We start from the raw sequence: 113,330 nt of genomic DNA on the forward strand, positions 1-113,330 counted from the left end.
TCAGCGTCCGCCAGGCGCGCGGACCGGCGCCGGCCACGCCCGGCCGGGCCGCCGCCGGGACGAGCTTGAGCGTCCACTGCCAGATGCGCCGGCCGTCGTAGAGCAGGAACAGCGTCGAGAAGACCGCCAGCAGGATGCCGGTCAGCGTCTCGACGACGACCGTGACGCCCTCCAGGCCGGCCGAGGTGATCTGCTCGGTGTTGGCGCCGACGGCCTCGCGCAGGTTCCCCGCGATCTCGTTGATCTGCTTGTCGGTGACGTGGAAGGGGCTGTCCAGCAGCCAGCGGCGCAGCTCGTCGATGCCGTCCTGGACCTGGTCGGAGAGGGTGTCGATGTTCTCCATGACCTGCCAGGTGACGAACCATCCGATCAGGCCCATCACGACGAAGCCGAGGATCGCGGTCATGGCGGTGGCCAGTCCGCGCGGCACCCCGAGCCGGCGCAGCCGCGCCACCGTCGGCTGGAGCACGGCCGTCATCAGCAGTGCCGCCACGAAGGCCAGGACGACGAGCTGGACGGCGCTGATGATCCGGGTGAGCACCCACAGCGCCCCCGCGAGGACCAGCAGCCGCCAGCCGGCCTCGGCGGCGACCCGCATCCCCCACGGCACGGCCTGGGCCGGGTCGGGGCGGGCCTGGACCGCGGGCGGGTGGTCGGGAGGCGGGGGCACGTGGTCGGGGTGCGTCCCCTGCTCGGCGTCGGCCTGAGCGTGTTCCCGCTCCACTTCGGCCCGGCGCTGGTCCAGCCTCCGGCTCATCTGGGTCAGCCCGTCACCGAGCCGACCGAGCCACCCTGGCACTCGCGACATGATCCGTCCTCTTCCCCCGTCTTTCCCCACCACTCCCCCCTGGAGTCGTCGCTGAGAACCGTACAGGGGAACAGCCCCCCACCGTAGGACGGCGAGGGGCTGCGGGAGGTTGAGCGGCGCTTCGGGGGCCGCGGGCCGGCCCGGCGCGGGCCCGCGGGCTCAGTACCAGCGGTTGGCCTGCCAGAACGACCAGGCCTCGCACGGGCTGCCGTAGCGCTCGTTCATGTAGTTCAGGCCCCACTTGATCTGCGTGGCGGGGTTGGTGCGCCAGTCGGCACCGGCGGAGGCGTACTTGCCCGCGGGCAGCGCCTGGAAGAGGCCGTAGGCGCCGGAGGAAGGGTTGACCGCCTTGTAGTTCCAGCTCGACTCGTGGTCCACGATGTTGCTGAAGCACTGCCACTGGCCGCTGGGGACCATCTGGCGCGCCATCGACTGGATCTCGGAGATGGAGTACGAGCTCTGGACGGCGAAGCCGGAGGAGTCGCGGGCGGCGCTGCGGCTGGCGGCCTTCTTGGCCTCCTCGCGCTCCTTGGCCTCCTGGGCTGCCTTCTTGGCGGCCTCGTCGGCTTCCTTCTTCTTCGCGATGGCGGTCTCGGCGGCGGCCTTGCGTGCCGCCTCCTCGGCCTCCTTCTTGGCGCCCGCGTCGGCGGCGATGGCCTGTGCGTCGGCCTGCTGCGTCAGCGACGCGGTCTGCACCTGGGCCTGCTGCCCCACGGGGATGTCCGCGAGCAGCGTCGTGCCACTGGCCGTCGCTTCGGCGTCGTTGTTCTGCGCGGTGCTGCCCGAGGCAACACCGACGACGCTTCCGACAGCGGTGACCGCGGTGGCCGAGGCCACTGCGAATCCCCGGACCGAAATCCGGCTCACACGGTTTCCTTCCAGCATCGCCCGCTTCGGTGACCCTCGCGGACGCAATCGTGCCCCTGGCGCTGGCCTCCCCAACTGCGGGGTCACGGGAGGCGCGGGCCCGGTGGGCAACTCCCCCTCGGGGAGCGCCGCGTGGTGCTCGGGCGGCATACGACGCTGCTATGGAGTTGACAGTGGTGTCTTTGTGGTGCCCTACCGCTGGGGGTACGGCTGTGTCGTATGCGGGGCCTGACAGGAACGAGACTCTGCCGTAACACGACGCCGCGAGGCAATTCTGTGCCGCGTGTGAAAGCTCACATCCCGTTTGCCCCAGGGGATTCACGGAAAGCCGCACACGCGACGGCGCCGCCCGGCTAGGCTCTCTGCCTTTCCCGGACGGCGCCAACTGCCGCGTAACCGGCCCCTCTTGGGGCTCTCCTCTCAGAGGTGCCCGTCTTCGAGCATTTCGGTCACAAGCGCAGCGATCTGGGACCTCTCGGACCTGGTGAGCGTGACGTGCGCGAAGAGCGGATGGCCCTTCAGCTTCTCCACGACGGCGACGACCCCGTCGTAGCGGCCGACGCGGAGATTGTCCCGCTGTGCCACGTCATGGGTGAGGACGACCCGTGAGTCGGCCCCGATCCGGGACAGCACCGTCAGCAGGACGTTGCGCTCCAGGGACTGGGCCTCGTCCACGATGACGAACGCGTCGTGCAGCGACCGGCCGCGGATGTGGGTGAGCGGCAGGACCTCCAGCATGCCGCGGGCGGTGACCTCCTCGATGACCTCACGGCTGGTCACCGCCGACAGCGTGTCGAAGACCGCCTGCGCCCAGGGGCCCATCTTCTCCGCCTCGGTGCCGGGCAGATAGCCGAGCTCCTGCCCGCCCACCGCGTACAGCGGACGGAAGACCATGATCTTCTCGTGCTGGCGCCGCTCCAGCACCGCCTCCAGGCCCGCGCACAGCGCGAGCGCCGACTTGCCGGTGCCGGCCCGGCCGCCCATCGAGACGATCCCGACCTCCGGGTCCAGGAGCAGGTCGAGCGCGATCCGCTGTTCGGCGCTGCGGCCCTTGACGCCGAACGCCTCCCGGTCGCCGCGCACCAGGCGGACGCTGCCGTCGGGCGTGATGCGGCCGAGGGCGTTGCCGCGCTCGGAGTGGATGGTCAGGCCGGTGTGCACGGGCAGGTCCGCCGCCTCGGGGACGTGGACCCGCCCCTCCTCGAAGAGGATGTCCACCTGCTCGCCGGGCAGGGTCAGTTCCGCCATCCCGGTCCAGCCGGAGGCGTCCGTGATGGCGAGCTCGGCGCGGTACTCCTCGGCGAGGAGCCCGACGGAGGAGGCCTTGATCCGCAGCGGGAGGTCCTTCGACACGACGGTGACGTCGAACCCCTCGGCCTGGAGATTGCGGGCGACCGCGAGGATGCGGGAGTCGTTGTCCCCCAGCCGGTAGCCGCTGGGCAGCACGCTGGGGTCCGAGTGGTTGAGCTCGACCCGCACGGTCCCGCCGAGGTCCCCGATCGGGATGGGGGCGTCGAGGCGGCCGTGCCGGACCCGGTAGTCGTCGAGCAGGCGCAGGGCCTGCCGGGCGAAGTAGCCGAGTTCGGGATGGTGCCGCTTGGCCTCCAGTTCCGTCACCACGACGACGGGGAGCACGACCTCGTGCTCGTCGAAGCGGTTCAGGGCGCCTGGGTCGGCCAGCAGGACGCTGGTGTCGAGAACGTAGGTGCGCCGGTCTGGCTTGTGGCGCTGTGCGCTGGTCACCACGGAAGGACGTACCCCCTCGTTAGAGGTCGGGGAGCGACGAGGCGGAGCTGGACCGGTCGACGGCCCCGATGCACGCCCGGCACGGGCCGGTGACCGGCCCTTGGCCGCTGCTTCCGTGCCGTGACCGCACGGTCGGGCTGGTGCAAAGGGCCTCCCGGGCGGACGGCCCCGTGCCGCCCGCTGAGATCCGACGCCCGTGGTTCGGGCATCGACCTGGTGGGGTTATGCCCTCGAACGAGCGCCGCCATGCCACGGCATATGACGGCACGCCGGTGAACTCCTCGTGACGGGGAGCCTGACGCGCGGTCAGGGGGCGATGGACTTCTTCAGCGTGTACAGGCACAGGGAGAGGGCGGCGTGCCGGGTCGCACCCTGGCTGCGGACGTGCTCCCAGGCCGAGTAGAGCAGGGACCACAGCAGGCTCTGCACCCACTCGGGGGTCAGCTCGGCATCGACGGTGCCCTCGGCGTGGCCGCGCTCGACGAGCCGGAGCAGCGCGCGGTCGGCGGGGGTCTCCTCGTCCCAGCCGGACCAGGTCATCAGCTGCGGCGAGTCGAACATCAGGGTGAGACCGGCGCCGAGTTCGAAGTACTCCTGGCACAGCCGCTCCAGCGCCTTGGGCACCGGACCGTCGTCGGGCCGGGCGCGCTCGGTGGCCAGCGCGACGTTTTGAAGGACCTCCCGGCCGATGGCGGCCAGCAGGTCGGAGCGCTCGGGGAAATAGCGGTGGACGGTGGTGCGTCCCACCCCGGCCGCCGCCGCCACGTCGGCGAGGGAGGCGCCGGAGTCCGCGGCCAGCAGGGTGACGGCCGCGTCGAGGATGGCCCGCCGGGTGCGCATGCGCGTCCCGCCGGCGGCCGTCGCCACGCCGTCCTCAACCATGGGCCCACGGTATCGCGTCCTTCAGGAAGGAAACTCGATTGCCCCGGATGGAACAGTCATGTTCCACTCGGGAACATGGATGCTCCTCAGAGTTCGGACGCGGTGACCGCACCGCGCCTGCGGATCCTCTGGTCGTTCGCGCGCCCCCACAAGGCGGCGCTGGCCCTCGGACTGGTGCTGGCCCTGGCCGGATCGGCGATGGGGCTGGCCACGCCGATGGTGACCAAGTGGGTGCTCGACGCGCTGGGCGGGTCGGCGTCGCCGAGCCGGCCGGTGGCGGGGCTGCTCGTCCTGCTCGTGGTCGGCACGGTCGTCTGGTACTGGCAGTGGGTACTGCTCGGCACGCTCGGCGAGCGCGTGGTGCTGGAGGCCCGCGCCGCGATGGTGCGGCGGTTCCTGCGGTCCACCGTGCCGGCCGTCTCCCGGCGCCCGCCCGGCGAACTCGTCACCCGCGTCACCTCCGACACGGTGCTGCTGCGCGAGGCCGCGACCGGCGCGCTCGTCGGCCTGATCAACGGCTCCGTCATGCTGGTGGGGTCCCTGGCCCTGATGGCCGTCCTGGACCTGGTACTGCTGGGCGCCACGCTGGTGGCGGTGGTGGTGGTCGGCGCGCTGTTCGCGGTGCTGATGCCCCGGATAGCCACCGCCCAGAAACGGGCGCAGGAGCACATCGGGCAGCTCGGCGGCGTGCTGGAGGGCACGCTGCGCGCCATCCGGACGGTGAAGGTGAGCCGGGCCGAGGAGCGCACGGCCGAGCGGATCACGGCGCAGGCGCGCGCGTCGGCGGAGCACGGGGTGAGCGCCGTCCGCCACGAGGCGCTGGCCTGGACGATCGCGGGGTCCGGCATCCAGCTGGCGATCATCGCCGTCCTGGCGATCGGCGCCTGGCGCGTCGCCGAGGGGGAGCTGGCGGTGTCCGGCCTGATCGCGTTCCTGCTGTACGCGTTCGGCCTGATGGAACCGATCAGCGAGCTGAGCCAGAACGCCACCGCCCTCCAGTCGGGTCTCGCCGCCGCCGAGCGCATCCGCGAGACGGAGGACATGCACATGGAGGACGCACCGGCGCGGGATGCAGGCGGTGCGCGGGGTGCGCGGGGAGAGGGTGTACGAGCGGAGGGGGTACGGCCGGAGGGTGGGGCCGTCGGGGAGCCCGCCGCGTGCGGGGAGCCCGGGCCGGGCCCGTCCGGGGAGCGGTGCGAGGCCGTGCCCGTGCTGGAGCTGAGGAACGTCACCGCCGCCTACGGCCCCGGCGCGGAGCCGGCGGTGCGGGGTGTCGACCTGGCCGTCCCGCGCCGCGGGCACACCGCGGTCGTCGGCCCCTCCGGAGCCGGCAAGACCACCCTGTTCTCTCTCGTCCTGCGCTTCCTGGAACCGACGCACGGCGAAGTCCTGCTGGACGGCCGCCCGTACCGGGAGCACACCCACGACGAGATCCGGGCGCGCCTGGCGTACGTCGAGCAGGACACCCCGGTCGTGCCCGGCACGATCCGCGACAACCTGCTGCTCTCCCGGCCCGACGCGACCGAGGAGGAACTGCGCCGGGTGCTGCGCGACGTGCGGCTGACCGAGAAGGTCGACGCCCTCGAGGACGGTCTGGACACCCCGCTGTCCGCCACCGTTGTCTCGGGCGGGGAGCGTCAGCGCATCGCCCTGGCCCGCGCCCTGCTGCGCACCCCCGACGTGCTGCTGCTCGACGAGGCGACGGCCCAGCTCGACGGTCTGACCGAGGCCGCCGTCCACGCGTGTGTGCGCGAGCGTGCCGAGCACGGCGCCGTGGTCACGATCGCCCACCGGCTGTCGACGGTGATCGACGCGGACACGATCGTGGTGATGGAGCGGGGCCGCGTCCGCGACCGGGGCGGTCATGCCGAGCTGCTGGCGCGGGATCCGCTCTACCGGGAGCTGGTGGAGGCCCTGCGCATCGCCGCGGGCCCCGCGTCGGAGACCGGCGCATCAGGCGGAACCGCCGGGACGGAAGGGGGTCACGACGGGACGGAAGGGGGGCGCGCCGAGACAGAAAAACGGGCCGGTCCGTGGGGGGGAGACGGACCGGCCCGAGGGGGGGCTTCCACCATAACCCTTCGTGAGTGATGCCGCGCGCATCGGCGGGCCACAACTACTCTCCGAATCCGTCCGGCGACGCCCCGCTGGTCACGGAATCTCCCGTTCAACGGGGCGGCAGGGCCGGAAAACCCCGGAATTCCGGGCGAAACGGGTGGATCGGGGGCCGGGTCCGTGCCACGGCCGCGCGAACCGGGAAATCCGACGACTCGCGCCCTGGTCCGGCGTGGCACCCTCGCATCCCTCCACCGGGTGACCCCGGCGATGAACGCCCACTTGACCCGGCACCGCGCAGCCCCCTCCACTGCGCGGTGCCGCCCGCGCAGCTTTGCTGGCGCGAATTACCTTGGTCCGAACTTACGTGATCGCGGGGCGCGAATGCGAGCCGAACGGGGTAACGATGTGAAAAACATGTGCACGGTGATGCCCGTGTTACTGCTTGCGAGCATCGAAGAGGTGGCGGGTGCTGTGCGCCACGAAGGGCCCCTCGGACTCGATCCGCTCGTGCAGGGCGCGCAGCCGGGGCTCGTGGGCCTCGACGGTGAAGCCGGGCACCATCCAGACCACCTTGCGCAGGAAGTGGACGACGGCGCCGATGTCGTGGAACTCCATGCGCAGCCGTTCCGCGCGCAGGTCCACGATCTCCAGACCGGCGGCCTCGGCGGCGGCCCGCTCGCGGTCGGGGTGGCGGGCGGCGCGCCGCTCCTCGGGCTGCGGTCCGAGGAAGTACTCGACGAGTTCGAAGACGCTGGCGGGCCCCACGTGCTGGGCGAAGTAGGTGCCGCCCGACGCCAGCACGCGCGCGATCTCGTGCCAGCGGGGCTCGACGGGGTGCCGGCTGACGACGAGGTCGAAGGCGCCGCCCGCGAACGGCAGCGGGGCGTCCTCCGGGGAGGCGACGACCGCGACGCCGTGCGGGCCGAGCAGGGCGGTGGCCCGGGCGACGTTCGGTGCCCAGCCCTCGGTGGCGACGACGAGCCGGGGCCGGCGCGCCTCCCGTCCGGCGACGCCGAGGGCGAAGTCCAGCACCTCCCCGCCCCCGGTCTGGACGTCCAGCACGGCGTCGGCACGGCCCAGCCGCCCGGCCATGGACCGGGCGTATCCCCAGGACGGCCGCTCCTCCGTGGCGCGGCCCTCGAACCAGGAGAAGTCCCAGCCCTCGGTGGGGGCCGAGACACCCTCGGCGACGAGGGCGTCGAACGAACGGGAAGGCGGGTGCGGCGCGGGGCGCGGTTGCCGGGTCATGGCGTGATCGTCTCAGGGGGTGGGCGGGGGTGGCGGCCCGCCGGGTCGTAGAGGTGGGGCGAGTCGCGCGGGTGGGGGCGGGTCGTAGAGGTGGAGGTGGAGGTGAGTGAGCAGTGAGTGCGGGCGTCGGGCGGGCCGCCGGGGGTCAGTCCACCAGGGGGCGGACCTGCTCCGCCGTGAAGCGCACGAACCCCTCGGGGTCCGGCTCGTCCGCCGTCGGCTGGAGCACGACCGTGTCGGCCCCGGCCTCGGCCAGCGCCCGTACGGCCTCCGCGACGGCGTCCGCGTCCCCGGCGACGCCGAGGCCGGGGACGTCGTCGGCGCCCTCGGCGATCAGCTCGGCGCGCAGCCGCTCGTCGGCGCCGGGTCCGGTGGCGGTGAGGAGATAGACGACGACCCGGTGCGGGTCGGTCCGTCCGGCGGCGGCCCGCCCGTCCTCGATGAGCCGACGGGCCCGGCGCACGCCGTCCGGCGGGGTGGACGCGGTCAGGACGGTCCCGTCGGCCGCCTCCCCGGAGAGCCGCAGCGACCGCGGCCCGGTGGCCCCGGCGAGCACCTCGGCGGCGGCGTCCGGCGGCCAGTCGAGCGCCACGTCGTCGAGACGGACGTAGCGTCCCCGCGTGGTCAGCCGCTCCCCGCGCAGCAGGGCGCGCAGGGCGAGGAGATGCTCGCGCAGCAGCGTCACGGGGGACTCGGCCCGCGCCCCGACCTGCCCCATCCAGTCCTGCACGCCGTGCCCGACGCCGAGGACGGCACGGCCGGGGAACATCCGGTGGAGCGTGGCCGCCTCCATCGCCGTGACGGCGACGTTCCGCAGCGGCACGGGCAGCAGCCCGACCCCGACCCGGACCCGCTCGGTCCAGGCGAGCGCGGCGGACGCGGAGGAGATGCCGCCCTCCCGGAAGCAGTCCTCCCACAGCCACAACTCCTCGAGGCCCGCGTCGTCGGCGACCCGGCACACGGTGCGCAGTCGCTCGGGGGCCAACTGGGGACGGAAGACGGCGCCGAGTACGGTCATGCGCCCTTCCTACCCATCCGGGCGGGCGCCGGACAACACCTTTACGGGCGCAGGGCCCGGAGCAGTGGCCGCGCCGGCCCATGCCATGCCATGCCACGTGACGTCACGTCACCGGAGGGGCCCGGTACCGTCGGCAGTGGGGCCGGACGTCGGGTGGCGGTACCGAGACGGGGTGGACGGGGATGGGGCGGCGCTGGCGGGACGGGCGGGGGACGTTGGTCGTGTACGCAGGTGCCGGGACCGGGAGCGGGACCGGGGCAGGGAGCGGCAGCGGGACCGGGGGGACGAGGGTGCCGTTGGAGATCGCCGCGTCCTACCGTGCCCGTACCAAGGGCCTGTTGGGACGGGACCGGCTCGACGGGGCGCTGCTGCTGACGCCCGCCGCGAGCGTGCACACCTTCCGGATGCGGATGCCCATCGACGTGGCGTACCTCGACCGGCGGTTCACCGTGATCGCCGTGCGCACGATGCGGCCGGGGCGGCTGGGGCTGCCGCGTCCGCGCTCCCGGCACGTGCTGGAGGCGGAGGCCGGGGCGATGCGGCGGTGGGGGCTGCGGGCCGGGGCCCGGGTGGAGGTCGTGACGCCCGCGTCGTGACTCTCAGGACGACACGATGTGGAGGATCGCCGTGCCGTCCGGGGTGGCGGCCAGCCGGATCACCACGGCGTCGGGCCGCGGGCTCGGCGCGCCGCCGCCGACGCCGCCGCACGAGGTGCCGCTGCCGTTGGCGCGCAGGGTGGTGAGGCAGCCGTTGCCCGGCCCGCTCGCGCCGCCCCTGGCCTCGCCGTTGCCGGACCTCACCGTGTACGCGACCTTGTTCGGGCCGACCTCGGTGACGTCCAGGGTCGCCGGGCCCCCGGGACCTTTGAACCGGACGGTCACGGGTTCCGAGACCGCCACTTCGCAGTCGCCGTCCGCGCAGGCACCGACGTCACGCCCGTCGGCGGCCGAGGGCGGCGGTTCGGGGGTGGTGGTGGCCGGGGCGGAGGGGGAACGCGCCGGAGTGGACGCCGTCGTACGGGTTCCGCTGCCGGCGGGGTCGTCGGCGGGGCCCGCGGAGTCCTCGGAGCCGCCGCAGCCGGTCGCCGCGAGAGCGGTCAGCAGGGCGGTGAGGAGCAGTCCCGCCGTCCGCCGCCGGCGTGTCGCGCCCATGGTCAGTCCTCCGTACGCGGGAACGACACCTCGACCCGCCGGTTCTTCTTGCGGCCGGCTTCGGTGGAGTTGTCGGCGATCGGGTACTGCTCGCCGTATCCGCGCACCTCGTAGGTGATACCGGCGTCGCTCAGCTCCTGGGACAGCACCTGCTGCACGGCGTTGGCGCGCTTCTTGGACAGGACGTCGCCGTGGGCGGAGGAGCCGAGGTCGTCCGTGAAGCCGAAGACGCGGATGCGGGTGGCGCCCTGGTTCCGGATCTCCTCGGCGATGCCGGCGATACGGGACTTGGACTCGCCGCTGAGTTTCGCGCTGTCCTTGCCGAACAGCACCTCGGCCTGGAGGGCGAACTTCACCTTGGTGTTGCTGTCCTCACGCCGCTCGTCACCGCTCTGGTCCTCCACGACCGACTTGATGTCGAGCACCTTGGCCTGAGCGAGCGTGGCCCCGTCGGGAAGCTTCAGATCCGGGTCGTTGGGGTCCACGTCCACGGGGGCGGAGGGGGTGGCTTCGGTGCCGGGGGGGACGTTGGGGTTGTCGTCGGCGGATGCGCCCGCTGCGCCGAGGACCTGGGTGGCGACCATGACGGTGGCGGTGGCGAGGACCAGGGTGAGGCGTTGGGTCGCGGTCATGGTGGGCTCACCCGGAGATCGTGATGGTGGCGGTCGCGAACATGGGCAGTTGAAACGTCAGCTCGGTGGTATCGCTGGGCGGTGCCGGAAACTGCATGAAGACAGGCAGCGACTCACCGGCTTTCATGGCCGGAAAGTTCGTGGTCGTCAGCGGACGGCCGTCCGTGTCCCGCAGCACGTAGTACCGCTTCTTGCCCTTGGGGTCCACCAAGGTGGCCCCGCCCAACGACCGGCCGTTACGAATGATCTCCGTCTCATTGCCACTCAACTGGGCGGGGACATTGACCGTCTCGCCGCCGTCGTTCTTCAGCTCACCGCTGACGGTGACGAAACCTCCTGTATCCCGCTGTGCGGCTGTGATCGTCAGCAGCAGACTGTCCGGCCCCTTCACCTCGGCGAGAGCTTCACCGGGCCGCTCGTCCTGAGCACTCGGCTTCGAGCCCCCGTCCGTGGACGCGGAGCGGGAAGCCTCTGGCTTGTCTCCGTCGCCGTCTCCGCCCCCGCAGCCGACCGCGCCAAGGGACAGGCCTCCCACGACGATCAAGGCGACCAACCCTCTACGAAGCCTCGGGGTGAATCGACTGCTCATGAATCCGCTTCCTTCATCGCTTGTCGCTCGCTTGTCAGTCAGCCAGGTGGACGTCGAAAAGATCCGCAGGGTCGGGGAGGCCGTCGAGATCGTCCAGGTCCAACTCCCACTCCTCGTCCTCGCAGGAGAGCGTGGGAAGCTCGTCCTCTCCGCTGCCGTCGGCAGGGAGTTCGAACGTACATCGGGCTTCGATCACGGCAGTGGCGGACGCCCGTGATTTCTGGTTCTCGGTGCCGGGGACGATCGACTCGCCCACGGACTTGTCGGTCTCCACCTCAACGCTGAAACCCAGCAGGCCTTCCGGGCCGCAGGTCAGCACATGCGCGTCGTTCTGTGCCGCAAGCTGATCAGCGCGCCAGCAGGCGGGCTCCAGGGCTGTCACATCACCGTCGAAGATGGCTTGCCACCGCGACGGATCGCTCACGTTGTCCATCCACTCCTGAGCGAGCGCGTCCCTCGCTTCCTGGGCCACAGCCAGCGCCGCCGCGTCGGCGGCCGTCTGGGCGCCGTTGCGGTTCGCCGCCGCCTGGCCGACCGCGAGGTAGGCGAACGCAAGGAAGAGCAGGCCTCCCACCGCCGCGATGTAAAGGGGAAAGGCCTGCCCAGCGTCACCGGACCGACGAAGGCTGCTCAGCCGCCGGTGACTTCGGTGATCTTGTCGGTGATGGCGTTGTAGATCGACTGGCCGATGTCCGTCCCCGTGATGGCCAGGACGATCGCCACCACCACCGCGATGATGCCCAGGTACTCCACCGCCGTCTGGCCCCGGTCGTCGCGGGGGGTGTGGGGCTTGAGCCAGTTGGTCATGGGGGGTTCCTTCCGGGTGGGCGGTGGCGGGTGCGTCGGCAGGACCGTACGGCGCGCCCCGGCGCCGTGTGGAGGGCCCCAGGGCCCAATCACGGGCCCAATCGGCAGGCCCGCGTCGCTTGTTCGTCCCCCCAGTGGTCACCGCGGATCACTCCAGGCCTCGTCGGGAATCCGGTGCCGTGCCCAGCCACTTGGCGGCGGCCTCGGAGCGGCTGGTGCTGTGCAGCTTGGCGAAGATGCGGTTGATGTGGTTCTTGACCGTCTTCTCGCTGATGAAGCACGCCGCGGCGATCTGCTGATTGGTCATGCCGGACGCGATGAGGTCCATGATCTCCGCCTCCCTCGCGCTGAGCCGGAACCTCTCCCTCGACCTGTCCACTCGTTCCGACGACTGTGCCACAGATAGTTGCAGTTGCGAAAGAGGGGGGACATCATCCGCTTCGTTCAAGGGGAGTTCAGAGTGGATTGCATGTGCAGTCGCACTTCGTGCGGTACTCTCCCGCAGTTGCGCCAGCAGCGCCCCCGCCGCCGTCGGCGTGATGTGCGTCCTGCCCCGCGTGGTCTCCCGTACCGCCGTGACCAGTTGCTCCGTGGTGAACTCGCCGTGCACCAGGTAGCCGGCCGCGCCCAGCCGCAGCGCCTCCTGGACGATCTCGGACTCCCCGCTGTACGTCAGCATCATCACCGGGGCGATCCGGACCAGGTACGGAAGCGCCGAGATGCCGTCCACCCCCGGCATGCGGACGTCCAGCAGGACGAGGTCGGGCCGATGCAGCCGGGCGGCCTCGCAGGCCTGGCGGCCGTCCGCCGCCTCGGCGACGACGGTGAGGTCCTCGTGGTCCGACAACAGCGCGGTGAGACCGGCCCGGACGACGGGGTTGTCGTCGGCCACGATCAGCCGCAGGCGCGGCCGGGGCAGGCCGGCGTTTCCGGTCACGTTCACGTTCACGTTCCCCCTCCCGTCAGCGGCAGGTCCACGCGGACCTCCGTGCCCGTCGGGTGGTCGCCCCGGCCGATGCGGAGGCGGGCGCCTGCCGACGCCGCCCGCTCCGCCATGCCGACCAGGCCGAAGTGGCCCGCGTCGCGCAGTCCTTCGAGGGTCAGGTCCGGCGGCAGACCGGTCCCGTCGTCGTGGACGCTGATCGTCAGGCAACCGGCCTCCACCGCCGCCCGTACCTCGACGCGGGTCGGCGCGCCGTGCCGGTGGGCGTTCTCCATGGCCTCCTCGGCGATGGAGAGGAGGTGCCGGGTCACGGTGGGCGGGACGTCGACGGGCCGGGTGCCGGGTCCGGCAGGGCCCGGCGGTTCCTCGTACGTCGTCCGCAGGCCCGTGCGGCGGCCGAAGTCGCGGGTCCGGGAGCGCAGCTCCGCGAGGATGTCCGGGTCCGGCCCGGGGGCCGTCTCGCGGCGCAGGTCCGCCAGGAGTTCGCGGGACTCCGCCGCCGCCCTGCGGGCCGACCGGGCGATCAGTTCGGCCTGCTGCCGCACCCGCGCCGGGTCCGCCCGGTCGGTGCCCGCCGAGACGGCGAGTCCGTCGGCGGCCAGTGCCACGCCGTGCAGGGTCTTGGCCACCGAGTCGTGCAGTTCACGGGCGAGCCGGGCGCGTTCGGCGCTCACCGCCTCGGTGACCGCCAGCCGGGCCCGGGTCGCCGTCAGCGCCTCGGTGGCGGACCCGAAGCGCAGGAGCAGGTTGCGCAGGCTGGAGCCGACCGCTCCCGCGATGACGCAGAGGCCGGGGAGCAGGGACAGCTCCGTGACGGCCGGGTCGGGGTTCTCCAGCGCCGTCTGGAGCAGGAGCAGGATCAGCGCCTGGAGGGAGGCGAAGACCGCCGCTCCCCGCCAGCTGTAGACCAGGCCCGCCAGCAGCGGCGTGCAGAGGCTGACGTAGGCCAGGGGGGTGTCCGGGCCCGCCGGGATCAGGAGCAGGGATCCGAAGAGCGTGTCCACGGCGAGCAGGGTGGGGTGGCGCAGGAGGAACGGGCCGAAGCGCTCCCAGTCGCGGAACAGGACGTAGGAGCCCATGAACGTCACGACCACCGCGGCGCCGACCAGCCGGGCGCCCAGCCCGGGGTTGGCGTTGAGGAGTGCGGCGGGGGCCGCCACGGCGATCATCGCCAGCCGGAAGCCGAAGACCTGGCGGCACAGCGCCTGGAGGGCGTTGACCTGGAGCGCCATCGCGGGCGCGGGCGGGGCCGCGGGGACCGGCCGCTGGTCCAGCCGGTAACGGGCGCCCGCGGCGGCGAGCCCCTTCGACGGCCCCGCCACGCCCTGCGGCGGCTGACCGGCCGGCGGGTCGCTCGCGGCAAACGGCTCCTGTACGGCCGACGGGGCGCGTACGGCGGACGGGGCGCCTACGGCGGACGGCTCGCGTGCGACCGGCGGGTCACCTGCGGCACACGGCTCCCGTACGGCCGACGGGTCGCTCACCGCAAACGGCTCGTGTACGACCGGCGGGTCACCTGCGGCACACGGCTCCCGTACCGCCGACGGCTCCCGTGCCTCCCCGCGGGCGTCGGCCGCCCGCCCTCCGGCGACCGCGCTCGCGCCCGCCCCCGGGCCCGCGCCCCTGACGCGGCGGCGCAGGACGCCGCGCCGGGCCGCCGGGTGCATGCTCGCCCTCGTCACAGCCATCGCCCTCAGCCCCTACTCACCGGTGATCGTCCCGAAGTCCGTCCCCGAGCCCAGGATGAGACCGGCGCCGAGCAGGATCATCGTGGCCGGCACCATGAACGTGGTGATCATCAGCGTCGCCTTGGGCACCGCCCGCGCCGCCTTGCGCCGGGCGTTCTGGGCGTCCGTGCGGCGCATGTCCTTGGCCAGCGACACCAGCGTCTCCACGATCGGGGCGCCCAGTTCCTCGCCCTGCTGCAACGCCGTGACGAACATGGCCACCTGCTCGGAGTCGTTGCGGCGGCGCAGTTCCGCGAAGGCCTGGCGGCGGCTCATGCCGAGGTCCATCTGGCGGAGCGTGATGCGCAGTTCGTCCGCCCAGGGACCTTCGTAGCGGCTCGCCACGCGGTCGAGGGCCTGGCGGAAGCCCAGGCCGGCGCTGACCACGACCGCGAGGACGTCCAGGAAGTCGGGGAGCGTGCGCTCGATCTCGTCCTTGCGGACGCGGATCGCCGACCAGATGCCGACCTCCGTCCAGAAGGCGCCGAAGGCGAGCAGGAGCAGCGCCACCAGGTACTGGCCGCGCAGGAGGAAGACCAGGAAGCCGACCGCGCCCAGGAAGCCGTAGACGGCCCGGCGGGCGGCGTAGCGGTCGAGGGTGAGGCCGCCCGGGTTGCCCGCGAGGTCGATCTTGCGGCGGTACCGGGCGACCTGCCGCGGCCCCATCAGCCGCAGCACCGCGGGCGCGTACCGCATGCCGAGGCGGTCGACCAGCGAGTCGACGGGGCCGGTGCGGGTGGCGCCGACCTCCAGGGCGAGCGCCAGGTCGCTCGGGAGTTTCGCCTCCGCGCGGTACATGCGGACGCCGGCGAAGACGCCCCAGACGGCGAGGCCCATCAGCAGGGCCAGTACGAGTCCCATGGCTGTCGTCCCTCCCCTACACGTCGATCCGGGACATGCGGCGGATGAGGACGAAGCCGACGGCGTACAGGGCGAAGGCGACGATCACCGCCGCCTGGCCGGCCGGGGAGCCCGTCATGCGCTCCAGGGCGCCGTCGCGCACCCCGTTCATCAGCAGCAGGGAGCCGATGCCGAGGACCGGGACGGCGTACGACGTCATGCTCACCTGGGAGAGCTGGGTGCGGATCTCGCGCCGGGTCTCCTTGCGCTCCTCCAGGGTCTCCGTCAGGTTGCGCAGCGCGCTGACGACCTGGCCGCCCGCGCGGTTGGACAGGACCAGCGTGGTGACCAGGACGACCAGTTCTCGGGAAGGGAGGCGCTCGGAGAGTTCGCCGAGCGCCTCGTCCATCGAGGCGCCGACGGCCAGTTGCGCCGCCACCTTGCCGAGTTCCTCGCCCGCCGGGGCCTCCAGCTCCTCCGCCGCCATGCCGATGGCGGTGCGCAGGGCGAGGCCCGCCTGGGTGGCGTTGGCCAGGATGCGGGCGAGTTCGGGGAGTTGGTTGATGAACTTCTCGATGCGTTTCTGGCGCTGCCAGTCGAGGAACTGAAGGGCCAGCCAGATCCCGAGCAGCCCGGCGATCGGCCCGAAGAACGGGGCGAGGGCGGCGTGGCCGATCAGCCACAGTCCGGCGACTCCGGCGAGCATGTAGACGGAGAACTCGCCGGGGGTGATGTCCAGTCCGGTCGCGGCGAGCCGCAGTTCGAGCCGGCGGCCCGGGCGGGTGCGGCGCAGGCGGCGGTCGAGGTTCGGGAAGTGCCGTCGGCGGCCCGGCGGCGGAGCCTGGCCGGCGGCGGAGAGGCGCTCGACGAGGGCCTGGCGCTGGGCGCGGCCGGCGGCGTAGAAGTGCACGCCCGCCACGGCCAGGGCGCAGGTCAGCAGGGTGACGCCGGTGGTGAGCGTGACGAGGGTGGACAGTTCCATCGCCGCCAGGGGCTGCGGTCGGGTTTCCGGTGCCATCGGTCGGTTCCTACCTGCCTGCTTCTCGGGTGGCGAGCTGCGCCGCGTCGTGGGCGACGCCGAAGGCCGGGGGGACGGGCTGGCTCGCCATGTAGAGGCGGTCGGCGGTGCGGCGCGGGAGGGGGTGGTGCTCGAAGGTGCCGTGGACGCGGCCGTCCGGGGTCATGGGCCGGGCGTGGAAGCGGGCCACCGTGCTCAGACGGTAGGGCTCGCCGCCGTGGCTGGTCAGCAGGGCGATCTCGGTGATGCGGCGGGCGCCGTCGGCGAAGCGGGTGAGCTGCACGAGGACGTCGACGGCGCTGTTGATCTGGTCGTGCAGGGCGACGAAGGGGACCTCGACGTCCGACATCGACGCCAGGGTCTGCAACCGCATCAGGGCGTCCTCGGCGCTGTTGGCGTGGACGGTGGCGAGGGAGCCGTCGTGACCGGTGGACATCGCCTGGAGCATGTCGAGGGACTCGCCGCCGCGGACCTCGCCGACGACGATGCGGTCGGGGCGCATGCGCAGCGAGTTGCGGACCAGGTCGCGGATGGTGACCCGGCCCTGGCCCTCGACGTTCGGCGGGCGGGACTCCAGGCGGATGACGTGGCCCTGCTGGAGCTGGAGTTCCGCGGAGTCCTCGATGGTGATGATGCGTTCGGACTCCGGGATCAGGCCGGACAGGGCGTTGAGCAGGGTGGTCTTCCCGGTGCCGGTGGCGCCCGAGACGATGATGTTGAACCTCGCCCGCACCAGCCCGGCCAGCAGGTACACCATGTGCTCGTCGAGCGAGCCGAGGCCGACGAGTTCCTGGAGCGTGAAGGAGCGCGGGAAGCGGCGGATGGTGAGCGTGGCGCCGGTCAGGGACAGCGGCGGGATGATGACGTTGACCCGCTCGCCGGACGGCAGGCGGGCGTCGACCATCGGGTTGGACTCGTCCACGCGCCGGTTGACCGTGGAGACGATGCGCTCGATGGTCTGCATCAGCTGGTCGTGGGAGGCGAAGCGGAGCGGGAGCTGCTCCACCCGGCCGCCGCGCTCCACGAAGATCGCGTCCGGGCCGTTGACCATGATCTCCGTGATGGAGGCGTCCTCCAGCAGCGGTTCCAGGATGCCGAGTCCGAGGGCCTCGTCCACGACCCGGCGGATCAGCTGGGAGCGCTCGACGGTGGACAGCACCGGGCCTTCCCGGCTGATGATGTGGCCGAGCACCCGCTCGAGCCGGGCGCGGCGCTCGGCGGCGGCCAGCGAGCCCATCTCCGCGAGGTCGATCTCCTCCAGCAGCTTGGCGCGGTAGGAGGCGACCAGGTGGCCGTCCTCGCCCCGGCTGCCGTGCTCCTCGGGCGAGTGGATGCGTGCGCGCAGGCTCATGCGTCCGGCTCCTCGCTGTCGGGGTGGTCGGTCATGTGTCCGGTCCTCGGTCCAGCGGCATGGTCGCCTCCCTGGTGACGTCGCCGAAGTCCCAGCCCGGGACGACGGACGGGATGTCGACGCTGGCGGTGACCGTCACCGCGTCGCCGCCGTAGGCCGCCGGGCAGTCGGTGCCGTCGGCCAGCCAGCCGCTGACGGCAGCCGCGCACGCCGCCTGGGCGCTCTCGTCCAGCGAGGCACTGCGCGCGCCGGCCCGGGCGGCGGTGCCGGCCTGCTGGGCGGCGTAGGCGATCAGGCCGAGCTGTACGGCGGCGAGGGCGACGAGGAGCAGGATCGGGAGGAAGCCGAGGTACTCGATGGCGACCTGGCCGCGGTCGCCGGGGCGGCGGGGGGAGCGGGGGCGCGGGGGGACGCGGGGGCGCAAGGGGGACCGGAGGCGCAAGGAGGAGCGGGAGCGCTGGGCGCGGGGGCGCTGGGAGCGGGGTGCTCCCGGGGCCTTGGCCGTGCCGCTGGTCCTGTCCTCGACCGTGCCGCTGGTCCTGTCCTCGGCCATGTCGCCGGACCTGTCCTCGGCCGTTCTGCTGCGTGTGCTCGGCGGGTACGGCATGTCAGTCCTTCTCCTCCTCGACGGCGCCCGCGTGACCGCGCACGTCGAACGGGAAGCCGGCCGCGCCGGGGAAGAGGACGGGGACGCGCAGGGTCACGTCGGCGGTGACGTAGCCACCCGCGGTGCCGCAGTTCACCGTGGCGTCCCCCTCCCACGCGCCCGGCAGCTTCTCCAGGCCGGCCGCCCGGCAGGCGCCCTGCCGCGCCCCCGGGCTCGCCGCCGTGGCCGCCCGTACCGCCTCGTCGGCAGCATTACCCGCGAGCGTGAACGTGTATCCCACGAGCACGAGCTGCCACAGCACGGCCAGGGTGAACAGGATCACCGGGGTCATGCCGAGGAACTCGACGGTGACCTGCCCCCGGTCGCGCCCCGGCCGGTCCGCCCTCGTCCACCTCCGCGCCCCCGTCCTCATCGCCCGATCTCTTTCCGCCGCCGGAAGGAGACCGACCCGCGGTCGCCGCGGGACCGGCCGCCGCGGTGGGTGCCCTCGGCCGTCCGCACCAGGCCGAGTTCGCCGGCCAGGCCCCACAGGGCCTGCTTCACCTGGCTCTTGTTCTCCAGTTCGTGCAGCCGGCCCGCGTCCACGGCGCCCTGGAGTTCCTTGAAGCCCGCGGGGACGGTGGTGGCGGCGACCGCCGTGCCGGTGATCCGCTGGATGAGCGCGGGCTGGATCTCGGTGGCGCGGGTGTGCCGGTTGACGACGACGGTCGTCTCCTCGGCCTTGCGGATCTGCAGCCGGTCCCACATCCGCACGGCGCGCTTGGCGCCGCGTACGGCGACCACGTCCGGGGTGGTGACCAGCAGCGCGGTGTCGGCCATCTCCACGGCCGCCGCGCCGGCTCCGCCGAGCTGGGCGCCGCAGTCGACGACGACGACCTCGTAGCGGGAGCGCAGGGCGCTGACGATCTGCCGGGCGGCGCGGTCGGTGACCTCCTCGCCGCGTTCGCCCTCGGCGGGCGCGAGTAGCAGGGCGACGCCGGTGTCGTGGCGGAAGACGGCGTCGGCCAGGACGCGCGGGGAGATGTCGGTGATGGTGGCCAGGTCGGCGACCGAACGGCGGAACTGGACGTCCAGGTAGGAGGCGATGTCACCGGTCTGGAGGTCCATGTCCAGCAGGGCGGTGGGGCGGCCGGAGGCCTGTGCGGCGAGGGCCAGCTCGATCGCGGTGACGGTGGTGCCGACGCCGCCCTTGGCGCCGCTGACCGTGACGACGGTGCCGCCGGTGCCGGTGAACACGTCGCCGCCGCTGCCCAGGTGGCGGCGTACGCCGGCCGACCACTGGGCCACCGCCTGGACCCGGCTGGCCAGTTCCTCGTAGCTGAGCGGGAGGGCGACCAGGCCGCGGGCGCCGTAGTCCATGGCGGCCTGGAAGAGCCCGGGGCCGGCGTCGGAGGTGACGAGGATGACGCCGGCGGCGGGGAAGCGCAGGGCGACCTCGCGGATCAGTTCCAGGGCGGGGACGGGGCCGATGCGCTCGTGGACGACGACCACCTCGGGCAGTTCGTCCACCGACTCGGCGGCCAGCCGGGCGAGGGTGTCGACGAGCTGGGTGGAGTCGACGACCGGGGCCAGCGGTTCGGCGTCCGGGAGCTGGCTGAGCAGCGTCGTGAGGGACCGGACCGCGTCCGCGTCGCCGACCGCCGGGAGGATCCTCGTGGGCATGCGGGCCTCTCACTTGTCCTTGGCGAGTTCGTACGTCCGGTCCTCGTCGGGGACCGTGGTGTCGCCGCCGGGTGCCACGAGCGCGAGGCGGACCCGCTCGGCGAAGGACTCGGCGTAGGTGAGGCGCTGGGCGTCGAGGGTGGACAGGGCGAAGGTGATCGGGACGGCGTCGGCGGGCCCGCGGTCGCGGCTGCGGTCCCCCGGTTCCAGGGCGGTGATCTCACCGACGTCGAGGACCTTGGCGTTGGTGACGATGATCTTGGACTGGTCGGGGTCGCCCTCGCGCTCGCCCTCGAAGGTGGCGTACACGTTCACGGCGGAGCCCGGAGTGATCTTGCCGGCCACGCCGGTCGCCGCGTCGACCATGATGGCGACCTCCTGCTGTCCGGGCTGGAGGGCGGGCTGGTCGACGATCATGTCGCTCTGGAGCAGCGAGCCCTCCTTGAGCGTCGTCACGGCGATCTTGCCGCGTATCCGGGACAGATCGGTGACCGCGTTCTCCGACAGCCAGCGCTCGGGCATCTCGGTCTTCTCGAACTGGTCCGGTTTCAGGGCCGTGTAGGGCTTCACATCGGACTTGACCCGGTAGGCGGTGACCTCCGGTCCGACCTTGGACTGCACGTCGTCGATGACGGACAGCACGCCGGCGAACGCGCCCAGGGCGCACAGGACGGAGAGGATCAGGAGGATGACGCCGCGGCGCTGACGGGAGTTCATGAGCCGTGCAACCTCGTCGGGGGGTGTGGGTGGTGCGCGGTCGGATGGAGGGGGCGGTGCGGTCGCTGTGGCCCGCCGCTCACGTGGTGAGCATGCGTCTCTCGTCGTGGGTGAGGGCGCGGGCGTGCCGGGGGCCGGGGCGGTGCCGGTCGTCGTCGGCCGTGGACGGGGTCGCGGAGCAGAACACGCACCGGTCGCCGATGAGATGGATGCCGCACCAGTGGCAGGTGTTCTGCCGTACGGACGCCACGAGTTGGTAGAGGACGGACAGGTCGGGCAGGAAGGAGCAGAACTCGATGAGCCTGCCCGTGCCCCACCAGTCGGCCGACTCGGCGGGCAGCGGGGCCTCCCGCAGCCCTGTCACGTTCCAGGAGGGGGCGAGGGTCCCGGTGACCCAGTCGGACTGGAGCTGTCCGCGGGCGACGAGCATCCAGGTGCCGAACTCCGGGCCGGGCAGGGCGGCGTCCGGCCCCATCCGCACGAGCTGCGGCTCGGGATGGGCCAGCACGCCGAACTGGCTGCCCGGCATCCAGGACCTGGCGTGCGACTTGAGCCCGACGGGGACGCGGTCGAGCCGGGCCACGGAGCCGAGGAGCGCGCCGGCGTGCAGATAGTGGGTGAGCAGCCGACCGGCGGAGGCGAGTACGCCGGGGCCGAGGTCGCAGGAGGCGAGCTGGCGCAGCTGGCGGGCGAGGACGGCGAGGGCGAGCGGGGGCAGCGGCGGCCGGAAGAGGGCGATGCGGTCGCTCTCCAGCAGCGAGCGGACGGTGTGCAGCCGCCGCTCCACGCCGGGCGGGGCGGCCTGCGAGCAGACGACGATCACGTGCCCGTGCTGGTCGACGAGAGCCTGTAGCTCGCCGAGCACCTGCTCCAGCGGACACCGGTCGACGTCCTGGAGCACGACCGCGGGCAGGGTCCGTTCGTCCAGCGGCGGCAGCGCCAGGTCGGCACTGGTCACGGCGATGGCAGTTGGCACGCGCGGCTCCCCGTCTCCCCATGCCCCGCGGATGGGCCGGCGTCACTCCGGCACACCAGGACGACTTCACAGCGTGACTACGTGAGCACTGTATCCACGCGTCTGTGACCGGAGAACAGCGTTTCAGTGGCTGTAGAACAACTTGTGTTGCACAAGTTGCAGCAAACCAGGACAGGTTGCCCGCGCACTGCTACCGGAAGGGGCGGGTCACGAGAACTCGTGCACCACCACCCAGTAGCCGCCCTCCTCCACCGAAGCGGCGCACAGGTGTCGTCCGTCGGCGGAAACGGCAAGGAACTCAGGAGAGCCTGTCTCCCGGACGATGCGCGACGGCAGCCGACTCGCCACCCGGCCTCTCGCCCTCACCCATCCCACCGTGCTGCCGCCCGACCCGGGCGGCAGCACGGCGAACTCGCCCCTCGCGCCGTAGAGCGAAACGGCCACAGCCGACCGGTGCCAGGCACGGTCCAACTCACCCACGTCCGGAGACGAGCCGGCGACGACTTCCACCGGCCGGACATCAAACCCCGCAACCTACAGGCCTCCGCCTGAGAAATTTCACCGGTCCTGAACTATCGCGAGAACATGGACATCCAATGCAAGATACGGGTCTCTTCGGAATCCACGAGGAACATTTCCGTCCCCTCCGGAGCAATGGTGGCACTCACCATTAGAAGGGTTTCCGCGTCATACCCCTCGAGGAAGGACACCAATGACTCTGTAGCCCTTTCAAGCTCCGAGCCGCCACTTACATGCCTCAGGCGGCGTCGATATATGTGCAATAGGCTACTCCTCCAGACCTGGCCAGCCTCTACGGAGGAAATGTCAGCCAGGCGCTCGAGCGCACCCTTGCCGCAGATGCCAACCTCCACGGCGTCGGCCACCAGCGTAATCAATCGGCTCTTATCCATGGCCCTCCGTTTATGCTCACTTCCGCACCTCTCACAGTCCCCCGAATGAGGACCTCACCTTCATCGTATGGAAATGAGATTCCCGGAACTCTTGAATAGCCTACGCCATCACCGTTGGGTATTCGAAGAACAACCCCGGGACCGTTCCCTCTATAGCTTTCCTCTAGCGCCATGTCCTCATAATAGGTGGTCCACGATGTGAAGATACTGTCAGTCCGTCCGCCGACATGCAGTTGTGGATCAGAGTGACCGCCGAGCGGCTCCGCTACGCCGCGTTGTGCATCTTCGTACATCTTGAGCCACTGTGCTGGGCTACGCTCGTCCGCGTAACCCACACCTCGATAAAGGTACGGTTCCTCTTCTGGATCCCAACTTCCGCCGTTCTCACACTCGCCCGGAGCAAGTCCCAGAGAGTCAGCACAGATGTATGGGTTGCAGACGTAAGTCGTGGGGTTGGGTGCGGGCCTGAGTCCGAGGGGGTCAGGTGTTAGGTAGCGGGCAACTTCGGGATCATAGTGACGGAAGTAGTTGTAATGCAGCCCCGTCTCCGGGTCGTAGTACTGGCCCGGGAAACGCAGCGGTGTGTATGTCGTGCTGGTGGCCGCCCACGCTGTCGTGCCCCACAGGGTGCTGCGGGTGTGCCAGGCGATGTCGCCCTGTTCGTCGAGCAGTTCGGTGGGGGTGCCGATCAGGTCGGTGACTATGGCGAAGAAGCGGGAGTCGATTTCGTGCTGGGGGGACTCGGTGGTCAGGATGCGTTCCGTCTGGGCGATCGGGCGCAGGCCCTCGTGGTCCCAGGTGAGGGTGACCGGGTGGGGGAGGTCGGGTGAGGTCGTCGTCTGTTCGGAGAGGGTTGTGCCGTCCCAGGTGAAGACGATCCGCTCCACGACTGTTTCGCCGTCGTCCGCCAGGCGGAGTTTGGCCGTGCGGCGGCCCAGGGGGTCGTACGTGTAGCGCCAGCGGGTGCCGTCCGGGGTGATCACCGAGGTCAGGCGGTCCTCGGCGTCCCATTCGTAGCGCCAGGTGTCCGGTCTGCGGGACAGGCGGGTCTTCTGGCGCAGGGTGATGCGGCCCAGGGCGTCGTGTTCGTAGCGGACGCGGCCCGCGCGGGTGATGCGGGTGCCCGTGTAGGCGCGGTCGCCGGTCGCCTCGGTGCCGGGGTGGGAGGACGGCCAGGCGGCGTGGGTCTGGTTGCCGGCCGCGTCGTAGGCGTACGTCTCCGTCCAGTTCGCCGCGTGGACCGCCGTCACGCGGCCCACCGCGTCCACGTCGAAGCGGCGGGAGCCGGTCAGGGCGTCGTCGATGCCGATGAGGTTGCCGTCGGCGCGGTAGGTGTACGTGCGGTGCTGGACCCGGCGGCCACCCGTCCCCGTGACCGACTGCTCCGTCAAGCGGCCGAGGGCGTCGAAGGTGTGGTCCAGGGTGACCGTCTCGCCGATGCGGCGGGTCAGTTCGCGACCCGCCGCGTCGTAGGTCGTGTCGATCGCGCGGCCCGACGCCACCAGGTCCGTTCTGCGGCCCGCCGCGTCGTAGGCCCATGTCGTCGTCGCCCCGGTGGGGGTGGTACGGCCCGTGCGGCGGCCCAGGGTGTCGTAGGTGTACGTCAGCGTGCGGCCGTCGACCGTCTCTTCGCGGAGCCTGCCGTGGCGGTCGCGGAGGATGGTCAGCGTCGCGCCGTCCGGGCCGGTCGCCTGAGCGAGGTCGTCCGTGAAGTCGTAGGCGTACGTCGTGACGCGCCCGGCGGCGTCCTTGCGGATGACCTGGCCCAGGTCGTTGTGTTCGAAGCGGGTCACCTGGCCCAGCGCGTCCGTGCGGGAGGTCAGGCGGCCCGCCGGGTCGTGGGTGTAGGTGAGGGTGCGGTCGTCGAAGTCCGTCTCCGCGATCAGGTGTCCGGCCGGGTCGTACTCGTACGTCCACGTCAGGCCCTGCGGGTTGGTGACCTTCGTCAGGCGCAGTTCCGTGTCGTGCTCGAACTCGTAGCGGACGCCGTCGGGGCCGGTGCGAGCGGTGAGCAGGTCGAAGTGCGTGTACTCGAAGCGGGTCACGCCGCCCAGCGGGTCGGTGTGGCTGGTGCAGTTGCCCTCGCCGTCGTAGGTCCAGGACTCAGTCGTGCCGTCGGGGGCGGTGCGGCGCAGCAGGTGGCCCTCCACCGACCATTCGAGGCGGGTCGCCGCGCCCGTCGGGTCCGTCACGGTCACCGGGCGGCCGAGTGCGTCGCGTTCGTACGTCGTGACCGCGCCGAGCGGGTCGGTGACGGACACCGGGAGGCCGGCCGCGTCGCAGCGGACCCTGGTCGTGTGGCCGAGCGGGTCGGTGACGGAGGTGGGGCGGCCCGCCTCGTCGTACGTGAAGTGGCTGGTCCTGCCGGTCGGGTCGGTGACCGATGTGCGGTTGCCGCGGTCGTCGTACGTCTGGCGCCGGACGCTGCCGTCGGTGCCGACCACCTTCACCGGCAGGCCGAGGGCGTTGTATTCCGCTCTGGTCTCGCGGCCGTCCGGGCGGGTCACCCGGGTCAGGTTGCCGGCGTCGTCGTAGTCGAAGGACGTCGTGTGGCCCAGGGGGTCGGTCCGGGACAGCAGACGGTTGTACCGGTCGCGGACGTAGCGGGTGACCGCGCCCAGCGGATCGGTCTCGGCCACCACCTGACTGGCGTCGTTGATCAGGAACCGCCGCGTGTGGCCGTCGCCCGTGACGGTCGTGGTGGTGCGGAGGCCGGTATCCGGGTCCCGGTCGCCGTAGGCGAGGCGCAGGGTCATGTGGCCCTCGGGCCCGCCCTCGGCGACGCAGCGGTCGCGGTCGTCGTACTCGTAGCGGTAGCCGCGGCCGTTCGTGTCCGTCCAGGACGTCACACGGCACGCGTCGTCGTACGTGAAGCGGAGCGGCAGACCGGAGGAGTTGACGACCTCGGTGAGGTTGCCGTCGGTGTAGCCGTAGCGCTTGAGTTCCTGGCCGGTCGCGGCCAGGTGGAGCGCCGTGATCCGGCCCTCGTCCGTGGTGACGCGGATTTCGTGGCCGCCGCTGGACGAGACGGTCAGCGGTGTGCCGTCGGCGGCGTACTCGAACGTGATCCAGTTGCCGTTGCGGTCGTCGATCTGCTGGAGGACGGCCAGGTGCTCTCCGCGGTCGGCGAAGTGCCAGGCGCGGCGGGTCTGCGGGTCGGTGACCGTGTAGCCGCCGTCTTCGCGGTCCAGCGGCCAGCGCGAGCCGTGGTCGGGGAGGGTCGGTAGGCCCGGGGCGGGGTGCGGGTAGGACAGCAGCATGCCGTCCTCGGTGACGAGGACGACGCCCTCGGAGTCGATCTCCAGTCGCTGGTCGAAGGTGGAGGCCCAGGAGGGGCCGAACCACCGGCCCAGGTGGTAGCCGGACTCGACGCGCCGTTTGACGAGCAGCGGCAGGGCGCCCGGCAGCTCCACGTCCGTCTGCGGCAGATACATCCTGCCGGTGGCCAGGTCGACGGGGTCCGTGCCCGTGCTGACCTTGGCGCCCTCCTGGCGGGCGTTGGCCGGCGGGTCCGCCTGGGACGCCCCGCGCGCCGTCCGGCCCCCCGTCTCCGCCGCCTGCTCCATCCCCTCCCGCGCCGCCAGCCGCAGGCCGCCGCGGGCCAGGCCGAGTCCCGTGGTGCCCAGCAGTTCGGGGATCAGGCGGCCGACCGCTTCGGAGGGGTCCTTCTTGAAGCCCTCCCACGCCGACTTCAGTGTCCGGTCGGGATGGGTGGCCGCGGAGGCCAGGCCGGAGAGCGTCATGCTGACGTTCTGAAGGTACTCGGCCGGGTGCGTGACGTTGTACGGGTCGAACGGGACGACTCCGCGTACGAAGGAGACCATCCCGGCGGTGCCCTTGACCACGCCGCCGACGACGTGGGTGAGTTCCGTCGCGGCCGCCACCCCGTTGTCGAGGACGTCGGCCGTGAGCCGCTCCAGCGGCGGCGGCTCGGCGGGGGCGTGCTTCACGGCGGCGCGCACCGAGTCCGCGGCCGAGCGTCCGGCGTCGTTGCGCTGGCGCCGCGCCTCGGCCAGGATCTCGCGGGCGCGTTCGACGTCGGCCGCGCCCGGGTCCTTGAACGGCTCCGGACGCGGGCCCGGGTCCTCGCCGGCCTTCACGGCGGCGTTGTAGGCGTCGACGCGCTTGTTGTACGCCTCCACCGCTTCCTTGGACGCCTTCTGGCCCTTCGCGTACAGCTCGACGGCTTCCTTGGCCTGGCCCTGCGCCCACGTGACCGTGTCGGCGTAGGACTCCAGGGCCTTGGCGGCCTTGTCGCAGGCGTCCGCCGCCTGCATCCACTTGGTGGGGTGCATGGCGAACTTCTTGCGGAAGGTGTCCGCGGCCTTGCCCTTCCACGACGAGGAGTCCAGCTTGCGCATCCCGTCGCCGACCTTGTCGAAGGCCTTGTGGAAGTCCTTGAGGTGCTTGGCGCTGGACCGGATCGACGCCGGGTCGCCGTGGACCAGCTCGTCGGCCTGGTCGGTGTCGCCGAGTTGCTGCTCGCCCGGGGTGGCGCCCAGGTCGGAGGCCCATGCGTCGCCGAGGTCCTCGACCTTGTCCGCCCAGCCCTCGGCGCCGAGTTCCTTCAGGCCGTCGCCGATCAGGTCGGTGCTGTGGTCGATGCCCTGGCCGACGAGCTTCTTGCCGGCCTCCCAGCCGTCCTCCAGCTTGCCGAGCCCGTCGTCGACGAGGTCGCCCAGTCCCATCAGCCCGCGCTTCCGTCCTGCCGGGGCTGCTCGGCGGCGGCCTGGGCGCGTTCCTCGGGCGACGGTCCGAAGGCCTCGTCGAGCAGGGCCTCGTACTGCTCGTCGGTGAGACCGTGCCGCTGCGGGTTCATCAGGCTCGATTCGGACGTCATCATGTCCGAGGTCATCAGGTCCCGGCCCGCGTCCATCCAGCCCTGCTTGCTGTTGGCCCAGGCCTGCTCGAAGGACTCCTCGCTGTAGTCCGGGTTGAGGTAGGCGCCGGCGGTCTCGGCGCCGAGCTGGGTCCAGCTCTTGCCAGTGATCTCGTCCTCGGTCGCGTGCGGGTTGCCGACCACGGAGTTGACGGCGACCTTCATCATGCCCTCGACGTACTGGTCGGTCTCGTGCAGTGTGCCCGCCGCGAGGCCCACCGCCTCCGCGAACCGGTTGCCCTCCGTCACCAGTGCGCGCACGCCCCACTCCCAGCGTTCGCAGAAGGTGGTGAACTCGGAGGTCAGTCCTCCGTGTCCGAGTTGCAGGCCGGACAGGGCGATGTCCGAGAACCCGCGTCCGGCCCCCGCCTCCCCGATCATGCCGAGTTCGCGCAGTTCCTCCAGGGTGAGGGTGATGCCCTGAGTGATCAGGCCCAGGCCCTCGGCCTTGAGGTCGTGGCCGCCGTCGGTCGTCATCGCGGTCCCTCCCCGTCGTCGTACGTGTGCACCGCCGCCGTCTCCGGCACGACCCCCGCCACCGGCGGCAGGAGCACGCCGTCCTCGCTGCCGACGTCCACGGCCACGCCGCACGGCACCCCCGCCGCGGGGACGGCCACGTCGAGCAGCCGCGCTCCGAGGATCCGTCGGTAGGTCCACTCCCGGTCCTGTTGACCCCTCGCGATCGCGAATCGGGCGAGGGCCGCCTCGTCCGTGAAGGCGTAGATCCAGCGGACGCCGCCGAGGTCGCCGGTCAGCGGCGCCTCGTCGTCGCCGCCGAGCGGCACCAGGACCGCGGTGCGGCGGAACTCGCCGACGAGGGCGGCGAACTCGCGGCGGGCGGCCGTCGTGTCCACGGGGGCCACGAGGGCCTCAGGGGGCCGCCCCGCGGTCCCGGAAGGAGACGCGGCATCCTCGGTGGACCTCACGACCTCGCCAGGGCGGCGTACGGCCTCCTCCGGCACCCGCGTCGTCTCCGCGTACTCCGCCAGCCGGGACCGCCTTATCTCCGCGTCCGTCCCGTCATTTCCCCCGTGGTCGGCCATGCCGGAGATCATCACATCGCCGTGTTGCGGAAAGCAACGCGGACGGTCGGGACTCGGCCGCAAGGCAGCGGTGCACGGAGGGAGTTGGTCCGACCCGACCCCTTGACACCTCAATTGGTCTGGACCAACTTGGAGATCCGGCGATGGCCACCGCCCTTCCTCCCCTCCCCCTCTCCCCCACCGGAGGCCCCAGTGGACCCCGTACCGGCCCCTGCACCGGCCCCTGCACGCAGACGGTTCACCAGACGGACCCGCATATGGGCGGGAGCCGTCGCCGCCGCGCTCGCCCTCTCGGTCACCGCCGTCGGGCAGGCGTCCGCCGCCGACGTCAACAACGTGAAGAACGCCGGGTTCGAGGCCGGGCTGAGCAACTGGACCTGCTCCGCGAACAGCGGGGCGGCCGTCTCCTCCCCGGTGCACGGCGGCACGGCCGCGCTGAAGGCCACGCCCAGCGGGCAGGACAACGCCCGGTGCAGCCAGACGGTCAAGGTCCAGCCCGGCTCGCAGTACCAGCTCAGCGCATGGGTGCAGGGCGGTTACGCATACCTGGGCGTGACCGGGACGGGCACAACGGACGTGTCGACCTGGACGCCGGACAGCACCAGCTGGAAGCAGCTGAAAACCAGCTTCCGTACCGGCTCGTCCACGACCTCCGTCACCGTCTACACCCACGGCTGGTACGGGCAGGCCGCCTACCACGCCGACGACGTGTCCGTGTTCGGGCCGGACGGAGGCGGCGGGGGCGGCGAGCCCGAGCCGACCGTGCCGGCCACCCCGGCCGGGCTGAGCGTCTCGGGGACGACCTCCTCCTCGGTCTCCCTGTCCTGGAACGCCGTCTCGGGAGCCACCGGCTACACCGTCTACCGCGACGGCACGAAGGCGACGGCGGTCACCGGCACCTCCGCGACCGTGACCGGGCTCTCCCCCGCCACGTCGTACTCCTTCCAGGTCGCGGCGACCAACGCGGCCGGCGAGTCCGCCAAGTCGGCGTCCGTCACGGCACGCACGGCGGAGTCCGGCGGTGGCGGCGGCGGTGACCTGCCCAAGCACGCCGTGACCGGCTACTGGCAGAACTTCGACAACGGGGCCACCGTCCAGAAGATCTCCGACGTGCCCGCGCACTACGACATCATCGCCGTCGCCTTCGCCGACGCCACCCCGACGCCGGGCGCCGTGACCTTCAACCTGGACACGGTGGGGCTGCGCGGCTACACCGTCGAGCAGTTCAAGGCCGACATCCGGGCCAAGCAGGCCGCCGGGAAGAAGGTCATCATCTCCGTCGGCGGCGAGAAGGGCACGGTGACCGTCAACGACGCGGCCTCCGCCACCCGGTTCGCCGACTCCGTGTACGCGCTCATGCGGGAGTACGGCTTCGACGGCGTCGACATCGACCTGGAGAACGGCATCAACGCCACCTACATGACGCAGGCCCTGCGTGCGCTCTCGGCCAAGGCGGGGCCGGACATGATCCTCACCATGGCGCCGCAGACCATCGACATGCAGTCGACGTCCAACGGGTACTTCCGCACCGCGCTGAACGTGAAGGACATCCTCACGGTCGTCAACATGCAGTACTACAACAGCGGCACCATGCTCGGCTGCGACGGCAAGGTGTACGCCCAGGGCACCGTCGACTTCCTCACCGCGCTGGCCTGCATCCAGCTGGAGAACGGCCTCGACCCGTCCCAGGTCGGCCTGGGCCTGCCGGCGTCCACCCGGGCCGCGGGCGGCGGGTACGTGTCGCCGTCGGTCGTCAACGCCGCCCTCGACTGCCTGACCAGGGGCACCAGTTGCGGCTCCTTCAAGCCGTCGAAGACCTACCCGTCCCTGCGGGGCGCGATGACCTGGTCCACCAACTGGGACGCCCACTCGGGCAACGCCTGGTCCAACGTGGTCGGCCCCCACGTGGACGCGCTGCCGTAACCGGCCCTCCGGCCCCGCCGCCCCCGGCCCACCGTCACACGGGCCGGGGGCGGCTCGCGTCAAGGGGCGCCGTACGACACCGCGCCCGCCCTCGGCAGCGTCGCCCACATGCGGGTGCCGCCGCCCGGCTCCCGTGCCTCGCCGAAGCCCCACGATCCGTCGCAGGCTCGGCAGACGGCGGCCAGCACCCGCAGGGCCGCGCGGCGCCGCGTGTCGCATGCCGTGGCCAGGTGGGTGTTGGTGTGGCGCGGGTGGCCGTCGTACGCGATCACCCGCAGGGCCGCGAAGCGGTAGCGCAGGGTGAGATAGAAGTCCTCCGACTCCGTGAACTGGCATGCCACCGCCGTCAGTTCGCCCACCGCTTGCAGCGCCGGGTCGAGGATGTCCGACAGTCCGTGCACCCTCAGCGCCTCCTTCGCCGCCGCCCGCGCGAGCGCCGGGCTGGCGAGCGCGGGGGCAGCGTGAAGCTGTAGGCGAGGGTTTCGGGGACGGGGGCGGTGGGGTCCGCCGGGAAGACGGGGGCGGCGGGGCAGCGGGTTGCGGGCATGGCGGCTCCTTCGTCGGCGCAGTGGAGGGAGATGACGGCCGGTGGCCCGCCGCGCGGGCAGGCTCACGCGGTGCACTTCCGACTCCGTCAGGTAGCTGGTGCGTCACTGAATGTACCGTCACATGTGGCTAGGTTGCCCCACGAATCAGCAACTCAAGCACCCCGTACAGTGTCCCGTGTCACGAGGAGGGGCTGCATGGGCGCCAGAACGTCGCCGACGGAGCGTCAGAAGAGGCTGGGGACAGAAGTCCGGAGGATGCGGACGGCCGCCGGCATGACCGGTGAGTTCGCCGCCGGACTGCTCGGCGTGGACCGAGGAAAGATCTCCAACATCGAGTCGGGCACACGTGCCATCAGCCCCGATCGGCTTCGCACGCTGGCCTGCAACTGCGACTGTGACGACGAGGCCTACATCGATGCCCTGGCCGAGATGGCCCGGCCCGCGGGGCGCGGCTGGTGGGAGAAGTACCGGGGCAGCCTGCCAGCCGGACTGCTGGACATCGCCGAGCTCGAGCACCACGCCGTACGGCTGCGCAGTGTGCACCTGATCCATATGCCGGGGCTTCTGCAATGCACCGAACACGCACGAGCCGTGTTCCAGGCGGCGCTGCCTCCGCTCCCCGAGCACGAGATGGCCCTGCGGTTGGCGCACCGCCTGGAGCGGCAGCACGTGCTGGAAGGCGACAACCCCACGGAGTACGTGGGCATACTCCACGAGGCGGCGCTGCGCATGCAGTTCGGAGGCCGGAAGGTCGCACGCGCGCAGTTGGAGCACCTGCTCACCGTTTCCGAACGGCCGAACGTGTCCCTGCATGTCATTCCCTTCGAGGCGGGCTCCTTCCCGGGTGCCGGGCATACCGTCGTCTACATGGAGGGGCCGGTGCCACGCCTCGACACCGTGCAGATCGACAGCTCCCACGGGCCGGAATTCCTTCACCACGAGGCTCAGTTGTCCAAGTACCGGGCTCAGCTCGACTGGATGGAGCAGCACGCCCTGTCGCCCGCGCAGTCGCGGGCCTTCATCCAGGACATCGCCACACAGCTCTGAAGGAGTCGCCATGCCCGACATCACGTGGGAAGAACCGTTCTGTGCCGAGGGATCGGCCTGCTTCAGACTCGGCACCGACGACCACGGCAACGCCTACATCGCCATAGCCGGCGCCGAGGACTCCTACCTCAGCGACAGCCGGGAGGCGCTGCGCCGCATGATCCTCGACATCAAGGCGGGGAAGGCCGACCACCTCCTGTGAACCTCGTATGAAACATTTCCCCGGGTCCACCGCATCGATGAAGTGAAGACACTTCGCACCGGCCACGACACCACGGGGACGCCACCGCATGAGACAGAGCCGCGCCGACGAGTACGCCGAGTTCGCGTCGGCGCGCGCCGGGCACCTGTACCGGTCCGCGTGTCTGCTCACCGCCGGTGACACCCACCTCGCCGAGGACCTGGTGCAGGAGACCCTCGGGCGGCTGTACGTCCGCTGGGGCCGGGTGTCGCGGGTCGGGAACCCGGCGGCGTACGCGCAGACCGTCCTCACCCGGGCCTTCCTCGCCCACCAGCGGCGGCGCAGCAGCGGGGAACGGGCGACGGACAGCCTCCCGGACCTGCCAGGCGCCGGCGACGGGGACGCGCCGCTGCGGCTGACACTGCTGGACGCGCTGTCCCGGCTGCCGGCCAAGGACCGGGCCGTCGTCGTCCTGCGGTACTGGGAGGACCGGTCGATACAGGAGACCGCCGACGTCATGCACGTCAGTTCGGCGGCGGTACGGACCCGGTGCGTCCGGGCGCTCGGGCGGCTGCGCGAACTGCTCGGCGAGGACATCACCGAGTACGCCAGACCCTGACCAGGACCTCACCAGACCCCGACCTCCCCGGTCTCCACGGCTCTCACACTCACACCTTGCGGAAAGGGTGGCCCGCCATGCCCGAAAGCCAGCTCCAGGACCCCTTCGAGGACCGGCTCGCCGCCGCCCTGCGCGCGACCGGCGACGGTTTCGCCACCGACCGGGAGGCACTCGTCACCGCCGGCCGGACTCGCGGCCGGCGGCTGTGGCTGCTGCGCCGGGCCGCCGTGCTGGGCGGCGCGGCCGGTATCGCGGCGGTGGGTGTCGGCGCGACGCTGCTCGTCGACGCGGGCGACGGCCCCGGCACACGGCAGTCGTCGGTCGCCGCGTCGGCGACGGCGGCACCGACGGCGACCGCCTCACCGGCGCCCGGACCGGCACCCGTCCCGGGGGACGAGATCCTGCGCGCCCTGACGGGCCTGCTCCCTAAGGGCGAGGTCAGCCAGGAGGAGGCCCGCGGCACCGACCACGAGCTGGGCCCGTCGGCCCGGCTCGTGCACGACGACGGGGACGGAGCCGCCGCCATCGGGCTGAGCCTGGGCCGCGTCGAGCCGGGCAGCCGGCAGGCCCGGGAGACGACACAGTGCCCCGACGAGGTGTTCGTCCCGCACGACAGCTGCACCACCAGCCGGCTGGCGGACGGCTCGGTGCTGATGCTGCTCCGGGGCTACGAGTATCCGGACCGCCGCGTGGACACCAAGCGGTGGGCCGCGGAGCTGGTCACGCCGGAGGGGCAGCACGTCTCCCTGAGCGAGTGGAACGCCCCGGCGGAGAAGGGCGCCGCCGTCAGCCGGCCGCAGCCGCCGCTCTCCCCGGAGCAGTTGAAGGAGGTCGTCACCGCACAGGTGTGGCGCGGTGTCGTGGACGCGATCCCGAAGCCGCCCAAGCCGTCGGCGAGCACCAGCACTCCCCCGCGGGCGCCGGGCGCCTCGGTCGGCGAGACGCTCGCCGGTCTGCTCCCGGACCACGTGAAGGTGGTCGGCGAGGGCGGCCAGGAGACCGAGTACGCCTATGTCGTCGTCGACGACGGCAAGGGCAGGAGCCTGGTCCAGGTCAACGTCCAGCACGGCATGGGCGACGTCGCCGACCAGCTCTACGGCTCCGGCGAGACCCTGCCCGACGGCACCCGCGTCGCCACCCGGAAGGGACGCGGTGACGACCGGGTTCCCGGGGTCCTGTTGTGGACGGTCGACACCATGCGCCCCGGCACCGACGGCTTCCGCGTCGTCATCAGCGCCTTCAACAACGCCTCCGCGCACGGCGAGCCGACCCGCGCGGAGCCGGCGCTGTCCCTGGAGGGGCTGCGGAGGATCGCGCTGAGCCCGGAGTGGGACGCGATGCGGTAGGGCGGCCGGCGACCGGGACCTAGAAGAAGCTCCCCCACGGCTGGTCCCAGATCTCCTTCACGCCGAGGACCAGGAACAGCAGGCCCGCGATCGTGAGCATGCCGTTGCTCAGCCAGCCGCTGCGCCATTCGCCGGGCGTCCGGGAGGAGTTGAGCAGCCAGATCAGGGTCAGGGCGAGGAACGGCATGAAGGCCGCGCCCAGGACGCCGTAGATGATGACGAGGCGGAACGGCTCGCCCTGGAAGAGCAGGACGATGGGCGGGAAGGTCAGCCACAGCAGGTACGCGCGGAAGGGCCAGGAGCGCTCGCGGCGGCCGGAGGCGATCTCCTCGCCCTTCGTCCCGGTCCCCGCCCGCAGCCGGGCCACGAAGTCGGCGAACATCAGGCTGACGCCGTGCCAGACGCCGATGAGCGAGGTGAACGACGTGGCGAAGAAGCCGATCAGGAAGAACTTGGACGTGGCCGTCCCGTACTCGGCCGCCAGGATGTCACCGAGCTGCACCAGGCCCTTGCCACCCCCGGCGAGGGCGATGTTCGCCGCGTGCAGCAGCTCCGCGCCGACGATCAGCATGGCGATGACGAAGACACCGGTGGTGAGGTAGGCGACCCGGTTGTCCAGCCGCATGATCTTCATCCAGCCGGCGTTGGTCCAGCCCTTGGCGTTGACCCAGTAGCCGTACGCGGCCAGCGTGATCGTGCCGCCGACGCCGCCGATCAGGCCCAAGGTGTTGAGGACGGAGTCCTCCTCGTCGGGCAGGACCGGCAGCAGACCGGCGAAGGCGTCGCCCAGGTTCGGGGTGACCCGGATCGCCAGGTAGACCGTCACGACGAACATGACGCCGACCAGGACCGTCATGACCTTCTCGAAGACGGCGTACTTGTTGAACCAGACGAAGACCAGGCCGACCACGCCGCAGGCCACGCCCCACCACTGGAGGTCCATCACGTCGGGGAAGAGGGCCTGGAGCGGCAGCGCGCTGGAGGACATCGCCGCCGCGCCGTAGGTGAAGCCCCAGATGACGACGTAGACCGCGAAGAACCACGTGGTCCAGCGGCCGAGGCTGGCCCAGCCGTCGAACAGGGTGCGGCCGGTGGACAGATGCCAGCGGCCGGCGGCCTCGGCGAGGGAGATCTTCACGACGCAGCCGACGACCGCCGCCCAGAGCAGGGTGTAGCCGAAGCTGCTGCCCGCGATGAGGGTGGCCACCAGGTCCCCGGCGCCGACGCCCGTGGCGGCGACGACGATGCCGGGGCCGATGTAGCGCCAACTGGACTTGCGCGGTGCCGACTCGGGGCCGCCGGTGGTGCCGGAGTCTGTGGTGTTGCCCGTGGTGTCCGCCATGGAGGTCAAGAAAGCCGATGCCGGACGGCGGGACAAGAGGGCGTGCGGGATCTTCACACGCCGCTCGCCTACTCCGGCTTCGCGTCGCTCTTCCGGTCCGCCTTCGCGTCGCTCTTCCGGTCCGCCTTCGCGTCGCTCTTCCGGTCCGCCTTCGCGTCGCTTTCCCGGTCCGCCTTCGCGTCGCTCCCGGGCTCCGCCTTCTCGGAGACGCCGGAGGCCGAGTCGCCGGACGCCGAGTCGCCGGACGCGGACGCGTCGGTGCCGTCCTCGGCGGGCTCCCCGGCCGTGTCACCGTCGTCGAAGTACGCGTCCAGGACCTCGTCCAGCCGCGCGTCCCACTCCTTGAACACGCTCCGGGACGGCGCCTCGATCTCCAGGGGGTACCAGCGGCGCTCGGGCGTGTGCACGGTCACCGTGTACCGCTTGCCGAAGCGCGGCGTCTCCGTCTCGACCGCGCCGATCTCGTCCCAGCGGAACTCGCACTCCTGGTCGTCGAGGGCGAGCCGGACGCCCCGGTGGTCGGCGACGATCCGGGCGCGGCGGTCGGACGCCTCGAACACGGGGCCGTCGGAGGCCTGTTCACCGTCCTCGGCCGCGGCGCCGGCCTCGGCGTCCGTCCCGGCCTCGGCTCCGGAGTCGGAATCGGACTCGGCGGAGGCCGTCTCCGCCGGGTCGTCGGCGTGTCCGGCCGCCGCGTCCGTCACCTCCTCCGGCTTCGCGTCCTCGGGATCACCCGACGCCGGTGGGGTGAGCCCGGGGATGAAGGCCGGGTCGAAACCGGCGCCCTTCACCACGGGCTCGCCGTCCAGGGGCTGGCTGCTCGTTCCCATGCGCTGCTCCACAGCGGGCAGTATGGTCGACAAACCTGTGCGGGACACAGTCGGCCCCGGCATCGTTACGCCGGTGATGCCTGCACCCGCCCAACCACCCGCGCGGGTCAGACGAACAGGCTGAGCACGGCGGCCACGACGAACCCGCCCACCGACAGCACGCTCTCCAGCACGGTCCACGTCTTCAGCGTGTCCCGCTCGCTGATGCCGAAGTACTTGGCCACCATCCAGAAGCCGCCGTCGTTGACGTGGGAGGCGAAGATGGAGCCCGCCGAGATGGCCATGATGACCAGCGCGACGAAGGCCTGGGAGTGGTCGCCCTCGGCGAGCAGCGGGGCCACGATGCCCGCCGTCGTCACGATCGCCACCGTCGCCGAGCCCTGCGCGACCCGCAGCACCACGGAGATCAGGTAGGACAGGACGATCACCGGCAGGCCGACGTCGTTGAAGGTGTCGGAGAGGGCCTGGGCGACGCCGCTGGCCTTGAGGACGGCGCCGAAGACCCCGCCCGCGCCGACGACCAGCAGGATGTTGCCGACCGGCTTCAGCGAGGCGGTGGAGACGGTCTCCAGGGACTTGCGGGACCAGCCGCGCCGGACGCCGAGCAGGTAGTAGGCGAGGAACAGGGCGATGGTCAGGGCGACGAACGGGTTGCCGAAGAACTCGATCACCGAGCGCGGGGTGGACTCCTCCAGGGCGATCGAGGAGAAGGTCGCGGCGAGGATCAGGATCAGCGGGGTGCCGATGATGCCGAGGACCGTGCCGAGCGGCACCGGCGCCTGGCGCGGTTCGACGCCCGCCGCCCGCTGCTCGGCGAGCACGGACGCCTTGGCCTCGGCCGCCGCCTCGACCATGTCCTGCGGGACGGCGACGAAGATGCGGCGGCCGATCCAGGCGGAGAACGCCCAGGCGGCCAGCACCGCCGGGATGCCGCAGACGATGCCCATGAGGATGACCCAGCCGAGGTCGACGTTCAGGAGCCCGGCGGCGGCCACGGGGCCGGGGTGCGGGGGCAGGAAGGCGTGGGTCATGGACAGGCCGGCCAGCAGGGGCAGGCAGTAGAGCAGGACCGACTTGCCGGAGCGTTTGGCGGCGGCGTAGACGATCGGCGCGAGGACGAAGATGCCGACGTCGAAGAAGACGGGGACGCCGAAGATCAGGCCGGTCAGGCCCATGGCGAGGGGCGCCCGCCGCTCGCCGAACAGCCCCAGCAACCGGGAGGCCAGCACCTCGGCGCCGCCGCTGACCTCGAGGATCGCGCCGAGCATGGTGCCCAGGCCGATGATGATGGCGACATGGCCGAGGATGCCGCCCATGCCGGATTCGATGGTGGAGACGACGTCGGACTTCTGGACGGTGCCGAAGAGTTCGGTGACCGACAGACCGGCGAGCAGGCCGACGGCTATGGAGACGGCGAGCAGCGCGACGAACGGCTGGAGCCGGACTCGGATGATCAGGAAGAGCAGCAGGGCGATGCCGAGGGCGGCGACGGTCAGCAGCCCGGCCGTGCCGTCGATCAGGAGGAGCAGGCCGCCGGTGTGGGGTGGGGTCTCCGCGGGGGCGGCGAGGAGGAAGGAGGACAGGTGGGACATACGGGGGTCCTCTGCGTAAACACATACGGCTTTCGGGCAGGGGGGATCGCGGCACGGCGTCCGGGGGGTGGGGACGCCGTGCCGTTTCACGAAGGACGGGAGGGGGTGGCTCAGCCGAGGACGGCGAGCGCGTCGATCTCGATGAGGAGTCCGGCGGGCAGACCGACGTAGACGGTGGTGCGCGCGGCGGGCGGCTGGGTGAGGCCCTGCTCCTCGAAGTAGGCGTTGTAGATCTCGTTCATCTCGGCGAAGTGGTCGACGTCGGTGAGGTAGACGCGGATCATCATCACGTCGTCCCAGGTGGCGCCGCCCTCTTCGAGGATCGCCTTGACGTTGGCGAGGGTCTGGAGGGTCTGCTCGCGCAGGGTGGGGCCGGCCGGAGTGGGGGCCTTGCCCTCCTCGTGCGGCAGGAAACCGACCTGGCCGGCGACCTGGAGGATGTTGCCCTTCTTCACGCCGTGGGAGAACTTCGCCGGCGGGATGGTGTGGGTCGCGGGGGTGAGGGCGATCTTGTCGGTCATGTGGTGACTTCCTTGACGGGGGTCCTGCCGGAGTACTCGCCGCTGATGGCGTCCGCCGTACGGCGCACCAGCGGGAGCAGGGTGAGGAGTTCGTCGGCGGTGACGACGACGTTCGGTGCGGAGACCGACATCGCGGCGACGACCCGGCCGTCCGCGCCCCGGATGGGCGCGGCGACGCAGTTGATGGACTCCTCGTGGCCACCGAGGTCGGTGGCCCAGCCCTGTTCGCGCACCTTGGCCAGCTCCTTGAGGAAGGCCTCGGCGCTCGGGGTCGAACGGGCCGTGTACAGGGGGTAGTCGAGCTTCTCGGCGACCGCGCGGCGCTCGGGCTCGGGCAGGTCGGCCAGCAGCAGCTTGGCGACGGCCGCGACGGTGATGGCGACGGGCTTGCCGATCCGGGAGTACATGCGCACCGGGTAGCGGCTCTCCACCTTGTCGATGTAGAGGACCTCGTCGTCCTCGTGGACGGCGAGGTGGACGGTGTGCCCGCACCTCTCGTTGAGGCGTACGAGGTGGGGATGGGCGATCTCGCGGACGTCCAGGTTCTCCATCGCCTCCTGGGCGAGGGCGATGAGCCGGGCGCCGAGGCGGTAGCGCTGGTCGGACTGGCGGTAGACGAAGCCGTGTTCGTGCAGGGTGCGGAGGAGGCGCAGGGCGGTGGACTTGTGCACGCCGAGGCGCTCGGCGACCCGGCCGAGGTCGGCGGGGCCCTCGGCGAGCAGCGGCAGGATGCTCAGCGCGCGGTCGACGGTCTGGCTCATGGTGTGCGTACCTCCTCCTCGGCCCCCTCGGTGGCGTCCGTCCAGCCGGGGCCGAGTCGCAGTCTCCCCCACGCGGCGTCGTCCAGGGCGGCCAGCCGGTCGGCGTGGTGGCGCGCCGGGGGCGCGGCGAGGTCGCCGGGGGCGGTGAGGGCGGCGGCGGCCCAGAGGTGCCCGTGCCGGAGGCGGTCGCGGACGGGCAGGCCGCGCAGGGTGGCGGAGAGGAACCCGGCGGCGAAGGCGTCCCCGGCGCCGATCGCGGCGACGACGTCGACGTGCAGGGCGGGGACGAAGGTGACGGTGCCGCCGGCGTCCTCGCGCGGGGAGCCGTCGCTGCTCTCGCGCAGGGAGCCGCCGGTGCCCTTGCCGAGGGCGACCGCGCCGCCCCTGCCCTGCTTGACGACCACGGTCTCCGGTTCGGGCAGGGCCTCCCGCACCGCCTGCGCCCCGTGCAGCCCCCATGCCTGACGTGCCTCGTCGTCGCCGACGAAGACGAGGTCCGCGCCGCGGGCCAGTTCCAGCAGCACCTCGGGACCGCGGGGGTCGCGCCACAGGCCCGGACGGTGGTTGACGTCGAAGGAGACGAGCGGGCGGCCGGGGCGGGGTGCGGTGAGTTCCCGCATCAGGTCCAGGCACCCCTCGGAGAGGGCCGCCGTGATGCCGGACAGGTGCAGGACGCGTCCGGCGCGCACCGCCCGGAGGTCGACGTCGGCCGGGGTCATCGCGGAGGCCGCGGAGCCCGCCCGGTAGTAGGCGACCTCGTGGGCGTCGGTGGAGCGGTCGCCGGCCGTGCGGAAGTAGATGCCGGTGGGCCGGCCGGGGTCACGGCTCACGTACGACACGTCGACGCCGTATCCGCCGATCGCCTCGAGGAGGTGGTCGCCGAAGCCGTCGTCGCCGACCCTGCTGACCCAGCGCACCGCGTGGCCGGCCGCCGCCAGCACGCAGGCCGTGTTGGACTCGGCGCCGCCGATGCCGCGGTCGAAGGAGGGGACGTCGGCGAGGCGGCCCGGCCGGGAGGGCAGAAACGTGACCATGGACTCGCCGAGCGCGACGACGTCCACGACGCCGGGGGCATTGCGGGGTCCGGTGGCGGTCACGATCGTCGTAGCTCCTCGTGTCGTGCGGGTGTCCGCGGATTCGTTGACCGCGCGTTGGCCGAGATGTTAGACAGCGGTAAGCGATATACGCAATGACTGTTGCAGTACGTGCAACGACCCTGATCAGGGAGGCTCCATGAGCAGCGAAGCCCTCGCCCGCCTCGCCGAGGAACGCGTCGACCACCGCTTCCGTGGCCTCCCGCCGGACGCCGACGGGCTCACCGTCGGCGAGCTGGCCGCCCAGCGCCGCAACCTCTTCACCGACGGCTTCACCACCCCCGTGCTGGCCCTTTCCGCCGAGCGCCTGGAGCACAACCTCAAGCTGATGGAGACCTACGCCGCCCGGCACGGCCTGGCCTTCGCCCCGCACGGCAAGACCTCCATGGCCCCGCAGCTCTTCCGGCGCCAGATCGAGCACGGCGCCTGGGGCATCACGCTCGCCGTCCCCCACCAGGTGCGCGTCGCCCGCGCCTTCGGCACCCGGCGGGTCTTCCTCGCCAACGAGCTGGTGGACGCCGCGGCGCTGCGCTGGGTCTCCGCCGAGCTGGACGCCGACCCGGAGTTCCGCCTCGTCTGCTATGTCGACTCCGTGCGCGGGGTCGCGCTGATGGACGCCGCCCTGCGCGAGGCGGGCGCCTCCCGCCGGCTGGACGTGGTGGTCGAGCTGGCCGCCGGGGACGAGGCACGCACCGGGGTGCGGACCGAGGCGGAGTGCGCGGCCGTCGCCGACGCGGTGGCCGCTTCGGCGACGCTGCGGCTGGTGGGCGTCGCCGGGTACGAGGGCGAGGTGCCGGGCGCCGACCCGCAGAAGGTGCACGCGTGGCTGCGCCGGCTGGCCGGCCTCGCCGCCGGCTTCGACGAGGCCGGGCGCTTCGCGGACACCGACGAGATCGTGGTGAGCGCCGGCGGCAGCGCCTGGTTCGACGCGGTGGCCGACGTGTTCGCGGAGCTCGGCGGGCTGTCCCGGCCGGTGCTGAAGCTGCTGCGCTCGGGCGCCTACGTCTCCCACGACGACGGGCACTACCGCGAGCTGACCCCCTTCAACCGGGTCCCCGAGGAGGGCGCCCTGGAGCCGGCGTTCCGCCTGTGGACGCAGGTGGTCTCCCGGCCCTCCCCGCGGCAGGCGTTCACCAACGCGGGCAAACGGGACGCGGCGTACGACCTCCACCTGCCCTTCGCGCAGGTCGTCCGCCGGGACGGCGCCGAGCGCCCGGCCACCGGGATCGAGGTGACCGCCCTGTCCGACCAGCACGCCTGGCTGCGCACCGCCGACGGGGTCGACCTGGAGGTCGGCGACTGGGTCGGCATGGGGCTGTCGCACCCGTGCACGTCCTTCGACAAGTGGCAGCTGATCCCGGTGGCCGAGGCGGACGGCACGGTCGTCGACTACATCCGTACGTTCTTCTAGAGACTGCGAGGAACCGGGCATGGAAGAGCTGGTCATCCGGGACGCGGACGTCGTGGACGGCTCCGGCGGGCCGTCGTACCGCGCGGATGTGGTGATCGACGGCGGCCGGATCACCGGCATCGTCAAGGAGGCCGCGGCGGCGGGCTGCCAGCGGCCCCGGGCCCGCCGGGAGCTGGACGCCGAGGGGCTGGTCCTCTCCCCCGGCTTCGTCGACATGCACGCCCACAGCGACCTGGCGCTGCTGCGCGATCCCGACCACAGCGCCAAGGCCGCGCAGGGCGTCACCCTGGAGGTCATCGGCCAGGACGGGCTGTCGTACGCGCCGGTGGACGACCGCACGCTCGCCGAGGTCCGCCGCGCGATCGCCGGCTGGAACGGGCCGGGTGACGACGTCGACTTCACCTGGCGGTCGGTCGGCGAGTACCTGGACCGGCTCGACGAGGGCATCGCGGTCAACGCCGCCTACCTGATCCCGCAGGGGACGGTCCGGGCGCTGGCCGTCGGCTGGGAGGACCGCGAGGCGACCGATGCCGAGCTGGAGCGGATGCGGCGGCTGGTCGCGGAGGGCCTGGAGCAGGGCGCCGTCGGCATGTCCTCCGGGCTGACCTACACGCCCGGCATGTACGCCAAGGACGCCGAGCTGACCGAGCTGTGCCGGGTGGTGGCCGCCTACGGCGGCTACTACTGCCCGCACCACCGCTCCTACGGCGCGGGGGCGCTCGCGGCGTACGAGGAGATGGTCGCGCTGACCCGCCGGGCGGGCTGCCCGCTGCACCTGGCCCACGCCACCATGAACTTCGGCGAGAACAAGGGCCGGGCCCCGCAGCTGCTGGCCCTGCTGGACGACGCGCTGGCCGGCGGCGCCGACATCACCCTCGACACCTACCCCTACACCCCGGGCTGCACCACCCTCGCGGCGCTGCTGCCGAGCTGGGCGAGCGAGGGCGGGCCGCAGGAGATCCTGCGGCGGCTGGCGGACGACGCCACCGCCGAACGCATCCGGCACGACCTGGAGGAGACCGGCTCCGACGGCTGCCACGGGGTGCCCGTGGAGTGGGAGACCATCGAGATCTCCGGCGTGAACGACCCGGCGCTCCGCGAGTACGTGGGCCGTACGGTCCTGCGGTCGGCGCGGCTGCGCGGGGAGACGCCGTGGACCCTCGCGCGCCGGCTGCTCCTGGCGGACCGGCTGGCGCCGACGATCCTCCAGCACGTCGGGCACGAGGAGAACGTCCGCGCGATCATGCGGCACCGGGTCCACACCGGCGGGTCGGACGGCATCCTCCAGGGCAGCAAGCCGCACCCGCGCGCCTACGGCACGTTCCCGCACTACCTCGGGCACTACGTGCGGGAGCTGGGCGTGCTGTCGCTGGAGGAGTGCGTGGCCCACCTCACCTCCCGGCCGGCGGCCCGGCTGCGACTGCCGGACCGGGGGCTGGTGCGCGAGGGGTACCGGGCGGACCTGGTCCTCTTCGACCCGGCGACGGTGGCGGCGGGCTCGACCTTCGAGGAACCGCGCCGGCTGCCGACGGGCATCCCGTACGTCCTGGTCGACGGCCGCTTCACCATCGAGGACGGCCGCCGCACGGACGTCCTGGCGGGCCGCTCGGTACGACGTACACCGGCGTGAACCGGGGTGCTCCTCGAGCTCCGGCCACTCCTGGGGCGCCCTCCGGGCGTCCGGTCCGGTTCTACTTCGGGCCCTTGCCGCCCGGACGGCCCCGGCCCGGGGCGTCGCCGGAGTTGCCGGGGGCGGCCGGGGCGCCGGTGGCCGTCGGTGAGGGTGCGGGAGCCGGCGTGGTGGCGGGGGCCGATGGCGCGGCCGGGCCGCTGGTCGCCGGGCCGGGGCGGTCCGGGCCGGGGCCTGCGCCGGCCGTGGGTTCGGCGGAGCCGGACGCGTCCGGGCCCGGGGACGTGCCGCCCTCGTCCTGTGCCGGCGACCTGAGGGGCGCCGCGCCGGGCGTGCCCGTGGCCGTGCCGTCGCCCGCCGTGTCCCCGGGCGCGGGTGCCGCCGTGCCGCCCGGGTCCTGGGCCGTGGGGGCGGTCCGGTCGCCCGTGCCCGCGGTGCCGTCCGGGCCCGAGGAGGAGAAACCGGCGATCAGCGCCACCGCCGACGCCGCGCCCACCGCGCCCGCGGCCACGGCGGCCCGGCGGGCGCGCCAGGGGCTCGGACGCCTGCGGTGGGACCGGCGCGGCGCACCGTCGGCGGGGCGGGGCGGGCCCGCCTCGCCGAGCGCGGGGAGCTCGGCCGTCTCGTCGTAGGCGTTCTGCCAGCCGTGCGCGGCGGCCGGGTCGGCGTACGCGTCGTACGCGGGCTGCGCGTCGGGCTGCGGCAGGTACACGCGCGGAGCATCCGCACCGTACGGTCCGTCGCCGGGCTGGGATGGCCTGGACATGGCGGCGAATTGTAGAGACGGAAGGGGTTGCCGGGACAGCCCTCACCGATACCAGGACATACCGCCGCGTCTCACGTGGCGGAAAACACGACCCAAGGCGGGCAACCGGGTCGTAAGCTCACCGTCATGCAGGTGATCCAGTCGACCAAGCTCGCCAACGTCTGTTACGAGATCCGGGGCCCGGTGCTCGAGGAGGCGATGCGGCTGGAAGCGGCCGGTCACCGCATCCTGAAGCTGAACACGGGCAACCCGGCGGCGTTCGGCTTCGAGTGCCCGCCCGAGATCCTGGAGGACGTCCTCCGCAACGTCTCGACCGCCCACGGCTACGGCGACGCCAAGGGCCTGCTGGCCGCGCGCCGGGCCGTCGTCATGCACAACCAGACCCTCGGCATCGAGACGGACGTCGAGCACGTGTTCATCGGCAACGGCGTCTCCGAGCTGATCGTGATGGCGATGCAGGGCCTGCTCGACGACGGCGACGAGGTGCTCGTACCGGCGCCGGACTACCCGCTGTGGACGGCGGCCGTGTCCCTGTCCGGCGGTACGGCGGTGCACTACCGCTGCGACGAGCAGGCCGACTGGATGCCGGACCTCGCGGACATCGAGCGGAAGATCACCGACCGCACCAAGGCGCTGGTCGTCATCAACCCCAACAACCCGACGGGCGCGGTCTACGACGAGGCGATGCTGCGCGGGCTGACGGACCTCGCGCGCCGCCACAACCTGCTGGTCTGCTCCGACGAGATCTACGACAAGATCCTCTACGACGACGCGGTGCACACGCCGACCGCGGCGATCGCCCCGGACCTGCTCACCCTCACCTTCAACGGCATGTCGAAGGCGTACCGGGTGGCCGGCTACCGGGTCGGCTGGATGTCGGTCTCCGGACCCCGGGCGCACGCCGAGTCCTACATCGAGGGCCTGACGATCCTGGCGAACATGCGGCTGTGCGCGAACATGCCGGGCCAGCACGGGGTGGTCGCCGCGCTCAGCGGCCGGCAGACCATCAACGACCTGGTGCTGCCGGGCGGCCGGCTGCGCGAACAGCGGGACGTGGCGTACGAGCTGCTGACCCAGATCCCCGGCGTGACCTGCGTCAAACCGAAGGGCGCGCTGTATCTCTTCCCGCGCCTGGACCCCAAGGTCTTCAAGATCAAGGACGACCGGCAGATGGTCCTGGACCTGCTGCGCCAGGAGAAGATCATGGTCGTGCAGGGCACCGGCTTCAACTGGCCGGAGCCGGACCACTTCCGGGTGGTGACCCTGCCGACGACCGCGGACCTCAGGGACGCGGTGGGCCGGATCGGGAACTTCCTGGACGGGTACGGCCAGCCCTGACCCCAGGACCGAGTCAACTTTAGACGTAATCCAATGTAGGATGGCTTCTGTCAGAAGGAGGCCATCCCCATGTACGAGCCGATCCGCACCAAGTCGGTCCACTCGATGGCCGACGGCCCCACCGGCATCCCTCACCGGTCACGGGAGGAAGAGCTGGACATCCAGCTCGCCGGTCATCTCTCGGCCCTGCTCGCCGTCACCGACGAGCTGCGCGCGCTGGCTCCGTCGGCCGACCTGGACGCCGCGGCCGAGCGCCTGGCCGGCCAGGTGACGCGGCTGCGGGGTGGTCGCACGCCGGTCCGCGCGCCGCTGGCCGGGGCCGAGGGCGAGCCGCACGCCGCCGCCCTGCACCGGCGGGCGCACGCGCTCGCGGGCCGCGCGCTGGTCGTGGCGGCCTCCCGGGCCGACACCTCGGCCGCGATCCTGGCGGCCGAGCGCATGGACGCGCACACCGCGGCCCTGGAGCCGCGCGAACTCGCGTCCCACTGAGCCCCTCACCGGGCTCCCCCCGACGGCCCCGGTCCGCGTGCAACCGCAGCGACGCGCGGACCGGGCGCCCTGACACCGCGTCCGCTCCGGGGTTCACCCCGGGACCACTGCCGGGTTCCCTGTGGGGCGTTGCGCCACCGGGACCGGTCTGTCACCCCCCGTTCACGGCCGTACGCCAGGAACGTTGGGTTCCGGGAGCACGCTCCCGGTGTGAGACGCATCGCAGGCATCGTCCTCGCCGTTCTGCTGATCGGTGGCGTGGTGGCCGCCGTCGTAGCCGGGCGGGACAGCGCGGACACAGGCACGGCAACGAAGACCGTGCGCGCAGTGATCGGATCGGAGAAGGCCGAGTTCTTCGCCGATCCCGACGTGGTGAAGGCCCTCGCCGCCAAGGGCTACACCGTGACGACGGAGACCTCCGGGTCCTGGGCCATGGAGGAACTCGACCTCCAGGGCTACGACCTGGCCTTCCCGTCCAGCCAGGCACCCGCCGACGCGCTCGCCGAGCGCCACGGGGTCCGCAAACCGCTGCCGCGCCCCTTCTACTCGCCGCTCGTCGTGGTGGCCCACCGCGGCGCGGCCGAGGTGCTCGCCGCCAACGGGCTGGCGACACTGGAGCGCAACCACGGCGGCACGCTGAAGATGGCCGCCTATCTGGAGGCGGCCCGCCGCGACCGCACCTGGCAGCAGCTCAAGGGCGCCGAGAAGCACGGCGAGCTGACCGGCACCCTCTACATCACCTCGACGGACCCGGTCAGCTCCAACTCCGGCGCCCTGTACCTGGCCGCCGCCTCCTACGTGGCCGGCGGCAACCGGGTCGCCGCCTCCCCCGCGGACCTCGACCGCACCGCGCCCCTGATGCGCAGGCTGGTCCAGGTGCAGGGCGCCCAGCAGTCCAGCTCGGACGCGGCGTTCCGGGACTTCACCAGCGGCGTCGGCAACCCGCTGGTGCTGGTGTACGAGTCACAGGTCACCGCGCTGCTCGGGCGGGGCATCGAGGGCGCCGCCGCCGGCGATCTGACGGTGCTGTACCCGGACACCACCGCCACCAGCGACCACACGGTCGTCCCGCTCACCGAAGAGGGCCGCGCCCTCGGCGAACTCCTCGCCGAGGACCCGCAACTGCGCCGGCTCGCCGTGCGGCACGGCTTCCGCCCGCAGGGCACCCGCGCGGAGTTCACCCGGGCCACCGACGCCCACACCGCCTACCTCAACCAGCAGCTCACCGGCGTCCGGCAGGCGCCCGTGCCCACCTTCGAGGTGCTGCACGAGATGGCCCGCCGGGCGCGCGGGTGACCGCGCACGACGGGGGATCCGACACATGACCGCCACCGACGACGACTTCGTCCTCAGCCCGCCCCGGCCCGCCGGACCCGTGCCCCGGGACAAGGCCGGCGGGCTCGTCCCGCTCGACGACGGCGTCCGCGCCGACCTGGCCCGCAAGGCGGCGGCCCACGTCGAGGAGCTGGCCGCCCTCGACGCCCGCTCACCCCGGTTCGCCGACAAGGTCGGCGAGATCACCGCGCTGGGCGCCGCGGAGACGCGCGGCGCCGCCGCCCAGTCCAACCGCATGCTGGAACGGACCGTGCGCAGCCTGCCCGACCGGGGCGGCGACGCCCAGTCCCGGGTCGCGGGCTCGCTGGTGGAGCTGCGCCGGGTGGTGACGGACCTGGACCCGCGCGAACTGCCCGCGGCCCGGGGGCGCAGGCTGCTGTCCCGGCTGCCGGTCGGCAACCGGCTGCGCGACCACCTCGCCAAGTACGCCTCCGCGCAGACCACCCTCAACCGGATCGTCGCCGCGCTGCGCGGCGGGCAGGACGAACTGCGCCGCGACAACGCCGCGTTGCAGACCGAGCGGGTCCGGCTGTGGGAGACCATGGGCAAGCTCCAGGAGTACGTGGTGCTGACCGAGGCACTGGACACGGCGGTGACCGAGCACATCGCCGCGGTGGAGCCGGCCGACCCGCAGGCCGCCGACGCGCTCCGCGCCGACGTGCTCTTCCCCATCCGGCAGAAGCACCAGGACCTGCTCACCCAGCTCGCGGTGTGCGCGCAGGGCTACCTCGCCATGGACGTCGTACGACGCAACAACGACGAGCTGATCAAAGGCGCGGACCGGGCCGCCACGACCACCGTCTCGGCCCTGCGGATCTCGGTGATGCTGGCCTCCGCGCTCGACCACCAGAAGAAGGTCGTCGAGCAGGTCGACGCGCTGCGGGGCACGACCGAGGACCTGATCCGGGCCAACGCCGAGATGCTCGCCGAACAGAGCGGCGAGATCCAGCGGATCACCGCCGACCCGGCCGTGGGCGCGGAGACGCTCCGGACGGCCTTCCAGCAGATCTACCGCACCCTCGACGCCATCGACACCTACAAGGCGCAGGCGACCGAGGCGATGGCGTCGACCGTGGAGTCCCTGACGGCCGAACTGCACCAGGCGAGCGCGTACCTGGAGCGCAGCCGCTCCCGGGGCGCGCTGGAAGGGGGCCGGGCATGAGACGCGCCCTCGCCGCGTGCCTGGCCGCCCTCGGTCTGCTCACCGCCTGTACGGCGGGCCAGGACCGGACGGACGGGCACCCGACGCCCGGCGTGGCCGGGTCCGCCGAGCCGGGCACCGTGCGGGTGCTCGCCTCCAGTGAGCTGAGCGACATGAAGCCGGTGCTGGACAAGGTCCGCGCCGACACCGGGATCACGGTCCGGCTCACCCCGATGGGCACCCTGGACGCGGTGGACCTGCTCGCCCGGGGCGGCACGGAGGGGACGTACGACGCCGTGTGGCTGTCCTCCAACGACTATCTGCGGCTGCGCCCGGAGGCGGCGCGGCGGGTGGTCTCCGAGACGCCGGTCATGACCAGCCCGGTCGCCGTCGGGGTGAAGGACGCCACGGTGCGCCGCCTGGGCTGGCGACCCGGGCAGGTCACCTGGTCCCAGGTGGAGCGGGCGGTACGGGACGGGAAGCTGACCTACGGCATGACCGACCCGGCGCGCTCCAACTCCGGTTTCGCCACCCTCGTCTCCGTCGCGTCGGCGCTCTCCGGTGCCCAGTCGGCGCTCACCGACGCCGACGTGCGCGAGGCCCGGCCCCGGCTGAAGGAGTTCTTCGGCGGCCAGAGGCTCACCTCGGGCTCCTCGGGCTGGCTGGCCGAGGCCTACGAGCGGCGCGGCACCGTGGACGCGCTGCTCAACTACGAGTCGGTCCTGAAGGGCATCCCCGGCCTGACGGTCATCCGCCCCCGCGACGGCGTCGTCACCGCCGACTACCCGCTCTCCACCCTCTCCTCGACCGGCGCCGCCGCCCGCGAGGACGTGCGGCGGCTGGCCGCCGCGCTGCGTGGCGAGGACGTGCAGCGGGAGATCACCGAGCGGACGCTGCGCCGGCCGGTGATCGCCTCGGTGCCGCCCGCGGCCGGGCTCGGCACCGACCGGCGGCGCGAACTGCCCTTCCCGGGCAGCCGCTCCGTCGCCGACGGACTGATCGACTCCTACGAGAACGAACTGCGCCGGCCGTCGCGCACGGTGTACGTCCTGGACACCTCCGGCTCCATGGCGGGCGACCGGCTCAGGCGCCTGAAGGCGGCGCTCACCGGGCTGACCGGGGACTTCCGGGAGCGGGAGGAGGTGACGCTGATGCCGTTCGGGTCGGTGGTGAAGAGCGTGCGCACCCATGTGGTGGAACCGGACCGGCCGCGGCGCGGGCTCGACGGCATCCGCGCCGACACCGAGGCGCTGACCGCCGACGGCGACACCGCGATCTACACCTCGCTCCAGAGGGCGTACGACCATCTCGGCACCGGACGGGGGGACACGTTCACCTCGATCGTGCTGATGACGGACGGCGAGAACACCACCGGCGCCGACGCGGCCTCGTTCGAGGGCTTCTACCGGGGGCTGAGCCGTGACCGGCAGGAGGTCCCGGTCTTCCCGATCGTCTTCGGCGACTCCGACCGCGCCGAGCTGGAGCGCGTCGCCGAGCTGACCGGCGGCCGTCTCTTCGACGCCCGCGAGGGCTCCCTGGACGGCGCCTTCGAGGAGATCCGTGGCTACCAATAGGCTCGTCGGCTGTCTGGAGTCCCGCAAGAACCTGACCGGCGGGGCCTGCGGACTGGCCGGTCTGGTGCTGACGTTCACGGGCGCGGCCGGCCCGTACTGGCCGGTGGTCGTCGCCGGTCTGTACGGCGCGGGGGCGCTGCTCGCACCGCCGGAGCGGCCCGTGCCGCCGGACTTCGCCGATCCCTCGGCCCGGCTGGAGGAGGTGCGCGGCGACCTGGACCGGTTGCGCGGCTACCTCGCCGAGGCCGAGCTGCCGCCCGCCGCGGCGGGGCGCCTGGCCGAGCTGACCGGGCTGCTCGGCGCGCTGCTGGAGCCGGGGCCGGCGACCGAGCTGCTCGCGCTGGACCCGGACGGCGTCCACGCGCTGTCCCGTGCCGTGCGGCAGGACGTGCCGGAGGCGGTGGACGCGTATCTGCGGACCCGGTGGTGGCACCGGATGACACCGGGCGGCGAACCGCCCGAGCGGCACCTGGAGCGGCAGCTCGGCCTGCTGCACGAGGAGGCCGCCCGGCTCGCGGCACAGCTGCGGGAGACCGGGGCACGGCGCCAGGAGTCGCACACCCGGTACCTGGCGGACCGCTCCGGCCGGGACCTGCCGGACGGGCCCTGGGCCTGACAAGGCTGCGGGCCGGGTCCGTCGCACGCCGTTGTGCGGGGACCCGGCCCAGGTGGGGTGCCTCCCCGGCTCCGGGACATCGAGCTACGTGGAGCGGGGAGGCACCCCCTCGCGGCCGGCCTTCGTGACGACATCGCGGGTCAGGGCTAGTCGGACCGGCCGCGGAGTACTGCGGGGGGCGTCAGCCCAGGCGCTCCACCAGGGCGCGGTACTGGTCCCACAGCTCCTTCGGGGTGTGGTCGCCGAAGGTGTTGAGGTGCTCGGGGACGAGCGCCGCCTCCTCGCGCCACACGTCCTTGTCGACGGTGAGCAGGAAGTCCAGGTCGGCGTCGGACAGCTCCAGGCCGTCGGTGTCCAGGGCGGCCTTGGTCGGCAGGATGCCGATGGGGGTCTCGACGCCCTCGGCCCTGCCCTCCAGGCGCTCCACGATCCACTTCAGGACGCGGCCGTTCTCACCGAAGCCGGGCCAGACGAACTTGCCCTCGTCGTCCTTGCGGAACCAGTTGACGTAGTAGATCTTCGGCAGCTTGGACTGGTCCTTGTCCTTGGCCACGTCGATCCAGTGACCGATGTAGTCGCCCATGTTGTAGCCGCAGAACGGCAGCATGGCGAAGGGGTCGCGGCGCAGCTCGCCGACCTTGCCCTCGGCGGCGGCGGTCTTCTCGGAGGCCACGTTGGCGCCGAGGAAGACGCCGTGGTTCCAGTCGAAGGACTCCGTCACCAGCGGCACCGCGGTGGCGCGGCGCCCGCCGAAGAGGATCGCCGAGATCGGCACGCCCTTGGGGTCCTCCCACTCCGGCGCGATGATCGGGCACTGCGCGGCCGGGACGGTGAAGCGGGCGTTGGGGTGGGCCGCCGGGGTCTGGGACTCGGGCGTCCAGTCGTTGCCCTTCCAGTCGGTGAGGTGGGCGGGCGGCTCCTCGGTCATGCCCTCCCACCACACGTCGCCGTCGTCGGTGAGGGCGACGTTGGTGAAGACCGCGTTGCCCCACAGCGTCTTCATGGCGTTGGCGTTGGTGTGCTCACCGGTGCCGGGCGCGACGCCGAAGAAGCCGGCCTCGGGGTTGATGGCGTACAGCCGGCCGTCCTCGCCGAAGCGCATCCAGGCGATGTCGTCGCCGATCGTCTCGACCGTCCAGCCGGAGATCGTGGGCTCCAGCATGGCGAGGTTGGTCTTGCCGCAGGCCGACGGGAAGGCGGCGGCGACGTACTTGGGCTCGCCGGTGGGCGGGGTCAGCTTCAGCACGAGCATGTGCTCGGCGAGCCAGCCCTCGTCGCGGGCCATGACGGAGGCGATGCGCAGGGCGTAGCACTTCTTGCCGAGCAGGGCGTTGCCGCCGTAGCCGGAGCCGTAGGACCAGATCTCGCGGTCCTCGGGGAAGTGGGAGATGTACTTGGTGCTGTTGCAGGGCCAGGGCACGTCCTCCTGGCCGGGCTCCAGCGGGGCGCCGAGGGTGTGGACGGCCTTGACGAAGAAGCCCTCGTCGCCCAGCTCGTCCAGGACGGCCTGGCCCATCCGGGTCATGGTGCGCATGGAGACGGCGACGTACGCCGAGTCGGTGATCTCGACGCCGATCGCGGACAGCGGCGAGCCGAGCGGGCCCATGCAGAAGGGCACCACGTACATGGTCCGGCCGCGCATGGAGCCGCGGAACAGGCCCTTGTCGCCGGTGAAGATCTCCCGCATCTCGGCGGGGGCCTTCCAGTGGTTGGTGGGACCGGCGTCCTCCTCCTTCTCGGAGCAGATGAAGGTCCGGTCCTCGACGCGGGCGACGTCGGTGGGGTCGGAGGCCGCGTAGTAGGAGTGGGGGCGCTTGATCGGGTCGAGTTTCCGGAAGGTGCCCTTCTGGACGAGCTCCTCGCACAGTCGCTCGTACTCGGCCTCGGACCCGTCACACCAGACCACGTCGTCCGGCTGCGTCAGTTCGGCGATCTCGTTCACCCACGAGATCAGCTCCTGGTGCTGGGTGGGGACGGTGGGAGCCGCGATGTCGCGCGCCACGATTGCTCCTAAGTGAGGGATTTGTTGTTGGAGGCCCCGTGGGGGCTGCGACCCGGATGCTTCACGGTGGATCCCTTGGCGCTCATCCGGTGCCGACCGCACTCATTTGATCATCCGATGCGAGTGCCCATCTGTCCAGAGGGCCGCACACCTGAGCGGCGTGAGGATCGCCACGTACCTCTGGTTATCCCTGAGTTTCTTTGCGTATACGTTGGCTTCGCCTGAAACTTCTTTTACCCCGCCGGGCGCCGCCTCGCCACGTGAGACGATGGCCACTCCGGGTACCCCATGTGGTGGTACTGATATGTGACTTACGGTTCCGTAGGTACCCTTCCGCCATGACTGCGTCCGCCTTCGACGCGCCCAGGGACACGCAGGCCGACGGCCGCGGTCCCGTCGCGCTCTCCCTGCCGCATCCGGTCAAGCCCAAGCTCCGCGGCTGGCTGCACCTCGGCATGTTCCCGGCCGCCCTGGTCGCCGGGCTGGTGCTGACCGCCTTCGCCGACTCGGCCCGAGGACGCGTGGCCTGCGGGGTCTACGCGCTGACGGCCTGCCTGCTGTTCGGCGTCAGCGCGCTGTACCACCGGGGCGACTGGAGCCCCCGCATGGACGGAATCCTGCGCCGCCTGGACCACGCCAACATCTTCCTGATCATCGCGGGCACCTACACCCCGCTGACGCTGCTGCTCCTGCCCGCGGCCAAGGGCCGGTGGCTGCTGTGGGGCATCTGGGCCGCGGCGCTGGCCGGCATCGCCTTCCGCGTCTTCTGGGTCGGCGCCCCGCGCTGGCTCTACACGCCCTGCTACATCGCCATGGGCTGGGCGGCCGTCTTCTACCTGCCCGACTTCATGCGCGCGGGCGGCATCGCGGTGCTGGTCCTGGTGATCGTGGGCGGCGTGCTCTACAGCATCGGGGGCGTGGTCTACGGCATCAAGCGCCCCAACCCCTCACCGCGCTGGTTCGGCTTCCACGAGGTGTTCCACTCCTTCACCCTGGCGGCCTTCATCGCGCACTACGTGGGGATCTCCCTCGTGGCCTACCAGCACGCCTGACACCCCGCGACGGGGCCGGGCCGGGCACCGGAGGGCGCCGCCGCGGACATGGCCCGGCCCGAGGCCGATGACCGACAATGAGCCCATGACCACGGCGCGAACCCCTGCTCCCGAGACCGCCCGGCCGCTGGGCCTGCGGGAACGGAAGAAGATCAAGACCCGGAACGCGATCAGGACGGCCGCGTACGCCCTGATCCGGGAGCAGGGGTACGACGCCACGACCGTGGAGCAGATCGCCGACCGCGCCGAGGTCTCGCCGAGCACCGTCTTCCGGTACTTCCCCACCAAGGAGGACATCGTCCTCACCGACGAGTACGACCCGCTCGTCGAGGACCTGCTGCGCGAGCGCCCGGCCGACGAACCGGTGCCGGAGTCGATCCGGTGGGCGATCCGCAAGGCGATGGCCCTGGCCCTCGCCGACGACCCGGACGTCGGACAGGACGACATGATGCTCCGGGTACGGCTCATGGTCGACGTGCCCGCGGTGCGCTCCCGGGTGATGGAGAGCATGTCCGTCACCGGCCGGCTGCTGTGCCGGGCCCTGGCCGAGCGCACCGGACGCGACGAGAACGACCTCGACGTACGGGTCTACGCGATGGGGCTGATGGGCGCACTGCTGGAGACGCTGATCTACTGGGTGGAGCGGGACTGCCGGGACGACATGATGGAGCTGCTCGACCGCACCCTCGCCACCTTCGGCCGCCTGCCCAACCGGCGGACATGACATCCTTGACCGGGTGAACGGTCCCGAGATCCACGTCGAGTTCGCCCCCGAACTCCACCTGTTCGTCCCGCAGGCCCGCCGCACCGGCGCCGCCCGGGCCGCCACCGACGGCGTCTCGACACTCGGCCATGTCGTGGAGTCCCTCGGCGTCCCGCTGACCGAGGTCGGCGCGCTGGAGGTGGACGGCCGCGAGGTGCCGCCCGGACACGTCCCGGCGGGCGGCGAGTCGGTCACCGTCCGGGCCGTGCGCCGCCCCCAGCGGGTGCCGGGTGCCGAGCTGCGCTTCCTGCTGGACGTGCACCTCGGCACGCTCGCCCGCCGGCTGCGGCTGCTCGGCGTGGACACGGCGTACGAGTCGACGGACATCGGCGACCCGGCGCTCGCCGCCCGGTCGGCCGCGGAGCGGCGCGTGATGCTCAGCCGCGACCGGGGCCTGCTGCGCCGCCGCGAGCTGTGGGCGGGCGCCTTCGTCTACAGCACCCGCCCCGACGACCAGCTCCGCGACGTACTGGACCGGTTCGCGCCCGAACTGCGGCCCTGGACCCGGTGCACCGCCTGCAACGGCCTGCTGAAGGAGGCCACCAAGGACGAGGTGGCCGACCGGCTCGAGGGCGGCACCCAGCGGTCGTACGACGTGTTCGCGCAGTGCACCGGCTGCGGGCGCGCGTACTGGAAGGGCGCGCACCACGAACAGCTGGAGGCCATCGTGGAGCGCGCCCTCGCCGAGTTCCCCGGGGACCGCTAGCGCCGCTTCTCGACGTCGCCCTTCCCGCAGGCGATGCCGTCCCGGTTCCGGTCCAGCTTCAGCGGGTCGTCCTTGCCGTTGACCTTCAGCCGGCCGTAGTCGTGCTCCTCGAGCCAGGTGCAGCGGGCGGCCGTCGTCGGCTTCACCTCGGCCGGGAACGCCGTCGGCACGCACACGTTGGCCGAGCCGTAGTGCCGGTCGCAGCCGGAGACGGTCGGGGCGACGGGCTGCGAGGCGCGCTTCTCGCCGGGCCCCTTCACCTTGCCCTGCGGGTCGTCGGCGAAGGAGTGGACGTGCGCGGAGGCGTCCTTGGTGCTCAGCGCCCGCGGGCCGTCCAGGTGCACCCACTCGGCCACCGACGGCACGCCGTTCGCGTCGACCGCGAAGAGCATGTACCAGCCGGGCGGGGCCAGGTCGGGGTTGCTGGTGACGTTCAGGTCGACGTTGTTCCCGTCCACCGACAGCGGCAGGTCCACGAACCGCTGGTTCGGGTCCGAGGAGTGGGTCACCGCGGCCGGGCGGATCAGCTCGGCCTTGGCGATCGGCCGGTCGACGGTGATGCGCTGGGTGTCGCCGTAGCTCCACTCCTTGTCGATCACCGAGGTGATCGCCGGCCGCTCGCCCTTGAGCAGGTACGGCGGCGTGTAGATCGACACGCTGTGGTTCCAGGAGCCGTTGCCCGGGTTGTCGCCGGTGGTCATCACCCGGCCGTCGGGCAGCAGGAACGCCGACGAGTGGTAGCCGCGCGCCTCGGGGTCGACGGCCACCGGGTCGAAGGTCTCCGTCGCCGGGTCGAAGATCGACGTCTCGAACACCGGGTCGGCCCGGTTGTGCAGGGCGCCGCCGGTCTCCAGCACCTTGCCGTCGGGCAGCAGCACCGCGGAGACGTACATCTTGCCCTGGTCGCCGGTCTGCGGGACGGGGCCGGCGCCGAAGTCGACCGTGCCCTGCGGCAGCGGCGGCCCGGCGACGTACTGCGGGTTCGGCTGCTTGAGGTCGATGATGTCGGTCAGCCGGTTGGCATCCGGGTTGGAGTCGATGTTGCCGCCGCCGATGGTCAGCACCTTCTGGTCCTGCGCCGGGGGCAGCAGCACGCTCATCGACTGGTCCCGCTCGTCCTTGCGCTGGAGGCCGGGCACCTCGGTGATGGTGTTGGCCTGGTAGTCGTAGATCGCCGAGCCGGTGCCGGGGATGTTGTTGCCGAAGACGTGGCTGCCCGAGTAGAAGAGGCGGCCGTCCTGCATCAGGATCATCGACGGGTACAGGCCCCAGTACGACCAGGTCTGGTTGACCTGCCAGGTCGGCAGCCACTTCTGCTGCTCGTCCGACCACAGTTCGGCCGTCACCGAGCCGGTGGAGTCCTCGCGCAGGCCGCCGAAGGAGATGACGTCGCCGTTGCCGAGGATGGTCGCCGACGGGTACCAGTGGCCGTCGTTCATGTCGTTGGTCCGGATGTAGGTCTCCGTCTCCGGGTCGAAGACGTAGGAGTCCTTGTAGCCCTGGTAGCCGATGATGCCGTCCGCGGACGGGTAGCCCTTGTTGCCGCTCATGATCAGCACGCGGCCGTCCTTGAGCTGGACGTGGCCCGCGCAGAACATGTCGTCGGGTGTCGGGATCGTCCGGTAGGTGCCGTCGGCCGGGTCGTAGACCGCCGAGGTGAAGGTGCCCGCCTCGAACATCTCCGGGTCGTTGCCGGAGCCCGCGATCAGCAGGACCTTGCCGTTGTGCATGACGACGCTGTGCATGGAGCGCACCGGGTTCTCGGTGGGCAGCACCTCCCAGCGGCCGTCGGCGCACTCGGCGGCGGTGCCCGTGCAGCCGGGCTCGGGCACCGGGTCGGCGACCTGCTCCATCGTGTAGTCGTCGGTGGTGGCCGAGCCGGTGCCGTAGACGGAGACGCCCCAGCTGATCCGGTCGGTGCCGGCCGGCACCTCGGGGGTGCGGACGCTCGCCTGCGTCCAGTCGGCCGCGATCTCCAGGGTCTTGAGGTCGGTCCAGTACTGCCAGCCGGCCGTCGTGTCGTGGCGGAAGAGGGTGATCGACGTGTCGGGCGTCGTCGACTTGTACCAGAGCGACAGGTCGTACTGCTTGCCGGCCGTCACCACCGGCGCGCAGTCGTTCGACTCGGTGATCAGGGCCTTGCGGTCGCCGTCGACACGGCGGGTCAGCTCGACCTTCATGGCCCTGCCGCCGCTGTGCGCGTCGGCGACCGTCTCGAAGGAGAAGTCGTTGTCGCCCCAGCCGGACTTGCTCCAGCAGTACGGCATGTCGCCGGTGCCGGCGGTCTCGAACCCGGGGTTGGTGATCAGGTTGGCGGCGGAGGCGGGCTGGGGTGCGGTGAGGAGGAGACCGGCGGTGAGCGCGCCCACCCCCAGCAGGGCGCCGGCTCTCCGTCCCGGTCCGATGCGGCTTCTCATGCGGTGCTCCTTGCTGTGCGGCTCCTACGACTGCTGCGCGGGCTGCGGGGGCTTCTGCGGGGCAGGTACACCAGCGCTTCCGTGCCGACGAAGCGCAGGACGAAGGTGATGACGAGGGCGAGCGCGGTGGCGGGCAGCACGGCGAGGCCGAACTCGCCGACCAGCAGGGCGATCAGCGGTATGCGCAGCACCAGGTCGGCGTTGGCGAGCAGGCCGAAGCGGACGGTGCGGTCGGCCCAGTGCCGGTGGCGGCGCCGGTCGCGGAAGAGCAGCCGCTCGATCAGCAGGAAGTTCCAGGCGACGCCGAACTGGTTGGCGACGATCTCGGCGGGCAGGTAGTGCAGCCCGGACTCGGTCAGCGCCCACAGGGCGGCCAGGTTGGGCACGAAGCCGGTCAGCCCGATGAGCCCGAAGACGACCATGCGGGCCAGCGGTGAGGCGGTGCGCAGCCCGGCGAGGTGGCGCAGGAAGCGGGCGCCCTCCTTCGCCGTGGACTTGGACTCGCCCGCGTACCGCTCCTCGAAGACGAACGGCACCTCGGCGACCGTCTCGGGGCGGCTGCGGACGGCGAGTTCGAGGAGGATCTTGTAGCCGAGGGGCTTGAGGACCTCGGCGGTGACGGCGCTGCGGCGGATGGCGAAGAAGCCGCTCATCGGATCGCTGATGCCGCGCAGCCGGCGCGGGAAGAGCGCTTTGGTCAGCCAGGTCGCCGCGCGCGAGACGGCGACGCGGTAGCTGCCGGCCAGTCCGGCGCGGCTGCCGCCCTCGATGTAGCGGGAGGCGACGACGAGCCCGGTGCCGGTCCGTTCGCCGGTGGCGACGAGTTCGGGGACCAGGGACGGGGGGTGCTGGCAGTCGCCGTCCATGACGACGATCCAGTCGGAGCCGGCCGCCTTCAGCCCTTCGACGACCGCGCCGCCGAGCCCTCCGGCGGGTTCCTCGCGGTGCAGGACGGTGACCGGGAACGGGCAGTCGAGGGCCGCCTCGCGGATCACCTCGGGGGTGTCGTCGGTGGAGTCGTCGACGAAGACGACCTCGCAGGGCAGCCGGGCCGGCACCGACTCGGTGATCCGGTGCAGCAGTTGCCGCACGTTGGCGGACTCGTTGAAGGTCGGGACGACGATGGTGACCGCACCCGGCTCCGGGACCTCCTCGGCCCGGACGGCCGGATCGCCCAGCTCTCCGGGGACGGTGGACTCCTGGCTCATCGGGCGCCTCCGGTGGGCTGGATGCGGCGGATCTCGATGCGGTCCTCGCCGGTGCCGAAGACGGCCACCGGCGCCGAGTGCTCGATGGCGGCCTTGACGTTGGGCAGGTCGGCCGCGTCGCGCCGCACGGTGGGCGAGGCGACCACGTAGTCCAGGTCCCGCCAGCCGCGCGGCATCGTCTTCGTCACCGCGGGGTCGAGGTCGGCCTTGTAGAACCAGATGACGCCGAGTCCGGGGTCGTACCCGGCGTGCACCAGGTCCAGCCAGAGGGCGTCGTCGACGAGGACGCGGGTGTCCGCGGGGTCCTCCACCTCCTCGGCCATCCACTTCGAGGCGGCCTCGTAGGGCGCGTTGGCGTCGGCGGTGACGGCGGTGCGGTCACCGTCGTACCAGCGGGGGACGACATGGGCGCCGGCGGCGAGCGCCAGGACGGTGGCGAGTGCGTACCGGCCCAGGGTGACGGCGCGCTTCTCGGCCTCCGCCCGCCATCTGCGCAGCACGGCGTGGGCGACGCTGGCGGTACCGCCGGCCAGGACCAGGGCGAGGAACGGCAGCGCCTGGATGACGTACATCGCGGGCAGGTAGCCGTTGGGGCGCAGGGCGAGGGCGGCGAGGACGGCGACGCACAACGCCGGTCCGGCCAGGGCGCGGGCGGTGACCGACCAGCGCCAGGCGGCCAGCAGGAGCAGCGCCCCGGCGAGGCCGCCGAGCGGCAGGACGCGGTCGTAGTACAGCCAGGACTGGAGCACGCCGTGGGAGCCGGAGCCGGGGTCGAGGATGAAACCGGAACCGGGGCGGGTGAGCTGGTAGGCGACGCCGTCCCACAGGGAGACGTGGCCGTCGCCCGGCAGCAGCTCGCCCTTGAGCAGGGCGAACAGGGGGTAGGAGAAGCCGATCAGCGCGCAGGCCGTGACGGCGCCGGTCAGTGCGAACTTGCGGGTGTCGCGGTGGCTGTGCCGCCAGGCGGTGACGAACAGGGCGGGCAGGACGACGAGCATCGTCTCCTTGGTGAGCACGGCGGTGGCGGCGGCGATGCCGGCGCCGAAGTGGTGCCAGAGGTGACGGCTCGGGGAGGCGGCCAGCGCGAACGCCAGCAGCGTCCACATCACCGCGAGGTTGTCGAGGAAGATCTCCCGCTGGAGGACGACCGACAGCGGGGAGAGGCCGAACAGGGCCATGGCGAGTCCGGCCGCCCAACGGGGCAGGGACAGGCGGCGGCCGATGACGTAGACGAGGACCGCGGAGACCGCGGAGATCAGCAGCATCACCGCGCGCATGGTGCCCACGGTCATCGACTCGGGGCTGATCAGCGCGGGTATCCAGGTGAGCAGGGCGAGCTGGATCCAGCCGAGCGGCGGGTGGTCGTACCAGTAGGTGTAGTGGGCCAGGCCCTCGCCCTGCTGGACCGCCCAGGCCTGGGCGAGGTAGGTGCCCTCGTCGTCGCTGAGGGTGGGGTAGGCGGAGATGTTCCACCCCTGCACGACCATGATCGCGATGAGGAGCGCGCCGCACAGGATCAGGTCGGGGCGCACGGAGCGCAGCCGGCCGGGCGCGGGTGTGGTCGCCGGGCGGGCCGGGGCGGTGTCGTGGGCAGGCTGCCGCTGCGCGGGGACCGTCGTGCCGGTCGCCGCGGGAAGGGTGGAGGTCACGCAGGAACGTCCTCTCGGTTCACGTGCGCGAGATGGGCACCGACATGACTGGTCAGCTCCCAGTCGTTGCGGCCGCGCTGCTCGCGCCAGACGGCGCGCACGGCGGCGCCGGCGAGCAGGAGCTGGTAGAAGGGGCCGCCCACGATCAGCTTCAGGTAGTGCGTGAAGCGCACCCGCAGTCCGTACTGCCGGCCGAAGTCGTGCAGGCCGACGATCTCGAAGACGAAGGTCACCAGGGCGGTGACGGCGGGCAGGAAGGTGATGAAGGCGACGCCGACGGGCACGTCGAGGAACAGTGCGATCGCCACGTTCAGCGGGATGATCACTCCGGTGAAGGCCTGCATGAACGGTGTCATCAGGGTGTAGCGGGCCAGCAGCCGCTGTCCGAGGGTGGGCAGCTGCTGCCAGTCCTTCTTCCGGTAGACCTGGAGGAAGCCCTGGTTCCAGCGGGTGCGCTGCTTCAGCAGCGACATCAGCGTGCCGGGGGTCTCCTCCCGGGTCACCATGTCGGAGTCGTAGGCGACGACGACCTTCTTGCCGGTGCTGGACAGGCGCACGCCCAGGTCGCAGTCCTCGGCCAGGCAGTTCGGGTCCCAGCCGTCGGCCGCCCGCAGCACCTCGGTGCGGACGAAGACGGTGTTGCCGCCGAGCGGGATGAACCCCTTCTGGGCGTGCAGGTGCAGCCGGGAGCGGAACCAGAAGAAGTACTCCAGGCAGTTGCGCAGGCTGTACCAGTTGGAGTGGAAGTTGATCAGCTGGACGCCGCCCTGGACGACGTCGGCGCCGGTGGTGCGGAAGGCGTGGTCGACGTGGGCGAGCAGCTCCGGGTGGACCTGGTCCTCGGCGTCGAAGACCCCGACGACGTCGCCGCGGCAGTACGGCAGCGCCGTGTTCATGGCCTTCGGCTTGTTCTTCTTCTCGTGGGTGTCCACCACGACCCTGACGCGCGGGTCGCCGGCGGCGGCGCGCTCGGCGACCGCGGTGGTCTCCGGGTCGTCGTGGCCGACGATGACGATGATCTCGAAGTCGGTGTGCGTGGACGTGAGCAGCCGCTGGATGGTGTGGTCGAGCACGGCCTGTTCGTGCCGCGCGGGCAGCAGCAGCGAGAACGACAGGTGTTCGCCGCCGTCCGGGCTGCTGAACCGGGTGGAGGCGAGCACTTCCGGCGTGCGCCAGGCGTGCATCTGCCACCAGAGCGTGAACGCCGCCATCCAGAAGAGGGCCAGTGAAACGACGGCGATGAAGACGGACGTAGCCAAGTAAAGATCCCCCCAGATCCCCAAGTCCCCCTGTGATTCCCCCCGTTGTGACGGCGGTCCCCACCGCGGGTCACGGGGGAGAGACTATGGGTGATCTGTGAAGCGCGCGCACCTTTTCAGTGAAGAGCGTGTTTCTTCACAAACGGGACGACGTCTGAACACTTCGCCCCTCGCTCACGTTCGCGTGGCTGCCGCGTCTGTCGCTTTCCGTCCCTTTTCCTGGGTTCATCAGCGGCTGAGGGCGGCGCGCAGCCGTTCCGGATCGGTGGTCGGCGCGTCGCAGGTGAAGTTCCGGCAGACGTACGCGGCCGGGGCGCCGCCCACCAGCGGCCGGTCGGCGAGCAGCGGGAACTCGTCGCTGCCCGCGGTGCCGGCGGCCACCACCGCGCCGGGCGCGGTGCCGAGCAGTGCCGTGCGGTGCAGGGCCGTCGTGCCGGCGTCGGTGAGCGCGGGGCCGACGACCGCCACCTCCCGCGGGCCGTCGAGCAGGGCCTCGGCGGCGGCCAGGCCCCAGCCGATGAAGCGGGGGACGCGCGGGCCGAGCGCCTTGACGACGCCGAGCGCGTGCTCGGCGGCGGTGCGGTGCGGCTCGGAGCCGGTGTGGGCGGCGTAGGACAGCAGGGCGCCCGCGGCGGCGGTCCAGCCGGACGGGGTGGCGTTGTCGGTCGGGTCCTGCGGGCGGCGGATCAGCCGCTCGGCATCGGCCGCGGTGTCGTACAGGGAGCCCTTGTCGTCGCTGAAGCGGGTCAGGACGTGGTCGAGGAGCAGCCCGGCGAAGTCCAGCCAGACGCCTTCGCCGGTGACGGACGCGAGCGCGAGGAAGCCCTCGGCGACGTCGGCGTAGTCCTCCAGCACCCCGGCGTTGCTCCCGGCCCGGCCGTCCCTGCTGGTGCGGGTGAGCCGGCCCTGGTCGTCGAGGTGGAGGCGGACCAGCAGGTCGGCGGCGGCGACGGCGGCCTCGACCAGGTCCGGGCGGTCGAAGTAGGCGCCGGTCTCGGCGAGCGCGGCGATCGCCAGGCCGTTCCACGCGGCGACGACCTTGTCGTCCCGTCCGGGGGCGGGACGCTCCCGGCGCGCGGCCAGCAGGCGCTCCCGTACGGACCGGATGCGCTCGGCGTCGAACACGCCCTCGTGCTGGGGCAGTTGCAGCACGGAGGAGCCGTGCTCGAAGGTGCCCTCCTCGGTCACCCCGAAGTACTGCGCGGCGAGGTCGGCGTCGGCCTCGCCGAGGGCCTCGGTTAGCTGCTCGGGCGTCCACACGTAGTAGGCGCCCTCGACGTGCCGGCCCGTCCCGTCGTCGCTGTCGGCGTCGAGGGCGGAGGCGAACCCGCCCTCGGGCGTGCGCAGTTCGCCGACCAGGAAGCCGGCGGTCTCCAGGGCGACCCGGCGGGCCAGGTCGGAGCCGGTGGAGCGCCACAGGTGGGCGTAGACCCGGCACAGCAGCGCGTTGTCGTACAGCATCTTCTCGAAGTGCGGCACGACCCAGTCCCGGTCCACCGAGTAGCGGGCGAAGCCGCCGCCGAGCTGGTCGTAGATCCCGCCGCGGGCCATGCGCTCGCAGGTGTCCTGCGCCATCTGCAACGCGCCCTCCGCGCCGGTGCGGGCGTGGTGGCGCAGCAGGAACTCGATCACCATGGACGGCGGGAACTTCGGGGCCCCGCCGAACCCGCCGCGCTGCGGGTCGTACTCGCGGGTGAGCCCGAGCAGCGCCTGCGCCAGCTCCGCCTCGCCGGGCGCCTGCGCGTCGCCGTAGGAGATCTCCCGCCCGGCCAGGTCCCGGACGATCTTCCCGGCGACGTCGGTGACCTCCTCGCGCCGCTCGGCCCACGCCTGGTGGACGCCCTGGAGGACCTGCCGGAAGGACGGCATGCCGTGCCGCGGGGCGGGCGGGAAGTAGGTCCCGAAGTAGAACGGCTCGGCCTCCGGCGTCAGGAACACCGTCATCGGCCAGCCGCCGTGTCCGGTCGCCGCCTGCACGGCCTCCATGTAGACGGCGTCGACGTCGGGGCGCTCCTCGCGGTCGACCTTGACGCTGACGAAGTGCGCGTTGAGGTAGTCGGCCGTCGCCTCGTCCTCGAAGGACTCGTGGGCCATGACATGGCACCAGTGGCAGCTGGAGTACCCGACGCTGAGCAGCACGGGCACGTCCCGCCGCCGCGCCTCGGCGAAGGCCTCGTCCGACCAGGGCCACCAGTCGACCGGGTTGTCGGCGTGCTGGAGGAGGTAGGGCGACGTCTCGTGGGCCAGTCGGTTCGGCATGGGGTCCATCCTGCCCCAGTACCCGTGCCGAGCCTTACAGCACACTCCCCAGGGCGTTCACACGGCGGGACACTTGACCGGCGCACAACCGGGGAATGACCCGGGACGGGTGGGGACGACGGAGCCGCAGGAGGGGGCAGCGACATGCGGGACAGTCATCGGGCCGATGCCGAGCGACTGCTGGTGCGGGCCGTGGAGGAGGAGGTGCGCCGCACGGGCGGGCGCACGGACGGCACCGTGCTGCTGTCCCGGGCCCGCGGGGCGCTGGACGCGATGGCCCGGTCGGCCGCCGAGGAGTACGAGGCCTACACCCGCGCCCTGGACGAGGCGGCGGCCGGGCAGCTCACCTTCCGGCAGCGCTGGGCCCGCGAGGGTGCCGGGACGCCGCTGCTGGTGGCGGGGGTGGCGGGGGCCGCGGCGGTGGTGGCCGACCTGGCGCTGGGCACCGGCGCGGGCACGGCCGTCGGCGCGGGCGTCACCGTCGGCGTCGCGGGCGCGGCGGCGACCGTGGTGAAGGTGGCCGGCTCGCATCTGCCCGCCGCCCACCACCGCGCCGGTGCCGTCAGCCAGCCCGGCGGCCCCGAGCAGCTGCGGTTGCAGTGGCTGACGGCACTGGAGGTGCGGGGCATCCGGCCCTTCCTGGACCAGCAGCGGGTGCTGGCGGCCTCCACCGGGCCGACGAAGCCGGGGCCGAAGCTGCGCGGCGCGGACAAGTCCGCGGCGGCCCGCGGGCGCACGGTGCTGGAGCAGTCGTTCGCGCAGCTCCCCGAGGCGGACGGGGTGTTCGCGGGGCGGCGGCGGGAGATGGCGCGGCTGCGCCAGTGGGTGCAGGCCGCCCGGGCCGGCACGGCGACCGAGCCGACGGTGGTCGTGCTGCACGGCGCGCCGGGCAGCGGCCGTACGACGCTGGCGGTGCGCGCCGCCCACGAACTGCGGGACCACTTCCGCGGCGCCTGCGTGGTCGACCTGCGCGGCGACAGCCCCGGCGAGTCGCCGCTGCCGACCCGGGACGCCCTGCTGCACCTGCTGAACCGGCTGGGCGCGCCCCGCGAGCAGTTGCTGTTCCGGGAGCGGTCCTCACCGGACCAGCAGGTCAAGCGGCTGAGCGAGCTGTACCACCAGCATCTGACGGGGGTACCGGTCACCGTCGTGCTGGACGACGCCTCGGACGTCGAGCAGGTGCGCACGCTGGTCCCGCAGCGGTCGGACAGCCTGGTGCTGGTCACCGCGCGCACCCCGCTCCGGCTGCCCGCCGACCTGCCGGCGCGGGTGCACCAGCTGCCGGTCGAGCCGCTGGACGCCGCCGGCGCGGAGGAGCTGCTCGGCGCCGCCGCCCAGGACGCGTCGGGGCCGTACGACGCCGAGTCCGCCGAGCGGATCAGACAGCTGTGCGGCGGACTGCCGCTGGCGCTGCGGGTGGCGGGCTCCTCGCTGGGGCCGCGTTCGCCGCGGGCCCTCGCCACGGACCTGGGGGCGTACGGCCCGGTGGAGCCGGTGGAGCGGGCGCTGTGGCTGCGCTACACCGACCTGGCGGACCCGGCCCGCCGGCTGCTGCGCCGGCTGGCGCTGGCCGGGCGCACCTCGCTCGGTGCCCCGGCCGCCGCCGCGCTGCTGGCCACGGACGACACGGAGGCGGCCGGCCGCCTTGCGGAGCTGTCCCGGGCGGGCCTGGTCGACCGGGTGCGCGGCAGCCGCTACCGGCTGCACGACGTGGTGCGCGCCTTCGCGCGGGCCCGGCTGGCCGACGAGGAGGACCCGGCCGAGCGGGCGGCGGCCCAGGAGCGGCTGATCGGCACCTACGCCGAGCTGGCCGACTCGGTGCTGCGGCTGGTCGACGGCAACGTCTCGACCCGCTCGGACCGGTTCGGCGCCTACGGCTTCACCTCCCTGGACGAGGCGCTGCGCTGGCTGGACGACGAGTCGAGCTTCATCACCGCGACGCTGCGGCACGCGGAGGGCGTCGACCGGGGCGCGGTGCAGAATCTGCTGGGCGCGCTGTGCGACTACTGCCTGCTGCGCGGCGACCTGTACCGGCTGGGCGAGATCAGCGAGCTGGCGCAGGCGGTCGACGAGGGGCTGCTGGTCCGCTCGGTGCAGTGGCGCACGGGCATCGCGGCCCGTCAGCTGGGCGAGCTGGACAAGGCCCGGGCCACGCTCAGCTCCGTGGTCGACCTGTACCGGGACGCCCACCACGACGCGGGCGCGGCCAGGGCGCTGACCTCGCTGGGCATCACCCTGCACCACCAGGGCAATCTGACCGAGGCGGCGGAGAAGCTGCGCGAGGCGCTGGACCTGGCGGCGGCGCCGGAGCTGGCCGCGGACCGGGCGTGGACGCTGCACGCGCTGGCGGCGGTGCAGCGGGACCGCGCCCGGCTTGCGGAGGCGCTGGCGCTGCTCACCGAGTCGCTGGAGCTGCACCGGGCGAGCGAGTCGGTGCACGGGCAGGCGTGGGCCCATTTCCAGCTCGGCCAGCTGGGTCTGCGCAGGGGCGACGTGGCGGGCGCGGAGGCCGATCTGCGCGCCGCCCTGGAGCTGTACGGCCGCACGCAGGACGCGCGCGGCGAGGCCTGGGCGCTGACCCAGCTGGCCCGGGCCCGGCTGGTGGACGGGGACGCGACCGTCGCGGTGGACGAGCTGCGCCGGGCCGCCGCCCGCCACCGCGACAACGAGGACGCGCGCGGCGAGGCGTGGACGGTCTACTACCTGGGCCAGGCGCTGGAGGAGACCGGCGACCTGGACCGGGCCGTGCGCGAGCTGGAACGCTCCCGCACGATGTTCTCCCGGATGCGGGACGTGTACGGCCTGGCCTGCGCCCGGCACCACTCGGCGCGGGTCACCCGGGACCAGCGGGCGGCCCGCACGGGCTCGCTGCGCAACTCCGGGTTCGCCCGCCAGCTCCTGGTCGACGCCCGCGCCGACTTCCAGCGCATCGGCGTGGCCCACGGGGAGGCGTGGACCTGCCTGGAGCTGGCGGTGGTGGACGCGGGCAACGCCCGTACGCCCCAGGCGCTGGCCCTGTGCGACGAGGCGGCGGCGCTGTTCGCCTCGTACGGCGACCGGCGGGGCGAGGACTGGGCCCGCTTCCTGCGCTGCACCCTGCTGCCGTACGCCGCCCCCGGCGGTGTCGAGGTCGGTACGGCGGTGGCGCAGGAGGAGCTGGCCCAGCTGGCCCGTGCGGGACACCCGGCACGGGACGGGAAGCTGGACGACTACGTGGAGGCGTACGGGCTGCTGCTGGAGCGCGGCGTCCACCTGGAGTCCGGCTGGCAGGCCTGGCGCCTGGGCATGGTGCCCGGCCGGGACGCCCGTGAGGTGATGGGAGTGCAGGTCACCGCGGCCCCCGGATGAGCCCCTCGGCTCCTCCGCTGGGCCCCTCCACCCGGCACCTCCGCCCGGCACCTGTGCGGCAGGCCGTCGAGAGCGCCCGGGGAAGGTCCCACCGGCTCGGTCGACGGGGAACACCCGGGCCGACCGTCGGGCGGGGCCTCCGGGGGAAGCGACCCGGGACGACCGCCAGGCCGGGGCCGTCCCGGGCCGGCCTGGCGGTCGAGGGGCAGGCGGCTAGCTCTGGTGCGGCGCGGCGCCGCCGGAGGCCTTGGCCTGGGGCGCCCGGCCCGTCCCGCCCTTGCCCTTCCCCGTGCCCTTGTCCTTGTCCTTGTCCTTGCCGGGGGTCGGCGCGTCGGGGGCGGGGGCCCCCTCGAAGTCGACCTTGCCCATGTGCCGGTTCATGGACTTCATCAGGCCCCACACCGCCAGGGCCATCACCGCGAAGACGATGAAGCCGAGGACGCCGGGGGTGACCTTGTCCTCGTCCAGCTCCTTGGCGAGGGGGACGAGGTGCGTCATTGCCAGGCTTGCGCTTGCGCTCATGTCAGGCATTGTCCCGGATGCCCGCGAAGAGGTCGTCCTCGGGGAGGGAGGTGTCCACGAGGGACTTCGCCAGCTCGTACTCCTCGGTGGGCCAGACCTCCTTCTGGAGCTCCATCGGCACCCGGAACCAGCCGCCGTCGGGGTCGATCTGCGTGGCGTGCGCGATCAGCGCCTTGTCGCGGATCTCGAAGAAGTCGGCGCACGGGATGTGCGTGGTCAGCGTGCGCTCCGGGCGGTCGGACTCGGCCCAGCGCTTGAGCCACTCGCCGTAGGGGGAGTCCAGGCCGCGGTCCAGCATCGCCTGGTGCAGCGCCTCGGTGCGCTGCCGGTTGAAGCCCTGGTTGTAGTACACCTTCAGCGGCTGGTACGCCGGTCCGTACTCGGCCTCCGGGTACTTCGCGGTGTCGGCCGCGCCCTCGAAGGCCACCATCGTGATCTTGTGGGTCATGATGTGGTCGGGGTGCGGGTAACCGCCGTTCTCGTCGTAGGTGGTGATCACCTGCGGACGGAAGGAGCGGATCTTCCGCACCAGCTCGCCGGCGGCCGTGTCGACGTCCTGGAGAGCGAAGCAGCCCTCCGGCAGCGGCGGCAGCGGGTCGCCCTCGGGCAGACCGGAGTCGACGAAGCCGAGCCACTCCTGCTTCACGCCGAGGATCTCGCGGGCCTCGTCCATCTCCTTGCGGCGCACCTCGTGGATGTTCGCCTCGATGTAGGCGTCGCCCTGGAGCTTGGGATTGAGGATGGAGCCGCGCTCCCCGCCCGTGCAGGTCACGACCAGCACGTCCACCCCCTCGGACACGTACTTCGCCATGGTGGCCGCGCCCTTGCTCGACTCGTCGTCGGGGTGGGCGTGGACGGCCATCAGTCGCAGTTGGTCAGTCAAGACTCAATCCTCGGTCAATGTCGGCGCCCCGTGTGCGTCGGCGCAGTCTGGTCGGTCTCGTCCCGGGCCGGGCTCGCCCCCGGGCGTCGTGAGGGGTGGAGGTCGGGCGTCGGGCGGCGGCTTCTATAGTGACCGAATCGGAGGGCGAATAATTCCGGGGTCCGGCCCCGGGGCCCGTTTCGGGACATCAGTCCCGCTCCGGCCGAGAGGACGATCATGAGCACGGCGAGCACGCGACTGCCCGAGGACCGCTACGGCCGTTCCTCGGATGAGCGCACCGACCGCACGCTCAAGGTCGTGGGCGGCGTGCTCGGCGTGCTGCTGCTCGCGGTGATCGGCTGGTTCGGCTACCACTACGTCGGCCAGAACGAGATCAGCGCCGAGGTGATCGGCTTCGAGACCTCCACGGACGCCGTCAGGGTGCACCTGGAGGTCCGCAAGGACGCCGGCGCGAGCGGCTACTGCACCGTGCGCTCCCAGGCGGAGGACGGCGACCTGGTCGGCCAGGCCGACTTCCGCTTCGAGGGCGACGCCACCCGCATCGACAAGATCGTCACGCTGCGCACCAAGGCGCCGGGCACCACCGCCGAGCTGGTCGGCTGCCGGGCCGGCTGAACCTCCCGGCGCGGGCGCGGTCGATCCGTGGGTGCTGACCTGCGGTGACACGAATCTGGAGGCTTATGTCCTCCCCCTTTCGCCCCTGAATTGTTAGGCTCGTGGTTTCGCCCATCCGTGAAGGAACATTCTTCTGGGTAGGGCGATGCTTTGTATTCCCAGTACCGACGAGGAGCACCCTGTGACCCAGACCAGCGAGAACGTCACCTGGCTGACCCAGGAGGCGTACAACAAGCTCAAGGAGGAGCTTGAGTACCTTACTGGTCCTGCGCGCAGCGAGATCTCTGCCAAGATCGCCGCGGCGCGTGAGGAGGGGGACCTGCGCGAGAACGGCGGGTACCACGCGGCCAAGGAGGAGCAGGGCAAGCAGGAGCTCCGTGTGCGCCAGCTGACTCAGCTCCTCGAGACCGCCAAGGTCGGTGAGCCGCCGGCGGCCGACGGCGCCGTGGCACCGGGCATGGTCGTCACGATCGCCTTCGACGGCGACGAGGACGACACGCTGACCTTCCTGCTCGCCTCCCGGGAGTACGCCAGCGCGGAGATCGAGACGTACTCCCCGCAGTCCCCGCTGGGCTCCGGCGTCATCGGCCACAAGGTCGGCGAGGACGCGGAGTACGAGCTGCCGAACGGCAAGAAGGCCTCGGTGAAGATCCTCAAGGCGGAGCCGTACAACGGCTGACCGCCCGGGCCGGCCAGGCCCTCCTGTCCATGACCGGCCCCCGGCGTCCCCGTGACGCCGGGGGCTTCGTCATGCGGCCGGGCGTCGCCGCGCGGCCGGGCGTCGCCGCGAGGTCGAGGCGGTCGAGGTCTTCTCAGGCTGCCGCCGAGCGGTACTTGCGCACGGCGAGCGTACGGAAGACCAGCAGGATCACGACCGACCAGATCAGCGAGGCCCATATGGGGTGCTGCATGGGCCAGGCGTCGGGGGTCTCGAAGCCCGGTGGCAGGTTGCCGAACAGTTCGCGGCACGCCTGCACCGTGGCACTGAACGGGTTCCACTCCGCTATGTGCCGCAGGAAGGTCGGCATCTGGTTGGCGTCGACGAACGCGTTGGAGATGAACGTCAGCGGGAACAGCCAGATCAGACCGCCGGATGTCGCCGCCTCGGGCGTGCGCACGGACAGGCCGATGAGCGCGCCGATCCAGGAGAACGCGTAGCCGAGCAGCAGGAGCAGCCCGAATCCGGCGAGCACCTTGCCGACGTTCTCGTGTGTCCGCCAGCCGACGATCAGGGCGACGACCGCGAGGACGAGCAGGGTCAGCGCCGTCTGGACCAGGTCGGCGAGGGTCCGCCCGGTCAGCACCGCGCCGCGCGCCATGGGCAGGGAGCGGAACCGGTCGATGAGGCCCTTGTGCATGTCGTCCGCGATACCGGCGCCGGCGCCCGCCGTGGCGAACGTGACCGTCTGGGCGAAGATGCCGGCCATCAGGAACTCGCGGTAGGCCTGGGTGGAGCTGGACGAGCCGACCTGGATCGAGCCGCCGAACACGTAGGTGAACAGCACCACGAACATGATGGGCTGGATCAGCCCGAAGATCAGCATTTCGGGGATCCGGGCCATGCGGATCAGGTTCCGTCTGGCCACGACCAGGGAGTCCCGGACGGACTGGCCCATCGGGTTGGGGGCGGTCTTGTCCCGCACGGCGTCGGTGACGGCGCTCACTGGACGGCCTCCTTGTCCTGGGCCGGGGTGTCGGACTCGGCCATGTGTCCCGTGAGGGAGAGGAAGACGTCGTCCAGGGTGGGGCGGCGCAGACCGATGTCGTCTATCTCGATGCCGCGGGCGTCCAGCTCGCGGATGATCTCGGACAGCAGCTTCGCGCCGCCGGTGACCGGCACGGTGATCTTGCGCATGTGCTCCTCGACCGTGGTCTCGCCCTTGCCGAAGCCGCCGAGCACGTCGGAGGCGGTCCGGATGTGCTCGGGGTCGTGGACCACGACCTCGACACGTTCGCCGCCTGTGCGGGCCTTGAGCTGGTCGGAGGTGCCCTGGGCGATCACCCGGCCGTGGTCGACCACCGCGATGTCGTGCGCGAGGTGGTCGGCCTCCTCCAGGTACTGCGTGGTCAGCAGGAGTGTCGTACCGCCGGAGACGAGGTGTTTGATGACCTCCCACAACTGCTGGCGGTTGCGGGGGTCCAGGCCGGTCGTCGGCTCGTCCATGAACATCACGGGCGGGGAGACGACGAGGGCCGCCGCGAGGTCGAGCCGGCGGCGCATGCCTCCGGAGTAGGTCTTGGTGGGGCGGTCGGCGGCGTCCGCGAGGTGGAACTGCTCGAGCAGCTCGTCGGCACGCTTCTTCGCCGCCTTCGCCCTCATCTGGTAGAGCTGGCCGACCATCTGGAGGTTCTCCCGGCCGGTCAGGTACTCGTCGACCGCCGCGAACTGGCCGGACAGACCGATCGAGCGGCGTACGGCGTCGGGCCGGCGCAGCACGTCGATGCCCGCGACGACCGCCCTGCCGCGGTCGGGTTTCAGCAGCGTCGTCAGACAGCGGACGGTGGTCGTCTTGCCCGCGCCGTTCGGCCCGAGCAGGCCCAGGACGGTGCCCTCGGGGACATCGAGGTCGACGCCGTCCAGAGCCCTTACGTCACCGAAGGTCTTCACCAGGCCTTCGGCGTAGATGGCGCCTGGCATATGAGTCTCCACGTCGTCGGGGATTCTTCGGAAAAGACTAGGTATGCGAGGTGCGCACCGCCCGTTCGGCCGACACGGCGGCCGGGGACGGGAGTGCGGCACACACACATCATAACGCGATGTATCGCGTTGCTCAACGGACTTACCCGAACGAGTGAGTGACGACGGGGACGACGTCCCCCACGGCCCCTAGCGCATGACCGTGTAGCCCGCGTCCCGCAGGGCCTGGCCGACCTCCACGCAGTGCGCCGGGCCCTTCGTCTCCAGGTGCAGTTCCACCTCCGCCTCCGTGAGCCCGAGCCGTGGATCGGTCCGTACGTGGCTCACGTCGAGGACGTTGGCGTCGACCGCCGACAACACCCCGAGCAGCGTGGCGAGCGCGCCCGGCCGGTCCGTCAGCCGCAGCCGGACGGCCAGGTAGCGGCCCTGCGCCGCCATGCCGTGCCGCAGCACGCCCTGCATCAGCAGCGGATCGACGTTGCCGCCGGACAGCACCGCCACCACCGGCCCCTCGAACGCCCCCGGCTCGCTCAGCAGCGCCGCCACCGGGCTGGCCCCGGCCGGCTCGACGACCAGCTTGGCCCGCTCCAGGCACAGCAGCAGCGCGGTGGACAGCTCGTCCTCGCTGACCGTGCGGACCTCGTCCACCAGGTCGCCGACGATCCCGAACGGCACGTCGCCGGGCCGCCCGACCTTGATGCCGTCGGCCATCGTCACCGGCTGCTCGACCGACACCGGCCGTCCGGCCGCCAGCGACGGCGGATACGCCGCCGCGCCCTCCGCCTGGACGCCCACGATCCGCACGTCCGGCCGCAGCGCCTTCACCGCGACCGCGATGCCGGCCACCAGGCCGCCGCCGCCGATGCCGACGACGATCGTGCGCACCTCCGGGCACTGCTCCAGGATCTCCAGGCCGACCGTGCCCTGCCCCGCGATGACGTCCGGGTGGTCGAAGGGGTGGATGAACACCGCCCCCGTGTCCTCCGCGTACTCCTGCGCGGCGGCCAGCGTCTCGTCGACCACCTGTCCGTGCAGGCGGACCTCGGCGCCGTAGTCCCGGGTGGCGCTGATCTTCGGCAGCGGGGCGCCCTTCGGCATGAACACCGTCGACCGCACCCCCAGCAGCGACGACGCCAGGGCGACGCCCTGCGCGTGGTTGCCCGCGCTCGCCGCGACCACACCGGCGGCCCGCTGCTCGGGCAGCAGCCCGGCGATCCTCACGTACGCGCCGCGCAGCTTGAACGAACCCGTCCGCTGGAGGTTCTCGCACTTCAGGTGCACCGGGGCGCCGACCAGCTGGGACAGGTGCCTGCTGCCCTCCATCGCCGTCACCCGGGCCACGCCCGAGAGCATCTTCTGGGCTCCGCGGACGTCGTCGAGGGTGACGGGCCGGGAGAGGCGAGCCGCGCTGAGGTTCATGGCTCCAGCATCGCAGTTCGCGCCCTCGCGTGAGGGCTGTGACCAACCCGCGGGACCGGCTTTGCGCAGCGCCGGGTACGCCCCGCCGCCCGGCCGCGTACCCTGTCCCCCAACCAGCAGCCCTTCACGAAGTGAGCCCCCGGCCATGCCCACAACACCTGAAATGTCGATGGACATGACGACCGCCGGTGACCCCGGTCTTCTCGACACGCTGCAACACGAGGTGGCGTTGTTCGCCCGACGTGCCGAACAGACCCGGCTAGGCGGGGTCGGACAGGTGCGCAACTCCATGGACCGCGCCGCCTACCTGCTGCTCAACCGCCTCGACAAAGAAGGCCCGATGGGCGTCAAGGCGCTCGCCGCGAGCATGGGGATCGACTCCTCGACGGTCACCCGGCAGGTCGCCCCGCTCGTCGACACCGGACTCGTCAAGCGCACCTCGCACCCCGAGGACGGACGCGCGGTGGTCCTCCAGCTCTCCCCGCGCGGGGTGTCGCGCCTGGAGGAGGTGCGCTCCTCCAGGCGGCAGCTGATGGCCGAGCTGACCCACGACTGGACGCCCGAGGAACGCGAGTCGTTCTGCGCGCTCCTCGCCCGCTTCAACGGCGCCCTGTCCGCCCGTATGGCCGCGCACGACGTGTCCGGCACGGAGAGCCAGTCGCCCTCCTGAGGCCGGCCACCGGCACCCTGGGACGTGCCCGCGCGGGGCGGTTCGCCGACTTCGTCCACGCGCGCGTACGGACGGTGCTTCCCGGCTCTTGACGGTGGCACGCCCCTGGCCTGATATGAGACGGGGCGGGTCGCCGTCGGACGGGAGGCGCCGTGCGCGAACGGCATGCGTCGCGGGATGCCCGCCGGGCCCGGGAGTTCGAGGCGTTCGTCGCGGGTGCGGCAGGCCGGCTGCTGCATGCCGCCACGCTGCTCACGGCCGAGGCGCCCGACGACAACCCGCGGGCGCGGCGCCTGCTGGCCCTCTCCCTCGCCCGGACCTACGCCGGCTGGGACCGGCTGCGCGGCGAGGACCCCTACGTCCGCACCCGCACGTTTCTGGCCACCCGCTTCGCCCGCGAGTCCTGGCACCGCCACGGCGCCTTCGGCCGGGCCCGGTCGCGTGGCACCGGAGCGCTCGCGGGGCTCGCCCCGCAGGAACGCCTGATCCTGGTGCTCCGGATCTACGAGGGGGTCGGTGAAGAGCAGGCGGCGGCCCTGCTGGGCCTGCCCGTGGACCGGGTCCGGACGATCTGCGACCGGGCCACGGCGACCCTGCTGCACCCGCCGCGCGAACCGGCCCCGCCCGCGGCTCCCGCGAAGGCCACGACGTCATGAGGGGCACACGCGCGCGGGGCCGCGCGGGGGGCCGTGCATGGAGCCGCGCGTGGGACCGCGCGTGGAGGACCGGCAACGGACGGCTGAGCGGGGGGAGGCCGTGGGCGGCCGGGAGGCGGCGGTCGGCAGGGAGGCTGCCGGCGACCGGGAGTCCCTGGGCGGCAGGGAAGCCGCGGACAGCCGGGGAGCCGCGGGCGGCAGGGAGGCGGCTGTGAGCCGCCGCGAGCGGGAGGCGGCCGTGCGGCGGATCATGGCCCGGTCCGCGCCACGGGTGCCGCCGGACCTGTGCGCCGACGCCGTCCGCCGCGGTGACCGCATGCTGCGGCACCGGGCCGCCGCCCGCCGTGTGATGTGGCTGCTGCTGTGCGCCGCGGCCGTCGCGCTGGCGGCGTGGACACTGACCGCGCAGCCCTGGGCGGAGCCGCCCTCGGAGACGACTCCGCCCCTGACGGGCTGGTGAGAGACCGGACGGGCCGGCGGACCGGGGGCCCGGACCGGTGACCGGTCAGCCGAAGGACTGCTGGGTCCCCGGTCAGCCGAGGGCCTGCTGAGGCCTCGGTCAGCCGAGGGCCTGCTGGAGGTCCTCCAGGAGGTCGTCGGCGTTCTCGATGCCCACGGACAGGCGCACCAGGTCGCCCGGCACCTCCAGGGCGGAGCCGGCGGCGGAGGCGTGCGTCATGCGCCCGGGGTGCTCGATCAGCGACTCCACGCCGCCCAGGGACTCACCGAGCGTGAACACCTTCGCGCGGTTGCAGACCTCGACGGCCGCCTGCTCGCCGCCCGCGACGCGGAAGGAGACCATGCCGCCGAACGCCCTCATCTGCTTGGCGGCGACCTCGTGACCGGGGTGCTCCGGCAGCCCCGGGTACAGCACGCTCGTCACGCGCGCGTGCCGGGTGAGCATGTCGGCGATCTTCGTGGCGTTCTCGCTGTGCCGGTCCATGCGCACCGCGAGCGTCTTGGTGCCGCGCAGCACCAGCCAGGAGTCGAAGGGGCCGGCGACGGCACCCATCGCGTTCTGGTGGAACGCCAGCTCGTCGCCCAGCTCCGGGTCGCTGACGATCAGGGCGCCGCCGACCACGTCCGAGTGGCCGCCCATGTACTTCGTCAGGGAGTGCACGACGACGTCCGCGCCCAGGGCCAGCGGCTGCTGGAGGTACGGCGTGGCGAAGGTGTTGTCGACGACGAGGCGGGCACCGGCGTCCCGGGTGACCTGGGCGACGGCGGCGATGTCGGTGATGCCGAGCAGCGGGTTGGACGGCGTCTCCACCCACACGGCCTTGGTCTTCGGGGTCAGCGCGGCCCGGATGGCGGCGGCGTCGCTGGTGTTCGCCACCGACCACTCCACGCCCCAGCGGGTGGCGACCTTGGCGAAGAGGCGGAAGGTGCCGCCGTAGGCGTCGTCGGGGATGACCACGTGGTCGCCGGGCCGGAGCAGCGTGCGCAGCAGGCAGTCCTCGGCCGCCAGTCCGGACGCGAACGCGAGCCCTCGGCTGCCGCCCTCCAGGGCGGCGAGGTTCTCCTCCAGCGCGGTGCGGGTCGGGTTGGCGCTGCGGCTGTACTCGTAGCCGCCGCGCAGACCGCCGACGCCGTCCTGCTTGTAGGTGGACACCTGGTAGATGGGCGGGACGACCGCGCCCGTCAGGGGGTCGGCGGTGTTGCCCGCGTGGATCGCGAGCGTCTCGAAGTGCTGACTGATGTGCCTGTCGCTCATGGGCACCGAGGGTAATGCGCCGGGCCCGCTCGTGAGGCCGCTCGCGGAGCAGCGCGGGGCGGAGCGGTTTTCCACAGGCCCGGGGGCAGGTTGGCCAATTGCCGGCGCGGTCTGGTTCGCTTGAGGCATGGAGATTCTCTGGGTCCTGATGGCACTGGTCATGCTGGGCTTCGTGCTGCTGTCCGTGCTGCGGCGCAGGCGCGGCATGATCGAGCAGGTGCCGGCCGGGCATCCGGACGCCGCGGACCCCGCGAACTACGGCTTCGTCCGCCAGGAGGAGCTGGACATCCGCATGCCCGGCCCCGACCAGGACCTGCTCGACGTGCTGGACCTGGTGCAGCGCACGCGCGACCACCGCGCCGCGCAGCAGCTCCTGGCCGGCACGGAGGCGGAGGGCGAGCTGCGCTGGCAGCGCGTCCAGGCGTTCGCGGGCGCCGCGTCGCTGGAGCTCCAGCAGCGGCCGGGTGGTGTGGACGAGACGCCGGGCGGCCAGTGGCTGCGGGTGTGGCGGGCCGAGATGCCCAAGGACGCGGGCGGGGCGCAGGTGCACGCCGAGTTCCTGGTGCAGCAGGCGTGGCGGACGGCGGCGCCGGGCACGGACGAGTTCCGGATCATCATGGAGGAGGCCAAGGCCGCCTGCGGCGAGGCCGCGCTGCTGGCGCCCGGCGATCCGGTGCCGTACATCATCGAGCTGTCGGTGGCCCGGGGCCTGGCGTATCCGCGTGAGGAGTTCGAGCAGCTCTGGCTGAAGATCCTGGACCGCGCGCCGAACCACATGGGGGCGCATCTCGCGGCGCTCCACTACTGGTGCGAGAAGTGGCACGGTTCGCGGGAGCAGGCCTACCAGTTCGCGGAGGCCGCGGCGGCCCGCGCGCCGCGGGGCTCGCTGCTGGCGGCGATGCCGCTGTTCGCGGTCTTCGAGCACCTCCCGGAGATCACTCTGGTCAGCGGTTTCTACCAGAGCGAGGTCGTGACCAAGGCGATCCACGGCGCGCTGCACGCGGTCCACTCCGCCCGCCCCGACGACCCGATGCTGGCGCACGTCCGCCACCTGCTGGTCTTCTTCCTGGTCCGCGGCGAGCGCTGGGCGGAGGCCATGCAGCAGCTGGTACACGTCGACGGCCACGTGGGCGCCCTCCCGTGGACCCTGTCCGCCGACCCGGCGTCGGAGTTCGCGGTCTACCGGGCGCTGGCGGTGGCGGGCTACGAGGCGAACGGCGGCAGCCCGGCGTCCCTGCCGCGCTGACGCCGCCGCGACGGCGGGCCGGACGCCGGAATTCCGGCCGCCCCGCGGACGTTGTCCGGACGTAGCCCCGATTGGAGACCGCATGTTCCTGCACAGCCGTACGCCCCAGCTGCCGACCCCCGAGCAGGCTCTGCGCGGCCGCCCGGAGCCGGCGTTCTCGGTCCCCGACCGCCACACCGTCCTCGGCAACGCCCTCCTCGGCCCCTACCCCGAGGGCATGGAGGTCGCCGACTTCGGACTGGGCTGCTTCTGGGGCGCGGAGCGCAAGTTCTGGCAGCTCCCGAGGGGTGTCTGGACCACCCTCGTCGGCTACCAGGGCGGCTACACGGAGAACCCCACGTACGAGGAGGTCTGCTCGGGCCTGACCGGCCACACGGAGGCGGTCCGGGTGGTCCACGACCCGGAGCTGATCTCGTACGAGACCCTCCTGAAGACCTTCTGGGAGTCCCACGACCCCACGCAGGGCTTCCGCCAGGGCAACGACGTGGGCACGCAGTACCGCTCGGCGATCTACACCCACTCCCCCGCCCAGGCCACCGCCGCCGAGGCCTCCCGCGAGGCCTACCAGAAGGTCCTGACCGCCTCGGGCCACGGCACGATCACCACGGAGATCCTCCCCGCGGAGGGCCGGACCTTCTACCCGGCCGAGGGATACCACCAGCAGTACCTGGACAAGAACCCGGCGGGCTACTGCGGCATCGGCGGCACGGGCGTCTCCTGCCCCATCGGGGTGGCGCCCGCGTCCGAGTGACGTGGGTTTGCCGGTGATGTGAGTTCGTGAGCCACTGTCAGCCCCGGTCCGTCGCGAGCCGGGGCGGAGGCTCGGGTTCCGGGATACGCTCGCTCGCATGCTGCTGCGACAGGCGTGCCGAAGGGTGTCACGGGTCGTCCTGGTCCTCCTCGCCGCTCTCGCGGTGGCCGTCGGGGGCGGGGCGGTGGCGCAGGCGGCGGAGCCGTCGGGGTCGGGCGGCCGGCAGTTGCTGTACTACAACCACGCCTACGGCGTGCTGGACCGGGAGACGGCCGACGCCATCGAGACCTCCGCCTACCTGCGTGCCTTCGCGGACTTCCACGTGCGCACCACGACGGGTGCCGGCGGACAGACGTGGACCGGCCGTTACCTGATGGGCCGTGAGACCTATCTCGAGCTGTTCGGCGTGGGCGACCTGCCCGGTCAGGACGGGCTCCTCGGCGCCGCCGGGGCGGGGGTCTCCGTCGAGCGGGCCGGTGATCTCGAGAAGGTCGTCGAGCGGCTGTCGGACCACGGGGTGAGCGATCCCGTCCGGTTCCAGCAGACGCGGGACTTCGGTGACGGGGTCCCGGTGCCGTGGTTCGACGCCGTGTTCACCACCGGCCAGTACGACGCGTTCGGTGCCTGGGCCATGGAGTACCGGCCGGAGTACTTCGCCGACCCGCGCAGCAACACCGAGCCCGCTTCCCGCCCCGGCGACGTCGGGCGGGAGCGCTATCTGCCCGACGCCTACCGGGACCGTCTGATGCGGGACGTGACGTCCGTGCGCATCGGCGTGACCGAGCGGGACCTCGCCAGCACCGTGCCGCTGCTGCGGGCCGGCGGATTCGCCGTCCGTTCCACGGCGGACGGGGGCGTCCTCGCCCAGGGCGGCGGCACCACGATCCGGCTGGACGCCGTGCCCCGCGACCGGGCGGGACTGCGGGAGGTCGGGATGTCCCTCAACCGCCCCGTGCCGCACCGGCACGAGGAGCGGATCGGGAACTCCTCCCTCGTCGTCGGACCGGGCCCGTACGCCGTGTGGACCTTCGACGGCGGCGACGGGGCCTGACGCCCCCGCCGCTCGGCCGCTCAGATCGTCGCCGTGTCGATCACGAACCGGTACCGCACGTCGCTGGCGAGCACCCGCTCGTAGGCGTCGTTGATCTCCGCCGCGCCGATCAGCTCGATCTCCGCGCCGATGCCGTGCTCGGCGCAGAAGTCCAGCATCTCCTGCGTCTCGCGGATGCCGCCGATCATCGACCCGGCCAGCGTCTTGCGCCCGCCGATGACCGAGAACAGGTTGAGGGAGACCGGCTCCTCCGGAGCGCCGACGTTCACCAGGGCGCCGCCCGTCCGGAGCAGACCGAGGTAGGCGCCGAAGTCGAGCGGGGCCGACACCGTGGAGACGATCAGGTCGAAAGTGCCCGCCAGCTGCTCGAACGTGGCCGGGTCGCTGGTGGCGTAGTAGTGGTCGGCGCCCAGCCGCAGGCCGTCGTCCTTCTTGCGCAGCGACTGCGACAGGACGGTCACCTCGGCGCCGAGGGCGTGTGCGAGCTTGACGGCCATGTGGCCGAGGCCGCCCATGCCGAGCACGGCGACCTTCTTGCCGGGACCGGCGTTCCAGTGCTTCAGCGGCGAGTAGGTGGTGATGCCGGCGCACAGCAGGGGCGCGGCCACGTCCAGCGCGAGCCCGTCGGGGATGCGCAGGACGTAGTTCTCGTCGACGACGATCTTCTGCGCGTAGCCGCCGTAGGTGGGCTCGCCGTCCTTGCCGACGGCGTTGTACGTGCCGACCATGCCCGAGCCGGTGCAGTACTGCTCCTCGCCGGCCCGGCAGTTCTCGCACTCGCGGCAGGAGTCGACCATGCAGCCGACGCCCACCCGGTCGCCGACGGCGAACCCGGTGACGCCGGGGCCGACCTCGGAGACGACACCGGCGATCTCGTGGCCGGGGACCATCGGGAAGATGGCCTCGCCCCAGCCCTCGCGGGCCTGGTGGATGTCGGAGTGGCAGATGCCGGCGAACTTGATGTCGATCAGGACGTCGTGCTCGCCGACGGCCCGCCGCTCGATGGTGGTGCGCTCCAGCGGCGCCTTGGCGGCGGGGGCGGCGTACGCGGCGACAGTGGTCATGCCGGTGTGCTCCAGGGTTCTCTTGACGCTTGGGATGCCTCCAGCCTGCCGCCGTCTCGAGCCGCCACCCAGACCACGGTTCTGCCTACGTCCAGCGTTCCTACCACTGGCGGGGTCAGGCTCCTGTGCGTACGACCGTGAATACTGGACGGCATGGACGAGCGACCCGAGCCCGCACCGCGGGCCGCGCCGGAGGACGGCGAGGCCGGCACCGGGCTGGACCGGCGCGCCGAGCTGAGCGAGTTCCTGCGCACCCGTCGGGCCCGGCTGAAGCCGGAGGACGTGGGGCTGCCGTCGTTCGGCCGGCACCGGCGCGTGCCGGGGCTGCGCCGGGAGGAGCTGGCGCAGCTGGCCGGGGTGTCGGTGGCGTACTACACCCGCCTCGAACAGGGCAACGGGCGGAACGTGTCGGCGGAGGTGCTGGACGCGATCGCCCGCGCGCTGCGGCTGACCGCCGCCGAGCACGCCCATCTGCTGCATCTGGCCAAGCCCAAGCAGCACAGGAAGAAGCCGGCCGCACCGACCCAGCACGTCCGGCCCGCGCTGCGGCAGCTGCTGGACTCGATCGAGACGGTGCCGGCGTACGTCGCGGGGCGGCGGTCGGACATCCTCGCCTGGAACCGGATGGCCGCGGCGCTGTTCGGGGACTGGGGGCGGCTGCCGGCGCAGGAGCGGAACTGGGCGCGGCAGGTGTTCCTGAACGCGGAGTACCGCGAGCTGTTCGTGGAGTGGGACCAGAAGGCGTCCGACATGGTCAGCCATCTGCGCATGGACGCCGGCTGCCATCCGGACGATCCGCGGCTCGCCTCCCTGGTCGGGGAGCTCTCCGTCAAGAGCGAGGAGTTCCGGCGGCTGTGGGCCACGCACGACGTGAAGGAGAAGAGCCACGGCGTCAAGCGGCTGCGCCACCCGCTGGTCGGGGAGCTGACCCTGTCCTTCGAGACCTTCCGGATGGTGGACGACGCGGACCAGTGCCTGGTCACTTACCACGCGGAGCCGGACTCGCCGTCGGCGGAGGCCCTGCGGCTGCTGGCGAGCTGGGGTGCGGACGCGGCTCAGAAGCGGCTGACGTCATGAGGAACGGCCCGCCGGAAGGGGAACTTCCGGCGGGCCGCTCACCGAGGGCTCACCTGCCGGCGTAAGCGCCGTAGAGCGAGATCGTCGACGTGTTGCCCTTCTTGTCGGCGATGACGGCCCGGAAGGAGATCGTCTTCCCCTTGGCCGGGTTCTTCACGGTGATCTTCCCCTTGGTGACCTTGGTCTTCTTCCAGGTCTTGCCGGAGTCGTAGGACACGGACACCGTCAGCGACTTCAGGTTCTTGCCGGCGGCGGCGCCCTCGACGGTGACCGGGATCCTCACCGTCCGGCCGGCCGGCACCGTGCTGTCCAGGCCCGTGACGGCGTGGAAGCGGGCCGTGGAGGCCGGCAGCTCGGTGCGGTCGGCGGTCTTCTTGGAACGGAAGGTCCAGCTCGCGTCGATGCGGCTGGAGGCCTTCGCCACCTTGGCGCTGCGCTTGACCGACGTGGTCAGGCGGTAGGCGGCGTCACCGGACGGGACGGTGAACTCGCCCTCGCCGAAGAGCGGGTCCTTGTGGGAGCCGACCTTCTTGCCGTTGCGGTAGAGGGTGGTGCTCACCGAGGAGAAGGCCGAGGAGCCCGGGTGGCCGTTGCCGTCGGCGAACAGCGGGACGAGGCCGGTGATGGTGTTGCCGTCCCGGAAGAGGCCGAAGTCCGCGGTCAGACGGGGACCGAAGACGGCCGTGTTGAAGGTCGTCGAGTAGGTCCGGCCCGCCTTGTACTTCTGCGCGTCGCCGAGGGTGTAGAAGGCCTCGCTGACCGGCCAGCCGTCGGCGTCCTTGCCGCCGTACTGCTCGAAGTCGACGTTCCAGCGCACCCCGTCCCGGGCGGACAGGTGCAGGGTGCGGGTGCCGGGCAGCTTCTGGGAGATGCCGATCGAGGAGCCGCCGAGGCCGCCGGGCAGTTCACCGAACGCGGAGACGGCGCCCTGCTTGCCGCGGGCCGAGGCGCCCAGGCCGGTCTTCAGCGTGGCCAGGTCGCCCTTCTTGTAGTGGCGGGTGTAGCCGGTGGCGAGCCGCTCGACCGGGCCGCCGGCGACGGTGTCGTACTGCTCGGTGCCGCCCTTGGTCCAGTGGCCGTCCCACTGCTGGTACAGCGAGCCGTCGGTGATCTTCGGGCCGAGGTGGCGGGTGCGGAAGCCCGCGTAGGAGTCGAGCCACCAGCCGAAGCCGTAGGTGGAGTCGCGGGTCTCGACGGCGAAGTCGGCGGAGGCGAACGAGGACCGGGCGCGCTTGTCGGGCACGGTGATGTTCACCGGCTTGGCGGTGCGGGCGTCCAGGGTGATCGTCGTCTTCTTGGTGACGTTCAGCCTGGGCTGGGCGAGCCAGTCGGCACCGCGGTAGGTGTCCGGGTCGTCGCTCGCGTAGATCGCGGAGTTGAGCACGTAACCGCCCTTGGGGACGCGGACGGTGACGGTGCCGTCGGCGTCGTAGGGCGAGAACCACTGCTCGGCGGCCAGGCCGGAGACGCCGGCCAGGTCGGTGGAGTAGTTCTTGGCGGGCTTGCCGTCGCGGCCCACGGTCTTGAGGGTGACGTCGTACGACTCGACCTCACGCTCCACGGCCGCCGCCGTGCGGACGCTCTGGCCGCCGCCCGCCGCCGTGACGTACGCCGCGTAGGCGCCGTCGGCGGTGCCGCCGAGCCTGGTGTCGACGGTGACGTCGACGGAGGCCTTGCCGCCCGCGGGGACGGTGACCTGGCCGGCGCCGAGCGTGAAGAAGCCGGCCGGGGCGGGCTTGCCCTGGGGGCCGGTGGCGGTCGACGTGAGCTTCAGGGTGACGTCGGTGGTGCCCAGGTTGCGGTACGTCAGCTGCCGGGTGACCGGCTTGTCGTCGGTGTGCGGCCACTGCTGGGTGCCGAAGCTCAGCGACACCGGGTCGGCGATCACGGTCTGCTTGCCGGCCTTGTCGACCTGGATGCGGCCCGAGCCCTGCTGGAAGGGGGTGTACGTGCCGCCCTTCGCGGAGGCGGTGAGCGCGCCCTTCAGTTCGGCGTACGTCCAGTCCGGGTGCTGCTGCTTGAGGAGGGCGGCGGCGCCCGCGACGTGCGGGGTCGCCATCGACGTACCGGAGATGGTGACGTACCCGGCGGGCTTCTCGCCCTCCTCGCGGGCGATGAGGCTGCCCTTGGCGGAGGCGGCGGTGATGTCGACGCCGGGGGCGGTCACGTCGGGCTTGACGGCGCCGTCGAGGCCGGGGCCGCGGCTGGAGAAGCCGGCCAGCCGGTCCTTGTCGTCGACCGCGCCGACGGTGAGCGCCGCGGCGGCGCTGCCCGGGGAGCCGACGGTCTTCTCGCCGTCGCCCTCGTTGCCGGCGGCGACGGCGAAGAGGATGCCCTTCTCCTTGGAGAGCTTGTCGACCTGCGCCTCCAGCGGGTCGATCTCCGGAGTGTCGCCGCCGCCGAGGCTGAGGTTGACGATGTCGGCGCCCTGCGCGGCGGCCCACTCCATCCCGGCGAGGATGCCGGAGTCGTCGCCGAACCCGTCGTCGTCGAGGACCTTGCCGTTGAGCACCTTGGCACCGGGTGCGACGCCCTTGAACGTCCCTCCGCCCTTGGCGCCGGTGCCCGCCGCGATGGAGGCGACGTGCGTGCCGTGGCCGTACTTGTCGCCGGCGTCGGACGCGGCGGTGAAGTTCTTGGCGGCCACGACCTGGTTCTTCAGGTCGGGGTGGGTGGCGTCGACGCCGGTGTCCAGGACGGCGATCTTCACGCCCTTGCCGTCGTAGCCGGAGGCCCAGGCCTTGGGGGCGCCGATCTGCGGCACGGACCTGTCGAGGCTGGCCCTGCGGACGCCGTCCAGCCAGACGTGGGCGATGCCGGAGGCGGTCTTCTCGCCGTCGGTGACCGCGGCCCACAGGCCGGGCGTGTCCTGGTGCGGGGTCTGGACGGCGTCGGCGTTGAGGGACTTCAGGGTGCGGCGCAGGGTGCCGGCGTCGCGGACCTCCGACTTGGCGGCGGACGCCGCTCCCCGGTAGCCGACGATGACCTTGAGGCCGTTCCTGTGGGCCTTGCGGGTCGAGGCCCTGGCGAGTTCGGTGACGTCGAAGAGGCGTTGGTCGAGCTTGCCGGCGGCGAGCAGCCGGGCGGCGTCGGCCGGGACGACGAGGGTGTGCCCGCCGGCCCTGCGTATCTGGACGGGTATGTGCTCGCGGCCCTCGGCACGCTCCAGTCCGGTGACCCGGCCCCGGGCGTCGACGACCACCCGGTCGCCGGTGATGAGGGTGACGCGGTGCTTGGGCTTCGCCGGGGCCGGCGCGGCCTGCGCCGACCGGCCGGCGTCGGTCGTCGTCGGCTCCGTGTCCGCCGCGGCCGGGCCGGTCATGCCCGCCGCGAGGGCCACGGCGGCCGCCGTGGCGACGGTGGCCGTGCCCGCCCTGTTCAGGTGTCTGCGCAAGAATCCCCCTTGCGGAAGTACCGGACGAACCCCGTTCATCCGGCCGGGGGTGGTCTCGTGCGCGTGTGCGCAACCCCCCGGAGTCCGCAGTATCCCGAGGGGTGATCAGCGACTCAACGGCGCCCGGGCCGACGGTGGCGGACCGAGCGGAAACCGCCTGCCGGTTGTTACCCGGCCGCGCGAACTCCGTTACATGGCCGCCCCGTTCGCCCGCCAGTGGCCCTGCCCGGCTGCGGACACGCGGCCCTGCCCGGCAGCCGGACGCAGAACGCCGCCGCCCGCCCGGGAAGGGCGGACGGCGGCGGTGTCAGCGTCGGGAGCGGGGCGTCAGATCGCCGAACCCGCCTTCCACTGGGCCCAGTCCATGTTCCAGCCGTTGAGGCCGTTGTCCGGGGCGATGGTCTTGTCGCCGGTGTTCTGGACGACGACGACGTCACCGACGAGGGAGTTGTCGTAGAACCAGGCGCCCGGGGTGTTCGGGTCGTCGGCGCCCTTGACGTCGGCGAGGCCGACACAGCCGTGGCTGGTGTTGGCGTTGCCGAAGATGGACTTGGCGCCCCAGTAGTTGCCGTGGATGAAGGTGCCGGAGGTGCTCAGGCGCATGGCGTGGGGGACGTCCTTGATGTCGTACTCGCCCTCGCCGTCGTCGTCGGTGAAGCCGACCGTGGCGCCGTTCATCCGGGTCTCCTTGAACTTCTCGGAGATCACCATCTGACCTTCGTAGGTCTTGTTCTCGGGGGAGCCGGCGGAGATCGGGATGGTCTTGACGGTCTTGCCGTCCTGCGTGACCTTCATCTGCTTGGTCTTCGCGTCGACGTAGGAGACCTGGTTGCGCCCGATCTTGAAGGTGACCGTCTTCTGCTGGACGCCGTAGACGCCGTCGGCGCCCTCGACGCCGTCCAGCGCGAGCTTGAGGGTGACGGTCGAGCCCTCCTGCCAGTAGTTCTCGGGGCGGCAGTCCATGCGCTGGGTGTTGAACCAGTGGCAGGCGACCTCCTGGCCGCTGCTGGAGCTGACCGTGATGCCCCTCTGGACGGCGGCCTTGTCGGTGATCTGCTTGTCGAAGTTGATCGACACGGGCATGCCGACGCCGACCGTGGTGCCGTCGTCCGGCGTGAAGGTGCCGATGAAGCTGTTGGCCGGCGAGACGGTGGTGAACGAGGCGTTCTCGTGGGCGGCGCGGCCCTCGGAGTCCGTGGCGGTCGCCGTCACCTTGTAGGTGGTGGCGCGCTCCAGCTGGCCGCTGGGCTTCCAGCTCGTCTTGTCGGCGGATATCTCGCCGCTGACCTCCGTGCCGTCGGAGGTGGTCATCTTCACCTCCGTGAGCGTGCCCTTGCTCACGGTCACCGCGGCGGAGTTGTTGATGGAGGCGTTGGCGGAGCCGTCCTTGGGGGTGATCTTGATCTGGGCCTCGGAGCTCTTCTCGGCCGCGGCCTTGTCCACCGTGGACTGCGATGCGTCGTTGCCCCCGCCGGAGGCGTCGTCGTCACCGCCGCCGGAACAGGCCGAGAGCACCAGCACACCGCCGAGCAGTGCGGACGCGGCCATCAGACCCCTGCGCCGCTTACCGTCCGTCATCACACGCTTCTCCATCGTTACCGATTCCCGAAACCCCAAGATCCCCCGTCAAGACTTTCAACGCTACGACCGGTTCGTCCCGTTCCCCAGGCCCCCGAGGTGTGGGACACACCACGTCCGCCGCGGGTGCGGCCGGGGGCGCGCTGTCCGGTCGGCGCGCCGGGTGAGACGACGAAACCCCGGGCGGCGGTTGCCGCCCGGGGTCACGAGTTCCCCGAGAACGCGTCAGCGGGCCGCCCGTACCCCGCCGCCGCCGTCGCCGGGGCCCTCCTCGTCGCCGGCGTCGCCGTCACCGTCGTCGCCGTAGCCGTCGTCGTCCTCGTCGAGGTCCCAGTCCGGCGCGTCCGGGTCGTAGTCGATCTGCTCGCTGCTCCAGGAGGCCTGCTGGAGTTCGACCCCGGGCACCTCGCCGACCAGGTCGAACGGGTCGACGAGATGGGCGAGGGCCTCGGCGGTGTCCTCCGTCACAGCGCTCTCGGCGTGCGCCCGCTCCGCCTCGGGCATCTCCCCCGCGCCGGACTGGTCGGCGATCCGCTGCAACGCGGCACCGGTGACCGTCTCGTCGTCGACGACCTCGAGGACCAGCTCGACGCGAAGGCGGACATAACGTGATGTCTCAGGAGTGCTCATGCCCGGAGAGTACGGCGGCGGGCTCCCGTGACTTTCCTGTGACCCGCGCCTTTCACTAACATCGCCCCACACGGCCAATTCGCCAGCGCCACAAGGGGATCGATATTCCGTGTCATCCGCTCGCCGCCCGTTGCTGACCGCCGCCGCCGCGGGGTCCCTGCTGTGCGCCCTGTGGTTCGTCCCGTCCGCGAACGCCTCCTCGGACCGCCCCGCGGGCGACGCCCCGTCGACCAGCCCGTCCGGCACCGCGTCCCCGCAGGTCACCGAGCAGGCCAGGGCCGCGTCCACCGGCACCGCGGACACCGGCGCACCGGCCGCCGGGGCCGAGGTCACCCTGGCCGACACCGGCAGCTTCGACAGCACGCCGTACGTCGTCGGCGGCACGGCGTTCCTCACGCTCGGTGCCGGCTTCGTGGTGTATTCGGTGCGCCGCGAACGCCTCGATCTCTGATCTTCGTGATGTTCCCGACCGGGACGTGACGCGCTTTCGGGGCCGGCGCACCCGACGGGTGGCCGGCTCCGCACTCCGCCCGGGTCCCGCCTAGCGCAGCGGCCCGGTGACCGACTCCGCCGCCGCGACCAGCCGGCCGTCCCGGACGAACGCCTCCGCCGCGGCCAGGTCCGGCGCCAGATACCGGTCGGGGCCCGGCCCCTGAACGCCCGCCTCGCGTACGGCGTCGATGACCGCCCGGGTCGCGGGGGCCGGGGTGAGACCCTCGCGGAGCTGGACGGCGCGGGCGGCCGCGTACAGCTCGACGGCGATGATCCGGGTGAGGTTGTCCACGGCGGTGCGCAGCTTGCGCGCGGCCGACCAGCCCATGGACACGTGGTCCTCCTGCATCGCGGAGGACGGGATGGAGTCCGCCGACGCCGGGACGGCCAGCCGCTTCAACTCGCTGACCAGGGCGGCCTGCGTGTACTGAGCGATCATCAGGCCGGAGTCCACGCCGGCGTCGTCGGCGAGGAACGGCGGCAGCCCGTGGCTGCGGTTCTTGTCCAGGAGCCGGTCGGTGCGCCGCTCGGCGATGGAGCCGAGGTCGGCGACCGCGACGGCGAGGAAGTCGAGGACGTAGGCGACGGGGGCGCCGTGGAAGTTGCCGTTGGACTCCACCCGTCCGTCGGGGAGGACCACCGGGTTGTCCACCGCCGACGCCAGTTCCCGCTCGGCGACCAGCCGGGCGTGGGCCATGGTGTCCCGGCCGGCGCCGGCCACCTGCGGGGCGCAGCGCACCGAGTAGGCGTCCTGGACGCGGGGGGCGTCGTCCTGGTGATGGCCCGTCAGCCCCGAGCCCTTCAGCACGGCGAGCATGTTGGCGGCGCTGGCGGCCTGCCCGGGGTGCGGGCGGATGGCGTGCAGCTCGGGGGCGAGGACCTTGTCGGTGCCGAGCAGCGCCTCCAGGGTGAGGGCGGCGGTGACGTCGGCGGACTTGTAGAGGGTGTCCAGGTCGGCCAGGGCCATGACCAGCATGCCGAGCATGCCGTCGGTGCCGTTGAGGAGGGCCAGGCCTTCCTTCTCGCGCAGTTCGACGGGCGCGATGCCGTGCTCGGCGAGGAGGTCGGCGGCCGGGCGCACGGTGCCGTCCGGGCCCTCTGCCTCGCCCTCGCCCATCAGCGCCAGGGCGCAGTGGGACAGCGGGGCGAGGTCGCCGGAGCAGCCGAGCGAGCCGTACTCGTGGACGACCGGGGTGATCCCGGCGTTGAGGAGGTCCGCCATGGACTGGGCGACCTCGGGGCGGACGCCGGTGCGGCCGGAGCAGACGGTCTTCAGACGCAGGAACATCAGGGCGCGGACGACCTCCCGCTCGACGCGCGGCCCCATGCCTGCGGCGTGCGAGCGGACGATGTTGCGCTGCAACCGGGCGCGGAGTTCGGGGCTGATGTGCCGGGTCGCCAGGGCGCCGAAGCCGGTGCTGACGCCGTACACGGGGTCGGGCTTGGCGGCCAGCGCGTCCACGATCTCGCGGGCCGCGGCCAGCGCCGCCACCGCGTCCTCGGACAGTTCGACCCGGGCGCCGCCGCGCGCCACGGCGAGGACGTCGGACACGGTGACCCCGGCTGTCCCCACCACCACAGTGTGCATATCCATATTCAGGAGCGTACGCAGTGAATTCGATGATGTCACTACTGATGTCACTGCTGGGGAGCCGGGGCGCCCCTTACCGCCGCCGGCGTCCGCGTGGCCGGCGCCGGCGCTACGGCGCGTGCCGCCCCCGGAACCGGCGCCGCTCGCCGTTCTCCTCGCGGGACGGCTGGTCGGCGAGGCGTACGACGGGATCGTCGGGGCCCTCGCGGCCGGCGACGACCGGACGGGCCGACCGCTCGGCCTTGGCCCGGTACTGGGCGGCGTCGGCGAGCCGGAACAGCCGGCGCGCGGAGCGGACCGGGCCGACCGGGTCCTCCGTGGACGCCACCCCGCAGGCCACCCCGTCGCCGAGCTCCAGCTCACCGGCCCGGCGGCACAGCTCGTCGGCCGCCTTCACCACGGCGTCGGCGGGCGGGCCCACCGCGAGCAGGCAGAACTCGTCGCCGCCGAGGCGGGCCACGAGCGCCCCCGGCACCATCGCCCCGCACACCGACAGCACCGAGCCGAAACGCTCCAGCAGCCGGTCGCCGACGGCGTGCCCGTGGGTGTCGTTGACCCGCTTGAGCCCGTTGAGGTCGCAGACGACGAGGCTGACGGCGACGCCCTCCCGGCGGTGCCGCTCCACGGCCTCGTCCAGGTGGGCGTCCACGGCACGGCGGTTGGCGAGACCGGTGAGCGCGTCGGTGTACGCCAGCCGCCGGGCCTCCTCCAGCCGCTCGGTCTGCGCGATACCGGCGGCCACGACGGAGGCCAGGACGGTGGCGAAGTCGGCGTCGGCCCGCTCGAAGACGGGCTCGCCCACCCGGCGGGCCACGTACAGCTCGCCCCAGGCGCGCCCGTGCAGCACGATCGGCGCGACGACGCAGCAGCCGCGTCCGCGCCGGCGCAGGGCGGCGACGCGCTGGTGCACGTAGCCGGGACGGCCGGCCGCCGGGCCCTCGGCGGTCTCCACCCAGGCGCCGGGCTCACCGCCGCCGGCCCAGCGCTCGTGCAGGAACTCGGTGATCTCCGCGAACTGGTGCACCGGGTAGGACTCGTCCTCCGGGAACTCCTCCTCGTCCGGCGCCCGCTCCCCCACGTTCACCAGGACGCGGAGGCGGCCCAGCTCCCGCTCCCACACCGACAGGGCGGCGAAGCTGCCGTCCAGCGCCCGGCATCCGCCCAGGGCCGCGGCGCGCCAGGCGTCGCGCAAGCTGTGCGCCGCGGCCATGCCCTGCGCCAGCGCCACGACGGCCGCGAGGTGTCTGTCCTCACCCATCTCACCAGGCTAGGGATGTTTCGGGCTAATGGGGACATTGGTCGGGGCGAACGGGGTGGGAAACGGGGGTGGGAGCGGATCGGGTCTGCCGGCCTCCTCGACCACGGTGCGGTGGGCTGCGCCCGCAGCCCCGGCCCCCTCGGGCGCGCGTGCGCGGGGTGCGCGTCCCTGGGGCTGCGCCCCCAGACCCCGCTTCGGCATGAACGGCCTCGTCCTCACACGCCGGACGGGCTGATGGGGCTCCGGTCGGCATGCACGGTCCCCCTCCGGAGCCGGCCCGGCCGGACGGGCCCGTAGGGACCGACGGGGCCGGTCACTCCCCCGGCCACTGAGGCTTCCGCTTCTCGTTGAACGCCGCCACGCCCTCCGCCCGGTCCCCCGAGAACGCCACGGCCCGCCAGGCCGCGTCCTCGACCTCCAGACCGGCCCGGAGGTCGAGCCCCTGCCCCAGCCGCAGCGCCCGCTTGGCCGCGCGCAGCCCCACCGGGGAGTGGGCGGCGATCCGGGAGGCCAGCGCCAGCGCCTCCTCGCGGTCCCGGCCCTCGTCCACCAACTGGTCGACGATGCCCAGCTCACGGGCCTCGGAGGCCTCGACCCGCCGCGCGGTGAAGACCAGCTCGGCGGCGCGGGCCGCGCCCACCCGCCGGGGCAGCAGCTGCGTGCCGCCGCCCCCGGGGATCACCCCCACGGACACCTCGGGCAGCCCCACCACCGCCGTACGGTCGGCCACGATCACATCGCAGGACAGCGCCAGCTCGAACCCGCCGCCCAGCGCGAACCCGTGCACGGCCGCGACCGTCGGCATCGGCAGCTCCAGCACCGCGGTGTAGGCCGCGCGCGTCACCGGCCGCTGCCGCAGCAGGTCGGCGTCGCTGAAGGAGTTCCGCTCCTTGAGGTCGGCCCCGACGCAGAACGCGCGCCCGTGGGTCGAGGTCAGCACCACCGCCCGTACGCTCCGGTCCGCGGCCAGCGCCGCACAGGCCGCCGTGACGGACTCGGCCATGGCGGTCGAGACGGCGTTCATGGCCTTCGGCCGGTCGAGGGCGAGCTCCGCGACATGCCCGTCCCCGTGCCGCCGCACCAGGACGAACTCTCCGAACCGCTCCTCGCTCATGACACCCTCCGGGTTAACGCGGGTTAACAACTGGACGGCCCGATCATCGCAGGCGACCCGACGCGGGAAAAGCCCCGCTGCGCGGGGCACGCGCGGCACCGGCGGGCGACGGCCCGGAGATGCGGCGCCCGCCCGCCGGCGCGGACCGCCGGATCACCCCCCGGCCACCCGTTCGAGTGACATCCCGCCGACCGGCCCGCGCCGGCCCGGCCCAGCGCATAGCGTGCGGCCCACCACGGCGCACGGGGGACATGTGCGCACCGGGGAGGGACCATGACCACGAACGACCCGCCGGGCGGGCCCCAGCGGCTCTGGGGGCCGAGGGGACGGCACCGCCGGCCCCGTCCGAGCAAGGTGCTGCTCGCCGCCGGCGGTCTCACCCTGGCGGCCGGCGCCCTGAGCCTCGTACGGCTGACGCCCGAACCGGGCGCGGGCGGCTTCGACGCGGCCGAGGCCCGGCCCCGGGCGACCGGCTCCGCCACGGAGCGGACGGCCACCGCCGGCAGCCCGGCCCCCGGTCCCGCGCCGAGCCCGTCGGCCACCACGATCCTGGGCGCCCGCAGCGCGCCGACGGCCGATGGATCGGCCGAGCCCGCGCAGAGCCTTGCCGTGCCGCCGGCCTGGTCCGACCCCGCCGCCCGCACCCCGGGGACGTCCGTCCCGCAGGCCCCGAACACCCCTGCCGCCCCGGACACACCGGGCCCGCCCGGAACCCGCCCGGCACCCGACGGCACCCCGCCCCCGCCGGCCACGTCCCGGCCCGCTCCGCCGCGGACCGAGCGTCCGGCGCCGCCGCCCGGCCGCGACAAACCCCCACCGGCCCGTGACCCGGCCCCCGAGCCCGAGCCCGAGCCGGACGACCCGGGCCTGTGCCTGCCGGTCATCGGGTTGTGCGTGGACCTGCCGGACTGACCGGGCCGCCGGCCGGCCACGGAGGGACGCGGCCTACGGCTTCTCGCCCCGCCGGGTCAGCAGCCACGGCTCGACCACGCCCAGGCCACGCACCGGGCGCTGCCACATCGGCTGGAGCGCGAAGCGGTACGCCGGAGGCTCCTCGCCCTCCTTCTCCGCCGCCGCGGCCTCCTCCGCCGCCTGCGCCTCGGAGGCGGGGGCGTCGCCGGTGCGGACCAGCTCCTCGGCGAACGCCGAGTCGACGAGCACGGCGTCGCGCGGCGCTATCGAGGTCAGCCGCGAGGCCAGGTTGACGGTGCTGCCGAAGACGTCGCCCATCCGGGTGGTCACGGTCCCGAACGCCATGCCGACCCGCAGCTCCGGCATCGTCTCGTCGCCCGCCAGGGTCTCGATGAGCCGCAGGGCGATCTCCGCGGCCGTCCCCGCGTCGTCGGCGGCGTAGAGCACCTCGTCGCCGAGGGTCTTGATCAGCCGGCCGCCGCGCGCGGCCACCAGGTCGGCGGCGGTGGTCTCGAAGGCCTCGACCAGCTCGCCGAGTTCCTCCTCCTCCATCCGGCGGGTCAGCCGGGTGAACCCGACCAGGTCGGCGAAGCCGACCGCGAGCCGCCGGTCGACCATCTCCTCGTCGTCGGCGGCCTGGACGACCCGGCCGGTGGCGGCGGCGAGCTGACGCCGCCAGACGTAGACGAGGAACTCCTCCAGCTCCGGCAGCAACAGCTCGACCAGCGGATACGTCACCTCGGTGCGGGTCATGCCCGGCTCCGGGGGCTCGGTCAGGCCCTCCAGGAAGGAGTCGATCTGCCACTCGGCCAGCCGGGCCGTGGTCTGGCCGGTGGAGCGGGCCACCTGGACCGCCATGGCCTCGCTCAGCAGCCCGGCCTCGACCAGACCGGACAGCCGCCGCAGCGCCAGGACGTCCGCCTCGGTGAGCGCCTTGGCCTGGCCGATGTCCGCGAAGCCCATCGCCCGCCAGAAACGGGTGGCCAGCTCCACCGAGACACCGGCGCTGCGCGCGGCCTGGAAGGGGGTGTAGCGGCGCTCGGCGCCGAGGATGAGCTGTTCGAGGCGGATGGCGAGGGGGTTGTCCTCCCCCGAGTCGTCGGCGTGGGAGTCCCCTCGGTCCGGCAAGTTCCCCTGGCCCGCCGAGTCCCCCTGATCCGGCAAGTCCCCCTGGTCCGGGGAGTCCCCTTGTTCGGGCGGTGGGGACAGCGGGGGTGGGTCCACCCGGCCGTCTCCGTCCGCGCCGGAGCCCGTGTCGTCGACGGTCACGCCTGTTGCCCTTCCGATCTGCCGCGGTCAGGTATCGACCGGCCCCAACTTTACGTCAGCTGTGGGCCAGCTCACTCCTCGTAGCCCGCGGGCGGCCGCGCCTCCCCGCGTACCGGAACACCGGACGGGCGCACCGCGGCCGTCCCGGCCGGCGCGCGACCGCACCGCTCAGGCCGGCCGCAGATGCACGATGTCCCCGGCCCCCACCGGCTCCTGCACCCCCGTCTCGGTCGCCAGCACCAGTCGCCCGTCCCCGTCCACGGCCACCGCCTCGCCGACCACCGACCTCTCGCCCGGCAGCTCCGCGCGGACCACCCGCCCGAGGGTCGCGCACCCGGCGGCGTACGTCTCCTGAAGCCCGCAGGCGCCCGGGTCGCCCCCGGCCGACCGCCACCGCCCGTACCAGTCCTCCAGGGCCCGCAGCACCCCGCGCAGCAGCGGGTCGCGGTCGGTGCTCACCGCCCCGGCCAGCGCCAGCGACCCGGCCTGCGGCACCGGCAGCTCGTCGGACCGCAGGCTGACGTTGACGCCGACGCCGATGACCACGCCGTCCTCGCCCGCCCGCTCCAGGAGGATGCCGCCGGCCTTGCGCTCCTCGCCGCCGACGGTGACGAGCAGGTCGTTGGGCCACTTCAGGGCGGTGTCGACGCCGGCGGTGCGGGACAGGCCGGTGGCCACCGCGACGCCGGTGAGCAGCGGCAGCCAGCCCCAGCGGGGCACCGGCACCTCGCGCGGCTTCAGGAGCACGGAGAAGAACAGGCCGGAGCGGGCCGGGGCAGTCCACTGCCGGTCCAGGCGTCCGCGGGCGGCGCTCTGCTCCTCGGCGACCAGGACGGACCCCTCGTCCGCCGTGCCCGCGGCGGCGCGGGCCACCAGGTCGGAGTTGGTCGAGCCGGTGCGCTGCACCACGTCCACCTGTCGCCACAGCCCTCCCTCACGCGCCAGGCCCCGGTGCAGGGCGGTGGCGTTGAGGGGCGGGCGGTCGAGGTCGGACCACCGGCTGCTGCTGTCGTCTGAGGCATCTCGCGGCGTCATGCAAGCCACCCTAGGTGTGGGAAAGACCGCACTGCCGATCGGAAGGCCCCCTACTACTCTACGAATGAGTAACCGTCCCCCCCTTTTGAGCAGGCAGGGAGCCGCATCCCGATGTCCGAGCCGGAAGAGCAGCAGCCTGACATTCACACGACCGCGGGGAAGCTCGCGGATCTCGAGCGCCGTATCCAGGAGGCTACGCACGCCGGTTCGGCACGCGCGGTGGAGAAGCAGCACGCCAAGGGCAAGCTGACGGCCCGTGAGCGCATCGAGCTGCTCCTGGACGAGGGCTCCTTCGTGGAGCTGGACGAGTTCGCCCGGCACCGCTCCACCAACTTCAGCCTGGACGCCAACCGGCCCTACGGGGACGGCGTGGTCACCGGCTACGGCACCGTCGACGGCCGCCCGGTCGCCGTCTTCTCCCAGGACTTCACCGTCTTCGGCGGGGCCCTGGGCGAGGTCTACGGCCAGAAGATCGTCAAGGTGATGGACTTCGCGCTGAAGACCGGCTGCCCGGTCATCGGCATCAACGACTCCGGCGGCGCCCGCATCCAGGAGGGTGTGGCGTCCCTCGGCGCCTACGGCGAGATCTTCCGCCGCAACACCCACGCCTCCGGTGTCATCCCGCAGATCTCCCTGGTGGTCGGCCCGTGCGCGGGCGGCGCGGTCTACTCCCCCGCCATCACCGACTTCACGATCATGGTCGACCAGACCAGCCACATGTTCATCACCGGCCCCGACGTCATCAAGACCGTCACCGGCGAGGACGTCGGCTTCGAGGAGCTGGGCGGCGCCCGCACCCACAACACCGCCTCCGGCGTCGCCCACCACATGGCCGGCGACGAGAAGGACGCCATCGAGTACGTCAAGCAGCTCCTGAGCTACCTGCCCTCGAACAACCTCTCGGAGCCGCCCGCCTTCCCCGAGGAGGCGGACCTGACGGTCACCGACGAGGACCGCGAGCTGGACGTCCTGGTCCCGGACTCGGCGAACCAGCCCTACGACATGCACACCGTCATCGAGCACGTCCTCGACGACGCCGAGTTCTTCGAGACCCAGCCGATGTTCGCGCCGAACATCCTCACCGGCTTCGGCCGCGTCGAAGGCGCGCCCGTCGGCATCGTCGCCAACCAGCCCATGCAGTTCGCCGGCTGCCTGGACATCACCGCCTCCGAGAAGGCCGCCCGCTTCGTGCGCACCTGCGACGCCTTCAACGTCCCGGTGATCACCTTCGTGGACGTCCCCGGCTTCCTGCCCGGCGTCGACCAGGAGCACGACGGCATCATCCGCCGCGGCGCCAAGCTGATCTACGCCTACGCCGAGGCCACCGTCCCGCTGATCACCGTCATCACCCGCAAGGCCTTCGGCGGCGCCTACGACGTCATGGGCTCCAAGCACCTGGGCGCCGACCTCAACCTGGCCTGGCCCACCGCCCAGATCGCCGTCATGGGCGCCCAGGGCGCCGTCAACATCCTGCACCGCCGCACCCTCGCCGAGGCCGAGGCGAACGGCGAGGACGTCGAGGCCGTCCGCGCCCGGCTGATCCAGGAGTACGAGGACACCCTCCTCAACCCCTACGTCGCCGCCGAACGCGGCTACGTCGACGCCGTGATCATGCCGTCCGACACCCGCCGCCACATCGTCCGCGGCCTGCGCCAGCTGCGCACCAAGCGGGAGTCCCTGCCCCCGAAGAAGCACGGCAACATCCCCCTGTAAGGAGCCGCTGTGACGATCAAGGTCGTACGGGGCAACCCCACCCCCGAGGAGCTGGCCGCCGCCCTGGCGGTGGTCAGGGCGCGCGCCGCGGCGGCGGCCGAACCGCCCGGCGCGCCCCGCCCGCGCGCCGCATGGTCCGACCCGTCCCGCATCGCCCGGGCCCACGTCCCCCACCCGGGCCCGGCCTCGTGGGCGCGCACCTATTGGCCGGCCTAGCAACAGCTGACTCAGGGGCGCGGGGAACCGCGCACAGCAGGACGGCACGGGGCGCCCATTTGAGTACGCCTACTCAGGCGCCCCACCCGGCCAGGCCCCACGCTGGTGGCATGCTGTGGTCCGACCCCGAGAACGAACCGCCCGAAGAACTGCGCGACACGCAGCACATGCTGCGGCGGCTGAGCGTTCTCCTGGCGCTGGCCATGGTGCTCGCGATGCTCGTGATCGGGGTGAGGTGAACCGGGCCCGCCCCGGTGGCTAACCTGACGGCATGACCGCACAGCGCCGCAGGCGACTCGTCCTCGCCTCCCAGTCCCCCGCCCGGCTCGGACTGCTGCGCCAGGCCGGCCTCGCCCCCGAGGTGATCGTGAGCGGCGTCGACGAGGACGCCGTCACCGCCCCCACCCCGGCGGAGCTGGCCCTGGCCCTGGCCGAGGCCAAGGCGTCCGTGGTGGCCGCCAGGCCGGAGGTCCAGGGCGCCCTGGTGATCGGCTGCGACTCGGTGCTCGACCTGGACGGCCGGGCCCTGGGCAAGCCCGCCGACGCCGAGGAGGCGACCGCCCGCTGGAAGGCGATGCGCGGCCGGGCCGGCACGCTCCAGACCGGCCACTGCGTCTACGACACCGCCTCCGGCCGCTACGCCTCGGCCACCGCCTCCACCGTCGTCCGCTTCGGCGAGCCGACCGACGAGGAGATCGCCGCCTACGTCGCCTCCGGCGAGCCCCTCCACGTCGCCGGGGCCTTCACCCTGGACGGCCGTTCGGCGCCGTTCATCGACGGCATCGACGGCGACCACGGCAATGTGATCGGCATCAGCCTGCCCCTGGTGCGGCGGCTGCTGGCCCAACTGGGCGTGGAGATCACCCAGTTGTGGGAGCCGGCGGGGGACTGACCGGGGAGGCGTCGTCCGCCGACCGGTCCCGGGGCTCCTCGGGGGTGTCGTGCGTCATCAGCAGCAGCACGACGAGCCCCAGGACCAGGACCATGAACAGGAAGGCGGGCCAGCCCACCAGCCCCCAGGTGAAGGCGCCGAGCAGCGCGTGCACCACGGCGGCGCTGATCAGCAGTACCCGGCCGAGCCCGGCGGGCCGCCGGCCGCGCAGCGCCACGAGCAGCGCGACGAGCCCGCACAGGGCGAAGTAGAGACCGAAGGCGACGCCGCCGATCTTCGAGGACACGGACATCACGTCCGGGTCGAGACCGGCCAGGGACATGCTCTGCCGGTCGACGACCACCCCGAGGAACCAGTTCAGCCCGGCGATGCCGAGCGCCTCGGCGAACAGGACGACCGCCACGATCCACGCCACCGGTCTGCGCACCACCGGACCCCACCCGCTTTCGAGCACACTTCTGGTTACCCCGAGTACGTTCGTTACGCCGCGAACGCTACTAACGGGTAAACCTCGGGACAAGGGTTCCGCCAGGGGCAAAGAATCATTGGGCCATTCGTAGGGACTCCACAAAGAAACCGAGTGGGCCGCAGCACGCTCTCACAGAGACCTTGACCACATCGCCGGGCTAGGGTTTCCGGGAGGAGTCCTGCGTACCACGGTGCGACAAGGGATTTCGCGGGTCGAGCGAGCCTCGAATCACGCTCCGTGTGGGCAAGCTCACCATTGGGGACGGGTCGAAGTGCCGTGTCGGCAGTCCCTAAACTCGGCTTGTTTCAAGGAGGGAGCCTCAATCGTGCGCAAGGTGCTCATCGCCAACCGTGGCGAAATCGCTGTCCGCGTGGCCCGGGCCTGCCGGGATGCCGGGATCGCGAGCGTGGCCGTCTACGCGGACCCGGACCGGGACGCTCTGCATGTCCGCGCCGCGGATGAGGCGTTCGCCCTGGGCGGTGACACTCCGGCCACCAGCTATCTGGTCATCGACAAGATCCTGGCCGCCGCACGGGAGTCCGGCGCGGACGCGGTTCACCCGGGCTACGGCTTCCTCTCCGAGAACGCCGAGTTCGCCCAGGCGGTCCTGGACGCCGGGCTGATCTGGATCGGCCCGCCCCCGCAGGCCATCCGCGACCTGGGTGACAAGGTCGCCGCCCGGCACATCGCCCAGCGCGCCGGGGCTCCCCTGGTCGCCGGCACCCCCGACCCGGTCTCCGGTTCGGAGGAGGTCGTCGCCTTCGCCGAGGAGCACGGCCTGCCCATCGCCATCAAGGCCGCCTTCGGCGGCGGCGGACGCGGTCTGAAGGTCGCCCGGACCCTCGAAGAGGTCCCCGAGCTGTACGACTCCGCCGTCCGCGAGGCCGTGGCCGCCTTCGGCCGCGGCGAGTGCTTCGTCGAGCGCTACCTCGACAAGCCCCGCCACGTGGAGACCCAGTGCCTGGCCGACAAGCACGGCAACGTGGTCGTCGTCTCCACCCGTGACTGCTCCCTCCAGCGCCGCCACCAGAAGCTGGTCGAGGAGGCCCCGGCGCCGTTCCTGTCCGAGGAGCAGGTCGCCGAGCTGTACCGCGCCTCCAAGGCCATCCTGAAGGAGGCCGGCTACGTCGGCGCGGGCACCGTGGAGTTCCTCGTCGGCAACGACGGCACCATCTCCTTCCTCGAGGTCAACACCCGCCTCCAGGTCGAGCACCCGGTCACCGAGGAGGTCGCCGGCATCGACCTGGTCCGCGAGATGTTCCGCATCGCCGACGGCGAGGAGCTCGGCTACGACGACCCGGTCCTGCGCGGCCACTCCTTCGAGTTCCGCATCAACGGCGAGGACCCCGGCCGCAACTTCCTGCCCGCGCCCGGCACGGTCACCCGGTTCGACCCGCCGGCCGGCCCCGGTGTCCGCCTGGACGCCGGCGTGGAGTCCGGCAGCGTCATCGGCCCCGCCTGGGACTCCCTGCTCGCCAAGCTGATCGTCACCGGCCGCACCCGCAAGGAGGCCCTCCAGCGCGCCGCCCGCGCCCTGGAGGAGTTCCAGGTGGAGGGCATGGCCACCGCCATCCCGTTCCACCGCGCGGTCGTGCGCGACCCGGCCTTCGCGCCCGAGCTGACCGGCTCCACCGACCCGTTCACGGTCCACACCCGCTGGATCGAGACCGAGTTCGTCAACGAGATCAAGCCCTTCGCCGCCCCGGCCGACGCCGAGGCCGACGAGGACGCCGGCCGTGAGACCGTCGTCGTCGAGGTCGGCGGCAAGCGCCTGGAGGTCTCCCTGCCGGCCTCGCTCGGCATGTCGCTGGCCCGCACCGGTCTCGCCGCCGGCGCCAAGCCCAAGCGCCGGGCCGCGAAGAAGTCCGGCCCCGCCTCCTCCGGCGACACCCTCGCCTCCCCGATGCAGGGCACCATCGTCAAGGTCGCCGTGGAGGAAGGCCAGGAGGTCAAGGAGGGCGACCTGGTCGTCGTCCTGGAGGCGATGAAGATGGAGCAGCCCCTCAACGCGCACAAGTCCGGCACCATCAAGGGCCTGTCCGCCGATATCGGCGCCTCCATCACGTCCGGCGCCGCGATCTGCGAGATCAAGGACTGAGTCTCGTACGACGTTCCCCGTGCCCACCTGAAGGGGCGCGGGGAACTGCGCGACCAGCCACCCACCACCCGCACCCGCCCACGCACCCTCACCCCCACGGCGAGCCGGCGCCCAGCAGCCCTCAGCGCAGCCCCTCAGCGCCGCCGGAGATCGGCGACCCTGGCAGCCCGCTGTTCCGCCCCGCCGCCCTGCTCGCCCAGGGCCGCGGCCGTCCTGAGCCCCGTGCCCGCGCCGGGCACCTGACGGCGCGGTCCGGGCAGTGGCACGTCCCGGCGCTGTTGTCGCGCCGGGCCCGCCTCACCCCCCTGGCCGCCGGAGCCGGCCGCCCCGCCCTGCGTACCGGCCACGGCGATCTGCACGCCCTGGTCGGCGAGGGCCTGCAACTCGGTGGCGGCACGGTCGTCGTGGGCCGGCGGCTCGTCCGTCACGAGCCGGGTGATGACATCGGTCGGCACGGTCTGGAACATCGTGTCGGTGCCCAGCTTGGTGTGGTCGGCCAGGACGACCACCTCGGCGGCTGCCTGCACCAGCGCACGGTCGACGGACGCCGACAGCATGTTCGAGGTGGACAGCCCCCGTTCGGCGGTCAGCCCGCTCCCGGACAGGAAGGCCCGCGAGACCCGCAGCCCCTGGAGGGACTGCTCGGCACCGCTGCCGACCAGGGCGTAGTTGGAACCGCGGAGGGTACCGCCGGTCATCACGACCTCCACGCGGTTGGCGTGGGCGAGGGCCTGGGCCACCAGCAGCGAGTTGGTGACGACGGTCAGCCCGGGCACCCGGGCGAGCCGGCGGGCCAGCTCCTGGGTGGTCGTCCCCGCCCCCACCACGATGGCCTCGCCCTCTTCGACGAAGCCCGCGGCGAGGTCGGCGATCGCGGTCTTCTCGGCGGTCGCGAGATGCGACTTCTGCGGGAAGCCGGACTCGCGCGTGAACCCGCCCGGCAGTACCGCACCGCCGTGCCGGCGGTCGAGGAGTCCTTCTGCCTCCAGTGCACGCACGTCCCGCCGTACGGTCACTTCGGAGGTCTGGACGACGCGGGCGAGTTCCCGGAGCGACACCGCTCCGTTCGCTCGCACCATTTCGAGGATCAATTGGCGACGTTCTGCAGCGAACACGAAACTGACAGTAATGCCAACGACCGTCTGCTTTCAGCAGTTTGCGCCGAATAACAGAAGTTGTTCGCACGGCAGGGTACGAAGTGGTATAGGGGTTGCTCCAGTGGCGTATGCCGTACGCATGTCCGGCAACTCCCCGTGACCGCCGGGGAGTCGAAACCGGCCGTCGGGCTCCTCAGCCCTCCGCGCCCGACTTACGGGTGTGCAGTTGCCGCGCCACCTCGGCGATCGAGCCCGACAGCGACGGGTAGACGGTGAACGCGTTGGCGATCTGTTCGACCGTCAGGTTGTTGTCGACGGCGAGCGAGATCGGGTGGATCAGCTCCGAGGCGCGGGGCGCGACGACGACACCGCCCACCACGATCCCGGTGCCCGGCCGGCAGAAGATCTTGACGAAGCCGTCCCGGATGCCCTGCATCTTCGCGCGGGGGTTGCGCAGCAGCGGCAGCTTCACGACGCGGGCGTCGATCTTGCCGGCGTCGACGTCGGCCTGGGTGTAGCCCACCGTGGCGATCTCGGGGTCGGTGAAGACGTTGGACGACACGGTCTTGAGGTTCAGCGGGGCCACCGCGTCGCCGAGGAAGTGGTACATGGCGATCCGCCCCTGCATGGCGGCGACCGAGGCGAGCGCGAAGACACCGGTGACGTCACCGGCGGCGTACACCCCCGGAGCGGTCGTGCGCGACACCTTGTCGGTCCAGACGTGCCCGGAGTCCTTCAGCCGGACCCCGGCCTCCTCCAGTCCCATGCCCTCGGTGTTGGGGATGGCGCCGACGGCCATCAGGCAGTGCGAGCCGGTGATGACCCGGCCGTCCGACAGGGTGACCTCCACCCGGTCGCCCACCCGCTTGGCGGAGGCGGCCCGCGACCGCGCCATGACGTTCATGCCCCGCCGCCGGAAGACGTCCTCCAGCACGGCCGCGGCGTCCGGGTCCTCGCCCGGCAGCACCCGGTCCCGCGACGACACCAGCGTCACCCGCGACCCCAGCGCCTGGTAGGCGCCGGCGAACTCGGCACCGGTGACACCCGACCCCACGACGATCAGCTCCTCGGGAAGCTCGTCGAGGTCGTAGACCTGGGTCCAGTTCAGGATCCGCTCGCCGTCCGGCCGGGCGTCGGGCAGCTCGCGCGGGTGCCCGCCGGTGGCGATGAGCACGGCGTCCGCGGTCAGCGTCTCCTCGCTGCCGTCGGCGGCCGTCACCACGACCTTCCGTGACCCGTCGAGCGCCTGCATGCCCTCCAGCCGCCCGCGCCCGCGCATGACCCGCGCCCCGGCGCGCGTGACGGAGGCGGTGATGTCGTGCGACTGCGCCAGCGCGAGCCGCTTCACACGCCGGTTGACCTTCCCGAGGTCGACGCCGACCACCCGGGCGGCCTGCTCCATGGGCGGGGTGTCGTCGGCGACGATGATCCCCAGCTCCTCGTACGAGGAGTCGAAGGTGGTCATCACCTCGGCCGTGGCGATGAGGGTCTTGGACGGCACGCAGTCGGTCAGCACCGACGCCCCGCCCAGACCGTCGCAGTCGACGACGGTCACCTCCGCGCCGAGCTGGGCGCCCACCAGCGCCGCTTCGTATCCGCCGGGTCCGCCACCGATGATCACGATCCGAGTCACGTACTCCATTGTCCCGCACCCTTCAACCAAAGACCGCGCAGGGGGCTCACCCGATGCGCCCCTGTTACCGGAGTGACCCGTCAGCCGCCTGCCGTACCCTCTCCCCATGTCGCTCTACGCCGCGTACGCCGGCAACCTCGACGCGCGGCTGATGTCCCGCCGCGCCCCCCACTCGCCGCTGCGCGCCACCGGCTGGGTGAACGGCTGGCGGCTGACGTTCGGCGGCGAGCACATGGGCTGGGAGGGCGCGCTGGCGACCCTGGTGGAGGACCCCCTCTCCCAGGTCTTCGTCGCCCTGTACGACATCGCCCCGATGGACGAGGAGTCGCTCGACCGCTGGGAGGGCGTGGGCCTGGACGTCTACCGCCGCACCCGGATCCGGGTCCACACCCTGGACGGCGAGGCCCAGGCCTGGACCTACGTCCTCAACGCCTACGAGGGCGGCCTGCCCTCCGCCCGCTACCTGGGCGAACTGGCCGACGCCGCGGAATCCGCCGGCGCACCCCACGACTACGTCATGGAACTGCGCAAACGCCCCTGCTGAGCGGGGCTTCGTGGAAAACGACAAAACAACGTTCCGGATCCCGTGAGCTCTGTCATCTACGCGCGTAGGCGTAAAGCGGCTACCCTCGTCCCCGTGAACGCATCTCTTCTTCCGGACGACATCCAGGGCGACCCCCACGCCGCCGCCGACGCCGCCGCGGCCCGCCTGCGCGAACTCACGGGCGCCGACACCCACGACGTCGCCCTCGTGATGGGCTCCGGCTGGGCACCGGCCGTGGACGCCCTGGGCGACCCCGAGGCCGAGTTCCAGGTCACCGAGCTGCCCGGCTTCCCGCAGCCGGCGGTGGTGGGCCACGGCGGAAAGATCCGCTCGTACGCCATCGGTGACAAGCGCGCGCTGGTCTTCCTGGGCCGCACCCACTACTACGAGGGCCACGGCGTGGCCGCGGTCTCGCACGGCGTGCGCACCGCCGTCGCCGCCGGCGCCAAGACGGTGATCCTCACCAACGGCTGCGGCGGCCTGCGCGAGGGCATGCGCCCCGGCCAGCCGGTCCTGATCAGCGACCACATCAACCTCACGGCGACCTCCCCGATCGTCGGCGCCAACTTCGTCGACCTCACGGACCTCTACTCGCCCCGCCTGCGCGCCCTGTGCAAGGAGGTGGACCCGACCCTGGAGGAGGGCGTCTACGCCCAGTTCCCCGGCCCGCACTACGAGACGCCGGCGGAGATCCGCATGGCCCGCGTCATCGGCGCGGACCTGGTCGGCATGTCGACGGTCCTTGAGGCCATCGCGGCCCGCGAGGCCGGTGCGGAGGTGCTCGGCATCTCCCTGGTGACCAACCTCGCCGCCGGCATGACGGGCGAGCCCCTCAACCACGAGGAGGTCCTCCAGGCGGGCCGCGACTCGGCGACCCGGATGGGCGAGCTGCTGACGAAGGTCCTGGGCCGCCTGTGACCGGGTGACCGGGGCCCGACGTCGCCCGCACCGGCGGTTGCCCTCGCCCCCGGCGCCCTTGGCCGGCGCCGGGGCGTTCGCGCAGCCCGGCGGAACGGGGTGCCGAAAGCCTCCGGCGGTTGTCCTCGTACCCGGCGTCGTGGCTGGCGTAGGGGCGTTGCGCAGCCCGGCGTGACGGGGTGCCTCCCCCAGAGGGGGCACCCCCAGCGCCCACCCCTGCCGCCCCAGCGGCACGACTGCCCGCGGCTGGGCGGCGCGGCCGCGCGCGGATTGCGGCAGTCGCCCGCGGCGCGCAACCAGGCACGGGCGTGGGCGCTACCCGCAGTCACGTACGGCGCGCAACCAGGGACGGGCCTGGGCCACCGCCCGCAGACGCATGCGGCGCGCAACCAGGGGCGGGCCTGGGCGTTGGCCGCAGTCGCGCGCGGCGGGGAGGGGTCGTGTCGGGGGGTCTCCGCCCGCAGCGGTTGTCGCGTCAACACGAGTACCGTCCAGTCGGCCGATTCCTCGACGTTCCGAGGACGGAGACCCCCCGGCACGGCCCCGCACCACCCACCACCCCTAGGCGCTACGCGCACCCCCGACCACCCGCACCGGCGCCGCAGGCATCCACCCACCACCCCGCACCCGACACACCACCACACGAACCACGGACGAGAGGCTGACCCGACGTGCACGACGATCTCATCGCCCGGGCCCAGGCATGGCTGGCCGAGGACCCCGACGCGGATACCCGCGACGAACTCGCCGAGCTCATCGACGCCGAGGACCACGCAGAGCTCGCCGCGCGCTTCAGCGGCACCCTCCAGTTCGGCACCGCCGGCCTCCGCGGCGAACTCGGCGCCGGCCCCATGCGCATGAACCGCTCCGTCGTCATCCGCGCCGCCGCCGGCCTCGCCGCGTACCTCAAGAAGCAGGGCACCCCCCACGGCGACGACAGTGCCGGCCTCGTCGTCATCGGCTACGACGCCCGTCACAAGTCCGCCGACTTCGCCCGCGACACCGCCGCCGTCATGACCGGCGCCGGTCTCAGGGCGGCGCTCCTCCCCCGCCCCCTGCCCACCCCCGTCCTCGCCTTCGCCATCCGCCACCTCGGCGCCGTCGCCGGCGTGGAGGTCACCGCCAGCCACAACCCGCCCCGCGACAACGGCTACAAGGTGTACCTCGGCGACGGCTCCCAGATCGTCCCCCCGGCGGACACCGGCATCGCCGCCGAGATCGACGCCGTACGGTCCCTGCACGACGTCCCGCGCCCCACCACCGGCTGGGAAACCCTCGACGACACCGTCCTCGACGCCTACCTCGCCCGCACGGACGCCGTCCTCGCCCCCGGCTCCCCCCGCACCGCCCGCACGGTCTACACGGCGATGCACGGCGTCGGCAAGGACGTCCTCCTCGCCGCCTTCGAACGCGCCGGCTTCCCTGACCCCGTCCTCGTCGCCGAGCAGGCCGACCCCGACCCGGACTTCCCCACCGTCGCCTTCCCCAACCCGGAAGAGCCCGGCGCGATGAACCTCGCCTTCGCCACGGCCCGCTCCCTCACCCCCGCCCCCGACCTGGTCATCGCCAACGACCCGGACGCCGACCGCCTCGCCGTCGCCGTCAGGGACGACGCCGCGACCGACGGCTCGGCGACCGGCGGGTCGGCGACCGACGGCGAGGACGGCGCCGGCGCCGGCTGGCGCATGCTCCGCGGCGACGAGGTCGGCGCCCTCCTCGCCGCCCACCTGGTCACCCGCGGAGCGACCGGCACGTTCGCCGAGTCGATCGTCTCCTCCTCCCTCCTCGGCCGTATCGCCCAGAAGGCGGACCTCCCCCACGTCGAGACCCTCACCGGCTTCAAGTGGATCGCCCGCGCCGAGGGCCTCCGCTACGGCTACGAGGAGGCCCTCGGCTACTGCGTCGACCCCGACGGCGTACGCGACAAGGACGGCATCACCGCGGCCCTCCTGATCACGGAACTGGCCTCCTCCCTCAAGGAGGCCGGCCGCACCCTCCTCGACCTCCTCGACGACCTCGCCGTCGAGCACGGCCTGCACGCCACCGACCAGCTCTCGGTCCGGGTGCAGGACCTCTCCGTCATCGCCGCCGCGATGCGCCGCCTGCGCGAACAGCCCCCCACCCGGCTCGCCGGCCTGCCGATCACGAAGGCCGAGGATCTCACCCAGGGGTCGGCCGGCCTCCCGCCCACCGACGGACTGCGCTACACCCTCGACGGTGCCCGGGTCATCGTCCGGCCCAGCGGCACGGAGCCGAAGCTGAAGTGCTACCTGGAGGTGGTCGTCCCGGTCGCCGTCCACGCCGACCTCCCGGCGGCCCGCGCCAAGGCCGAGGACCTGCTGACGGCCTTGAAGCACGACTTCGCCGCAGCGGCGGGCATCTGACCGGCCACGGCCCGAACGACCGCCCCGGCACAACCGGCCCCCAGCCCCCCAGCGCCCCAGCCCCACAACCGAACACCCGAACCACCCCGATGGGGTGCCCCCCGGTGGAGACCCCCACCCGGAGGCACCCCATCGGGTGATTTCCGCACGCCCATTGACCGGCACTCCCCGCCCCCGCGCCCTCGCGGGCAACGGTGGTCCCGAAGCCCCGTCACCGATACCACGGACCACCGACACCGACCCCACCGGCCAACCGATCCCGAGGGAGCCGCCCCCGTGTCCTCGACCGCCCGCGAAACGACCCCGAGCGGACGCATCCCCGGCACCCGGCGCCCCCACTCCCACCCGACGGCCCCCGACCGCCCCCCGGCCGCCGCCAGGACCGCCCGGACCGCGCGGCGTCTGGCCCACGCCCTGCGCCGGGCGGCCCCGGCCCTGACCGCGTACCTCGCGGTCCGCCTCACGGGCCTGCTGGTGCTCGCCGAATGGGCCCGGCGCGAGGGCCAGGACCTCCACACGATCCTGGCCACGCAGTGGGACGCGGACTGGTACATGGCGATCGCCGACCACGGCTACACGGACGAGCTGGGCACGGCCCACAACGCCAACAACCTGGCCTTCTTCCCGCTCTTCCCGGTCCTGGTCAAGGCCGTCGCGGCCGTCACACCGGGCATCCGGGCGACCACGGCCCTGGGCCTGGCCGTCGTCGCCTCGTTCATCGCGGCGTGGGGCATCTTCGCGGTGGGCGACCGGCTGTACGGCCGCCGCACCGGGGTCCTGCTCACGACGCTGTGGGCGGCGTTCCCGGTCGGCCTGGTGCAGTGGATGGGCTACACCGAGTCGCTGTTCACCGCGCTCACGGCCTGGTCCCTGTACGCGGTGCTCAGCGGCCGCTGGCTGTGGGCGGCCGGCTTCGCGGCGCTGGCGGGCCTGACGCGTCCGACCGGCATCGCGGTGGCGGCGGCGGTCAGCGTGGCGGCACTGCTCGCCCTGCGGCACCGCCCGGCCCGCCCGCGCGCGGCAGCGGCGGCGGTCCTCGCGCCGCTGGGCTGGTGCGCGTACGTCGCGTGGGTGGGCGTGCGCCTGGGCCGCTGGGACGGCTATTTCGCCGTACAGCGGCTCTGGTACAACGACGTGGACTTCGGTCTGAAGACGCTGCGCCAGTTCCGGCGGCTGCTGGTGTACGACCCCACGCCGCACCTGTTCCTGGTCGTCGTGACGCTGACGCTGATCGCGGCGGTCGTGCTCTTCGGACTGTCGGTCCGTGACCGCCAGCCTCTGGTGCTGCTGGTCTTCACCGGTGCCATGCTGGCGATCGTGCTGGGCAGCGGCGGCGTCTACTTCCCGCGGGCCCGCTTCCTGCTCCCGGCCTTCCCGCTGCTGCTCCCGCTGGCCCTGCACCTGTCCCGGGCCTCACGCCACTACCGGGTCCTGGTCCTCACCGCGGCGGTCCTGGGCTCGGCCTACTGCGGCGCCCACATGCTCCTCGTCTGGACCAGCGCACCGTAGAACGCCCCCCCCCCCCCGCGCCGGACGCACACCGAGCGCACCAGCCAGGAGCCGTCAGCAGTCAGCCACCAGCCACCCCACGGCACCTCACGGCACTCCCCGAACCGCGTCACCCCACCCCCAAGACCACCGCCAGCAACACCGCCCCCGCCACCGCGGGCCCCATGACCTCGTAAGCCCACCGCACCGACACCTCGCCCTGCGCCGTCTGCGCCTTCCCCCGCGCCTCCACCATCTCCCGCAGCTCGTGGACGATCTTGTCGCTCTCGGCCCGCACCGGCGCGTCCGCCGCCGCCCCCGCGGCGGCGCCGCCCCCGGACAGCCCCCCGAGCCCGCCGGCCACGGTGCCCGCACGGGCACCGCGCCCGCGCCGCCCGCCCCCGGAGGCCTCCGACGTGCGCCGCGCCTCCAGCCGGGCCGCGCGCTTGCGGGCGCGCAGCGAGACCGGGATCGCCCAGAGCTGGTACTTCGTGCCGGACTCGGCGACGACCTCGTTCGAGTAACCGGAGCGCACCGCGGCGACCTGCCCCCAGGGCAGCACGATGACGCGCAGCGGGTTGCGGATGCGCAGCCGGTCCTCGCCGGCGAAGACGGCGGGCCGCAGGGTGAAGGCGACGACCAGCGGCACCGCGAGCAGCATGACGGCCAGCGCCAGCCACGGCGTGCGCCCCTCGCCCCGGACGAGCGCGTCGATGCCGAGCCACAGGACGATGGTGAGCAGCAGCACGCCCCCGACGAGGGCGGCGGGCGAGCGGTAGACCCGGTCCCGGATCTCGGGCGCCGGGGGCCGGGGGGAGGGTGACTGGTGGTCCGGGGTCGTCATGCTGCCGATTGTGCCCGACGGCCGGGGGGCGCTCATACGCGGTGCCGGTCCACAGGATGAGCGCGGGGGGCTGTACAGCCGCTACGCGCGTAGATATGCTCGCCTGGTGACCATGCCCACCACTGCATCAGCCGCACCCGGTACCCCCGCCGCGTCCGCTGCACCCACCCCCCGAGCACACGGGGCGCACGGGCTCCAGGACGTCGCCGCGTCCGACAGCACGCTGCGCCGCTTCCTGCACGGGCTGCCCGGCGTCGACGCGGTCGGCCTGGAGGCGCGCGCCGCCTCCCTCGGTACCCGTTCCATCAAGACCACCGCGAAGGCGTACGCCCTCGACCTGGCCATCTCGATGGTCGACCTGACCACGCTGGAAGGCGCGGACACGCCGGGCAAGGTCCGGGCGCTCGGCGCCAAGGCGGTCCGCCCCGACCCGACCGACCGCACCGCCCCCACCACGGCCGCGGTCTGCGTCTACCCCGACATGGTGCCCGTGGCCAAGGAGGCCGTCGCCGGCTCCGGCGTGAAGGTCGCCTCCGTCGCCACCGCCTTCCCGGCGGGCCGGGCCTCCCTCGCGGTCAAGCTGGCCGACGTGCGCGAGGCCGTCGCGGCGGGCGCGGACGAGGTCGACATGGTCATCGACCGCGGCGCGTTCCTCGCGGGCAAGTACCTCAAGGTGTACGACGAGATCGTCGCCGTGCGGGAGGCCTGCGGCACGGACGCCCGCCTGAAGGTCATCTTCGAGACCGGCGAACTGTCGACGTACGACAACATCCGCCGCGCCAGCTGGCTCGGCATGCTGGCGGGCGCCGACTTCATCAAGACCTCGACCGGCAAGGTCGCGGTCAACGCAACACCGGCCAACACCCTGCTGATGCTGGAGGCGGTCCGCGACTTCCGGGCCCAGACCGGCGTCCAGATCGGCGTGAAGCCGGCCGGCGGCATCCGCACGGCGAAGGACGCGATCAAGTTCCTGGTGCTGGTCAACGAGACGGCGGGCGAGGACTGGCTGGACAACCACTGGTTCCGCTTCGGCGCCTCCTCGCTCCTGAACGACCTGCTGATGCAGCGCCAGAAGCTGGCCACCGGCCGCTACTCCGGCCCCGACTACGTGACGGTGGACTGATCACCATGACCACGGAAAAGACCACGGCACAGCGGTCGTCCGCATTCGAGTACGCACCGGCGCCCGAGTCCCGCGCGGTCGTCGACATCGCCCCCTCCTACGGCCTGTTCATCGACGGCGAGTTCACCGAGGCGGCCGGCGGCAAGGTCTTCAAGTCCGTCTCGCCGTCCACCGAGGAGGTGCTCTCCGAGGTCGCCGAGGGCACCGAGGAGGACGTCGACCGCGCGGTGAAGGCCGCCCGCAAGGCGTTCGCGAAGTGGTCGGCGCTGCCCGGCGCCGAGCGCGCGAAGTACCTCTTCCGCATCGCCCGCATCATCCAGGAGCGCTCCCGCGAGCTGGCCGTCCTGGAGACCCTCGACAACGGCAAGCCGATCAGGGAGACCAGGGACGCCGACCTCCCGCTGGTCGCCGCGCACTTCTTCTACTACGCGGGCTGGGCCGACAAGCTGGACCACGCCGGCTTCGGCGCGAACCCGCGTCCCCTCGGCGTCGCGGGCCAGGTCATCCCCTGGAACTTCCCCCTGCTGATGCTGGCGTGGAAGATCGCCCCGGCGCTGGCCACCGGCAACACGGTGGTCCTGAAGCCCGCCGAGACCACCCCCCTGTCCGCCCTGTTCTTCGCGGACATCTGCCGTCAGGCGGGCCTGCCCAAGGGCGTCGTCAACATCGTCACCGGCGACGGCCGCACCGGCGCGGCGCTGGTCGCGCACCCGGACGTGGACAAGGTCGCCTTCACCGGCTCCACGGCCGTCGGCAAGGAGATCGCCCGCACGGTCGCGGGCACCCGCAAGAAGCTGACGCTCGAACTGGGCGGCAAGGGCGCCAACATCGTCTTCGACGACGCGCCCGTCGACCAGGCCGTCGAGGGCATCGTCAGCGGCATCTTCTTCAACCAGGGCCAGGTCTGCTGCGCGGGCAGCCGCCTGCTCGTCCAGGAGTCGATCCACGACGAGCTGCTCGACTCCCTCAAGCGCCGCCTGTCCACGCTCCGCCTCGGCGACCCCCTGGACAAGAACACCGACATCGGCGCGATCAACTCCGCCGAGCAGCTGGCCCGCATCACCGCGCTCGCCGACCAGGGCGAGGCCGAGGGCGCCGAGCGCTGGTCCCCGGCGTGCGAACTCCCCTCCGCCGGGTACTGGTTCGCCCCGACGCTCTTCACGAACGTCACCCAGGCGCACACCGTCGCCCGGGACGAGATCTTCGGCCCGGTCCTGTCCGTCCTCACCTTCCGCACGCCGGACGAGGCGGTCGCCAAGGCCAACAACACGCCGTACGGCCTGTCGGCGGGCATCTGGACGGAGAAGGGCTCGCGCATCCTGGCGGTCGCGAACAAGCTGCGCGCGGGCGTCGTCTGGTCCAACACGTTCAACAAGTTCGATCCGACGTCGCCGTTCGGCGGCTACAAGGAGTCGGGCTTCGGCCGCGAGGGCGGCCGCCACGGCCTGGAGGCGTACCTCGATGTCTGACAGCAACCGTCTGAGCGTCTTCAAGACCTACAAGCTGTACGTCGGGGGCAAGTTCCCCCGCAGCGAGAGCGGCCGGGTGTACGAGGTGCAGGACAACAAGGGCAAGTGGCTGGCGAACGCCCCGCTCTCCTCCCGCAAGGACGCCCGGGACGCGGTGGTCGCCGCGCGCAAGGCGTTCGGCGCGTGGTCGGGCGCGACGGCGTACAACCGCGGTCAGATCCTCTACCGCGTCGCCGAGATGCTGGAGGGCCGCCGCGAGCAGTACGTGCGCGAGGTCGCCGACGCCGAGGGCCTGTCGGCGTCGAAGGCCGCCGACCAGGTGGACGCGGCGATCGACCGCTGGGTGTGGTACGCGGGCTGGACCGACAAGATCGCCCAGGTGACCGGCGGCGGCAACCCGGTCGCCGGGCCGTTCTTCAACCTCTCCTCCCCCGAACCGACGGGCGTGGTCGCGGTGCTGGCCCCGCAGGAGTCCTCCTTCCTGGGCCTGGTCTCCGTCGTCGCCCCGGTGATCGCCACCGGCAACACGGCGGTCGTGGTCGCCTCGGAGAAGGCCCCGCTGCCCGCGCTCTCCCTCGGCGAGGTGCTGGCCACCTCCGACCTCCCCGGCGGCGTGGTCAACGTCCTGTCCGGCCGTACGGCGGAGATCGCGGCCCCGCTCGCCGCCCACCAGGACGTCAACGCGATCGACCTCGCGGGCGCCGACGAAGCGCTGGCGAAGGAGTTGGAGATCGCCGCGGCGGACAACCTCAAGCGCGTCCTGCGTCCACAGCCTGTGGACGACGCCGGCTGGTCGGCGACGCCGGGCATCGACCGCATGACGGCGTTCCTGGAGACCAAGACGGTCTGGCACCCGACGGGTTCGCTGGGCGCGTCCGGCTCGTCGTACTGAGCCGCGGCACGGTCCCGCCACGAGCAGAGAGCCGCGCCTCCCCTCCGTCCGGGGGAGGCGCGGCTCTCGCCGTCGCGTCGTCGCCGGCGTCCCGTCAGCCGCCGAGCAGCCCCGTCGCCTGCCCCAGCACCGGGATGCTCCCCACCGACGGGGCCTGGGCGACCGGCCCGGTGAGGGCCTGCGAGGTCATCGGCTGGAAGTCGGACACCTGGGTGCCGACGCCGTTGTCGAGGGGGTCGACGCCGGTGCCGGCCAGCGGGTTGGGCTTGAGGCCGGTCACCGGGCCCGCGACATAGCCGAGGGTGCCGGTCGTCGCCTTCAGGCCGGCGTCCGGGTCGATCGTGCCCAGCGAGCTGGGGCGCATGCGGGCCACCCCGGCGACCGACTCGCCGCTGTCGGCGCAGGCCGCGCCCGCGCCTGCCCCCAGGGCCACCCCGGCGGTCGCGAGGGCGATCAGGGCGCGCTGGGCGGTCGGGGTGTGGGGGGACGCGTGTCGGGCCATCGCTGCTGCCACCTCTGCTACGGAGTGCCACCGGGGTACCGGGAGAGTACGCCGACGGCACTGCGGAGTGTAATCAGGTCGACGCGAAGCGTAGTTGAGATGTGACGCGCGCTTCAAAGCCGACCCGCGGGCTCGTACGGCGGCCGAAGGATGCCTCACACTGGTGTCCCGTGACCTCCCATCCGCCCATACCGGCCCGAGTCGTGCTGCTCTGCGGCCCCT

At 72.5% G+C, this 113,330-nt stretch carries 101 protein-coding genes and 1 pseudogene (2 of these 102 only partly in view); 43 read left to right on the plus strand and 59 right to left on the minus strand.

The genetic code is table 11. The annotated features are described in order from the left end of the window. The 4 genes from ACZ45Q_RS01580 to ACZ45Q_RS01595 form a co-directional block, all read right to left on the minus strand. Positions 1-808: the 5' portion of an AI-2E family transporter gene (locus ACZ45Q_RS01580; protein WP_468253764.1), read on the minus strand. The gene continues 551 nt to the left of window position 1, outside the view; 808 of the gene's 1,359 nt are visible here — the first part of the coding sequence; it begins with the start codon at positions 806-808; its stop codon lies off the left edge, out of view. A gap of 159 nt (positions 809-967) precedes the next feature. Beyond that, entirely contained in the window at positions 968-1,675 is a 708-nt protein-coding gene (locus tag ACZ45Q_RS01585) for an aggregation-promoting factor C-terminal-like domain-containing protein (RefSeq protein WP_468253765.1), read from the minus strand. 420 nt (positions 1,676-2,095) lie between these two features. Next, positions 2,096-3,421, minus strand: coding sequence for a PhoH family protein (locus ACZ45Q_RS01590; RefSeq protein WP_468253766.1), 1,326 nt, complete (start codon positions 3,419-3,421; stop codon positions 2,096-2,098). A 306-nt stretch (positions 3,422-3,727) separates the two neighbouring features. Next, on the minus strand, positions 3,728-4,303 hold the full coding sequence (locus ACZ45Q_RS01595; RefSeq protein ID WP_468253767.1) for a TetR/AcrR family transcriptional regulator: 576 nt from the start codon (positions 4,301-4,303) through the stop codon (positions 3,728-3,730). Positions 4,304-4,378: 75 nt separating this feature from the next. Here ACZ45Q_RS01595 and ACZ45Q_RS01600 point away from each other — a divergent pair, with 75 nt between their 5' ends. Continuing rightward, a complete protein-coding gene (locus ACZ45Q_RS01600) occupies positions 4,379-6,394 on the plus strand; it encodes an ABC transporter ATP-binding protein (protein WP_468253768.1) in 2,016 nt (671 codons plus the stop codon). 402 nt (positions 6,395-6,796) lie between these two features. Here the strand turns inward: ACZ45Q_RS01600 and ACZ45Q_RS01605 are convergent, their stop codons facing one another. Both ACZ45Q_RS01605 and ACZ45Q_RS01610 read right to left on the minus strand, forming a co-directional pair. Further along, positions 6,797-7,609 carry a methyltransferase domain-containing protein gene (locus ACZ45Q_RS01605; protein ID WP_468253769.1) on the minus strand — a complete coding sequence of 271 codons (813 nt, stop codon included), beginning with the start codon at positions 7,607-7,609 and terminating at the stop codon, positions 6,797-6,799. A 145-nt stretch (positions 7,610-7,754) separates the two neighbouring features. Next, the gene (locus tag ACZ45Q_RS01610) at positions 7,755-8,627 is read right to left on the minus strand and encodes an LLM class flavin-dependent oxidoreductase (protein WP_468253770.1); all 873 of its coding nucleotides are present in this window, start codon (positions 8,625-8,627) and stop codon (positions 7,755-7,757) included. A 182-nt stretch (positions 8,628-8,809) separates the two neighbouring features. On the opposite strand from ACZ45Q_RS01610, the gene ACZ45Q_RS01615 reads away from it, so the two are divergent. After that, complete coding sequence (locus tag ACZ45Q_RS01615; protein WP_468253771.1) at positions 8,810-9,223, plus strand: DUF192 domain-containing protein; 414 nt, start codon at positions 8,810-8,812, stop codon at positions 9,221-9,223. A 3-nt stretch (positions 9,224-9,226) separates the two neighbouring features. On the opposite strand, the gene ACZ45Q_RS01620 is transcribed toward ACZ45Q_RS01615, so the two are convergent. The 19 genes from ACZ45Q_RS01620 to ACZ45Q_RS01710 form a co-directional block, all read right to left on the minus strand. Next, positions 9,227-9,778 (minus strand): hypothetical protein, encoded by a 552-nt coding sequence (locus ACZ45Q_RS01620; protein WP_468253772.1) that lies wholly within the window; start codon positions 9,776-9,778, stop codon positions 9,227-9,229. 2 nt (positions 9,779-9,780) lie between these two features. Then, positions 9,781-10,410 (minus strand): OmpA family protein, encoded by a 630-nt coding sequence (locus ACZ45Q_RS01625; protein ID WP_468253773.1) that lies wholly within the window; start codon positions 10,408-10,410, stop codon positions 9,781-9,783. 7 nt (positions 10,411-10,417) lie between these two features. Beyond that, complete coding sequence (locus tag ACZ45Q_RS01630; protein WP_468253774.1) at positions 10,418-10,999, minus strand: hypothetical protein; 582 nt, start codon at positions 10,997-10,999, stop codon at positions 10,418-10,420. 34 nt (positions 11,000-11,033) lie between these two features. After that, on the minus strand, positions 11,034-11,633 hold the full coding sequence (locus tag ACZ45Q_RS01635; RefSeq protein WP_468254294.1) for a pilus assembly protein TadG-related protein: 600 nt from the start codon (positions 11,631-11,633) through the stop codon (positions 11,034-11,036). Further along, on the minus strand, positions 11,630-11,806 hold the full coding sequence (locus tag ACZ45Q_RS01640) for a Flp family type IVb pilin (RefSeq protein WP_468253775.1): 177 nt from the start codon (positions 11,804-11,806) through the stop codon (positions 11,630-11,632). Before ACZ45Q_RS01640 ends, ACZ45Q_RS01635 begins: the two co-directional genes overlap by 4 nt. Positions 11,807-11,954: 148 nt before the next feature. Further along, positions 11,955-12,749 carry a response regulator gene (locus ACZ45Q_RS01645; RefSeq protein WP_468253776.1) on the minus strand — a complete coding sequence of 265 codons (795 nt, stop codon included), beginning with the start codon at positions 12,747-12,749 and terminating at the stop codon, positions 11,955-11,957. A gap of 2 nt (positions 12,750-12,751) precedes the next feature. Further along, entirely contained in the window at positions 12,752-14,437 is a 1,686-nt protein-coding gene (locus ACZ45Q_RS01650) for a sensor histidine kinase (RefSeq protein WP_468253777.1), read from the minus strand. Positions 14,438-14,449: 12 nt separating this feature from the next. After that, on the minus strand, positions 14,450-15,337 hold the full coding sequence (locus tag ACZ45Q_RS01655; protein WP_468253778.1) for a DUF5936 domain-containing protein: 888 nt from the start codon (positions 15,335-15,337) through the stop codon (positions 14,450-14,452). A 16-nt stretch (positions 15,338-15,353) separates the two neighbouring features. Further along, on the minus strand, positions 15,354-16,298 hold the full coding sequence (locus ACZ45Q_RS01660; RefSeq protein ID WP_468254296.1) for a type II secretion system F family protein: 945 nt from the start codon (positions 16,296-16,298) through the stop codon (positions 15,354-15,356). Positions 16,299-16,344: 46 nt separating this feature from the next. Continuing rightward, the gene (locus tag ACZ45Q_RS01665) at positions 16,345-17,685 is read right to left on the minus strand and encodes a CpaF family protein (RefSeq protein ID WP_468253779.1); all 1,341 of its coding nucleotides are present in this window, start codon (positions 17,683-17,685) and stop codon (positions 16,345-16,347) included. A gap of 31 nt (positions 17,686-17,716) precedes the next feature. Next, positions 17,717-18,109 (minus strand): TadE/TadG family type IV pilus assembly protein, encoded by a 393-nt coding sequence (locus tag ACZ45Q_RS01670; RefSeq protein WP_468254299.1) that lies wholly within the window; start codon positions 18,107-18,109, stop codon positions 17,717-17,719. Positions 18,110-18,293: 184 nt separating this feature from the next. Then, the gene (locus ACZ45Q_RS01675; RefSeq protein WP_468253780.1) at positions 18,294-18,704 is read right to left on the minus strand and encodes a TadE/TadG family type IV pilus assembly protein; all 411 of its coding nucleotides are present in this window, start codon (positions 18,702-18,704) and stop codon (positions 18,294-18,296) included. Beyond that, positions 18,701-19,954 (minus strand): AAA family ATPase, encoded by a 1,254-nt coding sequence (locus ACZ45Q_RS01680; protein WP_468253781.1) that lies wholly within the window; start codon positions 19,952-19,954, stop codon positions 18,701-18,703. Before ACZ45Q_RS01680 ends, ACZ45Q_RS01675 begins: the two co-directional genes overlap by 4 nt. 9 nt (positions 19,955-19,963) lie before the next feature. Continuing rightward, complete coding sequence (gene cpaB / locus ACZ45Q_RS01685; RefSeq protein ID WP_468253782.1) at positions 19,964-20,671, minus strand: Flp pilus assembly protein CpaB; 708 nt, start codon at positions 20,669-20,671, stop codon at positions 19,964-19,966. A gap of 79 nt (positions 20,672-20,750) precedes the next feature. Continuing rightward, positions 20,751-21,647, minus strand: a complete 897-nt coding sequence (locus ACZ45Q_RS01690; protein ID WP_468253783.1) for a hypothetical protein — start codon at positions 21,645-21,647, stop codon at positions 20,751-20,753. A 207-nt stretch (positions 21,648-21,854) separates the two neighbouring features. Then, positions 21,855-22,157: a hypothetical protein gene (locus ACZ45Q_RS01695; protein ID WP_468253784.1), complete on the minus strand. Its 303-nt coding sequence runs from the start codon at positions 22,155-22,157 to the stop codon at positions 21,855-21,857. A 382-nt stretch (positions 22,158-22,539) separates the two neighbouring features. Beyond that, complete coding sequence (locus tag ACZ45Q_RS01700; protein WP_468253785.1) at positions 22,540-27,246, minus strand: putative T7SS-secreted protein; 4,707 nt, start codon at positions 27,244-27,246, stop codon at positions 22,540-22,542. Further along, positions 27,246-27,914, minus strand: coding sequence for a hypothetical protein (locus ACZ45Q_RS01705; protein ID WP_468253786.1), 669 nt, complete (start codon positions 27,912-27,914; stop codon positions 27,246-27,248). The genes ACZ45Q_RS01700 and ACZ45Q_RS01705 overlap by 1 nt, the downstream gene beginning before the upstream one ends. Then, a complete protein-coding gene (locus ACZ45Q_RS01710) occupies positions 27,911-28,480 on the minus strand; it encodes a hypothetical protein (RefSeq protein ID WP_468253787.1) in 570 nt (189 codons plus the stop codon). The genes ACZ45Q_RS01705 and ACZ45Q_RS01710 overlap by 4 nt, the downstream gene beginning before the upstream one ends. 192 nt (positions 28,481-28,672) lie before the next feature. Between ACZ45Q_RS01710 and ACZ45Q_RS01715 the strand changes: the two genes are divergently transcribed. Beyond that, complete coding sequence (locus tag ACZ45Q_RS01715; RefSeq protein ID WP_468253788.1) at positions 28,673-30,403, plus strand: chitinase; 1,731 nt, start codon at positions 28,673-28,675, stop codon at positions 30,401-30,403. Positions 30,404-30,462: 59 nt separating this feature from the next. On the opposite strand, the pseudogene ACZ45Q_RS01720 reads toward ACZ45Q_RS01715, so the two are convergent. After that, positions 30,463-30,950, minus strand: a pseudogene (locus ACZ45Q_RS01720) (ATP-binding protein). A 196-nt stretch (positions 30,951-31,146) separates the two neighbouring features. Between ACZ45Q_RS01720 and ACZ45Q_RS01725 the strand changes: the two are divergent. The 4 genes from ACZ45Q_RS01725 to ACZ45Q_RS01740 all read left to right on the plus strand — a co-directional run bounded on the left by ACZ45Q_RS01725 (position 31,147) and on the right by ACZ45Q_RS01740 (position 34,144). Continuing rightward, positions 31,147-31,998, plus strand: a complete 852-nt coding sequence (locus ACZ45Q_RS01725; protein WP_468253789.1) for a helix-turn-helix domain-containing protein — start codon at positions 31,147-31,149, stop codon at positions 31,996-31,998. Positions 31,999-32,008: 10 nt separating this feature from the next. Continuing rightward, positions 32,009-32,200 carry a hypothetical protein gene (locus ACZ45Q_RS01730; RefSeq protein ID WP_468253790.1) on the plus strand — a complete coding sequence of 64 codons (192 nt, stop codon included), beginning with the start codon at positions 32,009-32,011 and terminating at the stop codon, positions 32,198-32,200. A gap of 88 nt (positions 32,201-32,288) precedes the next feature. After that, positions 32,289-32,798 (plus strand): SigE family RNA polymerase sigma factor, encoded by a 510-nt coding sequence (locus ACZ45Q_RS01735; protein ID WP_468253791.1) that lies wholly within the window; start codon positions 32,289-32,291, stop codon positions 32,796-32,798. Positions 32,799-32,875: 77 nt separating this feature from the next. Next, positions 32,876-34,144, plus strand: coding sequence for a hypothetical protein (locus ACZ45Q_RS01740; RefSeq protein WP_468253792.1), 1,269 nt, complete (start codon positions 32,876-32,878; stop codon positions 34,142-34,144). 19 nt (positions 34,145-34,163) lie between these two features. On the opposite strand, the gene ACZ45Q_RS01745 is transcribed toward ACZ45Q_RS01740, so the two are convergent. The 6 genes from ACZ45Q_RS01745 to ACZ45Q_RS01770 all read right to left on the minus strand — a co-directional run bounded on the left by ACZ45Q_RS01745 (position 34,164) and on the right by ACZ45Q_RS01770 (position 40,287). Further along, positions 34,164-35,486: an Nramp family divalent metal transporter gene (locus tag ACZ45Q_RS01745; RefSeq protein WP_468253793.1), complete on the minus strand. Its 1,323-nt coding sequence runs from the start codon at positions 35,484-35,486 to the stop codon at positions 34,164-34,166. 68 nt (positions 35,487-35,554) lie between these two features. Continuing rightward, positions 35,555-36,316, minus strand: coding sequence for a hypothetical protein (locus tag ACZ45Q_RS01750; RefSeq protein ID WP_468253794.1), 762 nt, complete (start codon positions 36,314-36,316; stop codon positions 35,555-35,557). Between the two features lie 107 nt (positions 36,317-36,423). Next, positions 36,424-37,908 (minus strand): GntP family permease, encoded by a 1,485-nt coding sequence (locus ACZ45Q_RS01755; protein ID WP_468253795.1) that lies wholly within the window; start codon positions 37,906-37,908, stop codon positions 36,424-36,426. Positions 37,909-38,018: 110 nt separating this feature from the next. After that, on the minus strand, positions 38,019-38,429 hold the full coding sequence (locus ACZ45Q_RS01760) for a RidA family protein (protein WP_468253796.1): 411 nt from the start codon (positions 38,427-38,429) through the stop codon (positions 38,019-38,021). Then, positions 38,426-39,190 carry an IclR family transcriptional regulator gene (locus ACZ45Q_RS01765; protein ID WP_468253797.1) on the minus strand — a complete coding sequence of 255 codons (765 nt, stop codon included), beginning with the start codon at positions 39,188-39,190 and terminating at the stop codon, positions 38,426-38,428. The genes ACZ45Q_RS01760 and ACZ45Q_RS01765 overlap by 4 nt, the downstream gene beginning before the upstream one ends. Then, on the minus strand, positions 39,187-40,287 hold the full coding sequence (locus tag ACZ45Q_RS01770; protein WP_468253798.1) for a sugar kinase: 1,101 nt from the start codon (positions 40,285-40,287) through the stop codon (positions 39,187-39,189). Before ACZ45Q_RS01770 ends, ACZ45Q_RS01765 begins: the two co-directional genes overlap by 4 nt. A 136-nt stretch (positions 40,288-40,423) precedes the next feature. Here ACZ45Q_RS01770 and ACZ45Q_RS01775 point away from each other — a divergent pair, with 136 nt between their 5' ends. Then, entirely contained in the window at positions 40,424-41,695 is a 1,272-nt protein-coding gene (locus ACZ45Q_RS01775) for an alanine racemase (protein ID WP_468253799.1), read from the plus strand. 19 nt (positions 41,696-41,714) lie between these two features. Continuing rightward, entirely contained in the window at positions 41,715-43,325 is a 1,611-nt protein-coding gene (locus ACZ45Q_RS01780; RefSeq protein WP_468253800.1) for an N-acyl-D-amino-acid deacylase family protein, read from the plus strand. Positions 43,326-43,386: 61 nt separating this feature from the next. Here the strand turns inward: ACZ45Q_RS01780 and ACZ45Q_RS01785 are convergent, their stop codons facing one another. Further along, entirely contained in the window at positions 43,387-44,091 is a 705-nt protein-coding gene (locus ACZ45Q_RS01785) for a hypothetical protein (protein ID WP_468253801.1), read from the minus strand. Between the two features lie 126 nt (positions 44,092-44,217). Here ACZ45Q_RS01785 and ACZ45Q_RS01790 point away from each other — a divergent pair, with 126 nt between their 5' ends. The 6 genes from ACZ45Q_RS01790 (at position 44,218) to ACZ45Q_RS01815 (ending at position 50,584) form a co-directional block, all read left to right on the plus strand. Beyond that, positions 44,218-45,429, plus strand: coding sequence for a pyridoxal phosphate-dependent aminotransferase (locus tag ACZ45Q_RS01790; protein WP_468253802.1), 1,212 nt, complete (start codon positions 44,218-44,220; stop codon positions 45,427-45,429). Between the two features lie 69 nt (positions 45,430-45,498). After that, positions 45,499-45,918, plus strand: a complete 420-nt coding sequence (locus tag ACZ45Q_RS01795; RefSeq protein ID WP_468253803.1) for an SCO4983 family protein — start codon at positions 45,499-45,501, stop codon at positions 45,916-45,918. Between the two features lie 210 nt (positions 45,919-46,128). Then, the gene (locus ACZ45Q_RS01800; RefSeq protein WP_468253804.1) at positions 46,129-47,214 is read left to right on the plus strand and encodes a hypothetical protein; all 1,086 of its coding nucleotides are present in this window, start codon (positions 46,129-46,131) and stop codon (positions 47,212-47,214) included. 25 nt (positions 47,215-47,239) lie between these two features. Further along, positions 47,240-48,415: a toxic anion resistance protein gene (locus tag ACZ45Q_RS01805; RefSeq protein WP_468253805.1), complete on the plus strand. Its 1,176-nt coding sequence runs from the start codon at positions 47,240-47,242 to the stop codon at positions 48,413-48,415. After that, the gene (locus ACZ45Q_RS01810) at positions 48,412-49,968 is read left to right on the plus strand and encodes a vWA domain-containing protein (protein ID WP_468253806.1); all 1,557 of its coding nucleotides are present in this window, start codon (positions 48,412-48,414) and stop codon (positions 49,966-49,968) included. Before ACZ45Q_RS01805 ends, ACZ45Q_RS01810 begins: the two co-directional genes overlap by 4 nt. Beyond that, a complete protein-coding gene (locus ACZ45Q_RS01815) occupies positions 49,955-50,584 on the plus strand; it encodes a hypothetical protein (protein WP_468253807.1) in 630 nt (209 codons plus the stop codon). Before ACZ45Q_RS01810 ends, ACZ45Q_RS01815 begins: the two co-directional genes overlap by 14 nt. A 181-nt stretch (positions 50,585-50,765) precedes the next feature. On the opposite strand, the gene ACZ45Q_RS01820 is transcribed toward ACZ45Q_RS01815, so the two are convergent. After that, a complete protein-coding gene (locus ACZ45Q_RS01820) occupies positions 50,766-52,586 on the minus strand; it encodes a phosphoenolpyruvate carboxykinase (GTP) (protein WP_468253808.1) in 1,821 nt (606 codons plus the stop codon). Positions 52,587-52,924: 338 nt separating this feature from the next. On the opposite strand from ACZ45Q_RS01820, the gene trhA reads away from it, so the two are divergent. From trhA to ACZ45Q_RS01835, 3 genes are all read left to right on the plus strand, one after another. Continuing rightward, positions 52,925-53,638 carry a PAQR family membrane homeostasis protein TrhA gene (gene trhA / locus ACZ45Q_RS01825; protein ID WP_468253809.1) on the plus strand — a complete coding sequence of 238 codons (714 nt, stop codon included), beginning with the start codon at positions 52,925-52,927 and terminating at the stop codon, positions 53,636-53,638. A gap of 85 nt (positions 53,639-53,723) precedes the next feature. Next, positions 53,724-54,362, plus strand: coding sequence for a TetR/AcrR family transcriptional regulator (locus ACZ45Q_RS01830; protein ID WP_468253810.1), 639 nt, complete (start codon positions 53,724-53,726; stop codon positions 54,360-54,362). A gap of 13 nt (positions 54,363-54,375) precedes the next feature. After that, positions 54,376-55,107 carry a Mut7-C RNAse domain-containing protein gene (locus ACZ45Q_RS01835; RefSeq protein ID WP_468253811.1) on the plus strand — a complete coding sequence of 244 codons (732 nt, stop codon included), beginning with the start codon at positions 54,376-54,378 and terminating at the stop codon, positions 55,105-55,107. On the opposite strand, the gene ACZ45Q_RS01840 is transcribed toward ACZ45Q_RS01835, so the two are convergent. From ACZ45Q_RS01840 to ACZ45Q_RS01860, 5 genes are all read right to left on the minus strand, one after another. Next, on the minus strand, positions 55,104-57,524 hold the full coding sequence (locus tag ACZ45Q_RS01840; RefSeq protein ID WP_468253812.1) for a galactose oxidase-like domain-containing protein: 2,421 nt from the start codon (positions 57,522-57,524) through the stop codon (positions 55,104-55,106). The genes ACZ45Q_RS01835 and ACZ45Q_RS01840 overlap by 4 nt on opposite strands. Then, positions 57,521-58,732: a glycosyltransferase gene (locus tag ACZ45Q_RS01845; protein WP_468253813.1), complete on the minus strand. Its 1,212-nt coding sequence runs from the start codon at positions 58,730-58,732 to the stop codon at positions 57,521-57,523. The genes ACZ45Q_RS01840 and ACZ45Q_RS01845 overlap by 4 nt, the downstream gene beginning before the upstream one ends. Beyond that, positions 58,729-60,381: a phospholipid carrier-dependent glycosyltransferase gene (locus ACZ45Q_RS01850; RefSeq protein WP_468253814.1), complete on the minus strand. Its 1,653-nt coding sequence runs from the start codon at positions 60,379-60,381 to the stop codon at positions 58,729-58,731. The genes ACZ45Q_RS01845 and ACZ45Q_RS01850 overlap by 4 nt, the downstream gene beginning before the upstream one ends. Then, positions 60,378-61,640, minus strand: a complete 1,263-nt coding sequence (locus ACZ45Q_RS01855; RefSeq protein ID WP_468253815.1) for a glycosyltransferase — start codon at positions 61,638-61,640, stop codon at positions 60,378-60,380. The genes ACZ45Q_RS01850 and ACZ45Q_RS01855 overlap by 4 nt, the downstream gene beginning before the upstream one ends. 228 nt (positions 61,641-61,868) lie before the next feature. Then, complete coding sequence (locus ACZ45Q_RS01860; protein ID WP_468253816.1) at positions 61,869-63,899, minus strand: thioredoxin domain-containing protein; 2,031 nt, start codon at positions 63,897-63,899, stop codon at positions 61,869-61,871. A 144-nt stretch (positions 63,900-64,043) separates the two neighbouring features. On the opposite strand from ACZ45Q_RS01860, the gene ACZ45Q_RS01865 reads away from it, so the two are divergent. After that, positions 64,044-67,247, plus strand: a complete 3,204-nt coding sequence (locus ACZ45Q_RS01865; protein ID WP_468253817.1) for a tetratricopeptide repeat protein — start codon at positions 64,044-64,046, stop codon at positions 67,245-67,247. Between the two features lie 213 nt (positions 67,248-67,460). Here the strand turns inward: ACZ45Q_RS01865 and ACZ45Q_RS01870 are convergent, their stop codons facing one another. Next, positions 67,461-67,778: a hypothetical protein gene (locus tag ACZ45Q_RS01870; protein ID WP_468253818.1), complete on the minus strand. Its 318-nt coding sequence runs from the start codon at positions 67,776-67,778 to the stop codon at positions 67,461-67,463. Beyond that, positions 67,771-68,652 (minus strand): mycothiol conjugate amidase Mca, encoded by an 882-nt coding sequence (gene mca / locus ACZ45Q_RS01875; RefSeq protein ID WP_468253819.1) that lies wholly within the window; start codon positions 68,650-68,652, stop codon positions 67,771-67,773. The genes ACZ45Q_RS01870 and mca overlap by 8 nt, the downstream gene beginning before the upstream one ends. Positions 68,653-68,868: 216 nt before the next feature. Between mca and ACZ45Q_RS01880 the strand changes: the two genes are divergently transcribed. Continuing rightward, on the plus strand, positions 68,869-69,267 hold the full coding sequence (locus ACZ45Q_RS01880) for a DUF4307 domain-containing protein (RefSeq protein ID WP_468253820.1): 399 nt from the start codon (positions 68,869-68,871) through the stop codon (positions 69,265-69,267). Positions 69,268-69,448: 181 nt separating this feature from the next. Further along, on the plus strand, positions 69,449-69,946 hold the full coding sequence (gene greA / locus ACZ45Q_RS01885; RefSeq protein ID WP_468253821.1) for a transcription elongation factor GreA: 498 nt from the start codon (positions 69,449-69,451) through the stop codon (positions 69,944-69,946). 133 nt (positions 69,947-70,079) lie between these two features. Here greA and ACZ45Q_RS01890 read toward each other — a convergent pair whose 3' ends face one another. The 3 genes from ACZ45Q_RS01890 to ilvA form a co-directional block, all read right to left on the minus strand. Further along, positions 70,080-70,883 carry an ABC transporter permease gene (locus ACZ45Q_RS01890; protein WP_468254300.1) on the minus strand — a complete coding sequence of 268 codons (804 nt, stop codon included), beginning with the start codon at positions 70,881-70,883 and terminating at the stop codon, positions 70,080-70,082. Positions 70,884-70,927: 44 nt separating this feature from the next. Further along, the gene (locus ACZ45Q_RS01895) at positions 70,928-71,905 is read right to left on the minus strand and encodes an ATP-binding cassette domain-containing protein (RefSeq protein WP_468253822.1); all 978 of its coding nucleotides are present in this window, start codon (positions 71,903-71,905) and stop codon (positions 70,928-70,930) included. A gap of 189 nt (positions 71,906-72,094) precedes the next feature. Then, positions 72,095-73,324, minus strand: a complete 1,230-nt coding sequence (gene ilvA / locus ACZ45Q_RS01900) for a threonine ammonia-lyase (RefSeq protein WP_468253823.1) — start codon at positions 73,322-73,324, stop codon at positions 72,095-72,097. A gap of 163 nt (positions 73,325-73,487) precedes the next feature. Between ilvA and ACZ45Q_RS01905 the strand changes: the two genes are divergently transcribed. The 3 genes from ACZ45Q_RS01905 (at position 73,488) to ACZ45Q_RS01915 (ending at position 75,110) form a co-directional block, all read left to right on the plus strand. Then, positions 73,488-73,994, plus strand: a complete 507-nt coding sequence (locus ACZ45Q_RS01905; protein WP_468253824.1) for a MarR family winged helix-turn-helix transcriptional regulator — start codon at positions 73,488-73,490, stop codon at positions 73,992-73,994. Positions 73,995-74,146: 152 nt separating this feature from the next. Then, positions 74,147-74,650 carry a sigma factor-like helix-turn-helix DNA-binding protein gene (locus ACZ45Q_RS01910; RefSeq protein WP_468253825.1) on the plus strand — a complete coding sequence of 168 codons (504 nt, stop codon included), beginning with the start codon at positions 74,147-74,149 and terminating at the stop codon, positions 74,648-74,650. 211 nt (positions 74,651-74,861) lie between these two features. Continuing rightward, positions 74,862-75,110, plus strand: a complete 249-nt coding sequence (locus tag ACZ45Q_RS01915) for a hypothetical protein (protein ID WP_468254302.1) — start codon at positions 74,862-74,864, stop codon at positions 75,108-75,110. Between the two features lie 99 nt (positions 75,111-75,209). Here ACZ45Q_RS01915 and ACZ45Q_RS01920 read toward each other — a convergent pair whose 3' ends face one another. After that, positions 75,210-76,364, minus strand: a complete 1,155-nt coding sequence (locus ACZ45Q_RS01920; protein ID WP_468253826.1) for a cystathionine gamma-synthase — start codon at positions 76,362-76,364, stop codon at positions 75,210-75,212. Positions 76,365-76,491: 127 nt separating this feature from the next. On the opposite strand from ACZ45Q_RS01920, the gene ACZ45Q_RS01925 reads away from it, so the two are divergent. The 3 genes from ACZ45Q_RS01925 (at position 76,492) to ACZ45Q_RS01935 (ending at position 79,412) form a co-directional block, all read left to right on the plus strand. Continuing rightward, entirely contained in the window at positions 76,492-77,610 is a 1,119-nt protein-coding gene (locus ACZ45Q_RS01925; protein WP_468253827.1) for a hypothetical protein, read from the plus strand. A gap of 82 nt (positions 77,611-77,692) precedes the next feature. Beyond that, positions 77,693-78,361, plus strand: coding sequence for a peptide-methionine (S)-S-oxide reductase MsrA (gene msrA / locus ACZ45Q_RS01930; protein WP_468253828.1), 669 nt, complete (start codon positions 77,693-77,695; stop codon positions 78,359-78,361). 97 nt (positions 78,362-78,458) lie between these two features. Continuing rightward, positions 78,459-79,412, plus strand: coding sequence for a DUF5829 family protein (locus ACZ45Q_RS01935; protein WP_468253829.1), 954 nt, complete (start codon positions 78,459-78,461; stop codon positions 79,410-79,412). 20 nt (positions 79,413-79,432) lie between these two features. Here ACZ45Q_RS01935 and ACZ45Q_RS01940 read toward each other — a convergent pair whose 3' ends face one another. Beyond that, positions 79,433-80,476 (minus strand): NAD(P)-dependent alcohol dehydrogenase, encoded by a 1,044-nt coding sequence (locus tag ACZ45Q_RS01940; protein WP_468253830.1) that lies wholly within the window; start codon positions 80,474-80,476, stop codon positions 79,433-79,435. Positions 80,477-80,629: 153 nt separating this feature from the next. On the opposite strand from ACZ45Q_RS01940, the gene ACZ45Q_RS01945 reads away from it, so the two are divergent. Then, the gene (locus tag ACZ45Q_RS01945; protein WP_468253831.1) at positions 80,630-81,553 is read left to right on the plus strand and encodes a helix-turn-helix domain-containing protein; all 924 of its coding nucleotides are present in this window, start codon (positions 80,630-80,632) and stop codon (positions 81,551-81,553) included. A 49-nt stretch (positions 81,554-81,602) separates the two neighbouring features. On the opposite strand, the gene ACZ45Q_RS01950 is transcribed toward ACZ45Q_RS01945, so the two are convergent. From ACZ45Q_RS01950 to ACZ45Q_RS01960, 3 genes are all read right to left on the minus strand, one after another. Then, entirely contained in the window at positions 81,603-84,875 is a 3,273-nt protein-coding gene (locus ACZ45Q_RS01950) for a S8 family peptidase (protein WP_468254305.1), read from the minus strand. A gap of 399 nt (positions 84,876-85,274) precedes the next feature. Beyond that, positions 85,275-86,525 carry a L,D-transpeptidase gene (locus tag ACZ45Q_RS01955; protein WP_468253832.1) on the minus strand — a complete coding sequence of 417 codons (1,251 nt, stop codon included), beginning with the start codon at positions 86,523-86,525 and terminating at the stop codon, positions 85,275-85,277. A gap of 225 nt (positions 86,526-86,750) precedes the next feature. After that, entirely contained in the window at positions 86,751-87,155 is a 405-nt protein-coding gene (locus tag ACZ45Q_RS01960; RefSeq protein ID WP_468253833.1) for a hypothetical protein, read from the minus strand. Positions 87,156-87,264: 109 nt separating this feature from the next. Between ACZ45Q_RS01960 and ACZ45Q_RS01965 the strand changes: the two genes are divergently transcribed. Then, the gene (locus ACZ45Q_RS01965; protein WP_468253834.1) at positions 87,265-87,606 is read left to right on the plus strand and encodes a hypothetical protein; all 342 of its coding nucleotides are present in this window, start codon (positions 87,265-87,267) and stop codon (positions 87,604-87,606) included. Between the two features lie 90 nt (positions 87,607-87,696). Here ACZ45Q_RS01965 and hutH read toward each other — a convergent pair whose 3' ends face one another. The 3 genes from hutH to ACZ45Q_RS01980 form a co-directional block, all read right to left on the minus strand. Further along, positions 87,697-89,235 carry a histidine ammonia-lyase gene (hutH, locus tag ACZ45Q_RS01970; protein ID WP_468254307.1) on the minus strand — a complete coding sequence of 513 codons (1,539 nt, stop codon included), beginning with the start codon at positions 89,233-89,235 and terminating at the stop codon, positions 87,697-87,699. Positions 89,236-89,347: 112 nt separating this feature from the next. Beyond that, positions 89,348-90,496, minus strand: a complete 1,149-nt coding sequence (locus ACZ45Q_RS01975; protein WP_468253835.1) for a GGDEF domain-containing protein — start codon at positions 90,494-90,496, stop codon at positions 89,348-89,350. A 313-nt stretch (positions 90,497-90,809) separates the two neighbouring features. Further along, positions 90,810-91,610, minus strand: a complete 801-nt coding sequence (locus tag ACZ45Q_RS01980) for an enoyl-CoA hydratase/isomerase family protein (RefSeq protein WP_468253836.1) — start codon at positions 91,608-91,610, stop codon at positions 90,810-90,812. Between the two features lie 273 nt (positions 91,611-91,883). Between ACZ45Q_RS01980 and ACZ45Q_RS01985 the strand changes: the two genes are divergently transcribed. Then, positions 91,884-92,522, plus strand: a complete 639-nt coding sequence (locus ACZ45Q_RS01985) for a hypothetical protein (RefSeq protein ID WP_468253837.1) — start codon at positions 91,884-91,886, stop codon at positions 92,520-92,522. Between the two features lie 33 nt (positions 92,523-92,555). Here the strand turns inward: ACZ45Q_RS01985 and ACZ45Q_RS01990 are convergent, their stop codons facing one another. Both ACZ45Q_RS01990 and ACZ45Q_RS01995 read right to left on the minus strand, forming a co-directional pair. Beyond that, positions 92,556-93,791, minus strand: a complete 1,236-nt coding sequence (locus ACZ45Q_RS01990) for an adenylate/guanylate cyclase domain-containing protein (protein ID WP_468253838.1) — start codon at positions 93,789-93,791, stop codon at positions 92,556-92,558. Between the two features lie 168 nt (positions 93,792-93,959). Continuing rightward, positions 93,960-94,826 (minus strand): biotin--[acetyl-CoA-carboxylase] ligase, encoded by an 867-nt coding sequence (locus tag ACZ45Q_RS01995; RefSeq protein ID WP_468253839.1) that lies wholly within the window; start codon positions 94,824-94,826, stop codon positions 93,960-93,962. Between the two features lie 111 nt (positions 94,827-94,937). On the opposite strand from ACZ45Q_RS01995, the gene ACZ45Q_RS02000 reads away from it, so the two are divergent. The 4 genes from ACZ45Q_RS02000 (at position 94,938) to ACZ45Q_RS02015 (ending at position 97,647) form a co-directional block, all read left to right on the plus strand. After that, positions 94,938-96,539, plus strand: a complete 1,602-nt coding sequence (locus ACZ45Q_RS02000) for an acyl-CoA carboxylase subunit beta (RefSeq protein ID WP_468253840.1) — start codon at positions 94,938-94,940, stop codon at positions 96,537-96,539. A gap of 9 nt (positions 96,540-96,548) precedes the next feature. Further along, on the plus strand, positions 96,549-96,755 hold the full coding sequence (locus ACZ45Q_RS02005) for an acyl-CoA carboxylase subunit epsilon (protein ID WP_468253841.1): 207 nt from the start codon (positions 96,549-96,551) through the stop codon (positions 96,753-96,755). A 110-nt stretch (positions 96,756-96,865) separates the two neighbouring features. Next, positions 96,866-96,994, plus strand: a complete 129-nt coding sequence (mmpB, locus tag ACZ45Q_RS02010; RefSeq protein WP_468253842.1) for a morphogenic membrane protein MmpB — start codon at positions 96,866-96,868, stop codon at positions 96,992-96,994. A 32-nt stretch (positions 96,995-97,026) separates the two neighbouring features. Then, a complete protein-coding gene (locus ACZ45Q_RS02015; RefSeq protein WP_468253843.1) occupies positions 97,027-97,647 on the plus strand; it encodes a Maf family protein in 621 nt (206 codons plus the stop codon). On the opposite strand, the gene ACZ45Q_RS02020 is transcribed toward ACZ45Q_RS02015, so the two are convergent. Then, complete coding sequence (locus ACZ45Q_RS02020) at positions 97,616-98,077, minus strand: hypothetical protein (RefSeq protein ID WP_468253844.1); 462 nt, start codon at positions 98,075-98,077, stop codon at positions 97,616-97,618. The genes ACZ45Q_RS02015 and ACZ45Q_RS02020 overlap by 32 nt on opposite strands. Positions 98,078-98,441: 364 nt before the next feature. Here ACZ45Q_RS02020 and ACZ45Q_RS02025 point away from each other — a divergent pair, with 364 nt between their 5' ends. Further along, positions 98,442-100,214 (plus strand): acetyl/propionyl/methylcrotonyl-CoA carboxylase subunit alpha, encoded by a 1,773-nt coding sequence (locus tag ACZ45Q_RS02025; RefSeq protein WP_468253845.1) that lies wholly within the window; start codon positions 98,442-98,444, stop codon positions 100,212-100,214. Positions 100,215-100,348: 134 nt separating this feature from the next. On the opposite strand, the gene ACZ45Q_RS02030 is transcribed toward ACZ45Q_RS02025, so the two are convergent. Then, positions 100,349-101,329: a DeoR/GlpR family DNA-binding transcription regulator gene (locus tag ACZ45Q_RS02030; protein ID WP_468253846.1), complete on the minus strand. Its 981-nt coding sequence runs from the start codon at positions 101,327-101,329 to the stop codon at positions 100,349-100,351. 175 nt (positions 101,330-101,504) lie between these two features. Next, the gene (locus ACZ45Q_RS02035) at positions 101,505-102,953 is read right to left on the minus strand and encodes an NAD(P)H-quinone dehydrogenase (RefSeq protein WP_468253847.1); all 1,449 of its coding nucleotides are present in this window, start codon (positions 102,951-102,953) and stop codon (positions 101,505-101,507) included. A gap of 97 nt (positions 102,954-103,050) precedes the next feature. Between ACZ45Q_RS02035 and ACZ45Q_RS02040 the strand changes: the two genes are divergently transcribed. From ACZ45Q_RS02040 to ACZ45Q_RS02055, 4 genes are all read left to right on the plus strand, one after another. Next, positions 103,051-103,488: a gamma-glutamylcyclotransferase family protein gene (locus tag ACZ45Q_RS02040; RefSeq protein ID WP_468253848.1), complete on the plus strand. Its 438-nt coding sequence runs from the start codon at positions 103,051-103,053 to the stop codon at positions 103,486-103,488. A 93-nt stretch (positions 103,489-103,581) separates the two neighbouring features. Beyond that, on the plus strand, positions 103,582-104,406 hold the full coding sequence (locus tag ACZ45Q_RS02045; protein WP_468253849.1) for a purine-nucleoside phosphorylase: 825 nt from the start codon (positions 103,582-103,584) through the stop codon (positions 104,404-104,406). 671 nt (positions 104,407-105,077) lie between these two features. After that, positions 105,078-106,790 carry a phospho-sugar mutase gene (locus ACZ45Q_RS02050; protein WP_468253850.1) on the plus strand — a complete coding sequence of 571 codons (1,713 nt, stop codon included), beginning with the start codon at positions 105,078-105,080 and terminating at the stop codon, positions 106,788-106,790. A gap of 276 nt (positions 106,791-107,066) precedes the next feature. Next, positions 107,067-108,299 carry a hypothetical protein gene (locus ACZ45Q_RS02055; RefSeq protein ID WP_468253851.1) on the plus strand — a complete coding sequence of 411 codons (1,233 nt, stop codon included), beginning with the start codon at positions 107,067-107,069 and terminating at the stop codon, positions 108,297-108,299. A gap of 109 nt (positions 108,300-108,408) precedes the next feature. Here the strand turns inward: ACZ45Q_RS02055 and ACZ45Q_RS02060 are convergent, their stop codons facing one another. Further along, positions 108,409-109,122, minus strand: coding sequence for a PH domain-containing protein (locus ACZ45Q_RS02060; RefSeq protein WP_468253852.1), 714 nt, complete (start codon positions 109,120-109,122; stop codon positions 108,409-108,411). A 112-nt stretch (positions 109,123-109,234) separates the two neighbouring features. Here ACZ45Q_RS02060 and deoC point away from each other — a divergent pair, with 112 nt between their 5' ends. Genes deoC through ACZ45Q_RS02075 form a run of 3 tightly spaced genes read left to right on the plus strand, consistent with a single transcriptional unit; the run spans position 109,235 to position 112,606 of the window. Beyond that, a complete protein-coding gene (gene deoC, locus ACZ45Q_RS02065; RefSeq protein ID WP_468254309.1) occupies positions 109,235-110,245 on the plus strand; it encodes a deoxyribose-phosphate aldolase in 1,011 nt (336 codons plus the stop codon). Positions 110,246-110,250: 5 nt separating this feature from the next. Further along, positions 110,251-111,714: an aldehyde dehydrogenase family protein gene (locus ACZ45Q_RS02070; RefSeq protein WP_468253853.1), complete on the plus strand. Its 1,464-nt coding sequence runs from the start codon at positions 110,251-110,253 to the stop codon at positions 111,712-111,714. Continuing rightward, positions 111,707-112,606 (plus strand): aldehyde dehydrogenase family protein, encoded by a 900-nt coding sequence (locus ACZ45Q_RS02075; RefSeq protein ID WP_468253854.1) that lies wholly within the window; start codon positions 111,707-111,709, stop codon positions 112,604-112,606. Before ACZ45Q_RS02070 ends, ACZ45Q_RS02075 begins: the two co-directional genes overlap by 8 nt. A gap of 94 nt (positions 112,607-112,700) precedes the next feature. On the opposite strand, the gene ACZ45Q_RS02080 is transcribed toward ACZ45Q_RS02075, so the two are convergent. After that, positions 112,701-113,108 (minus strand): hypothetical protein, encoded by a 408-nt coding sequence (locus ACZ45Q_RS02080; RefSeq protein ID WP_468253855.1) that lies wholly within the window; start codon positions 113,106-113,108, stop codon positions 112,701-112,703. Between the two features lie 101 nt (positions 113,109-113,209). Between ACZ45Q_RS02080 and ACZ45Q_RS02085 the strand changes: the two genes are divergently transcribed. Further along, positions 113,210-113,330, plus strand: the 5' end (the start) of a protein-coding gene (locus ACZ45Q_RS02085) for a uridine kinase (protein WP_468253856.1). 584 nt of this gene lie beyond the right edge of the window; only the first 121 of its 705 coding nucleotides appear in the window; the start codon lies at positions 113,210-113,212; its stop codon lies beyond the right edge, outside the window.

The organism is Streptomyces sp. NPDC031049 (assembly GCF_055571015.1).

Coding starts and splice junctions, on each gene's coding strand:
- ACZ45Q_RS01890 (WP_468254300.1), bottom strand. CDS start 70,883: ATGGGCCAGTCCGTCCGGGACTCCCTGGTCGTGGCCAGACGGAACCTG.
- ACZ45Q_RS01925 (WP_468253827.1), top strand. CDS start 76,492: ATGGAGATTCTCTGGGTCCTGATGGCACTGGTCATGCTGGGCTTCGTG.
- deoC (WP_468254309.1), top strand. CDS start 109,235: ATGCCCACCACTGCATCAGCCGCACCCGGTACCCCCGCCGCGTCCGCT.
- ACZ45Q_RS01680 (WP_468253781.1), bottom strand. CDS start 19,954: ATGCCCACGAGGATCCTCCCGGCGGTCGGCGACGCGGACGCGGTCCGG.
- ACZ45Q_RS01725 (WP_468253789.1), top strand. CDS start 31,147: ATGGGCGCCAGAACGTCGCCGACGGAGCGTCAGAAGAGGCTGGGGACA.
- ACZ45Q_RS01650 (WP_468253777.1), bottom strand. CDS start 14,437: ATGGCTGTGACGAGGGCGAGCATGCACCCGGCGGCCCGGCGCGGCGTC.
- ACZ45Q_RS01640 (WP_468253775.1), bottom strand. CDS start 11,806: ATGACCAACTGGCTCAAGCCCCACACCCCCCGCGACGACCGGGGCCAG.
- ACZ45Q_RS01760 (WP_468253796.1), bottom strand. CDS start 38,429: ATGACCGACAAGATCGCCCTCACCCCCGCGACCCACACCATCCCGCCG.
- ACZ45Q_RS01780 (WP_468253800.1), top strand. CDS start 41,715: ATGGAAGAGCTGGTCATCCGGGACGCGGACGTCGTGGACGGCTCCGGC.
- ACZ45Q_RS01860 (WP_468253816.1), bottom strand. CDS start 63,899: ATGCCGAACCGACTGGCCCACGAGACGTCGCCCTACCTCCTCCAGCAC.
- ACZ45Q_RS01985 (WP_468253837.1), top strand. CDS start 91,884: ATGACCACGAACGACCCGCCGGGCGGGCCCCAGCGGCTCTGGGGGCCG.
- trhA (WP_468253809.1), top strand. CDS start 52,925: ATGACTGCGTCCGCCTTCGACGCGCCCAGGGACACGCAGGCCGACGGC.
- ACZ45Q_RS01600 (WP_468253768.1), top strand. CDS start 4,379: ATGGATGCTCCTCAGAGTTCGGACGCGGTGACCGCACCGCGCCTGCGG.
- ACZ45Q_RS01595 (WP_468253767.1), bottom strand. CDS start 4,303: ATGGTTGAGGACGGCGTGGCGACGGCCGCCGGCGGGACGCGCATGCGC.
- ACZ45Q_RS01870 (WP_468253818.1), bottom strand. CDS start 67,778: ATGCCTGACATGAGCGCAAGCGCAAGCCTGGCAATGACGCACCTCGTC.
- ACZ45Q_RS01610 (WP_468253770.1), bottom strand. CDS start 8,627: ATGACCGTACTCGGCGCCGTCTTCCGTCCCCAGTTGGCCCCCGAGCGA.
- ACZ45Q_RS01865 (WP_468253817.1), top strand. CDS start 64,044: ATGCGGGACAGTCATCGGGCCGATGCCGAGCGACTGCTGGTGCGGGCC.
- ACZ45Q_RS02040 (WP_468253848.1), top strand. CDS start 103,051: ATGTCGCTCTACGCCGCGTACGCCGGCAACCTCGACGCGCGGCTGATG.
- ACZ45Q_RS02070 (WP_468253853.1), top strand. CDS start 110,251: ATGACCACGGAAAAGACCACGGCACAGCGGTCGTCCGCATTCGAGTAC.
- ACZ45Q_RS02060 (WP_468253852.1), bottom strand. CDS start 109,122: ATGACGACCCCGGACCACCAGTCACCCTCCCCCCGGCCCCCGGCGCCC.
- ACZ45Q_RS01830 (WP_468253810.1), top strand. CDS start 53,724: ATGACCACGGCGCGAACCCCTGCTCCCGAGACCGCCCGGCCGCTGGGC.
- ACZ45Q_RS01940 (WP_468253830.1), bottom strand. CDS start 80,476: ATGACCACTGTCGCCGCGTACGCCGCCCCCGCCGCCAAGGCGCCGCTG.
- msrA (WP_468253828.1), top strand. CDS start 77,693: ATGTTCCTGCACAGCCGTACGCCCCAGCTGCCGACCCCCGAGCAGGCT.
- ACZ45Q_RS02075 (WP_468253854.1), top strand. CDS start 111,707: ATGTCTGACAGCAACCGTCTGAGCGTCTTCAAGACCTACAAGCTGTAC.
- ACZ45Q_RS01710 (WP_468253787.1), bottom strand. CDS start 28,480: ATGGCCGACCACGGGGGAAATGACGGGACGGACGCGGAGATAAGGCGG.
- ACZ45Q_RS01660 (WP_468254296.1), bottom strand. CDS start 16,298: ATGGAACTGTCCACCCTCGTCACGCTCACCACCGGCGTCACCCTGCTG.
- ACZ45Q_RS01945 (WP_468253831.1), top strand. CDS start 80,630: ATGGACGAGCGACCCGAGCCCGCACCGCGGGCCGCGCCGGAGGACGGC.
- ACZ45Q_RS01775 (WP_468253799.1), top strand. CDS start 40,424: ATGAGCAGCGAAGCCCTCGCCCGCCTCGCCGAGGAACGCGTCGACCAC.
- ACZ45Q_RS01975 (WP_468253835.1), bottom strand. CDS start 90,496: ATGGGTGAGGACAGACACCTCGCGGCCGTCGTGGCGCTGGCGCAGGGC.
- ACZ45Q_RS01880 (WP_468253820.1), top strand. CDS start 68,869: ATGAGCACGGCGAGCACGCGACTGCCCGAGGACCGCTACGGCCGTTCC.
- ACZ45Q_RS01955 (WP_468253832.1), bottom strand. CDS start 86,525: ATGACGGACGGTAAGCGGCGCAGGGGTCTGATGGCCGCGTCCGCACTG.
- ACZ45Q_RS01895 (WP_468253822.1), bottom strand. CDS start 71,905: ATGCCAGGCGCCATCTACGCCGAAGGCCTGGTGAAGACCTTCGGTGAC.
- ACZ45Q_RS01735 (WP_468253791.1), top strand. CDS start 32,289: ATGAGACAGAGCCGCGCCGACGAGTACGCCGAGTTCGCGTCGGCGCGC.
- ACZ45Q_RS01625 (WP_468253773.1), bottom strand. CDS start 10,410: ATGACCGCGACCCAACGCCTCACCCTGGTCCTCGCCACCGCCACCGTC.
- ACZ45Q_RS01810 (WP_468253806.1), top strand. CDS start 48,412: ATGAGACGCGCCCTCGCCGCGTGCCTGGCCGCCCTCGGTCTGCTCACC.
- ACZ45Q_RS01935 (WP_468253829.1), top strand. CDS start 78,459: ATGCTGCTGCGACAGGCGTGCCGAAGGGTGTCACGGGTCGTCCTGGTC.
- ACZ45Q_RS01950 (WP_468254305.1), bottom strand. CDS start 84,875: ATGACCGGCCCGGCCGCGGCGGACACGGAGCCGACGACGACCGACGCC.
- ACZ45Q_RS01665 (WP_468253779.1), bottom strand. CDS start 17,685: ATGAGCCTGCGCGCACGCATCCACTCGCCCGAGGAGCACGGCAGCCGG.
- ACZ45Q_RS01840 (WP_468253812.1), bottom strand. CDS start 57,524: ATGAGAAGCCGCATCGGACCGGGACGGAGAGCCGGCGCCCTGCTGGGG.
- ACZ45Q_RS02000 (WP_468253840.1), top strand. CDS start 94,938: ATGTCCGAGCCGGAAGAGCAGCAGCCTGACATTCACACGACCGCGGGG.
- ACZ45Q_RS01750 (WP_468253794.1), bottom strand. CDS start 36,316: ATGGGAACGAGCAGCCAGCCCCTGGACGGCGAGCCCGTGGTGAAGGGC.
- ACZ45Q_RS01745 (WP_468253793.1), bottom strand. CDS start 35,486: ATGGCGGACACCACGGGCAACACCACAGACTCCGGCACCACCGGCGGC.
- ACZ45Q_RS01700 (WP_468253785.1), bottom strand. CDS start 27,246: ATGGGACTGGGCGACCTCGTCGACGACGGGCTCGGCAAGCTGGAGGAC.
- ACZ45Q_RS02015 (WP_468253843.1), top strand. CDS start 97,027: ATGACCGCACAGCGCCGCAGGCGACTCGTCCTCGCCTCCCAGTCCCCC.
- ACZ45Q_RS01705 (WP_468253786.1), bottom strand. CDS start 27,914: ATGACGACCGACGGCGGCCACGACCTCAAGGCCGAGGGCCTGGGCCTG.
- ACZ45Q_RS01790 (WP_468253802.1), top strand. CDS start 44,218: ATGCAGGTGATCCAGTCGACCAAGCTCGCCAACGTCTGTTACGAGATC.
- ACZ45Q_RS01620 (WP_468253772.1), bottom strand. CDS start 9,778: ATGGGCGCGACACGCCGGCGGCGGACGGCGGGACTGCTCCTCACCGCC.
- ACZ45Q_RS01730 (WP_468253790.1), top strand. CDS start 32,009: ATGCCCGACATCACGTGGGAAGAACCGTTCTGTGCCGAGGGATCGGCC.
- mmpB (WP_468253842.1), top strand. CDS start 96,866: ATGCTGTGGTCCGACCCCGAGAACGAACCGCCCGAAGAACTGCGCGAC.
- ACZ45Q_RS01920 (WP_468253826.1), bottom strand. CDS start 76,364: ATGAGCGACAGGCACATCAGTCAGCACTTCGAGACGCTCGCGATCCAC.
- ACZ45Q_RS01765 (WP_468253797.1), bottom strand. CDS start 39,190: ATGAGCCAGACCGTCGACCGCGCGCTGAGCATCCTGCCGCTGCTCGCC.
- ACZ45Q_RS01960 (WP_468253833.1), bottom strand. CDS start 87,155: ATGAGCACTCCTGAGACATCACGTTATGTCCGCCTTCGCGTCGAGCTG.
- ilvA (WP_468253823.1), bottom strand. CDS start 73,324: ATGAACCTCAGCGCGGCTCGCCTCTCCCGGCCCGTCACCCTCGACGAC.
- ACZ45Q_RS02035 (WP_468253847.1), bottom strand. CDS start 102,953: ATGGAGTACGTGACTCGGATCGTGATCATCGGTGGCGGACCCGGCGGA.
- ACZ45Q_RS01630 (WP_468253774.1), bottom strand. CDS start 10,999: ATGAGCAGTCGATTCACCCCGAGGCTTCGTAGAGGGTTGGTCGCCTTG.
- ACZ45Q_RS01655 (WP_468253778.1), bottom strand. CDS start 15,337: ATGGGACTCGTACTGGCCCTGCTGATGGGCCTCGCCGTCTGGGGCGTC.
- ACZ45Q_RS01605 (WP_468253769.1), bottom strand. CDS start 7,609: ATGACCCGGCAACCGCGCCCCGCGCCGCACCCGCCTTCCCGTTCGTTC.
- ACZ45Q_RS01615 (WP_468253771.1), top strand. CDS start 8,810: ATGGGGCGGCGCTGGCGGGACGGGCGGGGGACGTTGGTCGTGTACGCA.
- ACZ45Q_RS01905 (WP_468253824.1), top strand. CDS start 73,488: ATGTCGATGGACATGACGACCGCCGGTGACCCCGGTCTTCTCGACACG.
- hutH (WP_468254307.1), bottom strand. CDS start 89,235: ATGCACACTGTGGTGGTGGGGACAGCCGGGGTCACCGTGTCCGACGTC.
- cpaB (WP_468253782.1), bottom strand. CDS start 20,671: ATGAACTCCCGTCAGCGCCGCGGCGTCATCCTCCTGATCCTCTCCGTC.
- ACZ45Q_RS01740 (WP_468253792.1), top strand. CDS start 32,876: ATGCCCGAAAGCCAGCTCCAGGACCCCTTCGAGGACCGGCTCGCCGCC.
- ACZ45Q_RS01980 (WP_468253836.1), bottom strand. CDS start 91,610: ATGAGCGAGGAGCGGTTCGGAGAGTTCGTCCTGGTGCGGCGGCACGGG.
- ACZ45Q_RS01675 (WP_468253780.1), bottom strand. CDS start 18,704: ATGAGGACGGGGGCGCGGAGGTGGACGAGGGCGGACCGGCCGGGGCGC.
- ACZ45Q_RS02080 (WP_468253855.1), bottom strand. CDS start 113,108: ATGGCCCGACACGCGTCCCCCCACACCCCGACCGCCCAGCGCGCCCTG.
- ACZ45Q_RS01785 (WP_468253801.1), bottom strand. CDS start 44,091: ATGTCCAGGCCATCCCAGCCCGGCGACGGACCGTACGGTGCGGATGCT.
- ACZ45Q_RS01795 (WP_468253803.1), top strand. CDS start 45,499: ATGTACGAGCCGATCCGCACCAAGTCGGTCCACTCGATGGCCGACGGC.
- ACZ45Q_RS01805 (WP_468253805.1), top strand. CDS start 47,240: ATGACCGCCACCGACGACGACTTCGTCCTCAGCCCGCCCCGGCCCGCC.
- ACZ45Q_RS01755 (WP_468253795.1), bottom strand. CDS start 37,908: ATGTCCCACCTGTCCTCCTTCCTCCTCGCCGCCCCCGCGGAGACCCCA.
- ACZ45Q_RS01995 (WP_468253839.1), bottom strand. CDS start 94,826: ATGACGCCGCGAGATGCCTCAGACGACAGCAGCAGCCGGTGGTCCGAC.
- ACZ45Q_RS01845 (WP_468253813.1), bottom strand. CDS start 58,732: ATGAGCCAGGAGTCCACCGTCCCCGGAGAGCTGGGCGATCCGGCCGTC.